The sequence below is a fragment of the Bradyrhizobium sp. AZCC 1693 genome (genome assembly GCF_036924745.1).
Lineage (GTDB): Bacteria > Pseudomonadota > Alphaproteobacteria > Rhizobiales > Xanthobacteraceae > Bradyrhizobium.
Window position 1 is genome coordinate 2260057 of sequence record NZ_JAZHSD010000001.1, and the last position, 114695, is coordinate 2374751.

Consider the following 114695-nt stretch of genomic DNA (forward strand, 5'->3'; position numbering starts at 1 on the left):
ATGGTGGTGATGGACAACGGCATCTACCAGATCACCGGCGCGCAACCGACGCCAGGTGCCGCCGTCGCCGATATCGTCGCCATCGCGGTCGCGAGCGGGCTCACCCACTCCAGCTGGGCGGCGGACGAGGACGATTTCGAGCGCCTGATCGAGCAGTCCATGTCGGCCACAGGCCCGACGCTGATCGGGGTGCGCATCGATGACAAGCCGGGCACAGGCACCACCCGCCGCGATCCCGTGCAAATCCGGGAGCGCTTCATGCACGGTATGGGCGTACGGGAACCGCTCTGAAGCCAATTAACCACAGGCGTGGCGACTTCACGTGCATGGGGGGTATCCGGCACGTAAATTGTGCTATGCGACCTCATGACGATCATCCTTCGACTACTCGCCTGGGGCCTCGCCGCCGCCATCGCCTTTGCGACGATCGGGCCGGCGGCACTGCGGCCGCATTTGAATCTCGGACAGAACGGAGAGCATGCGCTTGCCTTTTTGGTGCTGGGGCTCGCTTTCGGACTGGCCCACACACGCAACCGCTTGCACACGGCGGCCTTCGTTATCGCCTTCACCGGGCTGATCGAAGTGCTGCAGTTCCTGGCGCCCGGCCGGCACGCACGCCTGGAAGATTTTGTGGTCGACGCGCTGGCGGCTTCGCTCGGCCTTATGGCTGCTGCGGCTCTCGACTGGACGATCAGGCGAACCCAGCGATCGCTGCCCTAGCCTCCGTCACAAAAAATCCTCGCGCGGCAATGACCCGCGAGGATTTATCTTGGAAACGCGGCCTTCGTTAGTCGAGGATCCTGACGACCCTGCGCGTGCGCGGCTCCACGATCACACGGCGATCATTGACGACCGCATAGCGGTATTCGGTATGCCGCGGCACCGTGCGCAGTTCGACGGTCGGCGGCAGCGGCTCGCCAACCACGATTTCCTCACGAACCACAACAGAGCGGTCACGCGGGATCGACGTGATCACGGCGTTCGGAATTTCCACGGCTGCGCCGACCGCGGCGCCCACGGTGCCGCCGATGATGGCGCCGACCGGACCTGCGGCTTCACCGCCTCGCGCGGCACCCTCCGCCGCACCTTGGGCGGTGGTCGACTGAGCAAAAGCCGCGCCCGGGACCAGCAGCGAGGCAGCAATCAATGAAACAGCCAAACGATTATTCATCACATCCTCCAGCGAATTGACGATGAATCTCAACCATTGGCGGCGTGAGATGGTTCCGGTTCCAATGCGGCAGCAAAAAAGAGCCGCGCCGAAATTTCGACGCGGTTCCAGTCACAGGGGAGTTTCAGAGCGTTTTCCAGCGAAGCATGCCCTCGGACTTGATCCGTGGGCGGAGACCGGTTCGCGTGAAGAAAACGCGTCAATCAGAATCCAGGGCCCGTTCCGATTTAATCGGAACGGACCCTAGCGATCAGCCTTTCGCGACCTGGTGGCTCGCCATCATCTCCAGCGCGCGCACCATGCCCGAATGGTCCCACGCCTTGCCGCCATGGGCGGTGCAGGAATTGAACAATTGCTGGGCCACCGCCGTGCTCGGCAAGGAAATGCCGAGCGCCCGCGCGCCCTCCAGCGCCAGATTGAGATCCTTCTGGTGCAACTCAATTCTGAAGCCCGGTTCGAAGTTGCGCTCCACCATGCGCTCGCCATGCACTTCGAGAATGCGCGACGATGCAAAGCCGCCCATCAGCGCCTGCCGCACCAGCGCCGGATCCGCACCGGCTTTCGACGCGAACAGCAGTGCCTCGCCGACCGCCTCGATCGTCAGCGCCACGATGATCTGATTGGCGACCTTGGTGGTCTGCCCGTCGCCGTTAGCGCCCACCAACGTGACGTTCTTGCCCATCTTGTCGAATACGGGCTTCATGGCGTTGAACGCGCGCTCCGGCCCGCCGACCATGATGGTGAGGCTCGCCGCCTTGGCGCCGACCTCGCCGCCGGAGACGGGCGCATCGAGATAATCGGCGCCGAGCGCTTCCACCTTCTTCGCAAATTCCTTGGTGGCAAGCGGCGAGATCGAACTCATGTCGACGACGATCTGCCCTTTCGAGAGCCCGGCCGCGACGCCATCCGGCGCAAACAAGACCGCTTCCACATGCGGTGTATCCGGCACCATGATGATGACGACGTCGGCCTGCTCGGCGATTTCCTTGCCCGACTTGCAGACCACACCGCCCGCCGCAACCAGCTCAGGTGCAATAGGCACGACATCGTGCAGGAACAGGCGATGGCCGGCGGCCTGAAGATGGCCTGCCATCGGGCGGCCCATAGTGCCGAGGCCGATAAAGCCGATATCGATCATTTCAAACTCCCCTTATGTCTTTTTTGCTTCTTGTTCAGGTATCGGCCGTCAGCGCGGCGTGCCAACCGAGGCCCTCGACCGTCGTCGTCCTCGGCTTGTATTCGCACCCGACCCAGCCGCGATAACCAATAGCGTCGAGATGGCGGAACAGGAAGGGATAGTTGATCTCGCCCGTCCCCGGCTCGTTGCGGCCGGGATTATCGGCAAGCTGCACATGCGCGATGCGCGGCAGATGCTTTTGCAAGGTGCGCGCGATGTCACCTTCCATCACCTGCATGTGGTAGATGTCGTACTGCACGAACAGATTGCTCGAGCGCACGTCGGCAATGATCTGGAGCGCCTGTGCAGTCTTGTTCAGGAAGAAGCCCGGAATATCGATCGTGTTGATCGGTTCGATCAGAAGCTTGATCCCTTCCCTGCCGAGCGCATCCGCCGCGAAGCGCAGGTTTCCCACCAGCACCTCGTTGAGATCGATCGCGTTCGCACCGTCGGGCGCAATGCCGACCAGGCAGTTGAGCTGACGGCAATCGAGCGCCTTGGCGTAGTCTATGGCGCGCGCGACGCCGTCGCGAAACTCCTCGACCCTGTCGGGCAAGATGGCGATGCCACGCTCGCCGGCTGCCCAGTTACCTGCAGGAAGATTGTGCAGCACCTGCGTCAGCCCGTGCTGGTGCAATTGTTCGCGCAACTCGGCTTTGTCGAAATCGTAAGGAAACAGATATTCCACCCCGCTGAATCCGGCAGCCTTGGCGGCGGCGAAGCGGTCGAGGAACGGCTGCTCGCCGAACAGCATGGTGAGATTGGCGGCAAATTTTGGCACGATTGGCTCTCCTCGATTTATGCCGGCAGCAGCTTGCCGGATTGCGGCGCGCTCGGCCTCGCCGGCGTGTCGTCCAGTGGCAGGTCGAGCACTTCCTCGAACTCAATGATGTTGTCGATCTCGGTCCCCATCGAGATGTTGGTGACGCGTTCGAGAATGAACTCGACGACGACAGGCACCCGGAATTCGGCCATCCATTCGCGCGCGGTCGCGAACGCCGCCTGCGCATGGTTCGGATCGGTGACGCGGATCGCCTTGCAGCCCAGTCCCTCGGCCACCGCGACGTGGTCGACGCCATAGACCCCAAGCTCGGGCGCGTTGATGTTCTCGAAGGAAAGCTGGACATGGTAGTCCATGTCGAAGCCGCGCTGCGCCTGGCGGATCAGTCCGAGATAGGAGTTGTTCACGACGACGTGGATGTAGGGCAGCTTGAACTGGGCGCCTACCGCGAGCTCCTCGATCAGGAACTGGAAATCATAGTCGCCCGACAGCGCGACGATCTGGCGCGAAGGATCGGCCGCGCGCACGCCGAGCGCCGCCGGCAGCGTCCAGCCGAGCGGACCGGCCTGCCCGGCGTTGATCCAGTTGCGCGGGCCGTAGACACCCAAAAACTGTGCACCGGCGATCTGCGACAGGCCGATCACGCTGACATAGCAGGTATCGCGCCCGAACGCCTTGCTCATCTCCTCGTAGACACGCTGCGGCTTGATCGGCATGTCGTCGAAATGGCTCTTGCGCAGCATCGTGCGCTTGCGGTCCTGGCACGCCGCCGGCCACGCCTGCCGCTCTCTCAATTTGCCGGCCTTGCGCCATTCCTTCGCGACCGTGACGAACAGCTCCAGCGCCGCCTTGGCATCGGACACGATGCCGAAATCGGGATTGAATACGCGCCCGATTTGCGTGGGTTCGATATCGACGTGCACGAACGTCCGCCCCTTGGTGTAAGTCTCGATCGAACCGGTGTGCCGGTTGGCCCAGCGATTTCCGATGCCGAGCACGAAGTCGGATTGCAGCATGGTCGCGTTGCCGTAGCGGTGGCTGGTCTGCAGGCCGACCATGCCCGCCATCAGCACGTGATCGTCGGGGATGGCGCCCCAGCCCATCAGCGTCGGCACGACAGGAACGTTGACGGCCTCGGCGAACGCGACCAACAGCTCGGAAGCATCGGCATTGATGACACCGCCGCCTGCCACGATCAGCGGGCGCTCCGCTGCATTGAGCATTTCGAGCGCCTTTTCGATCTGCCTTCGCGTCGCCGCCGGTTTGTAGACCGGCAGCGGCTCGTAGGTCTCGTCGTCGAATTCGATTTCCGCAAGCTGCACGTCGAGCGGCAGGTCGATCAGGACCGGACCCGGGCGGCCCGAACGCATGATGTGAAAGGCTTGGCTGAACACGCGCGGCACCAGCGCCGGCTCGCGCACGGTGACCGCCCATTTCGTCACGGGTTTCGCAATGGATTCGATATCGATGGCCTGAAAGTCTTCCTTGTAGAGCCGCGCGCGCGGCGCCTGCCCGGTGATGCAGAGGATCGGGATCGAGTCCGCGATCGCCGAATAAAGCCCCGTGATCATGTCGGTGCCAGCCGGCCCCGAGGTGCCGATGCAGACACCGATATTGCCGGCCTTGGCGCGTGTGTAACCCTCGGCCATGTGGGAAGCGCCCTCGACATGGCGCGCCAGGATGTGGCCGATCGAGCCGCGCTTCTTCAGCGCGGAATACAACGGATTGATCGCCGCCCCGGGAACACCGAAGGCGATGGTCACGCCTTCCTTTTCCAGGATCCGTACGGCCGCATCGATCGCTCGCATCTTCGCCATGTCGCGCCTCGCTGTGTTTTCTCGACGTGATGATCACGGGAACGACCGACGATCTCAACGAAGCTGAATTTGTTTCCCGCGATGTGGAACGATCGGCAAAAAAGCATGCCGGATCAGTCGGTTGGATCGGCCACACGGTGAAACGATGCGATGGCCGGCCGTGTGAAGTGCGAGCCGAGTTTGTTTGAGCGCCGTCTCCGCGCCGGTCGATTGCTCCGCTAGGATGCCGATCCGAAGCATTAAGGACGGACATCATGGGTAAGCGGATCAGTCGCTGCGTCGAACTGCTGGAGCAGGATCAGGCGATCTATTATGACGGACCACACAGCGGCCATGTGCTGACCCATGCGCAGGGCCGCATCGATGCCGGGACCTGGGCCGACTACATGAATGTCGGCATGGAGCACGGCTGCTTCGACATGGCCGGTCTTGTCGACTATATGCGCGGCATGGTCGATGCCGGACCGACACGGTCGGGGCACCGCACGCCGACGGTGATCGTCGAGGCGCCGGTCAATGGAATCGACGCCGCGCATGTGCGTTACAACGCCTGGCAGTTTCCGCCAAATCCTCGGCCGCGGCGTGCACGGCATCCTGCTCTGCCAGGCGGAAACCGCTGACGCGGTGCGCGCCTTCGTGGAATCCTGCCGCTATCCGCACAACACGATCGGCGTCGATCCCGCGATCCCCTCGCCGATGGCACGGATGGCGGGAGCGATACGGGCAAAGGACGGCGGAACCGACGCCGCCGGGCGCAGGCTGTTGGGCATCGGCACGCGGGGGCGCGGATCGGAAACCACGGCGGCGCCGATCTGGGGCCTGTCGACCGAGGAATATCTGGAGCGCTGCGATCCCTGGCCGCTCAATCCGAAAGGTGAACTGCTGCTGGGGGTGAAGCTGGAAAGCCCCGAAGGCGTCGCCAATTGCGAAGCGATCCTCGCGGTGCCGGGGCTGGGATTTGCCGAGATCGGCCCGGGCGATTTGAGTCTTTCGCTGGGCTATCGCACGATTCCGCCCGAGCCCTGGCCGCCGGAAATGCAGGCGGCGCGCGACCGTATCCTGGCGGCCTGCCGCAACAACGGCATCGCCTTCCTGCAAGGCTGCACGCCTGATAACGTGACCGCCCGGATCGACGAGGGCGTCCGGGTGATCGCAGGGCATAGCGAGGCATCCGCCACCAAGGGCCGCGCGCACCAGAAGCGGAAGTTGCCGGTATAGCCCGGGAGGCGCGGATTAGAGAAAGGCCAGCGAAAGATCATGAGTTTCTTCGAGCGACTGAAGACCGCAGCATCCGCCGAGTGGCGGGCCTATACCGAGCATCCCTTCACGGAGGGGCTGGCAGACGGTTCGCTTCCAGAGGCGGCGTTTCGTCACTACCTCGTGCAGGATTACCTGTTCCTCATCGAGTTTGCCCGCGCCTACGCGCTCTCTGTCTACAAGTCGCCCAGCCTCGCCGACATGCGCGAAGCGGCGTCCGGCCTCTCGGCCATTCTCGACGTCGAGATGAACCTGCACGTAAAACTCTGCGCCGGCTGGGGCCTGTCGGCCGCAGACCTCGAACACGCCCCTCCAGCGGTCGAGATGCTGGCCTATACCCGCTACGTGCTCGACGCGGGAATGCGCGGCGATCTGCTCGCGCTCAAGGTGGCGCTCGCGCCTTGCGTGATCGGCTACGCCGAGATCGCGACGCGGCTCGCCGCGCGGCCCAATGCCCTCGCTGCAACCAACCCATACAGCGTCTGGATCGCCGAGTATGCCGGGGCCCCCTATCAGGAAGTCGCGGCGAAAGCCCGGGCGCATCTGGAAGGTCTCGCCGATCTCTATGCCACGCCGGCCCGCGAGGCAGAGCTGATCGCGATCTTCAAGGAAGCCACAAGGCTCGAAGCCGACTTCTGGGAAATGGGATGGCGCGTGGGCAAGCGCTGAGCCGTCACTGACCGGTGCCGGGCCGGAAAGCTTGCCGGAATATCGGTGCCTCGCAACGACGCGAAGCCGCTCAGTTCAACCGCAGCTCCGTGATGTGCCGCGGATCCGGGCTCAGCTCGCCGCGCTCCACCCGCTTGACGATATCGGTCAGCGCGGCATTTGCGGCGCAGGGAATGCCGATCTTCTCGCCCTCGCGCACCACAAAGCCGTTGAGGAATTCGATCTCCGTGCGCCGGCCCTTCTGCATATCCTGCCCCATCGAGGGGCGCTGCTGCGAAGAGGTGCGCTTGCCGTCCTTGAAGCGCTGCTCGTCGCAGACGCGCATCGCCGCCTCGTCACCCTCCCCGGCGCGCGCGATCATGTCGGGCGGCAGATGCAATATCTCTTCCAGTTGATAGCCCTGCGCTTGCCCGACGCGGATCGCTTCGCTGCCGAGCCGCGTGGAGAAACGGCGCAGCGGCTCGCTTTGCAGAATTTCCGCGCCCGGCAGGCCGGTGCAGGCGGAGAGCCCGTTGCCCATGACGTTGGCGACCAGTTTCGACCAGCGCTCGCCCCAGAGATTGTCCGTCACCTTGGCGCTGTCGGAATAGCCGACCAGGCGGCAGACCTCTTCCGCCCGCAGCGTGATGCGGCCGTGCACTTCGCCGGCGCGAAACACCGTGTGCGCCGCCCCGCCCTTGCCGGCGCCGCGGTGGATATGGCCGGGCTCCGGCAGGTTCACCGTGATGCTGCTGGCAATGCAGCCCAGCGTCTTGCCCCAGCCGACAATGCCGGCAATCGTTTCCTCGTTCATGCAGTTCTGCAGCGACACGACATAGCCGTCCGGCGCCAGATCTTGCCGGATCAGCATGGTGGCCCAGGCCGTGTCATAGGACTTCATGCAGACGAAGGCGATGTCGACCGGCTGCTGCTTTGAGAGCTGTTGAGCATCCGTGACGTGGAGCGCGCGCACGGGAACTGAGAATTCCGGAACATCCATCGCGTGCGTGACGCGCAGCCCGTGCTTGCGCACGTGCTCGACATGCTCGGGCCAGGGATCGATGAACGTGACATCCTCGCCCGCCTGCACCATATGGGCGCCGGCATACCCGCCGACGGCACCAGCTCCAACGATCGCGATCTTCCGGCCCATGGCTCTCCCCTGCATTTTCTTGCGACAGCGGACGCAACCGCGCCCGCTCATCCGTTGCAGGCCACCTTAGCGGATCGGGAAGTCCTGCCAACCAGCCCATCTGCATATCGGCTTTCAAGCGCCAGCGCACGTAGGCAGCACACTTCGTGACGAAAGCGGTGAACCTTCCGTGCTCTATCGCTACCTTTGGTCGCAGCCGAATTTGAGTACGTTGCCTCAATAGCGTTCGGATCGCAGATACTTTGCGCTGAGCCCGGGAGTATTGATGCACGGCATCTGTGTACCTGGGGGCGGCCCGACACCCTGCTGGTCTCAGGCCTTACATGCTTTAATAGCGGATCCCTGGAGCACTCATGGCAAAACACCGGATCTATACAACGAGCTTCGCAAGCGTTTACCCGCTTTATGTTGCGAAAGCAGAGAAAAACGGACGCACAAAAGCAGAAGTCGATCAGATCATCTCTTGGCTAACGGGCTATCCTCAGAAGGAGCTAGAAACTCAGCTGGGAAAACAGACTGACTTTGAAACGTTCTTTGCAAAGGCCCCTAAAATCAATCCTTCGCGAGCCTTGATTAAAGGCGTGGTTTGCGGTGTCCGAGTGGAGGATATCAAAGAACCAATTATGCGAGAAATTCGCTACCTAGATAAACTAATCGATGAGCTGGCGCAGGGAAAAACAATGGATAAAATTCTGCGAAAAAAGTGATCCTGAACGACCTGCCTCCGTCCAGCTTGGCGACGTTGCGAGAGTTGGACGGCGCACCGCCGGTTCTTTTTAGCGCTGAATTGGAAGCCTCAGCGCTCGGAGCTTAAGCTCGCACCGATATTCACGTGCGGCTCGACGATGCTTGGCTCGCGGCCGCCCCAACAATTTTCAACCTGTGCACCGCGCATTTCATGCGCCTGCATCGCTCGCAGCCCCAACAGCATATGATCTATATGGCTTGGCTGTCGGGCTCAGACAGCCTTCGGTTACTCACCCCGCAGGTTTTCGAGCGGTTTTCGTCTTCGGAGGTGATCCGGCAGTGGACTTGATCCGAATTCGCATGGATCCGCCCTTGGGCTGATCGATCTCGAAAGAGTTTGTTTTTCGCACGAGGTCGCTCAGCTTCCGGGAGCCGAAGGTCCTCGAATCGAAATCGGGGGCCAGGTTGGTAATCCGTTTTCCGACTTCCCCAAGATCGACCCATCCGTCTTCGCTTTCCATCTCGGCGATGATTTTCTTGATGATAGGAGTGGCTGCATCAGGCGGCTGGAGCGGATTCGACTTCGAGGCGGCATCCTGAGTGTTCGCCGTGCCGCCAAGCAGGTTCTCGGTATAGAAGAATCGTCGGCAGGCCTGCCTGAAGCTTTCCGGCGTCTTCTGCGCGCCGAACCCGAACACATCGACGCCGTGCTCCCGGATGCGGGCGGCAAGTCGCGTAAAATCGCTGTCTGACGACACCAGGCAGAATCCGTCGAACCGACCGCTGTGAAGCAGGTCCATTGCGTCGATGACCAGGGTTATGTCAGACGCATTCTTTCCGGTCGTATAAGCGAACTGCTGCTGGGGTATGATGGCGTGCTTCGACAGGATGTCGGCCCAGCCCTTGGACCTTGCATTGGAGAAGTCGCCGTAGATGCGGCGAACGCTGGCCTCCCCGATCTTGGCAATCTCCTCGAACAGGCCATCCGCAATCTTGGCCGAGGCATTGTCGGCGTCGATCAGAACCGCGAGACGGGGCGAGCGGGTTTCAGAAGGCATGACTTTCCCCAATCGTTGCATCGGAGGACACCGTCCCTCGAATCCGCGCCTTGGACAACGACGGATGGATATACCGATGTCGGGGCTCTCGCCGCCAGAGCTAATTTCCCCTCCGGCCTGCGATGACGGACCGCAAATCCGGCTCAGGCCGATTTCGCCGCCGGCATCACGCCGCCGAGCGCCACCGTCAACTCCGCTGCGACCTCCCGCACCGTCTGCCCGAGCATCGGCAGCCGCTCATCCGTCAGGCGGCTGGTCATGCCCGAGACGGAAATGGCCGCCAGCGGCTCGGCGCAGTCGTTGTAGACGACGGCGGCGATGCAGCGCAGGCCCATGCAGGCCTCCTCGTCGTCGATGGCAAAACCCTGGCGGCGGACTTTTTCGAGTTCCTTGAACAGGTCACCCGGCCGCACGATCGATTTTTCCGTCAGCCTGGGCATGCCGTGATGGTGGATGATGGCGCTGACGTCGGCATCCGAATAGGTCGCCAGCACCGCCTTGCCGACGCCGGAGGCGACCATGGCCACGCGGCCGCCGACCTTGGTCAGCGAGCGCATGATCTCGCGGCTTTCCATGCGGGTCAGCACGATGATGAATTCGTCGTCGACGACGGCGAGATTGGCGGTCTCCCGCGTCAGGTCGCGCAGCTTGCGCAGGTAAGGCACCGCCTGCGCCGAGAAATTGCGGCGGCGGGCGAAGGTCGCGCCGACGGTAAAACAACGCGCGCCGACATGCCATTTCGATTCGGTGCGGTCGAACTGCACGAAGCGGCGGTTTTCCAGCGTCCCGAGCAGGCGATGCACCGTCGAGGTCGATAGCCCGGTGCGGATGGCAAGATCGCTCAGGCGATAGCCTTCGTCGTCTTCCGCCAGCGTTTCGATGATCGAGAGCGCGCGATCGACCGACTGGACGCCGCTGTCGCGCGCGTCCGTCTCATGGTCCGCACTGGATTTCGGCTCGATGGCCTTGCGCCGGATCACGTCTCTCTTCATCGCGACCTGCATCCGTCAGTCAGACAAAAGCGCTAGCCGACAATTTTCCCTCTCCCCGTTCTTTACGGGGAGAGGGTTAGGGTGAGGGGCTGCTTCAGCGAACGCGGTGAGAGACGAACTCGCGGAGAGTCCCCCTCACCCGGATTGCTCCGCAATCCGACCTCTCCCCGCAAGCGGGGCGAGGTAAGCAAACCAGTCTCACAGCAGGCCCGCGCCGCGCGCCCATTTGTACTTGGCGCCGAGCACCTCGACCGGCAGTTCGGTCGAATAGGCATAGGCCGGGATGCCGTTCTGGTAGAGATATTCGGCGGCCTCCTCAACCTCGACGTCGCCGGCAAGCGAGGCGACGATCGGCTTCACAAAACCCTTGGCCTCCATCTCCTTCTTCACCTCGACCATGTTGCGGGCGAACACCATCGGTGGCGTCACGATCGTGTGCCAGTAGCCAAGGATCAGCGAATGAATCCGCTCATCCGACAGGCCGAGCTTCACGGTGTTGACGTAGGTGATCGGCGGCTCGCCACCGGTGATATCCACAGGATTTCCGGCCGCACCGAACGGCGGGATGAATTTGCGGAACGCGGCGTCGAGGTCCGGCGGCATCGTCATCAGCGACAGGCCGTTATCCACAACCGAGTCGGACAGCAGCACGCCGGAGCCGCCGGCGCCGGTGATGATCAGGATGTTCTCGCCCTTCGGCGTCGGCAGCACCGGCACACCGCGCGCGAATTCGAGCAATTGCCGCAAGGACCGGGCGCGGATCACGCCCGACTGGGCGAACACGTCCTCGTAGATCTTGTCGTTGCCGGCAAGCGCGCCGGTATGCGACGAGGCAGCCTTCGCACCGGCCGACGTGCGGCCCGCCTTCAGCACCACCACCGGCTTCTTCTTGGAGACACGCTTGGCGGCCTCCGCAAAGGCGCGGCCGTCTTTTAAGTCTTCGCAATGCTGCGCGATGATCGCGGTGTTCGGATCCTGTTCGAAGAAGGCGAGCAGGTCGTCCTCATCGATGTCGGACTTGTTGCCGAGGCCGACGATCGCGGAGACGCCCATCTTGGCCGAGCGAGAGAAGCCGATGATCGCCATGCCGATGCCGCCCGACTGCGACGACAGCGCCGCCGAACCCTTGACGTCGTAGGCGGTGCAGAACGTGGCGCAGAGATTGGCCGGCGTATAATAGAAGCCGTAGATGTTCGGCCCCATCAGGCGGATGTTGTACTTCTTGCCGACCTCGACGATCTCGGCCTGCAGTTCAGGCGCGCCCGCTTCGGCAAAGCCCGACGGAATCAGAACGGCGCCGGGAATTTTCTTCTCGCCGCATTCCGCCAGGGCGCCCGCGACGAACTTTGCGGGAATGGCAAACACCGCGGTATCGATCACGCCGGGCACGTCCTTGACGCTCTTGTAGGCCTTGTAGCCCAGGATGTCGGCTGCCTTCGGGTGGATCGGATAGATCTCGCCCTTGTAGCCGCCATTGATGAGATTCTTCATCACGGAGTTGCCGATCTTGCCGTCCTCGGCGGAGGCGCCGATCACGGCAACGCCCTTCGGCTGCATGATGCGGTTCATGGCCGCTACGATTTCTTCGGTCGGGCGCGGCGCCGAGCGCGGCTTGTAATCGAAGTCGACGACGATGCGCACGTCGGCGGCGATCGCGTCCTTCTTGGTGGCGAATACCGGGTTAAGGTCGAGTTCAACGATTTCGGGGAAGTCGCTGACGAGCTGCGACACCTTGACGATGATATCAGCCAGCGCCTCGCGAGAGACCGGATCGCCGCCGCGCACGCCCTTCAGCATGTCATGGGCCTGGATGCCGTCGAGCATCGACAGGGCATCGTCCTTGGTGGCGGGCGCGAGGCGGAAGGTGATGTCCTTCAGCACCTCGACCAGCACGCCGCCGAGGCCGAACGCGACCAGCTTGCCGAACGAGCCGTCGGTGATGGAGCCGACAATGACCTCGGTGCCGCCAGCCAGCATCTGCTGGACCTGGATGCCCTCGATCTTGGCGTCAGCCTTGTACTTCTTCGCATTGGCGAGAATGGTCTCGTAGGCCTTTTCCGCTTCAGTCGCGGTCTTGAGGCCGACCAGGACGCCGCCGGCTTCGGTCTTGTGGAGGATGTCCGGCGAGACGATTTTCATCACCACCGGGAAACCCATGCCGGTTGCAAGCTTGGCGGCCTCGGCGGCGGACTTCGCCACGCCTTCCTTCGGAACCGGGATGCCGTAGGCATCGCACACCAGCTTGCCTTCCGGCGCGGTGAGGCTGGTGCGCTTTTCGGCTTTCACCGTATCGAGCACCCGGCGGACAGCCTCGTGGGCGCTTGGCTCGGCGATCTTGCGGGCCGCATCTGCAGTATTTGACATTGGCTTCCTCCTGGGGGCTAGTTTTATGGCATTTGGTATGCCAGAGATTAGATTGTCAAGACAAACTATCGCGCAGAAACATCGAAAACATGGGCATCTTGACATCTTGGTATTTGGTATGCCAAAAATATTAGGCTGTTTCTTCTGCTAAGAAGACGTCTCCAACACAGGGAGGAGACGAGTCGTGCCCGCACGTAAACAAACCAAGGCGCCGCCTGTCATGGCTGAGGCAGATATCGCAATCGTCCGGATTGCGCCCGAGACGAGCTTCAAGAACAAGGCCTATGAGGCCTTGAAGGAAGCTATTCTCAAGATGGACATCTACGCGACGCCCGAGCAGGTGATGCTCGACGAGCGCGCGCTGTCCGAACGCCTCGGCGTCAGCCGCACCCCTATTCGCGAAGCCATCGCGATGCTGGAACAGGATGGCTTCGTCAAAACCGTGCCGCGCCGCGGCATCGTGGTGGTCCGCCGCACCAAGACCGAGATCGTCGACATGATACGCGCCTGGGCCGCGCTCGAAAGCATGGCCGCGCGCCTGATCACGACCACGGCGCGCAAGAAGGACATCACGGCGCTGCGCGATTTCTTCAAGGATTTTGGCCCGGATCGCCTGCCGCAGGATCATATCGAGGAATACTCCAAGGCCAATATCGCCTTCCACCAGGCGCTGATCTCGCTTTCCGAGTCGCCGGTGCTGGTGGATATGACCAACGACATCCTGCTGCATGTGCGCGGCTACCGGCAACTGACCATCGGGCGGAAGGATCGCACCGCGACCTCCCTGCCCGAGCACCTTGGCATCATCGAGGCGCTGGAAGCGCGCGACACCGAGCTCGCCGAGAAGCGCGCACGCGATCACACGCTGGGCCTTGCCGCCTACGTCGAAGCGCATGGGCAGGAACTTTTTACGTAAACGCAACTTCGCACCAGAAGACGACGAAAAATCGTCCGAACCAAACGATCAGGGAGATGAAGCCCATGCTGAATACCGCGACCAAGTCCGTAGCACCGGGCACCGAGCAAGAGCTGACGGATGGCTTTCATCTCGTTATCGATGCGCTCAAGCTCAACGGCATCAACACCATTTATGGTGTGCCGGGCATCCCGATCACGGATCTCGGCCGCATGATGCAGGCCGAGGGCATTCGCGTGCTGTCGTTCCGCCACGAGCAGAACGCCGGCTACGCGGCCTCGATCGCCGGCTACCTGACCAAGAAACCCGGCGTCTGCCTCACGGTCTCGGCGCCCGGCTTCCTCAACGGCCTGACCGCGCTGGCCCACGCCACCACCAACTGCTTCCCGATGATCCTGATCTCGGGCTCCTCCGAGCGCGAGATCGTCGACCTGCAGCAGGGCGACTATGAAGAGATGGATCAACTTGCGGTCGCCAAGCCGCTCTGCAAGGCGGCCTTCCGCGTCCTGCACGCCGCCGATATCGGCATCGGCCTGGCGCGCGCGATCCGTGCCGCCGTCTCGGGCCGCCCGGGCGGCGTTTATCTCGACCTGCCCGCAAAACTTTTCGGCCAGGTGATGGATGCGGCTGCCGGCGCGAAGTCCCTGGTGAAGGTGATCGACGCGGCGCCCGCCCAGATCCCTGCTCCGTCGGCCGTCACGCGCGCGCTCGACGTGCTCAAGGGTGCCAAGCGCCCCCTCATCATTCTCGGCAAGGGCGCGGCTTACGCGCAGGCCGACGACGAGATCCGCGCCTTCGTCGAAAAGACCGGCGCACCGTTCCTGCAGATGAGCATGGCCAAGGGCCTCCTGCCCGATACGCATGCGCAGTCGGCTGGCGCCGCGCGCTCGACCGTGCTGAAGGACGCCGACGTCGTCATGCTGATCGGCGCCCGCCTCAACTGGCTGCTGTCGCACGGCAAGGGCAAGACCTGGGGCGATGCGCCCAAGAAATTCATCCAGATCGACATCGAGCCCAAGGAAATGGATTCCAACGTCGAGATCGTGGCCCCCGTGGTCGGCGATGTCGGCTCCTGCGTGTCCGCCCTGCTCGAGGGCATGGGCGGCAACTGGCCGGCCGCGCCGGCCGACTGGGTCTCGACCGTCAACAAGAAGCGTGACGACAACGTTGCCAAGATGGCGCCGAAGCTGATGAGCAACGCTTCGCCGATGGATTATCACGGCGCGCTCGGCGCACTGCGCACCATCATCAAGGAGCGGCCCGACGCCATCCTCGTCAACGAAGGCGCCAACACGCTGGACCTCGCCCGCGGCGTCATCGACATGTACAAGCCGCGCAAGCGGCTCGACGTCGGCACCTGGGGCGTGATGGGCATCGGCATGGGCTATTCGATCGCAGCCGCCGTCGAAACCGGCAAGCCGGTGCTCGCGATCGAGGGTGACTCGGCCTTCGGTTTCTCCGGCATGGAGATCGAGACCATCTGCCGCTACCAGCTTCCGGTCTGCATCGTCATCTTCAACAATGACGGCATCTATCGCGGCACCGACGTCAACGCCGGCGGCTCCGATCCGGCGACGACGGTATTCGTCAAGGGCTCGCGCTACGACAAGATGATGGAAGCCTTCGGCGGCGTCGGCATCAACGCCACCTCGCCCGATGAGCTGAAGCGCGCCGTCAACGCCGCGATGGATTCCGGCAAGCCGACGCTGATCAACGCGGTGATCGATCCGGCCGCCGGTTCCGAAAGCGGCCGCATCGGCAACCTCAATCCGCAAAGCGTCCTGAAAAAGAAGTGAACAGATCAAACCCATCGGCGTCATTCCCCGCGCAGGCGGGGAATCCAGTAACCGCCGAACTATCGTGTGACGAAGGCTGTGCCCGACTGAACCGACGGTGATTACTGGATGCCCGCCTTCGCGGGCATGACGGCAACAGATAGTAAAGGAGAGAACATATGTCTAAGGCGCTCAAGGGCGTTCGTATTCTCGATTTCACCCACGTCCAGTCGGGACCGACCTGCACGCAATTGCTGGCCTGGTTCGGCGCCGACGTGATCAAGGTCGAGCGCCCCGGCGTCGGCGACATCACGCGCGGCCAGTTGCAGGACATTCCCAACGTGGACAGCCTGTATTTCACCATGCTCAACCACAACAAGCGTTCGATCACGCTCGACACCAAGAACCCCAAGGGCAAGGAAGTCCTGACCGCGCTGATCAAGAGCTGCGACGTGCTGGTGGAAAATTTCGGCCCCGGCGTGCTCGACCGCATGGGCTTCCCCTGGGAGAAGATCCACGCCATAAACCCGAAGATGATCGTGGCCTCGATCAAGGGCTTTGGCCCCGGACCCTTCGAAGACTGCAAGGTGTATGAGAACGTCGCCCAGTGCACCGGCGGCGCGGCCTCGACCACCGGCTTCCGCGACGGGCTGCCGCTCGTCACCGGCGCACAGATCGGCGACAGCGGCACCGGGTTGCATCTCGCGCTCGGCATCGTCACCGCGCTCTACCAGCGCACCATGACCGGCCAGGGCCAGAAGGTCACCGCCGCGATGCAGGACGGCGTGTTGAATCTGGCGCGCGTAAAACTGCGCGACCAGCAGCGCCTCGCCCATGGCCCGCTGAAGGAATACAGCCAGTATGGCGAAGGCATTCCGTTCGGCGACGCGGTGCCGCGCGCCGGCAACGATTCTGGCGGCGGTCAGCCCGGACGCATCGTCAAGTGCAAGGGCTGGGAGACCGATCCCAACGCCTACCTCTATTTCATCACCCAGGCGCCGGTCTGGGAGAAGATCTGCGACGTGATCGGCGAACCCGGCTGGAAGACCCATCCCGACTACGCCAAGCCGCCGGCCCGGCTGTCGCGCCTGAACGAGATCTTCGCCCGCATCGAACAGTGGACGATGACCAAGACCAAGTTCGAGGCGATGGAAATCCTCAACAAGGACGACATCCCCTGCGGCCCGATCCTTTCGATGAAGGAGATCATCGAGGACCGGTCGCTGCACGCCACCGGCACCCTGGTCGAAGTCGATCACCCCACCCGCGGCAAGTACATTTCGGTCGGCAACCCGATCAAGCTGTCGGACTCACCGAGCGAGGTGACCCGCTCCCCGCTGCTCGGCGAGCACACCGACGAGATCCTGCGCCAGGTGCTCGGCTTCTCCGACCACCAGGTCGCCGAAATCCACGATTCCGGCGCGCTCGACCCGCCGCGGAAGCAGGCAGCCGAATAAGCCTGTTTGTACTCCGAATACAAAGGCCGCCGGGTTCCGGCGGCCTTTTGCTATCTGGAATGCCACCTTCGTTAATTTTGCTGCAATGCAAACGGCCAATTGCTGCTATGCAAACAAGTCTGTTGTAGCTGGCATCTGGTATACATAAATTGTTCCCAGATCACGAAGCGGAATGGTTCCGCGACCGAAGAAAAGGGGACAAACATGTCCAAGACTGCATCCATCAGCCTCCTGCCCTCCAGCACCCTGTTCGGCCGCGTGATGGCTTCGATTGACCGTCTGCTGACCGCCAGCAGCCGCATCGCCATCCGCAATGGCGACCTCCCCCGCTTCGGTCTCTGAGCCTTCAAATACAGGGCTTCTGCGCGCAGGCGCGATCCGACGAATGACAAGCCTTCGATGCTTTCGACCAATGGCCCCGGTTTCCGGGGCCATCTTCGTTTGCGGCGGGGCCGCCGGCTTTTTACCAACATCTGCGACAAATCAGCCCGAGCAGCAATCTGCGGTAATAAGGGTTTGCGTCCTGGCATATCGCATACAAAAATGGGCCCATAGCGCCCTCGAATAAATAAGGGCGCATTTTGGGGGAACGGTCTTGCTTCACGGGGACAGGCAGCCCGATCGGCCAGGGAACATGGATGCGTTCCATGACTTCCCTCTGCTGCGGATCGCAAATCCACTATTGGCCGAAAGGAGCGGATGCCGCACCGACGGGCCCCTTTTACAATTCCAACTGGTGATCGTTCGGAGAATACAGCCGCGGCGGCATTGAATACAACAAAGGGAAGCTGGCAAAGACCAGCGCAACCATAGATCGACGGGAGTGAATCAAATGAAGCACATAGCACAAACGGCGTTGGGCGCAATTGCAGCCTTATGCGCGGTCGGGATTTCTGTTCCTGCGACCGCCGCATGGGAACCGGTGCGACCGGTCGAGTTCATCGTTCCTGCCGGCACCGGCGGTGGCGCCGATCAGATGGCGCGGACGATCCAGGGCATCGTCACCAAGCACGGTCTGATGAAGCAGCCGATGGTCGTCATCAACAAGTCGGGCGGCGCCGGCGGCGAAGGCTTCCTCGACCTCAAGACATCGGGTGGCAATCCGCACAAGATCATCATTACTCTCTCCAATCTGTTCACGACCCCGCTTGCGACCGGCATCCCCTTCAACTGGAAGGATCTCACGCCGGTAGCGATGCTGGCGCTCGATGAGTTCGTGCTCTGGGTGAACGCCGACAAGCCGTACAAGACCACGAAAGAATATATCGATGCAGTGAAGGCCGCGCCTGCGGGCTCCATTAAGATGGGCGGCACCGGCTCGAAGCAGGAAGACCAGATCATCACGGTCGCGGTCGAGAAGGCCACCGGTGGCAAGTTCACCTACATTCCCTACAAGGGCGGCGGTGAAGTCGCCGTTCAGCTGGTCGGCAACCATGTCGATTCCACCGTCAACAATCCGATCGAGGCGGTCGCGCAGTGGCGCGGCGGCAAGGTGCGTCCGCTCTGCGTCTTCGACGCGCAGCCGATGGCCTATGACGAGCAGATCGCCGACGGCAAGAGCTGGAAAGATATTCCGACCTGCAAGTCGGAGGGTCTCGACATCGAATATCTGATGCTGCGCGGAATCTTCATGTCGCCACGGGCGACCAAGGACCAGGTCGAATATTATGTCGAGTTGTTCAAGAAGGTGCGCGCCACTCCGGATTGGCAGGACTTCATGAAGAACGGCGCGTTCAACACGACCTTCCTGACCGGGGCTGATTACGCCAAGTGGGTCGAGGCCGAGGAAAAGCGTCACGAGGCTCTGATGAAGGACGCCGGCTTCCTCGCCTCTCCGGGAAACTGACCGGCTGGTAGCGCAATCGGGATCGCAGCATAGACGCCGGGCCGCGGGGACCGCAGGCCCGGCACGCATGGAGTTTTGATGACAACAGGCAGCTCGGGCAAGGCCGGCCCCGCCCACAGACTGGTGGAGGCAGGGATCGCATTGCTGATCACCCTGTTTGGCGTGATCGTGATCATCGGCAGCGTGAAGGCCGGCATCAACTGGGGTGCGGAAGGTCCGCGCGCAGGCTTCTTTCCATTCTACATCGGAATCTTCATCGTCGTCTCCAGCGCGATAAACCTGTGGAACGGACTGCGCGAAGACAATGACGGGCTGTTCGCGGAGTGGAGCCAGCTTCGCCAGGTCATGAGTGTCGTCATTCCGACCGCGATCTATGTCGGCGCCATGCCGTTCACCGGGCTGTATCTCGCCTCGATCATCTTCATCGGATGGTTCATGCGATGGCTCGGCAAGTACCCTTGGCTGACCGTGCTGGCCGTCGCGCTCGGCATGCCCATCGTCACCTATTTCATTTTCGAGCGCTGGTTTCTGGTCCCGCTTCCCAAGGGGCCGGTCGAAGAGTGGCTCGGTCTGTAACTCGTCGCACGGTCAGGATCACGGGAATGGAAGAACTCGTTAATCTGTTTCACGGCTTTGCGGTCGCGCTGCAGCCCTTCAACATCATGGTGATGGTCGTCGGCATCGTGCTCGGCGTCGTGATCGGCGTGCTGCCGGGATTGGGCGGCGCCAATGGCGTGGCCATCCTGCTGCCGCTGACATTCTCGATGCCGCCGACATCGGCCATCATCATGCTGTCCTGCATCTACTGGGGCGCCTTGTTCGGCGGAGCGATCACCTCGATCCTGTTCAACATACCCGGCGAACCATGGTCGGTCGCGACCACGTTCGACGGCTACCCGATGGCGCAGAAGGGCAAGGCCGGCGAGGCATTGACGGCGGCGTTCACCTCCTCGTTCGTCGGCGCGCTGTTCGCGGTCGCCATGATCACGCTGGTCGCCCCGCTGGTCGCAAGCTTTGCGCTGCAGTTCGGGCCGGCCGAGAAATTCGCGGTCTATTTTCTGGCGTTCTGCAGTTTCGTCGGATTGAGCAAGGAGCCGCCGTTCAAGACCATCGCGGCCATGATGATCGGGTTTGCGCTTGCCGCCGTCGGCCTCGACTCCATCACCGGACAACTGCGGCTGACGTTCGGCTTTACGGAATTGCTGAACGGATTCGACTTCCTGATCGCCGTTATCGGCCTGTTCGGCATCGGCGAGATCCTGCTGACGATGGAGGAAGGGCTCAGCTTCCGCGGCGGCAATGCCAAGATCAATTTGCGGGTGGTGCTGCAGACCTGGAAGGAGTTGCCGGCCTATTGGGTGACGTCGTTGCGCTCCTGCGTGATCGGTTGCTGGATGGGCATCACGCCGGCCGGCGCAACGCCGGCCTCCTTCATGAGTTACGGCATCGCCAAGCGGGTGGCGAAGAACGGCAGCAATTTCGGCAAGGGCGAAATCGAAGGCGTGGTGGCGCCGGAGACCGCGGCGCACGCCGCCGGCACCGCAGCCTTGCTGCCGATGCTCTCGCTAGGCGTGCCCGGTTCGCCGACGGCCGCCGTGTTGCTCGGCGGCCTCCTGATCTGGGGCCTGCAGCCCGGACCGATGCTGTTCGTCGAACAGAAGGAATTCGTCTGGGGTCTGATTGCCTCGATGTATCTCGGCAATATCGTCGGCCTGCTCGTCGTGTTGACCTGCGTGCCGGTTTTCGCGGCCATCCTGCGCGTCCCCTTCAGCATCATCGCGCCGCTCATCCTGGTGCTGTGCGCGATCGGCGCCTATTCGGTCCATAGCAGCACGTTCGACGTGATGCTGATGCTGGTGTTCGGCGTCTTCGGCTATCTACTCAAGAAGTGCAATTATCCCCTCGCCCCTCTGGTGCTGGCCATCGTGCTCGGCGACAAGGCGGAAGAGGCATTCCGGCAATCATTGCTGGGATCCCAGGGCTCGCTCGGCATATTCTTTTCCAATACGCTGGTGAGCACGATCATGATCCTGGGATTGATTGCGCTGTTCTGGTCGGTGATCCAGCAGGGCTATAGCCGTTTGCGAGCCACCATCGCCTGACGCAAAGCGGGCGTTATCGCCATAATATCAAACATGTTTTTGTCCTGGACGAAGGCCGTGCTATCACACGCACGGCCTTCGTTTCGCGTATGCAGCATTCTTCCGCGCCCAAACGAATTGCGGTGGCGGCCCAAGATTCTTCTTGTCTACTGGCATAACATATACCAAACTGCCTTCTTGAGCTGTCGGGTATTGATAGAACAGCCTATGGAGGGAAGATGACGGACACAGTGCACGGAGCGGCAGCCCCTGTGGCGGCCCGCGTCAGCGACACCTACCGCTGGACGCAATTGGCCATCGGCGTCCTCGCGATGGTGATGATCGCCAACTACCAATATGGTTGGACTTTCTTCGTCCCCGACATCCAGAAGAAGTTCGGATGGGATCGCGCGTCGATCCAGTGGGCCTTTACCCTTTTCGTTTTGTTCGAGACCTGGCTGGTGCCGGTCGAAGGCTGGTTCGTCGATAAATACGGTCCGCGCATCGTCGTCCTCATCGGCGGCATCCTCTGCGCCATCGGATGGGCGATCAACGCCCAGGCGACTTCGCTCAACGGCTACTACCTCGGCATGATCATCGCAGGCATCGGCGCCGGTGGCGTATACGGCACCTGCGTCGGCAACGCGCTGAAATGGTTCCCCGACAAGCGCGGCCTTGCGGCCGGCATCACCGCCGCCGGATTCGGCGCAGGCTCGGCGCTGACGGTCGCGCCGATCCAGGCGATGATCAAGGACTCCGGCTTCCAGACCACCTTCCTCTATTTCGGTCTCGGCCAGGGCATCATCATCGTGCTCCTCGCCTTCTTCCTGTTCTCGCCGAAAGCGGGACAAGTGCCTGCGGTGACGCAGAACGCCAACGTCATCCAGAGCCGGCGCAATTATCAGCCGACCGAGGTGATCCGTCAGCCGATCTTCTGGCTGATGTATTTCATGTTCGTGATCGTCGGCGCCGGCGGGTTGATGGTCACCGCCAACCTCAAGCCGATTGCCGTCGACTGGAAGGTCGACAGCGTGCCGGTCACGCTGATGGCAGTGACGATGACGGCGGTGACGTTCGCGGCCACAATCGATCGCGTCCTCAACGGTCTGACCCGTCCCTTCTTCGGCTGGATCTCCGACATGATCGGCCGCGAGAACACCATGTTCATCGCGTTCGGCATGGAAGGCATCGGCATCTGGGGCCTCTACATGCTGGGCCACGATCCCGTGTGGTTCGTGCTGCTGTCGGGCTTCGTGTTCTTCGCCTGGGGTGAGATCTACTCCCTGTTCCCGTCGACCTGCACCGACACCTTCGGCGCGAAGTTCGCGACCACCAATGCCGGCCTGCTCTACACGGCAAAGGGCACCGCGGCGCTGCTGGTGCCTGTCGCGAACTACATGCAGCAGTCTTCGGGCACCTGGGACAACGTGTTCATCGTCGCGGCCGGTGCGAATATCCTGGCCTCGCTGCTTGCGATCGCGGTGCTAAAGCCCTGGCGCAAGGTGGTGGTCGCCAAATCGCAGGTTGCGGCCTGATCCGAACCGGATCGGTTGTTCAAACGAAGCGCGCTCATCCTCCGGGATGGGCGCGTTTTCTTTTGCCTGGACGGTTTCTGGTATACCAGATCGCTTTTCGGACCGCTCCAGGTACGCCCCCTCCCTCCTCGGATCGGAATGCAGCGCTTCAATAAGCGTCAGTAATGCTGCCTATTTATCTTCATCCCGGCGAAAGATTTCCACACTCAAGCGTGTTGACAATTGGCATTATGTATACCAGACTTGATCCAATAGTTCATCCAAGGAGGTTGCCATGCAAGTCGGAGATATCCTGCGCAAGAAAGCCGCCCGTGTCGCAACGGTTCGCATGAACGAGACCGTCGCCATTGCCGCGCAACTGATGCGTTCCAGCAATATCTCAGCGCTGGTCGTCAAGGATGTCGTCCGCACCGAAGGCAACACGGCGGTCGGCATGTTCACCGAGCGCGACGTGGTGCGCGCGATTGCCGAACACGGCGCAGCCGGCATCAACATGCGCGTTTCGCAGTTCATTTCAGTGCAGCAGCTCGTCTCCTGCACGTCGACGGATACGCTCGAGCATGTCCGTCACCTCATGAGCAAGCATCACATTCGCCACGTACCGGTGATCGACAATTACAGCCTGATCGGCGTCATCAGCATTCGCGACATCTCAAACGCGTTTGACGACGAAGCGACGCCCTTCCAGTTGGCCGCGTCGGCTTGACCGGTCGCTTCGAACTGCGCCGGCATTTTTGGGGTTGCACTCCCGGGGAAGACGGCATCGCACCGCAATATTCGGCTTAACTCCTGTCGCAAGCAGGCGCTCGCAAATCTGCGCCCGAGTAGTGGCGCCGGAAAACATCATCTGTGGGAGGGCGCATGGCGCGTAACATTCTGATCCTTGGGGCATCGTATGGCTCGTTGCTGGCGACAAAGCTTTTGATGGCGGGTCACAACGTGACCCTGGTTTGCCGGAAGCAGACGGCAGAACTCATCAATCGCGACGGCACCGAAGTTCGCATCAAACTGCGCGACGAGGCGGCCCACCGGCCGATCTTCTCGCGCGACCTGCCTGGGATCCTGGACGCGGTCGAGCCCGCCGGCGTCGATCCTTCCCGCTATGATCTGGTTGGTCTTGCGATGCAGGAACCGCAATACGCCGACCACGCGATCCAGGCTCTGATGATCAAGATCGCCGAGGCGAAGCTGCCTTGCCTTTCGATCATGAACATGCCGCCCTTGCCCTATCTCAGACGGATCCCGGCCCTTACGAACATGGAGTTGGAGGAGGCCTATACCAACGCCGCGGTATGGGAACGGTTCGAGCCGGGCCTGGTGTCGCTCTGCTCCCCTGATCCGCAGGCCTTCCGTCCACCGGAAGAGGCGGCGAATGTTCTTCATGTAGGCCTGCCGACAAACTTCAAGGCCGCGTCATTTGCGGACGAGAAACATAACTTGCTGCTGCGGGAGTTGGAAGCCGACATCGATGCGGTGAGGCTGGACGGCCAGGACGTTCCGGTGAAGCTCAAAGTGTTCGATTCGATGTTCGTCCCTCTGGCCAAATGGTCGATGCTGTTGACCGGCAATTACCGCTGCATCACGCCGCAAGAGCCGCAATCGATTCGCGACGCGGTGCACGGCGATATCAATCTCTCGCAGTCGATCTATGACCATGTCGACGCCATCGCCCAGCGTCTGGGCGCTGATCCCACGGATCAGGTACCTTTCGAGAAATACGCCAAAGCGGCGGAAAGCCTTCTCAGGCCCTCTTCGGCGGCCCGGGCGGTCGCTGGTGGCGCGCCTTCCATCGAACGCGTCGACCTGCTGGTGAAGCTGATTTCGCATCAGCTTGGCGTACCCAATGCCGAAATCGACCATACGGTCCAGATCGTCAATCAGAAACTGAATGAGAGCATCACGGCGGCCGGGTCCGGCGCGCCGCGAGGTGCTCCAATCGCAGTGACATAGGGCCTTATCGGTTCTGATTGATACAAGGGGCTCTAGCGGCGCTGCTTTTTCGGCTTTAGCGACACCGCCGGCGCGCGTGCGTTGGCATCGAGCGATGTTGATGCCACTGGCGTCTCACCCTTGGCCCCTTCGCGTCCAATTTCGCGTCGCGGCCAGGCAAAATCGTCGGCGCGACCGGCTGGCGCCGACAAGGGCTCACCGGTGATCAAGACCCGGGCTGCTTGCGCATCCATCGTCACCGGCCGCGACCCCGGACCGCCGAGCAATTGATCCGCGCTGAAAGAGGAGGCCATCAAGGGTACGATCGGCCCGGCCAGCGGACGCGGCGCCGGCTGATCCGGCCGCGCGCTGGCGTCGGGCGTTGCCGGTTCGGTCGGCAGCACGATCGGCCCGGAACGCGCAGCCAGCAGCCGGTTGATTTCGCGTTCGGCATAATGCGCGAGCTTGAGCGCACCGGCCTTGGTGAAGTACACGCCGTCTGAGGAGCGCAGCCGGCGGATCTGCCCTTCGAAATCGGGACCTTGCTGTAAAAAGCTCCCGGCTTCATCGACAAATCCGTCCCAGACATCGACATAGGTGATGCCGGCCTTGCCGGCCGCATCGCGATAGAGCGTATCCAGAAACGCCGTGTCGGCGGTCGCCTTGGGGCCTCGTACCACCGGCAGACCGACCCAAAGCACCGGCACGCCCTTGGACTTGAGTACGCCGATCATCTCCTCGATCTTTTCTCTGTAGAGTTCCACCCAGCGTTTCTCGCGAAACTCATGGAGACCGCTCGGCGAGCCCGCGCTCCTCTCCTGTCCTGTGGCCGGCCGCGCATTACTGCTGTCGGCGGCATCGTCTGGCGGCGATTCGGGATCCGCCACCGTGGTTGCGCCATCCGGCTTCGCCGCGGGTTTTTCGCCCGAAGACTTGCCATCTGGTTTGGCCTTGGCGTCTTTCTTGTCCCCCGGCTTGCTGTCGGATTTATCGGCTGCCGGCTCGCGGATTGCGACGCGGTCATCAAGCCCGAGCATAACGACAATGGCGTCCGCTTTTTCGGTGGCGAGAATGCCCTTGGCGGCGGCGGCCCAATCGGCTGGATTGCCCTTCGGTTGATACTTGATCAGGCCAGAGACTGTCTTGTGTTTGCGGATCACACCCGTGTCAGGCTGATCGGCATAGACGTTCTCAAGCCCATAGGCGAGCCAGTCCGCCATGGCGTCACCGAGCACAAGAATGTGGCGCTCCGGCACAGTGTTGCGTTTCTCGGGCGGCGGCGCCTTTGAAAAATCCTCGCGCACCGCCGGTGGCGTTTGCCGCCCATTCCAGCGAGGCTGCGGCGCGTGCTCCTGGTACGGCGCAAACGTGTCGTTACCAAACCAGCCGCCGCCGCGTTGTTCGTTGCCGAACCAGCCTCCACCGCGTTGTGGTTGCGGCCGCTGCTGATATCCGCCGAAATTAAAAAACTGTGCAGAGGTTGGTCCGGCCATGCCAAGCACCAACCCCACCGCGACGGCCAGCGCAATCAGCCGACCACGCTCGGTGAAGAAGATGCATCGCCCTCTTGGTCCGTTTGGCATGCTGGACCGCACACACGCAGAACCCACCCTAGCCAGATTAGCACAAGGCCCGGTGGTAGGGTCTCAGTTTACCGTGAAGTGCGTTGCCATCAGTGCAAGCAAGCGCCCATCTGTCCCGCTTCATGTCCCGCTTCGGGTCAGTCGATTTTGGCATGTTAGCAAGCACGTCGGGCGCCCTTCGTGGAAACGAAGGCGACACGCTCGCACGATTGCCCCTTGGCTGCGAATACGTAGCTGTTGCCATCCTTGGCCAACGTGCCGACGTTCGGCATCAACCAGTGAGTCCGTCCGAGATCGAGCGCTTCGACTCCCGGGCGTGTCCACCCGGGCGCGGCGGCCATTCGAAGATGCCAAAGGAACTTCGGAAGCAGTGTGGAACCCGGAAGCGCCGCGATCGGGCGCTGGGCCTCAACATTGAAATAAAAATTGATGGAACAATCCAAAAAAAGCGGGGACATCTCCCAAAAGGCGGCTTGATTTCTTGCTTCTTTTTCCCGGTCGGACGGCGTTTCTTTGGAGGGCATTTCCTTGGAGGGCATTTCTTTGGAGGGGAAGAAGAGATGACTGATCAACAATTGGCTCTTCAGGCGATTAACGAAGCGCAACTCATACTGGAAGAATACCTTCGGCCGCGGCCGCAGAACAATGAGCATATCCTCGACAAGCTCGTCGAAGTTCTCGAACGCCCCGATTTGGTGGTTGCTGTGAGCCGCTTGCAGCAACAGAGCAACCTCTCAGTGCGCAAGTGAGGAAACTGCCAGCAATCGCCTTGGCCGCCTGGATTGCTACGCTATTACCAGTTGGGACGCCAAACGCGCAGGCCAAACAACAATGCAGTGCCGCAGCGCCATCAAATCCGCACGGTCGTTGGTGGTCCTATCGTCTGATCGATGGGCGAAAGTGCTGGTATGAAGGCAAGCCCATGCTTTCGAAATCGTTGTTGGAATGGCCCAAGGAGGCATCCGCGCAACCCGTTTCCAACAGAGAAGTTACAAGCGTTGTCATAGAGAAGCCTGGCGATCCATTAGACGCGCAAGCCCGAGCACTGGAAGGTCCTGACAGTTTCGAAGCGCGATGGCGCGAAAGGGTGAAAATGCAATAGGCGTTGCCCCAAAGGACAGTCTCGAAGCGCCGGAATCGCGCCTGCGCGGCACAGATGATCAGTTTTGGGAGACCGCGAAGAACTCTTGTTTTCCAACCAGGCGCAATGCGGAAACCAGCAATGCGAACGGCCGCAGATTTCAATCTCTATTACGCAACTCCTGACCCCTGGCATATTTCCCACGCGCAATTCAGGGATAAAGTCTTGCGCCGACGCCTGAAGCCGTTCATCCGGGACAAATCCGTTCTTGAGCTGGGTTGTGGTGAAGGCCACTTGACCCAAACAACTTTTAACAAAGCACGATCCGTGGTTGGCATCGACATAAGCGATGTAGCGATTGCTCGCGCTAAATCGCTGAACCTGCCAAATGCCCGATTTGAATGCGCTGATTTTTTACAAGCGTCATTTGAAGGTTACGACGTGATCGCGGCCCTCGAATGCGTCTACTATCTGTCCTTTCAAGAGCAGGGAGCGTTCCTGGAGAAAGTTGCCAAAGAGCACCCTGGCAAGATACTTCTGCTCTCGGGTCCAATTGTGGACTACAGAAGACACTTCAGTCATAAGCGATTGATGCACGAGTTTACGACTTTGGGGTTCATTCCCCTTAAATTTTATAACCTGTCGGTTTATTGGTATCCGCCTTCATCCAGAATTATCGCTGGCCTGATCAAGCTGCCCCTTGGATACACCTTGCTTGATTGGATACCGGAGTCGATGATCTACCAAAGACTATACGCACTTCGAGCACCCAAACGCGGCTCGGATATTCGATAACCGACGACAGAGACCGGAGCCTCGGCCGGCATCGATTCTGGCGTGTCCGGAGCACATCCGGTCAGCGCGCGATCCCGGAAATGCCGGACTCCATGCGGAATTGTTCGCACTGCGGAACAAGTCCTCGCTTTTGCATGATGGCGTTGCCCTGACCAACACCCGCCCCCCGTAGACTTTTACGGGGGGTGACGGCATCCTGTTCTCCGAAATCTCACAAAATGACGTGCGCGGCCTCCCGCGGCGCCATATAGGGAAGCGCATTTTCCAAATGGAAAATGCGCATGGAAACATAGAGGGCAGACATGAAGACGCGATTCACCGAGCTGGTTGGCGTTGAGCACCCGATCGTCCAGGGCGGCATGCAGTGGGTCGGACGCGCCGAGCTGGTCGCGGCGGTCGCCAATGCCGGCGCACTCGGGCTGATCACGGCGCTGACGCAGCCGACGCCGGAGGATCTGACACGCGAAATCGCGCGCTGCCGCGACATGACCGACAAGCCGTTCGGCGTCAACCTCACCATCCTGCCCGCGATCAAGCCGCCTCCTTACGCCGAATACCGTCAGGCCATCATCGAGGCCGGCATCAAGATCGTGGAGACCGCCGGCAACAAGCCGCAGGAACACGTCACCGAATTCAAGAAGCACGGCATCAAGATCATCCACAAATGCACCAGCGTCCGTCATGGGCTATCGGCGGAGCGGATGGGCGTCGATGCGCTCTCGATCGACGGCTTTGAATGCGCCGGCCATCCCGGCGAGGATGACACGCCCGGCCTGATCCTGATCCCGGCGGCCGCCGACAAGATCAAGATTCCGATGATCGCCTCAGGCGGGTTCGGCGACGGCCGCGGCCTTGTCGCAGCGCTCGCGCTCGGCGCCGAGGGCATCAACATGGGCACGCGCTTCATGTGCACCAAGGAAAGCCCGATCCATCAGCTCGTGAAGGAGCGCATCGTTGCGAACGACGAGCGCGAGACCGAGCTGATCTTCCGCACCATGCGCAACACCTCGCGCGTCGCCAGGAACACGATCTCGACCAAGGTCGTCGCGATGGAGAAGGAAGGCGCAAAATTCGAGGACGTGCGCGAGCTCGTCGCCGGCGCCCGCGGCAAGATGGTCTACGCGACCGGCGATGCCGATGAAGGCATCTGGTCGGCCGGCCAGGTCCAGGGCCTGATCCACGATATTCCGACCTGCGCCGAACTGGTGTCGCGCATCATGCGCGAGGCGGAAGCGATCATCCGCAGCCGGCTCGAAGGCATGATGTCGGGCGCGCAGCGGCAGGCCGCCGAATAGGCGGCGGCCGCAGCCGACCTTCCTCAGGCCCGATAGTTTCTGATGGGAGTGAGCATGCGACTTTTCAGATTCGCCCTTGCGGTCGCCCTCTGCTTGACGGCCACGCTCACCCATGCAGCGGGCCTCCGGCTCATCAAGGTGCGATCCGACGGAGCCCCGACGCTGCAGATAGCAGTATGGTCTCCTTGCAGTGCAGCCGCGGGCGAAGTGAAACTCGGCAGTACCGTTCTGCCCGGGACGATGGACTGCCCTGTCTCCGGAGAGAAGCTGCCGATCATCGTCACGTCGCACGGTTTCGGAGGAGGCTTTACCGGAAACCACGATACGACCGAGATCCTCGCGGATGCAGGCTTCGTCGTGGTCGGCATCAATCATCCGGTCGATACCGGTGCAGGCGATATGGCCCGTGCAGATACTCTTGCTGCCCTGATCGAGCGCCCCGCCGACATCAAGAGAGTGATCGACTACATGCTCGGCGAGTGGTCGGACCGCGCCAGGCTCGATCCCGACAGGATTGGTTTCTTCGGCTTTTCGCGGGGCGGCTACACCGGCCTCGTCATCGCCGGAGCCAATCCAGACATCCGCAAGGCCACGGCATTCTGCCCGGAGGGAAATCGCAAGCCAAGTTGCGAGGAACTGCAAAGGAATGAGATTCCGACACAGATGCCCGTCCATGACCCTCGCGTAAGGGCCATGGTCATCGCCGATCCGGCTTTCGGTCCGTTGTTCGATCGGAACGGATTGAAAGATGTGAGGATACCGATTCAGCTCTGGGCCTCGGAGCTCAGTGGCGAAGACAAGATAACTGAGATCCGGCCCGACTACTTCACGGCGATTGATCAAGAACTGCCGATCAAGGCGGACTACCATATTGTCCGAAATGCCGGACATTTTGCTTTCCTGTCGCCTTGTCCTCAGGATACCGCGAAGCGCCTACCGAAGATTTGCACAGACCGGTCGGGCTTCGACCGCGTCGCTTTCCATAAAGAGTGGAACGCGAGTATTCTGGCGTTCTTTCGCAAGCATCTAATCGATGCGCGTCAACCGTGACACATCGTCGAAGCCATTCAACAACGCGAAATGCCTGAGCCATGCAACGGGCATTAGAACCAGAGAAGAGCCCATGAAAGCCTATGTCTACGGCGCCAACGGCGCCGAAATCGCCGAGGTCGCAAAACCTTCGCCGAAGGGCACGCAGGTGCTGGTCAAGGTCCATGCCTGCGGCCTCAACCGCGCCGATCTCGGCATGACCAAGGGCCATGCGCATGGCGCGGCCGGCGGCGTCGGCACCGTGCTCGGCATGGAATGGGCGGGCGAAGTCGCCGAGCTCGGCCCCGACGCCAAAGGCGTCAAGGTCGGCGACAAGATCATGGGCTCGGGCGGCGCGGCGTTTGCCGAATATACGCTGGCCGACCATGGCCGGTTGTTCCGCGCGCCCTCGAACATGAACTTTGAGGAAGCCGCTACCCTCCCCGTCGCGCTCGCCACCATGCACAACGCGGTGGTGACCAACGGCGCGCTGCGAAAAGGCCAGACCGTCCTGATCCAGGGCGCCAGCTCCGGTGTCGGCTTGATGGCGATGCAGATCGCAAAATTCAAGGGCGCAAAACTCGTCATCGGCTCCTCGACGGATGCGATGCGCCGCGGGCGGCTGAAGGAGTTCGGCGCCGATCTCGCGATCGATTCCAGCGATCCCGGCTGGGTCGACCAGGTCCTGAAGGCAACCAACGGCGAAGGCGTCGACCTGATCGTCGACCAGGTTTCCGGCAAGGTCGCCAACCAGAACCTCGCCGCGACCAAGGTCAAGGGCCGCATCGTCAATGTCGGCCGGCTCGGCGGCACCCACGCCGATTTCAATTTCGACCTGCACGCCGCCCGTCGCATCACCTATATCGGCGTCACCTTCCGCACCCGCACCATCGAAGAGATCCGCGAGATTTTTGACGAGGTCCGCAAGGACATCTGGGGCGCAGTGGAATCGCGAAAACTGCAACTGCCGATCGACAAGGTTTATCCGTTCGCCGAGATCGGCAAAGCGTTCGAGCACATGGAAGCCAACAAGCATCTCGGCAAGATCGTGGTGACGCTGTAGCCGATGACGCTGCGATGCGTACTTGATGGCGGACGCTATTTCGAGGGGCCGCGCTGGCATGCCGGCCGGCTCTGGTTCGTCGACTGCATGGAACGGACACTGCTCAGCCTTTCTCCCTCCGGCGAGCGCGAGCAGCATGCGAAATTCGACGACGACACGCCCTGCGGCGTCGGCATCCTGCCGGACGGACGGCTTGTCGTCCTGACCATGTATCGCAAACGCCTGATGACCTATGCGGACGGCCGGCTTTCGCTCTGTGCCGACCTGTCGGGGACCGCCACCGGCACGATCGACGACATGATCGTCGACGGGCTGGGGCGCGCCTATGTCGGCGATCTCGGCTTCGATATGCCGCCGCCGCCAGATCGCGGCGCGCCCGGCCGCATCATTCTCGTGATGCCGGACGGCGCGGCACGCGTGGTCGCCGAAGGATTGCGGTTTCCCAACGGCATTGCGGTCTCGGCCGACAACAGCCGGCTCATCGTGGCCGAAATGGATGGCGCCTGCCTAGCCGATTATGACATCGAGCCGAACGGTGACTTGAAGTTTCGTGGCCGCTTCGGAAGCATGAAGTCTCCGGATGGCATCTGCCTCGACCAGCAAGGCGCCGTGTGGGTCGCGTCCTTCGAAGAAGACGCCTTCATTCGCCTGAACCCCGATGGGCGCGAGTTGCAGCGAATAGAAGTCCCCGGCCGCCGCGCCCTCGCCTGCGTCCTTGGCGGGCCCGAACGGAAGACGCTGTTCTGCTTGAGTGCGGCAACGTCCTACGAAGAACTCCGGCAACGCAAATCGTCCTCGCGAATCGACGTGGTCGATGTGGAAATTGCGGGAGCGGGCTATCCCTGACGTCGTGTAGGATGGGTGGAGCGAAGCGATACCCATCAATATCGTTGGGGGTTTCGCTGCGCTCTACCCATCTACGTACTGTGTTCGCGGATATCGTCGGGGATCTCGGCGATATCCCGAGCCGCACGCGGCGTGAAGCGGAGCTTCATTGCTCGAAGCGACGGAACGCGGCTTCGACCTCGGCATCGGTTGCGAACTGGCGGCGCTTGGCTTGCGTAAGCCCTTCCAGCACGGCACGAAGATGAGCGGGATCGATCTCCTCTGGCACCCTCGTATTGCTCTTACGTGCGCCCGCCAGCTCCAGCTTGCGCCTTCGGCTAATCCGCCTGATCATCGTGCCTCGCCAGCGAACGCCTGCCGCAGTACTGACAACCGATCGAGCGCGGCTTGCGGCAGCGGGCCTTTTTCGGCAGCAGTGAGTGCGTCCTCGAACTGTTGCGGCGTCGCCATGCCGACCAGGATGGTGCCCATCGCCGGATGAGACAGCGCAAACCGCGTGGCGGCTTCGGTCAGGCTGGTGGCGAACCCCTCCTCTATCAGCGGCATCAGGCGGCGCGCGCGATCGATATCGGCATCGTACCTCATCGCCGAACCGATCGGCTCGGGCGCCGGACCCGCGATCGGATGACGCTCGGCTGAACCCGACAGCGCGCCGCCGGCCAGCACGCGGATGCCCACGACGCCGACACCGGCGGCCTCGGTGTGGTCGAACAACCGTCCATAATCCTGCGCCGGATAGCGCGCCGGCAATTCGCAGGCCGCAGATGGGTTGAGCATGTTGTAGACGACCTGCGCACTGTCGAAGACGCGCGCATCGATCACCCGATGCAGTGCGGCCGTATCGCCGAGCGCCGTCAGCCCGAGGAAACGAATCTTGCCCTGCTGACGCAGGCGCTCGAACGCCGGGACCAATTCGTCAAGCACCTGCGGGACGCTGAGCGAGGGTCCGCCGCCGCTCTCCGTAATCGGATTGTGCAGATGAAGGATGTCGACCCGGTCAAGGCGCAGCCGCGCCAGACTGCCTTCGAGCGATATCCTGACCGCCTCATCGATGCGGCCGGTCTCGCTGGCCGGCAACCGGACCTTGGTGCCGACGGCGACATTGGCCGGCTTTAGCGCTTGCAAGACGCGGCCAAGGTTCTTTTCCGATTGGCCATCGCCGTACTGCACCGCTGTGTCGAAATAGTTGACGCCGGCGGCGATCGCCCGCCCGATGGTCCGCTCCTGGTCGGCAGCATCGCCGCGCACCATCAATCCGCCGACTGCGCCGCAGCCAAAGCCCAGCACCGAGAGCCGCATCCCCGTGCGCCCAAAGACCCGCAATTGCATCGCTGTTCCCTCCGATTGATGGTGGAGATTATGCAGGGTCGAGCGGCTGTTACTCAACCTGTCCGCGATGGCGGGCGCCCTTGCGGTTCCGGAATTAACCCGTAGCGCGGACATAAACCTTAAACAATAAGCTTACCAAAGGGCTCCTGTTGCGTGGTTCCCCGGAGCGACTAACCGTTAGTCGCATTTTGCCTGCCCGCTGATATTTTTAGTCAAGGAGCATTTGTCATGGCACAGTCGACCAAGCCGCCGATCTTTGATGCGATCGATCTTGAACGCGAGATCGAGGAAGAATTTCGAAAGCAGGATCGCGAATCCCAGCCGAGCGATTTCGCACCGCCTTCCGTACGCGCGCCTGACATCGCTATGCCCGACTATGTCGAGCATCGCGATGGGGCGACGGAGATCGGCAGGCTGTCGGCAGAAGCCGTTGTCCGCGAATATGAAGCCGCGGCGAAAGACATCGAGGCGCTGGGCGTTGAGCTGGTCGAGAACGTCAAGCAATGCGAGGCCATGAGCCGCGAGGCGCTGGTCGTGATTGAGGAGCTCAAGGAAACCGCGGAGCGATACCGCAAGGAGGCCAGGCGCGTCTTCCTGCAAATTGAGAACTATTCGCTGGTGATGGCGGAGGTACGCAAAACCTGTGCTGAAATGAGGGACAAGATCGCAGCGCCGGCCCCACTTGAAACGAAGCCAAAAAGACCTGAGCTCCAGGCCGCCCAGGAAGGCTGAGGTTTCGAAAATTGCCGGCTGCAGGGCTGAACCGGGCACGTCGATAGGATTGATCCGGGCTTCGCTACTGCAACAAGGCAGCGCTGGCCGATGCTCAAATCCGTAGGGCGAATTGGCGCGGCGCGTGGGCGGATTTAGCGTAACGTAACCCGCCCCACGCGCTGAAGAGGATTGCAGCCTGTTGATTGTTGTGGCGGCTCCGACGCGATCGGAGGTATCGTTGCCGTCGTGCCGGATCGTCCGCACTCGACGTCTGAGCCGGACGGTATCGCATGAACATCGACGAACTCGCCCACCGGATCGCCGCGGCGAAGCCGATCACCTCCCTGCATGTCGGGGATGACCACTGGCCGGAGGTTGATTGCGACGGCGCGATCTTTGACGACTGCCTCTTTGAGGCGGTGCAGTTCTCCTATCCGTCCTTCGCCGACGCGCGCTTCACCAATTGCCGGTTCGACTCATGCCGCGTCTCGCATGCGGCGCTGAAAGGCGCGGTGTTCGAGACCTGCCAGTTCACCGGCGGCGGCGGCAAGGGATGCACTTTCGCCTTCAGCGATCTGCAAAGGGCCCGGTTTTCCCGGTGCGACCTTGCGCTGGCGACGTTCGAAAGGTCAGAGCTGTTCGCCGTCGAGATGGACGAGTGCAACCTCACCGGGGTGCGCTTCAACCAGGTCGATTTCAGCCGCGCCCTCAGCCGCAAGCAAATCGAGACACGCGCGAGCTTCCATAACTGCAAGATGGATCTGGCCGACCTGGCCGAGACGAAATTACCGACCTGCAGCCTGGCCGGCAGCCGGCTTCGTGAAGCCGACCTGTCCAGTGCCGACCTGACCGACGCCGATCTCACCAACTGCGATCTTTTTCAGACGAACCTCCATGGCGCGACCCTGGCCGGCGCTGATCTTACCGGCGCCGAGGTCAGCGGGTTGAATCTGCTGACGCTTGCCGATTTCAAGGGCGTGCGCGTCACCGACGAGCAGGTGTTCCGGCTGCTCGACGCCATGGGTGTCGACGTGCGGACGCGGCAACGCTGACGCCGCTGCGCGGCGGATGGAGCTCAGATTTCCCGGAACGACACCAGGCGGCGCTGCGCCTCGTCCCATAACACCAGCCGTACACACTGAAAGCTCTGCAGCAGCGTGATGCGACCGACGTCGCGCAGTTCAGGGTGGTCGTGCAGCACGCGCGGCAGCCGGTAATAGGGAATGCGGCTGGAGAGGTGATGCACGTGATGAATGCCGATGTTGGCCGTGAACCAGCGCAGCAGCGCCGGCAGTTCATAGTGCGAGCTGCCGTGCAGCGCGGCTTGATGCAGGTTCCAGCTCTCGTTGCGGTCCCACATCGTGTGCTCGAACTGGTGCTGCACGTAGAACAGCCATACGCCGGCCGTCCCGGCCAGCAGCGTAATCGGAAGGTGCACGAGCAGGAACGCCTTGATGCCGATAAACCACGTGAGCGTAGCGACGATGACGGCGATTGCGAGATTGGTTGCCATCGTACTGGCCCAGGGCTGCCAGCCATTGCGCATCAGGCCGACCGGGAGCCGCTGTTGCAACAGAAACAGATAGGCTGGCCCGACCCCGAACATGATCAGCGGGTGGCGGTAAAGCCGGTATTTCAGGCGACCCCACCAGGAAAGGGCCCGGTATTCTCGCACGGTCAGCGTATCGAGATCGCCGATGCCGCGGCGATCGAGGTTGCCGGTGGTGGCATGATGAATCGCATGCGAGCGGCGCCAGCAGTCGTAGGGCGTGAGCGTGAGCACGCCAATGACGCGGCCGACCCAGTCATTCGCCAGACGGCCGGCGAAAAAGGTGCCGTGACCGCAGTCGTGCTGGATCATGAACAGGCGCACCAGAAAGCCGGCAGCCGGAACCGCGATAAGTAATGACGCCCAGGCATGGCCAAGGGAGAACGTGAACCAGGCCGCTGCCCACAACATCACCAGCGGCAAAGCCGTGATCGCCAGTTCGGCAACGCTGCGCAGCCGGCTTGGGGTGCTGTAGTTGCTCAAAATGCGCTGCCAGCGCCGGGCGTTGAGGACGTCCTCGCCGCCACTGGGCGGTTGAATGAAGCCAACGCCCTCTTGCCTGTTAGAGCGCTGCACGGCTGTGTTAGGCAAAGACATATCCCCTTCTGACAGTGCACGTAAGATCGAGGCCCCGAGGGATCGGCGCCGGCGTCGGTTGATCGATGTTTGGAGAAGGGTCTGAAACGTGCGTGCCTGTCAGTGGCAAGGCAAAGCGCCCAGCGATTCGGCCAAGTGTCAACTGCCGGACATATGGACAGGAATTGGGGGAACGTCAAGGACTGCGGCGGGGCGTTACCGGTTCCGGCAGCCGTTCATTTCAACCCAAGTCCGGTCTTCGAGCTGAAGCAGACCACGCTCGGATTGCAGCAGCAACGACCGCGAGCGTTGCCGTGGTTCCGTTTGCCTCACCCTTCTCGAAGTCTCCTTCAGTCTGAGCCATCGCATTTGTCACATGCGCAAAACAGATGATTGACCGGTGAGCCGCATTCGCGAATGCGTAGAGCGCCGCAGCCTCCATCTCGACGGCAAGCGCACCCAAGTCTCGCGCTGACGCAATCGCGGCTTCGGTCTCGCGGTATGGCGCATCGGTAGTCCAGGTCGGGCCACGGTGAACCGAGATGCCCGTGAGTCCGCGGAGCTCCTGTTCAGCGTCAGTGAGCAACACTGAATCCGGTGCCTCGGCGAATGTTGCTGGCGGCAGATAGTGGTGGCTCGTTCCCTCGTCGCGCACGGCGCGATCGATCAGGACGAAGTATGGCGTCGGACCGATCGGAGTGATTTGTCCGGCGGAGGTGACGCTGACGATCAGCCGGCAGCCCGACGCAAAGAGCTGTTCTGCCACAAGGACTGCGAACGGGGCACCGACCGCGCAGCCCACGATACCGACTTCCCCGACGTCGTCGAGATCGAAGGCAACGAGTTCCGTGTGGTAGCAGGCCCATCCTTCGTGAGTGCGCCCGCTTCCTTTCCTCTTGATGTGGCGCACGACGTCGCCGTCCGGATCGAGCACGCAGATTTCGGGTACGGCGACGAGAGGCAATCCCTTCTGACGGCGCGCTTCCCGCAGCAAAGCGTCCGGCCGGAACACGGAGGGGGCTGTGTGGTCCTTGCTGACGACTAACGGCCAAGCGGGGTCCGCACGATCGGTTTTCTCGTCCATCGCCAATATCCGCTTATCTCAAGCGACGGCTTCGACCGGCAGGCCGGCGGCTTTCCATTCGGGGTATCCGTCCTCCAGCCGGCGGACGCGATAGCCCCGCGCCCTGAGCGCTGCGACGGCTTCGAACGAAAGCACGCAATAGGGCCCGCGGCAGTAGGCAATCACCTCACGGCTTTTCGGAAGTTCGCCCAGGCGTCGCTCCAGTTCGGCGAGCGGAATGTTCAGCGCCCCCGGAAGGTGACCAAGCGCGAACTCGTCTTCGGGACGGACATCGAGCACCGTCACCAGATCGTCGCGCAATCTCGCGACCAGATCGTCTCGCGACACTGGTTCGAGCGCGTCGCGGGCCTGAAAGTAGTCGGCCACGACGCGGCCGATCTCAGCGATGTTCCGTTCACCGACACGCCCCAGGGCTTTGATCAGCGCGACCACTTCGGTGTCGCCGGCCAGGCGGTAGAGAACGTGCTTGCCGCGACGCTCCGTCTCGACGAGGCGCGCCCGCCTGAGGATCTGCAGGTGGCGGGAAGTGTTGGCAAACGTCAGATGCGCCCGGGCGGATAGCTCCTCGACGCTGCGCATCCCCTGGGCGAGATGCTCCAACAGCTCAAGCCGGTGCGGATGTCCCAAGGCCTGAGCCACCTCGGCCAGGTTCTCGTAGATCGCCTGCTTCGGTCCGGTGCTTGACACGGCAATTCCTCGATATACCATTCAGCAGATTGATTGAATGTTACTTACCTGCTCTCAAACAGGAGTGCAAGTCCATGATTCTACGCCAATTCCTGCACAGCGATCCCGTCGGTATCTCGTATCTCTTCGGCTGCGGGGGCAAGGCCGCGGGAGCGGTGGTTGATCCGGTTGGTGATATTCAGCCCTATCTACAGGCCGCCGACAATGCCGGCATGCGAATTCACTTCGTCATCGACACGCATGTCCATGCCGACCACATCTCGGCAGGCCGGGCTCTCGCCGACGCGGCCGGCGCGGCCTACGTGCTCTCGACGGACGCAGGCGTATCATTTCCATTCAGAGGCGTGCGGGATGGAGAAGTCCTTCCGCTTGGAAACGTCTTGGCCACCGTGCTGCACACGCCGGGACACACGCCCGAGCACATCAGCATTCTTGTGACGGATCGGACCCGCGCGGATGAGCCCTGGTTCGTCTTGACCGGCCATACCCTCATGGTCGGCGATCTCGGCCGCACGGAACTTGCCGTGAGCGCGGAAGAAGGCGCAAAGCAACTGTTCCGCAGCGTGAGCACCTTGAAGAAGCTTCCTGATTACGTCGAGGTGCTGCCCGGGGCGTATGCCGGCTCTGTCTGCGGTCGCAGGCTGAGCGGTAAGCCATGGTCGACAATCGGCTTCGAGAAGCAGCACAACCAGGCGTTCATGATCGAGAACGAAGCCGAGTTTGTGCGCTTCATGGTCGCCGAGATTCCGCCGGCACCGCCGGAAGCTGCGAAGATCAGGGCCGCCAATTCGGGCCTGCCGGCGGTGGCGGCCTGATTCCGTGAGCGAGGCCGCATCCGCTCCGCAAGCTACCTCGTCGGTCAGGCTCGGGCTCAAGGAAAACTGGCGGCAGTTCGCGCTGCTGATCGTGATTAACGCCTTTGTCGGCGGCATGGTCGGGATCGAGCGAACGGTCGTGCCGCTGATCGGGTCGGAAGAGTTCGGCATTGCTTCGACGACGATTGTCTTGTCCTTCATCGTCAGCTTTGGCGTCATCAAAGCCCTTTCAAATCTCGTCTCCGGCCAACTCGCCGATGCGTGGGGCCGCAAGCACGTTCTCGTCCTCGGCTGGCTTGTCGGCTTGCCCGTCCCTTTCATGATCGTATGGGCCCCGAGTTGGGGCTGGATCGTTGCCGCCAATGCGTTGCTCGGCATCAATCAGGGGCTTGCCTGGTCGATGACGGTGATCATGAAGGTTGATCTGGTCGGGCCCAAGTCGCGCGGCCTTGCCGTCGGCCTCAACGAGTTTGCAGGCTACCTCGCCGTAGGCATCACGGCGTTCCTCACTGGTTATCTCGCCTCTCGATACGGTCTTCGACCAGTGCCGATCTATCTGGGTGCCGGCTATGCGATCCTGGGGGCCATTCTGTCCATTGTGCTGGTCCGCGACACACGCGACCACGTTCGGCTGGAGGCATCTGCACATTCCCAGCAATCGGCGCCGATAAGCTTCGGCGAGGTTTTTACGCTCACCTCCTTTCGCGATCGAAACATGTTCGCCGCCTCCCAAGCTGGTCTCGTCAACAATCTCAACGACGGCATGAGCTGGGGCATCTTCCCGCTGTTTTTCGCCTCCTTCGGACTCGGCCTCGAACGCATCGGCATTCTGAAGGCGGTCTATCCAGCGACATGGGGAGTCCTGCAGATCGCCACCGGCGGGCTCAGCGATCGCTGGGGCCGCAAGGGCCTGATCGTCGCCGGCATGTGGATCCAGTCAGCCGGCCTGTTCCTCACCGCCGCGACGCGCCAGTTCGAATGGTGGCTCGTCGGCAGTCTTCTCCTCGGACTCGGAACAGCGATGGTGTACCCGAGCCTGATCGCGGCCGTGTCCGACGCCTCACATCCGACATGGCGCGCCCGGTCGCTCAGCGTCTATCGTTTCTGGCGTGATCTCGGCTACGCCATCGGCGCACTATCGGCGGGTATCATTGCCGACTTATTCGGGATGGCCTGGGCGATCGCCATCATCGGTGCGGTCACCTTTTTATCGGGGGCCATCGTTGCGGCGGTGATGACAGGCAGGAGCGGGAGAGAGCCATGAGCGACATCTACTCTGGACGTTGCCTTTGCGGAGCTGTGCGCTTCGAGGCAACCGGCAAGCGGGCGCAATGCGCTGCGAGAACGCGGGGTCGTATTCGGTCGTCATCGTCCGCCAACGGGTCGCGCGAATGCGCGCCCGATGACAGGCTCCGGCGGACGATCCAGTATTCCAGAGGCAGCGGTGATTGAACCGATAAGACGCGGCGTACTGGATACCCGCCTCCGCAGGTATGACGATCCGTTGTGTGGCGAATGGATCTTCGCCTCGCTCGCAATGACGGTCCCTTAGCCCAGAATAACGGTCCTTCAACTCAGAACAACTCGCAACAAATCGCTCCTGCAAGTGAGTGGCGATTGCGCCTCCGACCATCGGCTTTAATGTTGGACAATGCCCTGCTAAACCGCCGCCCATGAGTCATACCCCCACCATCAAGACCAACGTCGCGGCGATCTCGATCTTGGCCAGCGCCGGCATGGCTGCGGCGAAATTCGCCGTCGGCATCGCGATCGGCTCGCTCGCGCTGATCTCCGAGGCCCTGCACTCCTCCGTCGACGTAATCGCGACCGTCATCACCTGGCTGGTGGTGCGGGTCTCCGACCAGCCGGCCGACAAGGAACATCATTACGGCCACGGCAAGTTCGAGAGCCTGTCGGCGCTGTTTGTCATCGCCCTGCTCTACGTGCTGGCCGGCGGCATCCTGGTCGAATCCTGGAGCCGCCTGCGCGAGGGTGCCGCCCCGCCGACGCTCTCGGCCATTCCCTTCGTGGTGCTGGTGATCGATATCGCGGTGAATTTCTGGCGCGCGCGGGCGCTGCATCGCACGGCGCGGCAGACCCGAAGCCAGGCGCTGGCGGCGGACGCGCTGCATTTCGCTTCCGACGTGCTCGGCTCCATCGCGGTCATCGTTGGCCTCGTGCTGACCGGGCTCGGCTATCTCTGGGGCGACTCCGTCGCCGCCATCGCCGTTGCCGTGATGATATCGATCCTCGGCCTGCGGCTCGGGCGTTCCACCGTCGAAACCCTGCTCGATCGTGCGCCGGAGGGCGCTTCGGAAAAGGCCGTCGCCGCGATCCGCGCGGTGCCCGGCGTGGTCGGCGTCGAGCGCCTGCGGGTTCGCATGGTCGGGCCGACGCATTTCATCGACGCCATCGCCAAGGTGCCGCGCACCTACCCGATCGATCGGGTCGAGGCGATCAAGAAGACCGCGCAGGCAGCGGTCACTGAAGCGCTCGGCGACGCCGACCTCACCTTCACCGCGGTGCCGGTCGCCCGCAACAATGAGAGCGTGCGCGAGCGCATCATGGTGATCGCCCGCAATTCCGGCCTCGCCATCCACCATGTCACCGTGCACGATCTCGGCGAGAAGCTGATCGTCGGCATCGACCTCGAGGTCGACGCCGACATGGAGCTGGCGGCGGCCCACGAGGTTACCCGCGTGCTGGAGCGCAACATCCGCGAGGATTTTGGCGAGGACGTCGAGGTCGACACCCACATCGAACCGCTCGAGCCGGAACTGCCGCACGGCACCGACGCCGCCCCCGAGCGCGTCGAGACCATCAAGGCCGCGCTGACGCGCTTTGCCGGCCATGGCGCGATCCATGACATCCATAATGTGCGGGTGCGCGACACTGACGCGGGCGAAGTCGTTAATTTCCACTGCCGCGCCGCGCCGTCGATGAGCGTCATCAAGGTGCACGAGAACGTCGACGAGATCGAGCGCGCGCTGCGCCGTGCGTTTCCGACCATCAAGCGCGTGATCAGTCATGCCGAACCGCCGCGCGCGTAGCGCGTTGCCGCGCGAGCTGTCCCGTGATCCCAAAGCGGATCAGGGGCTTGCCTCATCCGTACTAATGCGCGGACGGCCGCCGCGGCCGGCCGGTATGGTTAAGGATTGGTTAGCTCGAATCGAGCCATATCCGGGTTCCAGCAATGGAACCGCATCGGACGCATGGCGAATTTCTCCGGTTGGCAATTTCAGCACGGCCTCACGGCAACATCCGTCGCGCTCGGAATGGTGCTGGCATCGACGACGCTATCGCGCGCCGTCGAATTTTGGAACGGCTCCGCCTCGACCGACTGGTTCAGCGTCGGCAACTGGTCGGCCATCGTTCCAGACAACACGACCAGCACGAGGATCGACACGGTCACGCCTAACGCGACGGTGGTCGGGGCTGCCGGCGCGCAGTCGACCGGTCTCAGAGTCGGCGTTTCCGCCACCGGCGCGTTGACCATCCAGACCGGCGGCACCGTGAACAATACCCTGGGCATCATTGGCGATAATGCCGGCTCGACGGGGACCGCGATCGTCGACGGCGCCGGGTCGAGCTGGACCAATAGCAGCGACTTCTATGTCGGTCACAACGGCAACGGCACGCTGACCGTCAGCAACGGCGGCGCGGTGGGCAACGTCGTCGGCTTTGTCGGCCGCTATTCCACCTCGACCAGCACCGCGACCGTCGACGGCGGCGGCTCGACCTGGACCAACAGCTCGGATTTGATTGTCGGCTACGCCGGCAACGGCACTCTGAACATCCGGAACGGCGGCAAGGTGAGCAGTGACTGGGGCTTTGTCGCCCTTGATCCCGGCTCGACCGGCGCCGCGACGGTGGATGGCGCCGGCTCAGCCTGGACGACTGCCGGCGATTTCTTTCTCGGTTACGACGGCAACGGCACGCTGACCGTCCGCAACAGCGGCACGTTGAGCAACGTCACCGGCTATATCGGCCTCTCTTTCACCTCGACCAGCACCGCGACAGTCGATGGCGTCGGCTCGACCTGGACCAATGGCGGCAATCTCTACGTCGGCTATTTCGGTGCCGGCACGCTCACCATTCGCAACGGCGGCGCCGTGTCGGCTTCGGCCCTGTCCATCGCCAATAAAACCGGCTCGACTGGCACGCTGAATATCGGCGCCGCCGCCGGTCAGGCAGCCGCCGCGCCCGGCACGCTCTACACGGTCTCGGTCGATTTCGGCAATGGCACCGGCCAGATCGTGTTCAACCATACCGCCGCGAACTACATCTTCGCCCCGGCCATCACCAGCAGCGGCACCGGCACGGGAACGGTGCGCGTCGAAGCCGGCACCACCATCCTGACCGCGACCAACACCTATACGGGGGCAACCGTGATCGATGGCGGCACGCTGTCGGTGAACGGCTCCATCGCCCAGTCGGCCGTAACGGTGAATGCCGGCGGCACGCTCGGCGGCAACGGCACCGTCGGCGACACCACCCTCAACGGCGGCAAGCTGGCGCCCGGCAATTCGATCGGCCTGTTGACCGTGAATGGCAGCTTGGCGTTCACCGCTGCATCGTCTTACATGGTCGAGATCTCCTCGACCAACGCCGACCGCGTCAATGTCACGGGAACGGCAGCGCTGTCAGGCGCGACGGTCAACCTGTCCTTTGTCTCTACGGGAAGCGCCGCCGTCGCCAAGCAGTACACCATTGTCAACGCCACCGGCGGCATCAGCGGCACCTTCGGCGCGCTGGTGAGCAGCAACCTGCCGACCGCGTTCAAGCCGACCCTCAGCTACGATGGCAATAACGCCTATCTCAATCTCGCCCTGTCCTTCAGCCCGGCCAACACCGACCTCAATGGCAACCAAACAAACGTCGCCAATTCGCTGGCCAACTACTTCAACCGCAACGGCAGCATTCCGTCGGTCTATGGCGCGCTGACGCCGGCCGGCCTGACACAGGCGTCCGGCCCGATCGCCACCGCGGTGCATCCGACCATGATGATGGCGGCGGCGCAATTCATGACCGCGATGACAGATGTTTCTGCCGCCGACCGCCTCGGCCCATCGAGCGCGATGGCATTCGCCGAAGAGGGCGATGTCATGAACGCCTATGCCGAAATCCGCCTGCGCGGTACGGGCGGTGCATTCGAACCGCGCTGGAGGACATGGGCATCTGCCTTTGGCGGCGGCCAGATCACCGACGGTAACGCGGTCACCGGATCCAGCACCACCACCAGCCGAATTTTTGGCGTGGCGGCCGGCGCCGACTACCGGCTGTCACCGGCGACGGTCGCAGGCTTTGCGCTGGCCGGCGGCGGCACCGGCTTCAACGTCGCCTCCGGCGGCAGCGGGCGAACCGACCTGTTCCAGGCCGGCGCATTCATCAAGCACACGGCTGGCTCCGCCTATGTCAGCGCAGCCGCGGCCTATGGCTGGCATGACGTCACGACGGATCGCACCGTAACGATCCAGGGCATCGGCCAGTTGCGCGCGCGCTTTGTCGCCGACACCTTCGCCGGCCGTGTCGAAGGCGGCAATCGTTATGTCGCACCATGGGTCGGCGGCCTCGGCCTGACGCCTTACGCCGCGGCGCAGGTAACCTTGACCCGCCTTCCCGCCTATGCCGAAACGGTAGTCTCCGGCACCAATGCCTTTGCATTGTCCTATCAGGCGAAGGATGCGACCGCGCCGCGCACCGAACTCGGATTGCGCAGCGACAAATCGTTTGCCGTGAACGATGCGCTGCTGACCTTGCGCGGCCGCGTCGCCTGGGCACATGATTTCAACCCGCTCACTGCAGCCTCGGCGACGTTCCAGGCCTTGCCCGGCGCAAGTTTTGTGGTCAACGGCGCAGCCGGGGCGCATGACGCGGTGCTGACGACGGCTGCGGCGGAATTGAAATGGTTGAACGGCTTCGCACTCGCTGCGACATTCGAAGGCGGGTTCTCCGCCGTCACTCGCTCCTATGCCGGAAAGAGTGTCGCGAGTTATCGGTGGTGAGCGGAACTCTCAGTGCGTCGTGCCCGACTACAGCGCATCGAACATGCGCTGCTGCAGTTCAGATCGAGGCAGCGCGTTCTCCTTTCGGACTCGCTTCGCCGCCATTATTTCGCGTTGGACAACATTTATTTCGAATTAACGAATTGTTGACTCTCGACAGCCCCGAAAAACTGGATTCAAATCGCTATGATTCGGAATGACGTGGGGTGCCTTCCGGACAGTGTGCAAAAGAGCCTTCGGCGGGGGTCTAAAGCATGGCGCGTGCGCATGCGGCGAACGCATGTGTCCAATCCGATTCGATCAAGGGATTGGCGCAATCGATCGCAAAACCTGCCTATCACCGGCTGCTCACCGCAGAGCCGGCGCTTCGTCGCGCCGTGCCGACGCTCATCATTGCCTTCCTCATCACCATCTGCCTCGGCGCCTTCGTGCAGGTGATCGACCAGAGCCGGCAAAAACGCGCCGCCATGAAGCGCGACCTCTCCGCGCTGACGGACCTGCTGGCCGAACGCCTCGACCGGCTTGGCGCCGTCCGGCAGGACCGCGCCGCCAACATCGAGCGGCTGCAGAGCCTGCTGCCCGACCTGATTCCGGCCTGGGGTGTGGCCAGCGGCCGCCATATCATCATCACCGGCTCCGATCACCGGATTCTGGCCCGCGTCCCGGTCGAAGGCAGCCTTGGCGACAGCGATCGCATCCTCGACATCATCAGCACGGCGCAACTGCTCACCAGCCCCGGTCAGCAGGGCGTCCTCAGCGATATGACGCTGCCGAACGGCAACGGCGCGATGGCGATCTCGCGGCTGATCAAATCGCTGCCGGGCCAGGTCATCGTCATCCAGGAAAAGAACGAGCCGCTGTGGGGCTCGGATGCCGCCTTGTCGGTGACGCTGTCGGCCACCACGGGCTTCGTCGTGCTGATCCTCGGCTTCGCCTTCCACTGGCAGTCGACGCGCGCCCGCGAGGGTGATCTGATCAACGACGCGGTGCGCGGCCGGATCGACACCGCGCTCAACCGCGGCCGCTGCGGATTGTGGGACTGGGACCTCTCCCGCGGCAGGATCTTCTGGTCGGCGTCGATGTTCACGATGCTCGGCCTCGACTCCCGCAACGACCTCCTCACCTTCGGCGAAGTCAACGCGCTGGTGAAATCCGACGACATCGACCTGTTTGCGATCGCCGACCAGATGATCGCAGGCCAACTCGACCATATCGACCAGACCTTCCGCATGCAGCACACCGGCGGCCACTGGATCTGGCTGCGCGTGCGCTGCGAGCTCAGCCACACCTCGGCCGATGGCGGCCTGCATTTGATCGGCATTGCGGTCGACATCACCGAACAGAAGAGCCTCGCCGAGAAGACCGTGGAGGCCGATCTCAGGCTGCGCGACGCGATCGAGACCATTCCGGAAGCCTTCGTGCTGTGGGACGCGGAAGACCGCCTCGTGCTCTGCAACTCGCACTTCCAACGCCTGCACAAACTGCCGGATACGGCGGTGACCCCCGGCACCTCCTACGAGACCGTGATCGAGGTCGGCAGCATGCCGGAAGTGCGCACCAGGCTGCAGGAGACCGGCGCGCCAGCGCCGGGAGCCCGCACCTTCGAAGCGCAGCTCGACGACGGAAGCTGGCTGCACATCTCCGAACGCCGCACCAAGGACGGCGGCTACGTCTCGGTCGGCACCGACATCACCCGCATCAAGGAGCACGAGCAGAAGCTGATCGAAAATGACGCCCGCCTGCGCGCCAACGTGATCGATCTGAAGCGCTCGCAGGCCGAGCTTGCCGACCTCGCCGAAAAATACTCGCAGGAAAAGAATCGCGCCGAGGAAGCCAACCAGGCGAAGTCCAAATTCCTGGCCAATATGAGCCACGAACTGCGTACGCCGCTGAACGCCATCATCGGCTTCTCCGAGATCATGGGCAGCGGCATGTTCGGCGTGCTCGGTTCCGACAAGTATCAGGAGTACTGCCACGACATCCTGACATCGGGAAAATACCTGCTCGAAGTCATCAACGACATCCTCGACATGTCGAAGATCGAGGCGGGCCGCATGAAGCTCGACATGGAGCAGCTCGACCTGTCGAGGATACTGGCGGAATCGCTGCGCGTGGTGTCGGGGCGCGCCGAGGACAAGCATTTGACGCTGGACGCCGATATCGAAAGCACCATTTCCGTGACGGCCGACCGCCGCGCGGTCAAGCAGATCTTCGTCAATCTGTTGTCCAATGCCGTAAAGTTCACCCCCGACGACGGCAACATAACCGTGCGCAGCCACGTGCTGCCCAACTCGATCGTGCTGATGATCGCCGATACCGGCATCGGCATCGCGCCCGCCTCGCTGCGGCGGCTGGGCAAGCCGTTCGAACAGGTCGAGAGCCAGCTCACCAAGACCTACCAGGGCTCGGGCCTTGGCCTTGCCATCGCGCGGTCGCTGACCAGCCTGCATGGTGGAACGATGCGGCTGCGCTCCAAGCTCGGCACCGGCACCGTCGTCCGGATCACGCTGCCGCGTGACGCGCGTTCAATCGAGGCAAAGAGCCAGGTCGCCGCCTGATTTGGCGCTCACGCGCCCTTCTTCGACCGGCTGGTCGCCACCAGCACCAGCATGAACGAGACCGCGGTCATCAGCGTGCTGATGGCCGCAATCGTCGGGTCGATCTCGTCGCGGAGCGCGGTGAACATCCGCTTGGTCAGCGGCTGATACTGGCCGCCGGAAATGAACAGTGCGACGATGGTCTCGTCCATCGCCGAGATGAATGCGAAGATGCCGCCTGCGATCACGCTGGCCTTGATCTGCGGCAGCGTCACCACGAAGAAGCTGCGCAGCCTGTTCATGCCCAGGCTGCGCGCCACCATCTCCTGCGTGGCATCAAAACTCTGCAGCCCCGCCGCGACCGAGATGACGACATAGGGCAGACCGAGCATGACATTGGCGAGCACGAGGCCGGTCATGGTCGCAGCCAGGCCGACCTTGGCGTAGACGAAGAAGATCCCGACCGCGGTGATGATGATCGGCACCACCAGCGGCAGCAGCAGGGTCATGTGGATCAGCCGCATGATGCGCCACTTCGACTGGCTGATCGCGTAGGCCGCGGCAACGCCGAGCGGGGTCGCAATCACCACGGTGAGCACCGCAACCGTCAGCGTCACGCGGGTTGCCTGCATCCAGGCCGAATTGCCGACATATTCCTGATACCAGCGCAGCGACAACGACGGCGGCGGAAAGCTCAGGTAGCGCGCGGCCGAGAACGACATCGGCGCGATGATCAGGATCGGCAGGATGAGATAGAGCAGCACCAGCGCGCAGGTCACGGCCAGGGCAATGCGGAATGGACGGGACATCGTCATTTTTGCCCCAACACGCGATCGAGCGGAATGAAGCGGCTGACGGCGAAGAAGATCGCGCCGACCGCGACCAGCAGCACCACGCCGACGGCGCTGGCGGCGCCCCACTGGTCGTAGAGTTCGACATTGCGGCTGACCAGCATCGATATCATGATGGTGCGGCCGCCTCCGAGCAGTTCCGGCGTGATGTAGAAGCCGAGGCTGAGCACGAAGACCAGCGTACTTCCCGCGAGCACCCCGGGCAGCGACAGCGGCAGAAATATCCGCCAGAAGGTGAGCATCGGACCGGCGCCGAGACTGGCGCCGGCCTGCATCAGATCGCGCGGGATCTGCTGCATGGTGGCGTAGAGCGGCAGCACCATGAACGGCAGCAGGATGTGCAGGGTCGCAACGACGGTGCCGAAACTGTTGTGGACCAGCGCGAGCGGCTCGTCGATCACGCCGAACTGGCGCAGCAGCTGGTTGATGACGCCGGTCCGTTGCAACAGTGCGAGCCAGGCATAGGCGCGGACCAGCACGCTGGTCCAGAACGGCAGCACCACCAGCGCCAGGATGACGATGCCCCACCTTTTTGGCGCGACGCTCGCCGCATAGGCGATGGGATAGCCGAGCAGCAGCGCCAGCAGCGTCACCAGCAGGCTGATTTCAAATGTCAGGGCGAAACTGCGCCAGTAGATGTCCTCGCTCCAGATCCGGCGATAATTCTCCAGCGTAAAACCGTTGTGATAGACCGACTGCCAGGCAAGCCAGCCGACCGGCAGCACCACCAGCAGCAGGATCACCAGCAGCGCCGGCAGCGCCAGCGCCAGCATCAGGCGCTGCTCGCGACGTTGGTGGAGTACCGAGAGGTCCTGCACGGGGCTGCTCACTGTCAGCTATTTCTGCATGAAGCCGACCCAGCGTTTTTCCGCAGCCTCGCCGGCCGGCGACGACCACCAGGCGTAGGACATCAGCGCCTGCTTCGCTGCGTTTTCGGGCGCGCTCGGCAGTTGCGCGGCACGCTCCGGCTTGATGACGCCGGTGTCGAACGCCTTCGGATTGGCCGGGCCGTAGTCGATATGCAGCGGCAGGTTGGCCTGGTGGATCGGATCGACCGCCTCGTTGAGAAAGCGGACCGCGGTCGCGAGATTGGGCGCGTCCTTGAGGATGCAGAGCGAGGTGCTCTGCAGGATGCCCTGATTGTAAGTGAAATCGACCTTGGCGCCTTCCTTGGTCAGCGCGCTGACGCGGCCATTCCAGGCCATCACCATGTCGACTTCCCCGTCATTGAGGAGCTGCGCCGATTGCGCCCCTGAGGTCCACCACACCGTGATGTTCGGCTTGATCTCCTCAAGCTTTTTGAAAGCCCTATCGACGTCAAGCGGATAGAGCTTGTCGGGCGCGACACCGTCGGCCATCAGCGCCGCCTCGAGCGTGGCGATCGGGTGATTGCGCAGCGCGCGGCGGCCCGGGAATTTCTTCACGTCCCAAAAATCGGCCCAGCTATTGGGCGCCGCGCCCGCCGCGAATTTCTTCTGACTGTAGGCGAGCACGCTCGAATAGAACTCGTAGGCCACCGAATAAGGGGAACGATAGGCCTCGGGCATCGCGGCGCCGTTTGGCAATTTCGAGAAATCGAGTTTCTCGAGCAGTCCCTGCTCGCCGCCGCGCAGGCAATAGCCGGTCGGCACGTCGACCACGTCCCAGGTCGGCTTGCCGCTGGCGACCTGGGATTTGATCGCGGGCCAGGCGTCGGGGATGCTGTCCTGGTTGATGGTGATGCCGAGCTTCTTGGCTGATGGATCAAGGATCGCGATGGTTTGCGCTTTCTGGTAGGCGCCGCCCTGGGAAACGAAGGTGATCTGCTCCGCGTTGGCCGGAAGCGCCGACAGTGTCGCGAAGGCGCCCAAGGAAAAGCCAAGGGAAACGCCGAGCAGTGCACGCCGGCAGCAAGATACAATCATCATGTTCAACCCCTCTTGTTATGATCGGGCCCGGAACTCCTAACGCCCGATCGCATCCAGAAATTGATACCAGCCGGCCACCGCGCGGACGGCCGGTTCGCGGAACGCATAGAATGGAATAGTCTTGAGACGGCCAGCATCGAGCAGGCCGAGATCGACTTTCTCCCCGCGCACGAGGGCCGCGAGGTAGCGGCCCATCAGGCTCGACATCGCGACGCCGGCGCCGTTGTAGCCAACCGAATAAAGCGTGCGATCATCGATGCGGCCGACATGCGGCACGGAATCGAGCGTCATCGCGACAAGGCCCGACCATTTGAACGCGAGCGGAATATCCGCAAGCTCCGGGAAGATGCCGACCATTGCCTTGCGCAGCGCATCGAAGGCGCTTTCGGAGTCCTGCTTGCCGAAGGCGCCGCGTCCGCCGAAGATGACGCGGTCGTCAACCTTGCGGAACCAGCGCATCATGCGCTTGGTCTCGGTGTAGGTGCGCCCCGTCGGCATCAGGCTGCCGGCGAGGTTCGGCGACAATTTTTCGGTGGCGATGAGAGCGCTGCGGAACGGCACCAGCGTCCGCTGCACGCGCGCCGTGGCGGACGTCAAATCGGAATAGCTGTTGGTGGCGATGATCGCCTGGCGGGCCCGCACGACGCCGTCAGGCGTTTCCGCCACGACACCGTCGCCGTCGCGACGCAACGCGATCACCGGGCTTTCCTGAAAGACCGGAACGCCGCGTTGCGCCACGCCTTTGGCGAGGCCCCGCAGATAGTTCAGCGGATGGATGCCGCCGGAGCCGGGATTGAGAATCCCGCCGACAAAGACTTGCGAGCCCGTCTCGTCGCGCACCTGGTGCGGGTCGAGTATCCTGACCTCGGTGTCTCGCATCTCGCGCGTCATCCAGGCGGCTTCGTCGACCGCGGCCCGCAGCGTCGCATCGTTATGCGCGGCCTTGACCTGCCCGCTGCGCGTCAGCCGCGCGCTCGCGATGCCGAATTCGGACACCAGCTCGTCGACCATCTCGACGGACTCATGCGCGATCTCGTACATGCGCCGGGCCATGGCGCGGCCGTGGACGGCGTCGATGTCGCGGAACGAGAGGCGGAACTTGGCGGTGATGACACCACCATTGCGGCCGCTCGCGCCCCAGCCGGGATGATTGGCTTCGAGTACGACCGGCGAAAGGCCGCTCTTCACGATGTGGTGCGCGGCCGACAGCCCCGTATAGCCCGCGCCGATGATGACGACATCGGCCTTTGCCTCGCCGGCAAGCTTCGGAAAGGCGGGCAACGGCTCCGCCGTGTCCGCCCAGAGCGAGGCGGCCGGTGCCATTGGGGTCCAAAGCTCTGCCATGTCAGCCGCCCTGCCCGTCTCAGCTTCCAACCGCGGCGTCGGCGAACGCCTTCATCGTGGCGAAATGGAAATCGGGTTTTGTGAGCTGCGGCACCTCAGGCGTGCCGCCAAAGCCCTTCATGCCCTGGCGCCGCTCGATCCAGCAGACCTTGTAGCCAAGCTTGCGAGCGATACCGATGTCGTGATGCTGGCTCTGCGCCACGTGCAAAATTTCGGACTGCTTGTAGCCGAACGCCGACTGCCGGCCCTTGTTGTAGGCGAAGAATTCCGGATTGGGTTTGGCAACCCCGGTGTCGTCGGCGCAGATGGTGTCGTGGAAGGGATTGTCGAGCGCGTGGGCATAGCATGACAGCGCGACGCGATCCGCGTTGGTCATGGCGACCAACCGGAATTTGGTGCGTAAGCGCTTCAGCGCCTCGACCGAATCCGAAAACGGCTGCCAGCGCAGCACGGCGAGCTGGAAGGCGTCGCATGCGGCATCGTCGGCCGGCAGTCCCAGCTCCTTGGCGAGGTAGCGGTAGACATGGAACATCACTTCGCTCGACCGCTCCGGATGAGCGTCGCGGCCGCGCTTGTAGGACGCAAAGATCTGATCGTCGCTGAGCTCGGCCGGCTTTCGGCCGGAGATCTTGCGCACGGCATCGAGCACGCCGGCTTCGAAATCGATCAAGGTGCCGACGACGTCGAAGGTGAGAACCTTGAAGCTTTCATAGGACATTTTCATCTCTTGTTCTGGTTGGTCTGGTGTTGCACTCGGGTTTGACGGGGCATTCATTCCCGCGCCTTTTCGTTCGCCTTTTCCTGCGCTTTGGGCACGACGATGGTGTCTTCGGGATGGAGCGTCACGGTGAGATCGCCGCCAACAGGCGGTAACAGGCGCGAAGCCTGGTAATGGCTGGGCTGACGCAGGCTCAAGGACGTGCCGTCGGCCAGTTGCAGGAACACGCGAAGGCTTTCGCCCTGATAGACGATGTCGGTGACCTTGCCGGTCAGGCGGTTGAGCGCGGCATCCGCCATGCCGTCCGCAATCAGGAGCTTCTCGCTGTGCACCGCCAGCATCAGCGCCTCGCTATCCGGAATCGCGCGCGCGCTCTTCAGGACAGCTGGCCCGAGCGCCACGCTGCAGGCGTCGACGCGCCGGACCGGCAACAGGCTCGCCTCGCCGATGAAACTCGCCACGAAGGAGTCGGCGGGATAATCGTGCAGCCGTTCCGGGCGATCGATCTGGACCAATCGCCCATCTCTGAGGATCGCCACGCGGTCGCTCATCGTCAGCGCCTCGCGCTGGTCGTGGGTGACGTAGATGATGGTGGCGCCGATCCGCTTGTGCAGCTCGCGCAGTTCGATCTGCATCGCTTCCCGCAACTGCTTGTCGAGCGCCGACAGCGGCTCGTCCATCAGGATCAGGCGCGGTTCGAAGATCATGGCGCGCGCCAGCGCCACGCGCTGGCGCTGGCCACCGGAGAGCTGGGCGATGCCGCGGGTCTCGTAGCCCGACAGCCCGACCATCGCGAGCGCGGCGCGCACCCTCGCCGGCCAATCCGCCTTTGCAATCCGTCGCGCGCGTAGCGGAAAGGCGACGTTCTCGCCGACGCTCATGTGCGGGAACAGCGCGTAGTTCTGGAACACCACGCCGATGTCACGCTTGTGCGGCGGCAGGAACGTCACGTCGCGGTCGCCAAAATGGATCGAGCCCGACGATGGCTGAATGAAGCCGCCCAGGATGCCAAGCAGCGTGGTCTTGCCGGATCCGGACGGCCCAAGCAGGGAGACGAATTCGCGCGGCGCAACGTTCAGGGTGACGTTGTCCAGCGCCCGGACAGCGTCATAGTTCTTGCTCGCGGCCCTGATGTCGACGCTCTCTCCGCCCTGGTCCAATGATCGACCCCGTTGCGTTGCCGAGGGCGTGCACCGATGCGCGCCATCGACGTCACCTGCGATGGCGCAAGCGACGGTTGAAACCGGCATGATCTCGTCTTATAGACCGGGCACTTCAGGGCGGCTCCCAAGGCCGTCCCCGCCGCGCCGGATTTTCAATCCTGCCCGTGCTTGCGGGCTATCGTGCAAGCCAACCAGAGTTGGCCGGCAGGGGCAATTGCCAAATTCTCACCAGCATCATAACATCAGGTTATGCCCGATCTCCGGCGGAAACTGCCCTCGAGCCACGCGCTGTTCGTCTTTGATGCCGCCGCGCGTAACGGCAGCTTCACGGCGGCGGCGGCCGAACTGAACGTCACCCAGCCCGCGGTAAGCCGAATGCTCGGACAGTTCGAGGACTATCTCGGCGTTCGCCTGTTCGACCGGACCAATGGCCGCGCGGCCCTGACGGAAGAAGGCGAGATCCTCTATCGCCACGTATCGGATGGATTCCGCAGCATCGAAGGCGGCCTGATCGAGATCGACCGCCGGCGCAAGGGCACCGAGACGGTCACGCTCTCGGTCTCCTCGGCGTTTACCACCCATTGGCTGATGCCCCGCATCGACAAGCTGCAGCGCCAGTTTCCGACCGTCGATCTCCGCTTCCAGCTTATTTCCGGTCCGCTGCGCGGGCCAGTCGACAATGTCGATCTCGGCATGCGGTTTCGCGACCGATACGATCCGGCGCGGAATGGCGCGCTGGTGATGAAGGAGGTCATGCTGCCGATCTGCAGCCCGGCCTATCGTGACGCGGACAGCGCGGATGGACCGATCGAGGCCAACACCATCATCCGCCTCGCCGATACGCCGGGCGATTGGGCTGCGGAGTATCCATCCTTTCTCACCAAACGATTCCGGGCCCGCCAAGTCGTTGAGTTTTTCCGACTATGCGGTGGTGGTGCAGGCGGCGCTGCTCGGCCAGGGCATTGCGCTCGGCTGGCTCACGGTCGCAGCCCATTGGCTGCTGACCGGCGCTCTGGTCCCGGCCTCGGAAACGCTCAGCACGACACGGCGGCTTTGCGAACTGGTGCACCCGCATGACCGGTCGATCCGGCCTGTCGTCAGCGAGATCCGCGACTGGATCATCGAGCAGATGCGCAGCGACATGGCCGCAATCGACCGCCTCTACCCGCGTCTGCGGCTGATGCCCGCGAGCTATTAGGCCGCTGGCTGATCTACTCCAGGCTCGGCGCCACTTCACGCGCGACCTGCACCAGCGCCGCGATCAGGGGTGTCATCGGATCGCGCTGCGGGATCACCAGCCCGACGCTGTAGTCGACGACGGGATCGACGATTGGAATGCTGCGCACGGAGTCCGCCAAGCCCAGGGTCTCCGCGAGTTTGGCCGGCATCACGCTCGCCCAGCGCCCGGTCTTCACATGCGTATAGAGGACCACCAGCGAGTTCGAGGTCAGCGTCGGCGTGGCCTCGGCTCCGACTGACGCCAGCGCGCGATCGATGATGCGGCGGTTCTGCATGTCCGGCGTCAGCAAGCACAGCGGCACCTGGCCTACTTCCTTCCAGGTGACCTGCTTGCGATCGCCGAACATGGCATCGGGCGCCGTCAGCAGGCGGTAGCTCTCGTTGTAGAGCGGAATGGTGCGAACCTTGCCGATCGGTTCGTTCTCGATATAGGTCAGCCCGGCATCGACCTCGAGATTTTCCAACAGGCCGAGCACGTCGGCCGACGTGCAGGACTGGATACGAAAGCGCACGTCGGGATAGCGCGCGCGATACGGCGTCGTCAGCGACGCCACCATGCCGAGCACGGTCGGGATCGCGGCGATCCGGATTTCGCCGGAAAGCTTGTCCTTGAGGCTGTTGATCTCCTGCCGCATCGCGCGGGTGTCGCCGACGATCCGCCGCGCCCAGTCGAGCGTGCGTTCGCCCTCCGGCGTAAAACCCTGAAAGCGGGAGCCGCGCTGCACCAGCATGACGCCGAGTATTTCTTCCAGCTGCTTGAGGCTGGTCGACATGGTCGGCTGGGTGACGCCGCAGGCCTCTGCGGCCCGTCCGAAATGCCGTTCCTTGGCGAGCGCCAGCAGAAGTTCAAGCTTGTCGATCAACGAGATGGTTCCAGGAAGCGTGGTGGCCAAAGCGGTCGCCCGTTAGCCAGAAATAGCACGGACCGGCGGCCATCAATACGTCAAAAGCGGCGTCCGGAGGCTGGATTTCAGGGGTAATTCCGTACTCATATCGCCTCATTTTTTTACCCTTATCATCCTGAGGTCCGTCGTTGAGGATTTCTTGTAGCCCGGAGAGCGCAGCGATATCCGGGGCCACTCTAACAGCGTGCCAGATATCAACACCGTCCCGGATATCGCTGCGCTCATCCCGGCTAAGGGACTTTTTGCCGTCAGTCAGCCGGCATCTGTCGGAGAAAGCTCCGACGCTACTCTGCCAAATCCTGCTTCAACGGATCGAACGTCAGCAGGCTGCAGCGGACAGCCGGGATGCGGCAGCGGCCCGACGCTGCGAACAACCGAAAAAAACTCCAAACCAAGCAAAAACAGTCGCTTCCGGAGGAAAAACAAAGGTCTTCTCAAGAAATTCGTCAAGCTGGAACAGGCTGCTCAATCTACAGACGGGTCAATCATCGTACAATTGTAGGAGATGGCCATGACCGGCCTGTTGCTCAATCCCACCAAGGCGGATGTTTCGTCAGAAGGCTTGTTGCCGCACGAGGCCGCCATGCAGCCCAGCGCGAGGATCCGCCCAAGCCCCGTCGCCAGCCCTCTCGTCTCGCCCGCGCGCCTGAAGCGCCTCCTCAACGGCTGGATGGCTGCCGCCTTCGCTTACCGCGAACGGCAAACCGCGTGGCTCGCGTTGCACCAGGCTGGCGATCGCGACCTGAACAACAAGCGCATCTACCGCGGCCCGATCGATGACGCCCTCGAAAGAGCTGCGCGGCTTCGCGAGCGGAGACGCCTCAAGCAGTCCTGAACATCGCCTATCTCATCTTTTTCGGCACGTTTCTCTACGCGGTCGGCTTCGTCTCGGGATATGTCGTGCCCAAGACCGTCGACAGCGGTCCGGCGTCCTCGCTGACGATGGCGCTGCTGATCAACCTGGTGGTGATGTCGATCTTCGCGGTACAGCACAGCGGCATGGCGCGGCAGGGCTTCAAGAAGCTGTTCATGCGCTTCGCGTCGCCTGCGATCGAACGCTCGACCTATGTGCTGCTGGCGAGCCTGACGCGATACTGCTGTTCTGGCAATGGCAGCCGATGCCGTCGATGGTCTGGAACATCGAGGGCCCTGTTCTCGCAGGCGTCGTGACCGCGGGCGGCTTCCTGGGCTGGCTCATCGTGCTCTACAGCACCTTCCTGATCAGCCATTTCGAGCTGTTCGGATTGACTCAGGTGGTCACGCATTTTGCCGGGCGCATGGCCGAGCCCATGAATGGCGGCGCTATCGCGAAAAGGTGACGATGCTGGTGCCCGGCATTTTCTGAAATAACGATCAAGCATGCAAGACGCGCTCGTCAGAAGAGATCTGACGAGCGCGTTACGCTGCGGAATATAACAACAATCGGACGATCCAGCCGTCCGGAGATTGCAGCGGTCGGCTACATTCCCATAATCGCAATATCCTTGACCGTGCCGCTGACGCCGGCGATCTTTGCAGCCTCGGTCGCCTTTCCGGTAGCGAGGTCGATGCTGTAGAGCGTGCCGTTCGCCATCAGCCAGGCTTCGTTCTTGCCGGCGCCGTCGGACCAGATGTCGAACGCGACGCTGTCCGCCTTGATCCCGAGCTTGCCGATCGCGCCGAGCACGCCGTCATTCGGCGGGGCCTGCTTGATCAATCCGCCGATGGTCGCATCGATGTTGAACAGCGCGGTCTCCTTGGCGCCCTTCACCGAATTGGTATAGGCGCCGGCGACGATGTTCGGCTTCTCGCCCTTGTGCATGTCGCCCTCGGCGAACTTGTGGTCGCCGTCCTTGGTCACTTTGCCGTCATCGACATTGGCCCGCAGGTTCATGCCGTCCGCGCCCATCACGCGCAGACGATCCGCCACCGGGTTGAAATCGACCGTCGCGGCCACGCCCTTGGCAAGCATGGTGTCGAGCTTCGACTTCATCGTGGCCTTGCCGTCCGTCGCGATGGTCACGATGGTGCCATCATCGACCAGTCCATAGAGCATGCCGTCGGCCGGACGTACGTCGATGCCGACCAGCGCGCCGGAAATGCCGGTCACCTTGACGGACCCGGTCGCCTTCTTCTGCGCGGTATCGACCATCGCAATGGTGTCGCCGCCGATCAGGGCTGCGACCTGCGCGGCGTTGGCGGCTGCGGATGACAGCAATAGTGCGACCGAGGCGGCGAAAATTGAGCGAAAATTCATCGTAAAGCTCCCTGTGTTGCTATGATCCTCTCGGGACCAACACAGCGGGTACCGGCGGCGCGGCGAAACGGATGCAGCACATCGAAAATAATTTTCGGAACATGCATCCAAATGCCGCATCTCAAGGTAGAACAGCTGTGCAAAGGCATAGACATGACCGGAAATGGCACCATCACCGCCAGCCTGCAGGCTCCCGACCTGCTCGATCGGGAGCGCGAGGCGCAGCTTGCCGCGGCGCTCGCGCGTTGCGCGGCCGGCGACCGCACCGCATTGCGCGTGATCTACGACAGCGAGGCGCCGCGCATGGTCGGCATCGCGCGCCGCATCCTGTTTAGGCAGGACCTTGCGGAAGAGGCGGTGCACGACGCCTTTATCCGGATCTGGCGGGGCGCGGCCGGCTTCGATCCGCGCCGCGGCAGCGCGCGGGGCTGGCTCTATGCGGTGGTGCGCAACCGCGCGCTGAGCATTCATCGCGATGAGCACCGCTATGAAGCATCAGATGAAAGCGTCCAGGATGTCGACTGCGAGGCCACCCTGTCGCGGATGCCGGAGACCAGCGCGCTGCGCCGATGTCTCGAGCAGATCGACCGCCCCCGCCGCGACGTGGTGGTGCTCGCCTATGTTCACGGCATGAGCCACGGCGAACTGGCGGGACGGCTCAAGGTTCCGCTCGGCACGGTCAAAAGCTGGGTACGGCGCAGCCTCTTTGCTTTGCAGGAGTGCATGGGATGAACCCGCACGACGCCGATAACGCCTTGGCCGGCGATTACGTGATGGGCCTCCTCGACGGTGCGGAACACGCCGCCGCCGAACAGCGCATCGCAACCGACCAATCGTTCGCCCAGGCCGTCAGCGCGTGGCGGGCACGGCTTGCGGACCTCGATCTCACGGCCGAGGAAACCCCGCCGGGCCCGGCGCTCTGGCAGCGCATCGCGGATGCAACCAAGATCGCGCCAATCGATGCCCTGCCCTCCGCCCGCGCCGCGCTGCGTGGCACCACGCTGTGGGACAACATCCGGTTCTGGCGCGGCCTCGGTATCGGCGGCGCCTTCGCTGCAGCGCTTTTTGCAACGATCATGATTGGTGCGCTGGCGACGTCGCGCCAGCTTCGTCACGACATGCTCGCCCTCGCCCAGCGCAAGCCGGTTTACGTCGCCGTGCTGGTGAGCGACACGACCAAGGAGGCCGGCGCCATCGTCAACGCTTTTTCGAACGGCCGGGTCGAGCTGATACCGTTACGGCCGATCGAGGTTCCTGCCGGCCGTACGCTGCAGGTTTGGACCTTGTGGGATCGCGCGGTGGGCCCGAAATCGATCGGCCTCACCGGTCAGTCGCGCACGCTGCAGCTCGACCTGGAGACGCTGCCGGAAACCGTGCAGGATCAACTGTTCGAGATCACGCTGGAGCCGGAAGGCGGCTCACCCATCGGACGGCCGACCGGCCCAATCCTGTTCAAGGGCAATGCGGCCCGCGCGCTGTAATGGTCGAGCCGTGCTGCTCGTACGTGACAGCAGCCGGTTCAGTCTCAGCACCAACCCTTCTTCCAGTGACCGGGCGGGCAGCCACGGCCCCGCCAGCCGACCTTGCGGCCGCGGCTCCAACCAAACGGTCGATAGCCGTGTCCGGCGCCCCAACCGTGGCCGCGGCCGCCCTTTACTTCGATCAGATCGGCGTTGACCAGGGCACCGTGCATCGATGGATGAGAAGGCAGCGCCGTTGCTGGAGAAAGGACGGCGATTGGCATTGTGAGCGCCATTCCCAAAAGTAGTTTACGCATGGATCATCCATTCCGGTTGAGTTGCGCAGATGTCAAAACAGGAAAAAATGGCAATTGTTCCGTGCTTTTGAGACGGACTTTCAGAGCGCAACGAAATCTCTTTCGAAAAGCTGAAAGCGCAAACAACAAGGCCGTTCGATGCCACGTTGCAGTACACCGCCAGACGACCTTCAAGCAACTTTTGCAAAGGCGCGACGGTCGACTCTTTCACGCGGAATCAAGATATTCGGGAACGAAACCGGCTGCCTCGCGTTGAAGGCATGAGCGGGTAGTTCAGGAAAGGAGAAATCCACCGGAAATATCAGCTCAAAAGCCCCGTCAGTTATTGCGATAGCTGGCGGGGTTTTGATGTGGGGAGAGGTTCGTGGCTTACGCGCTCTTTAATGGCGACCGGCAGATCGGCCCTGGCCTGCCGAACGAGGCGGCTGTCTGGAAGCAAGCTCTCTACTCCGGCCTGATTCCCGATGTTCCTGTGGCAGGCGGACAGATTCTGCCCGCCCGTTATCACGTGATGGAAATCAGGGAAGAGCGCTGCGAGCCGGACCCGGCCTGGAAGCTTCCGGACGAAATTCCTGATGACGCCATCTGACCGGCGCCTCACATAATCCCCTATCGCGCGTGCTTGCCCTATCGTGCCTGCTTGACGAAGGCCAGGCCGCTCACGGTCAGCCGCTCCTCACTGGTTTCCCCTTCAGCCACGAGCTCTTCCAAGTGGGTTTCGAGTTCCGGCAGCTTGCGGTCGAAGTGGGCGCCAAGGCCCATGAGCTGGCACGTTTTCCTGATGCGCGATGGGCTTGTCGAAGATGTTGATCTCGGTATGCATCCCAGCCTCCTATTCCGCGACAATTCCGGGCGGCCACTGGAGTTCCAATGTTCTTGACCTTGAAGAACCAGGATCGCTTCAAGCAGAAGAACCGCCCCCTACCAACGCCGCAAACACCCGCCTCACCTCGCCTTGCGTCTCGCGCACCCTAGCCTCCAGCGTCGAGAAATCAGGCGTGTCGCCGGCGCGCGCCATCACGCGCAAGAGATTCTCGCCGGAGGTTTCCGGGTTGAATTTGCCGGTGACGCAAAGCCTCAGGATCTGCGTGAGGTCGTGATAGAGCCGCGCCGCCGAGCGCAAGATCTCGGCATCGGCGTGCGGCAGTACGCCGAGGCGCGCGGCGTTGTCGAGCACCTGCAGCGTGGAGACGCTGAGGATTCCTGGTTTTTCCGAAGCGTGAACGAGTTGCAGGTGCTGCGCGATGAAATCGATGTCGACAAGCCCGCCGGCGGCGAGCTTGAGGTCCCAAATGTCGTCCTCGCCCTTCTCCTGCGCGATCGCCCGGCGCATGTCGGCGACGTCGCCGGCGGTGGAGGCCGCGTCGCGCGGCCGCGTCAGCACGCTGCGGATGATGTCCTCGATCCCAGCGCGAAACGCCGGTGAAGCCGAAATCACCCGCGCCCGCGTCAGCGCCATGTGCTCCCAGGTCCAGGCTTCGCGTTCCTGGTAGTCGGCAAAGGAACCGATCCGCGACGCCAGCGGTCCGGCGCGGCCCGAGGGACGCAGCCGCATGTCGACCTCATAGAGCACGCCGTAATTGGTCCGCGTCGTGAACGCCGAGATCAACCGCTGGGTCAGCCGCGCAAAATATTGCGCGCCGTGCAGCGACCGTTCGCCGTCGGAATCGGGACAATCCGTGTCGAAATCATAGAGCAGGATCAGGTCGAGATCGGAAGACGCCGTCATCTCGCGGCTGCCGAGCCGGCCCATCGCGAGGATTGCGGTCTCCTGCCCCTTGATCCGGCCGTATTGCGCGGCGAACTGATCTCTGACGAGACCGTGCACGGTGTGCACGATGCCCTCGGCGACGTCGGCAAAGGCGACGCTGGCCTGCTGGGCCGAAACCGTACCAGAGAGAATGCGCGTGCCGATCAGGAACAGGCTTTCCTGGCCGAACAGCCGCAGGCGATCGAGAAAATCTTCGTAGGAGTCGGCGTCCTTCAGCGTCGTCGCCAGCCGTACCGACAATTCCTTCTGGTCCGGCATCGCACCGAAGAAACGGGGATCGATCAGCCCGTCCATGATCTGCGGCTGGCGCGCCAGCATGTCGCCGAGCCGCGGCGCTGCACCGAGGATCAAGGCCACCAGCGCGACCAGTTCGCGGTTCTCTCTCAACAGAGAAATCAGCCGGCCGCCGCGCTGCAAGGCGCCGAGAAAGCGATCGAACGCGGTAACGGCGTCGTCGGGATCTTCGGCATGCGCGAGGCCATCGATCAGGCCGGGCACGAATTCGATGAAGGCTGACTTGGTCGCTTCATTGCGGAGCGCGCGATAATTGCCCTGCATCCAGAGCTGCAGGGTGCCGGCCACCGCGACCGGCTTCTTGAAGCCGAGCGTCGCCAGATGATCGAGCAGGCGCGCATCCTCTGGCCCTGCGGCATAGTTGAGCTGCGGCAGCTTCACCGTGCCGGTCGGATCGCCCTCGAACAGCTTGCCGTAATGTCCCTGCACGATGTTGAGATGGCCGAGCAGATCCTTCGCGAAGGTTGCCCGGCTCTCATAGCCGAAGAAGTTCGCAAAGCGCTCCACGGCCGCGGCATCTTCGGGCAGCGTATGGGTCTGCTCGTCCGCGATCATCTGCAGCCGGTGCTCAACGCGGCGCAGAAACTCGTAGGCCGCCGTCAGTTCGTCAAAAGCCTGAAAGGTGATCCAGTTGCTGGTGGCCAGGACCTGCAGCGCGTGCAGCGTGGGGCGCACCCGCAATTCCGGGTGACGGCCGCCGGCAATGAGCTGCTGCGTCTGCGCGAAAAACTCGATCTCGCGAATGCCGCCGCGGCCGACCTTGACGTTATGGCCTTCGACCGAAATCTCGCTCTGGCCGCGATAGGTCTGCATCTGCCGCTTCATGTCGTGGACGTCGGCGAGCGCGGCAAAATCCAGATGCTTGCGCCAGACGAACGGCGCAAGTTCCGCGATCAGCGCCTCTCCTGCCCTGGCGTCACCGGCGCAGGCGCGCGCCTTGATCATCGCGGCGCGCTCCCAGGTCCGCCCCTCCCGCTCGTAATAATGCAGCGCCGCCTCGGTCGAAATCGCCACCTGCGTCGAGGCCGGATCGGGCCGCAGGCGCAGATCGACGCGGAACACGTAGCCATCGCCGGAGCGTTGCTGCAGCAGGCGGGCCAGCGCCTGCGTCACGCGCACGAAGAACGGCGCCGGTTCGATGTCGGCTACGAGCGACGTCGCGGCGGGGTCGAAAAACACGATCAGGTCGATGTCGCTGGAATAGTTCAGTTCGCCCGCGCCCATCTTGCCCATCGCGAGCACGATCAGGCCACTTCCCTCCTCCGGCCGGTCGTGATTGAGGGCGGTCATGCGGCCACGCGCGACCTCCTGGCGCAACAGAAAGCGCAAGCCCGCCTGCACCGAGGTTACCGCAAGATCGGTCAACGCCGCCGTCACCCGCATCACCGGCCAGACGCCGCCGATGTCGCAAAAAGCGATCAGCAACGCGGCCTCCGACTTCAGGCGGCGAAGCAGATGCATGACATCGGCCTCGCTAGCGGCTGTAAGCACGTCGCGCGAGGTTTTCTCGATCAGCGAGGCGAGATGCGGTTCCGGGTCGCACGCCAGGAGGCGGAGCAGCCGCGCGGCATCTGCGCGGATCAGGTCGAACAGGTAGGGCGAGAACTCGGCGATGCCGAGCAGGATGGCCCGGGCCGGCGGACGATCCAGCCACGCGCCGATCTCAGCCGCCTGCTGCGGCTCCAGTTCGGCGAGCCAGTCTCCCAGGCGTTGTTCGGCGTTGCTGCTGGCAGTGATATGCGGCCCGCTGATGAACCGCGCGGCCAAGGCGGAGGAATTCATGCCACCTTCTGTGGCACATCCGGCGTTTGGGCCGCAAGCCTGCCACCCGCGGCAGATAGCGCCGGGATGACCAGCGTCGCGGTCAGGCCGGGATGCGAATCGCCGAGCCTGAGTTCACCGCCGTGCAGGGTCGCCACCGCGGATGCCAAACTCAAGCCAAGCCCGGAACCCGGCAGCGTCCGGCTCGCCTCCAGCCGCACGAACCGCTCGACCGCGTGCTTGCGGTCTCCTTCCGGAATGCCGGGCCCATGATCGGCGACGCTGAGCAGCACGTGGTCGCCCTCGCGCCGCGCCTCGATCAGGATCTCCCGGGTGCGCGCGGCGGCAACGGGATCGAGCGGCTGCACCACCGCGGACGGCTTGCCGTATTTGATGGCGTTCTCGACCAGATTGGCGAGCGCCTGGCTGATCAGCTCACGGTTGCCGTGCAGCCGCGCGGTCGCGGCCTTGACGCGTAGCGTCATGCCGTCGTCTTCGGCCAGCGGCTCATACAATTCGTGGATGCCCTTGGCGACGTCGGCCGCGTCGAAATCATCCATGTCACCGCGCGCCTGCCCGGACTCGGCGCGTGCGATCATCAACAGCGCGTTGAAGGTGCGGATCAGGCCGTCGGACTCCTCGATGGTCCGTTCCAGCGCGGCGCGATATTCGGCCTCGCTGCCCGAACTCGCCAGCGCCTCCTCGGCGCGGTTGCGCAGGCGCGTCAGCGGCGTCTTCAGATCGTGGGCGATGTTGTCGGAGACTTCCTTCAGGCCGGTCATCAGCGCCTCGATGCGCTCCAGCATCACATTGAGGTTTTCCGCGAGGCGATCGAGTTCGTCGCCAGAGCGCCCCACCGGCAGGCGCCCGGAAAGGTCGCCGGCCATGATGCGCCTGGTGGTGCCGGTCATGGCGTCGATCCGCTGCAGCACCCGCCGCGCCACGAAGATGCCGCCGCCGAGGCCGAGCACGATGACGACCAGCAGCGACCATTGCGCGGCATTCGCGACGATCCCGAACAGCCGCCTTCGTTCCTCGAGATCGCGACCGACCAGCAGGCGGAAACCGTTGTCGAGTTGGGTGACGCGCACCAGCGCGCGGTGGTTGGCGGTATCCCGCTCGTCGAGCCGGCGGTACGCCGTCTCGGACCAACCTGTCGAGGCCATCACGCCCGGGGACAGCGATTCGACATTGCCGCCGAACGCCCTGCCCTCCGGCGTGGTGACGAGATAGAGGTTGGCGCCGGGCCGCAGCGCCCGGTAGCCGAGCGTGGTGGCAAGGCCTTGCAGCCCGCGGCGTGCGTAGATGATCTGGATCTCGGCGATTTCCGCGTTGACGGTGGTGGTGATCTGCTCGTTGATCAGCCGGCGTGTATTCCAGGCGAAATAGCCGAGCAGAGAGGCGGCGAACAGCGCGAACAAAAACAGATAGACCAGCGTCAGCCGGAACGCCGTGGTGCGGATCAGTTTACCGAAGGCCGTCACGGATCATGTATCCGGCGCCGCGGATCGTGTGCAGCAAGGGCCGTTCAAAACCCTTGTCGATCTTGGAGCGCAGCCGCGAAATATGCACGTCGATAACATTGGTCTGCGGATCGAAATGATAATCCCAGACGTTTTCCAGAAGCATGGTGCGGGTCACCACTTGGCCGGCATGCTTCATCAGATATTCGAGCAGGCGGAATTCGCGCGGCTGCAGCGTCAGTTCGTCCTTGCCGCGGGCGACACGGTGCGAGAGGCGGTCGAGCTCGAGATCGCCGACGCGGTAGGTGGTCTCTTCGGCCGGGCCGACATTGCGGCGCGACAGCACTTCGACGCGGGCCTGCAGTTCGGCGAATGAATAGGGCTTTGGCAGATAGTCGTCGCCGCCGGCGCGCAAGCCCTTGATGCGGTCATCGACCTGGCCGAGCGCGGAGAGGATCAGGACCGGCGTGCGATTGCCCTTCTCGCGCAGCGCGCCGATCACGGACAAGCCGTCGCGCTTGGGCAGCATGCGGTCCACCACGACCACGTCGTAATCGCCGCCATCGGCCATCGACAGGCCCTCCTCGCCGTCGCTGGCGAGATCGGCGACATGGCCGACTTCACGGAACGCCTTGACCAGATAGTCGGCGGACTCGCGGTCGTCTTCGATGATCAGCAGGCGCATTTGCGGGGCAGTTGCGGTCACGGGAATGGGCTTTCTCTCACCATGGCGCGGTCGCCCTGCACATGCAAGGCGACCGGCCATACTCGCAATCACGTGAAAAAAGCGGGCGGTGAAGCTGGGGGACCTCACCGCCCTTCGGCCCTTCCGACGGAGGGGGGCGTATTCCGAAGGAAGGTTGCCAGAGGGAGCGAGCTTTGGACCCGCTCCCCGGAAGGAGACGTCGGCGGGGGCGACGAATGCCGGCGAAACCCTCCATCTCGTATCTAGTCCTCGTTTAGCCCTTCGCCAGCGGCACCGCGACGAAGCGCGACGAACCGCCGCTCTTCACGCGCATGAGAACGCTGTTCTTGTTGTCGGTGCGCGCCGCATCGATCGCCTCGCGCACTTCACCGGCTGTCGCAACGCTCTTGCCGGCGACTTCCAGAATGACGTCGCCTTCCTTGAAGCCGCGTTCGGCCGCCGCGCTCTTCGGGTCGACCTCGGTGACCACGACGCCATCCTTGCCGGCGCCGGCCACGCTGTTGGCGGGAGCAACCGTCAGGCCGAGTTTCGGCACGCCGGTTCCCTTGGTCAGGCCGCCCTTGTCTTCCTTGTCGGTGTCGGCCTTGTTGGCCTCGATCGTGTTCGGCAACTGGCCGAGCGTGAGGTTGATGACCTTGTCCTGGCCCTTTTGCAGCACGTTGAGCTTGACCGCGGCGCCGGGCGCGAGACCGCCGATGGTGCGGGCGAGTTCCCGGGCATCCTTGACCGGCTCGCCATTGACGGCGGTAATCACGTCACCGGACTGGATGCCGGCCTTGGCCGCCGGGCCGTTGGCTTGCGGTTCCGCCACCAGCGCGCCTTCCGCCTTCTTCATGCCAAGGCTGTCGGCAATGTCAGACGTCACCGGCTGGATCTGGACGCCGATCCAGCCACGGCTGACCGAGCCCTTGTCCTTGAGCTGGGCGATCACGTTCTTGACCGTCGAAGCGGGGATCGAGAACGCAATGCCGACGCTGCCGCCGGACGGCGAATAGATCGCGGTATTGACGCCCATCACTTCGCCATTGGTGTCAAACGCCGGACCGCCGGAATTGCCCTTGTTCACGGGCGCGTCGATCTGGATGAAATCGTCATACGGGCCGTTGCCGATGTCGCGGCCGGAGGCCGAGACGATGCCGGCGGTCACGGTTCCGCCGAGGCCGAACGGGTTGCCGACCGCGAGCACCCAGTCGCCGATCCGCGGCTTGGAATCGGACAGCTTGGCGAACGGGAAGTCAGTTCGGCCGGCGACCTTGATCAACGCCAGATCCGTGCGCTGATCGGTGCCGATCACCTTCGCGGTATAGGTCTTGCCGTCGTCCATGGTGACTTCGACCTTGTCGGCGCCGTCGACCACGTGGTTGTTGGTCACGGCAAAGCCGTCAGGCGAGATGAAGAAGCCGGAACCCTGACCCGTCACCGGGCCACGGCCGCCACGCGGTCCGCCGCGCAGGCCGGGCGGCAAGCCATCCGGACCGCCGAAGCGGCGGAAGAAGCGCTCCATCGGCGAACCCGGCGGGAACGGCGAGTCCTCGTCCTTGTTGGCGCTGTCGTCCTTGGAACTCTTGTCGGCGATGTTGATCTTGACCGAAATCACCGAAGGCTTCACGCGCTCGACAATGTCGGCGAAACCGATCGGCCGCTCGACCTTGCGGACCTCCTGATTGACCTGCGCGTGCGCCGCGCTGGTGAAGACATCAACCGGGCCCTGCTGCGGCGAGAAGCCATAGACGGCGGCGCCGAGGCCGGCGACGACGGAAGCCATCAGCGCGAATTTGCGCGCGGAGAACAGCGAACGGCGCGGCGCGCCGTTGGACGGAAGCTGCGAAAGATCGACGGGACGTTCGGTCATGTTGCTAAAATCTCCAGAGCCTGAATTTCGACGGTATGGGGTGCGGGGGCTGGGCACCTGACAGGGCCTGAAGATGGGGTTTGCCGCCTTACCGTGCGCTGGCTAGGGAATTAAACTTTTGTAATGCGCGGGCCTATGGATGCGGCAGAATAGCGCAGGCAATCAATGGCTTAGCGCTGGCCGAAAAACGGCTTTCAGAGGGCAGAACGGACGCCCTCCGTAGCCAGCAAGGAGCTGGCCGCCGAAGATCCCGTAAATCTTACGTTAAACAAGCCAGTGAGGCCAGAAAAGGCCAGGGGCGAACATCCGTCTCCGCAATCGACGACGACACCGACCTGGTTCTCGAAGTTGGTGTCGAGCGCGTCGGTGCGCGGGCGCACAACGATGCCTCCTCCTTCGTGATACCCGCTCAGCTCTTCTTCATCTTCATCCGTCCAATGAAATCCCGCTTGCCCAGCGGAACGCCATTGGTGCGCAGGATGTCGTAGGCCGTGGTGGCGTGGAAATAGAAATTGGGCAGCGAGAACGACATCAGGAAGCCCTCGGCCGTAAACGGCAGTTGGCGCTCGCCGAGATGAAAGACGACGTCGCGTCCGCCGAGTGCATTGACCGCGTCCGGCGTCCACGCCGACAACGCTTCCTGGGTTTGCGCAACCAGTCCCTGCAATCCGGCGTAATCGTACGGCGTGTTGGCCGCAGGCGGACGAAACTCTCCGCTTTGCACGCCCTCGATGGCGCCGCGGGAATGCTGGGCGACGGAAATGATCTGGAAGCGCAGCGGCAGCATGTCGGGCGCAAGGCGCGCCTCGACCATGGTATCTGGATCGATGTTCTTTTCGCAGAAATGAACGAGGCCGCGCTCGAGGAAGCCGCTGACGGCGCCGAGAGTCTGCAGATAGTTCGCCACGCTGGCGTCGTAGAGTGAAAAGGCCATGTCCGTTTCCCCTTGAGCGTTTTTTTAACAGAAGATGTCATAGCGGAAACCGGCGCCCTTGCAATCGGCGAACTGACATTAGCGTTTCCGGACGACATTGGTGCCGGTGTTCGGGTGCTGGAAAACGCGTCAATGCCAAAGATGGAGCTCGGTTCTGATGCAATCAGAACCGAGCAGATTCAAAGCTTCCACCTTCCGGCAGAACCGATATCGGCTAGCGCCTTCGCGGCGGTTCGCCGCCGGAGCCAAAGATGAACACCATTACGCCGCGCGCACCGTGTTCAGGAAGTTGCCGACCTCCAGTTTGAGGCGATTGCTTTCGAGGGAAAGCGATTGCGCCGACCCAAGCACCTGCGATGAAGCCGTCCCCGTTTCATTGGCACCACGCTGCACGTCGGAGATATTCGAGGCTACCTGAGTCGTGCCCTGCGCCGCCTGCTGGACGTTGCGGGAAATCTCCTGGGTGGCCGCTCCCTGCTCCTCGACCGCGGATGCAATGGCCGCCGAGATTTCCGAGATGCGGCCGATAGTGCCGCCGATCTCTCTGATTGCCGCCACGGAATCTTGCGTCGCCGTCTGGATGTCTGCAACCTGGTGACTGATCTCGCTGGTCGCTTTCGCGGTTTGCTCGGCGAGCGCCTTGACCTCGGACGCCACCACGGCAAAGCCGCGTCCCGCTTCTCCGGCCCGCGCCGCTTCGATGGTTGCGTTCAAGGCCAGCAGATTGGTCTGGCCCGCAATGGTATTGATCAACTCGACGACATCGCCAATGCGTGTCGCAGCCTGAGACAACGCATAAACGCGATCGTTCGTCTTTTGGGCCTGATCGACGGCGTCGCTGGCAATCCTGGCGGATTCCTGCACCTGTCGGCTGATCTCGCCAACCGAGGCGGCCATCTCTTCGCTGGCGGACGCCACTGACTGAACGTTTGCCGATGCTTCCTCCGAAGCTGCGGCAACCACGGTCGAAAGCTCCTGGGTATGCTCTGCAGTTCTGGTCAGCGTATTGGCCGCAGCTTCCAGCTCGGTCGACGACGACGACACCGTCTCGATGATCTCGCCGACAGCGCTCTCGAACTGGTCGGCGAGCCTGTACATGTCAGCCTTGCGTTGCTCGGCGGTTCGCTTTTCCATTTCCGCCTGTTCGGAACGCAGACGGTCGGCCTCGATCATATTGTCCTTGAAGACCTGCACGGCGCACACCATTTGGCCAATTTCGTCGGTGCGCTCAATTCCTGCGACCTTCACCATGGTGTCACCGGTTGCGAGCTTTCGCATTGTTGCAGTGATCACGCCAATCGGCGTGGCGATCGAGCGCGCGGTAAAGACTGCAATCATCCCGCCAGCGAACAGCCCCACCGCAAGCAGCACCCACAAGACTATCGTCAGGAACGATATGCTTGACTGTACCGCAAACGCCTCTTCGGCGAGCATCTTCTTCTGGTTGGTCTTGATGCCTCCGGAACGAGTGCCATCAGCACCCTTGGGTCCATCAAGCAGATCGAGAATCTTAAGCGCGCGCGGTGCCGCTTCTGTAATGAGAACTGCGACCGGTACATTCCAATGTGCGGAATCCCGGATACCGAACATCTTTTCGACAAGTGGGACAAACTCGCCTTGCGCCTTGTTGATCAGCTCGAACGACGCCGATTGAGTGGCGGTCAGCAACGCTTTCTGGCTGCTCAAGGCGGCAAAGCCCTTCTGGAAGTTTTCCCAAGGCTTGACGAACTTCTCCTTGTCGCTCTTGTCACCCGACAAAAGATATGTACGAAGCTGAGCCGAGGCTGCGGCAAAATTGCCACGCGTGTCAGCCATCGCCTTGAGCAATTTCTTCCGCTCAGACGTAGCCTCCAGGGAGGCCTCCTCGTTGATCATGTTGGTGATCTCCGAAAATACCGCCTCGGCGCGAGGACCAGCTTCGATCAGCAATATCTTGGTTGCCGGTAGCGCATCGGGAGTGAAAGCGATCGTCTCGGCCTTTTCCTGGGCAGCGCGAAACTCCGCGAGCAATGCCTTGGTCTCGGCCCACTTTTGTTTGTTCTCGGGATTGGTAAAACGCTCAGCATGCTTATCGAAGGCGGCTACGGTGGTTTCCAGTTCCTTCCACATCGCCGCGCGATCGAGTTTGCCCTGTGGGTTACCCGTCAACAAGTAGCCACGCAGCGTCGCCAGCGTAGAATAGAGGTTACCGACCATCTCGGTGCTTTCGAGTGCCACCGGCGTGCGCAAGTTGACCATACGCTCGACGACCGTGGAGACTCCGCCGACGGCAACCACCGTGTATCCGACAGCCATCGCGATGATGGCGCAGACCGCCGCAAAGCCAGCGATGAGCCGGCCGCGGATCCATAATCCTGAAATGAAGGGCATAATAAATTCTCCAAAATTCATGCTCAAACCGGTCACTGACGAAGCCGGAAATCACTCGTTCAATATCCGCAGGGAGCGGATTCCGTTATTCCCTGTTGTGTCCCCTGTTGCGCTCTCCGGGCGTGTCAGCGTGTAGGACGTATCGTTAACGAAAATAATTAGAACGACGTTACGCAAAATTCTGCTAATGCGGCAGGCACGCCGCAAAAAAAGCCGCTCAGGCGCCGCCGTAAATACAAAAATTGTAGCTAGGTTGAGCAAAACGCGGCTTGCAGCCACAAATTTTGCAACAGCGACGGGCGGGCTCTAGACTGCGGGCCGACGAAAGCACGCGAACGTGCTCGCGCAAACCTGCTGCAATTATCGAGGACGGACGCCGGGTTTGCCGATTCGCGGAAACAGCAGTTCGACCCCTGCATCTGAAAGTGCCTTGCGAAATAGTTCCATCGATTCGTCTGATACCGGCAGAGCGCCGTCATATTCCTCAAGCCGCCGCACCACGCCCGGCGACACGCCCGCCCGATTGGCAAGCTGCCTAACGGACCAGTTCAGAACTCCCCTCGCACCGCGCATTTGCGCGCCGGTGAGTCTCGGTGGCGCAGCAGAGAAATCCAGCAGCTTCTGGTCGTGTATGTCGGTGGACGTCCCCATCCACTCTTGAATACTTCCCTCCGGGGTCAAGATCGGAACGGCACTGCATCTGAACCACCGGTATGCACCATCGGGCTGCAGCAGACGATGCTCGACCTTGTACGGCCGTCCGGCTTCGACCGAGACCAACCAATTCCTGAGCGCCGTATCGCGCTCTTCTTCATGCAGCAGATCCACCCAACCATGCCCATAAACCAACAGCGGACCGCTCAGCCCATTCGTTTTCCAATTCTGCAGCGAGGTGATGCAGCCGTCGGAGTTCGCGCTCCACACGAGACCATCGATCGCCCGGATCAGCGCGTCGTAACGTTCGACACCAGTCCTGAGCGGCTGCAACGATTCGTAATTCTTGGTGATGTCGAGCGTAACGCCCAATATTTTGGCGGGCTCACCCACTTCGTTGAGCAATATCTCGGCCTGGTCGTGCACCCAACGCAGCCGGCCATTTGGCTTGACGACGCGAAATTCACGATCGAGCGGCAAGCCGTCGAGCAGCATGTCACCGACGTCGCGCCGCAAGGGGCGATCGTCTGGATGGACTCTCCGATTGAACTCCTCAATCGACGGAGCAACCGTGCCGGGATTCAGTCCCAGCAACTCGTGGAAGCCGCGGGACCAGTGCATCTGTCTCGTAAAAACATTATAATTCCAAATCCCCGCCGCAAGTTTCTCTTCGAGAAATCGAAACGTATCAGGTGCTCCGAGGTCACCCTCGAATGGAATCAATTTGAAATATCCTCTGCAACCATCCCAATCAGTATCAAGATAGCACAATCTACCGAGTCTCGAACCCGTATTTCTACTGGTGATTGAATATCTGTGAATCGCAAGTTTTTGATCTGGACCTTACTCGTTTCGAGTCCCTATTCGACCAGGAGAAGCTCTTGCCGCACCTTAAACCGGCTTATCTGGCGGGGCATCGGCCGCGAGCAGGCGATCCAGCCTCGCCTCTTCCTCTTCCGTCAAATGCATTAGCGAGGGATCGGCGGCGCTGCCGGCATTCGAGCGGCGGCGGCTGTAGAACCACAGCGCCAGTCCGCCTCCGATCAACGCGAGCGGCGGCAGCAGCCACAGCAGGAGCGTATGCGAGGTGAAGCGCGGCTTCAGCAGCACGAACTCGCCGTAGCGCGCCACCAGGAAATCGATCACCTGGCTGTCGCTGTCACCGGTTGCGATCCGCTCGCGCACCAGGAGCCGCAGGTCGCGCGCCAGCGGCGCGTCGGAATCGTCGATCGACTGGTTCTGGCAGACCATGCAGCGCAATTCGCGCGACAGGTCGCGCGCGCGCGCTTCCTTCGCAGGATCCGGCATGATCTCGTCGGGCTGCACCGCGTTGGCGACCGGGCCGCCCAGCATCACGGCGACGACGAACACGCATGCAAGGAGCCGCTTCAATGGATCACTCCGCCGGCTGCAGCGCGCGGGCGGCCTTGGCGGCAGGCTTCGGCGCGCCGACGCGCAGGCGGCGATCCGAAAGCGACAGCAGGCCACCGAACGCCATCAGCACCGGCCCCCACCAGATCAAGAGCACCAGCGGCTTGTGATAGATGCGGACCGCAATGGCGCCGGCGCTGGTTTCGCCGAGCGACACATAGAGCTGGCTGGCGCCGCGGCTCAGCAGCGCGGCCTCGGTGGTCGACGATCCCCGCGTGGTGAAGTCGCGCTTCGAGGGCGTCATCACGTGGAGCGTCTCGCCGTCGAGACTGACCGTGAACTGCGCGATCATCTCGCGGAAATTCGGCCCTTGCCGCTGGGTGACGCCGTCGAGCTTCAATTGATAGCCGGCGACCCTGGCGACATCACTGGGCATCATCGAGCCGATATATTCGCTGTTCCAGGTGGTCTCGCAGACGATCCCGATCAGGGCTATGCCGACGCCGGCATGGGCGAACGCCGTGCCCCAGGTCGCGCGCGGCAATCCACGCGCGCGCCGCAGCGCGACGCCCAAGGAAACGCGGAACAGTCCAGTGCGTTCGGCAAGGTCGCACAACGCGCCTGCTACGACGAATATCGCAAGTCCGATCGCGAGCGGCGCGAATGTGCTGCCGCCATAGGTCCACGCCCATGCCACCGCAATCGCAACCAATGCGGCGATGCCGGCCGCGGTCAGCCGCTGCGCCGCGCCGAGCAGGTCACCCCGCTTCCACGCCAACAGCGGCCCGAACGGCACCGCGAGCATCAACGGTACGAACAAGGGACCGAACGTCAGATTAAAGAAGGGCGCGCCGACGGAAATCTTGTCGCCGGTCAAAACCTCCAGCGCCAGCGGATACAGCGTTCCGATGAAGACCGTCGCACACGCCGTGGTGAGAAAGAGATTGTTGAGCACCAGCGCGCCCTCGCGCGAGATCGGCGCGAACAGCCCGCCCTGCTTCAGCGCCGATGCGCGCCAGGCGTAGAGTGACAGGCTGCCGCCGATGAACAGGCAGAGAATCAACAGAATGAACACGCCGCGCGCCGGATCGGTCGCGAACGCATGCACCGAGGTCAGGACGCCCGAGCGCACCAGGAAGGTGCCGAGTAGCGACAATGAGAAGGTCAGGATCGACAGCAGGATGGTCCAGACTTTCAGCGCGTTGCGCTTTTCCATCACGACCGCGGAATGCAATAGCGCGGTGCCGGCGAGCCAGGGCATCAGGGAAGCGTTCTCGACCGGGTCCCAGAACCACCAGCCGCCCCAGCCGAGCTCGTAATAGGCCCAGTACGATCCCATGGCGATGCCGAGCGTGAGGAATATCCACGCCACCAGCGTCCATGGCCGCACCCAGCGCGCCCAGGCGGCATCGATGCGGCCTTCGATCAGGGCGGCGACCGCGAAGGAGAACGAGATCGAGAACCCGACATAGCCGAGATAGAGCATCGGCGGATGCACGGCGAGGCCGATATCCTGCAGCACCGGGTTGAGGTCGCGCCCCTCGATCGGCGGGCTGGCGATGCGCAAAAATGGATTCGAGGTGACCAGGATGAACAGATAGAACGCAGCCGCGATCCAGCCCTGCACCGCCAGCACATGGGCGCGCAGCGACAGCGGCAAATTGTTGCCGAAGGCGGCGACCAGACCACCGAACAGCGCCAGGATAAACACCCAGAGCAGCATCGACCCTTCGTGATTGCCCCACACGCCGGTGATCTTGTAGAGCAGCGGCTTCATCGAGTGCGAGTTCTCGAACACGTTGACGACGGAGAAATCCGACACGACGTGCAGCATCACCAGCGCCGTGAACGAGGCCGCCACGAATAGCAATTGCGCGAGCGCCGTGGAGCGCGCGACATTCATCAAGGCATGATCGCCCCAGCGCGCGCCGAGCAGCGGCACGGTGGACTGGATCAGCGCCAGTCCGAGCGCCAGCACCAGCGCATAATGCCCGGCTTCGGCGATCACTTCGAAGCCCCCCGGACCGGCGCAGCTGCGGCCGCGGCGCCGGGCTTGATGCCGTAATCGTCCTTCCAGTGCCCCTGCTTCTTCAGGGCGTCGGCGACATCCTTGGGCATATAGGTCTCGTCATGCTTGGCGAGCACGGTATCGGCCCTGAAGACGCCGGAGGCGTCCAGCGCGCCTTCGGTGACGACGCCCTGCCCTTCACGGAACAGGTCCGGCAAAATTCCCTTGTAGGCGACCGGCACCGTGGCGCCGCCATCGGCGACGCTGAAATTGACGGCGAGATTGTCGCCGCGCACCAGCGATCCCGGCTGCACCAGGCCGCCGAGGCGGAACCGCTTGCCGGCCGGGATCTGCTTCTCGGCCGCCATCGTCGGCGTGGAAAAGAACACGATGGAATCGCGCATGGCGTTCAGCACCAGCGCCGCGGCAATGGCGAGCACCGCAAGCGAGCCGCCGATCATGGTCAAACGCCGCTGCTTGCGCGTCATTTCTATCCTCTATCCTCGCCTTTGGGTTCCGGCATCATGCCTCACCCACCAAGCCCGAGATTCTTCACGCCCTCATTGAGCTGGCGCAAGCGCTCGGTATCGTTGGCGACCGCCTGACGCGCCTCCGCCAGCGCGCTCGCCGCCTTGTCGCGTTCGCCCATCACCATATAGGCCCTCATCAGCCGCAGCCATCCCTCGACATCGTCGCCGTTCTGCTTCAGCCGCGTCGCGAGCCGGTCGACCATGCCACGGATCATCGTGCCACGGTCGGCCTCGCTCATGTCCTTGGCGGCGGCCATCGCATCGTTGGAAAGTGCTGGCGCGGCGGGGCTCCCGACCCTCGCCAGCGCGGCCTCGACCAGCGGCCGCCACGGCGCATCCTTGGGCGCTTTGGCGAGCATCGCGTGCCAGATCGCGGCGGCATCCGCCTGGCGACCATCCTGTTCGGCGGCGAGCCCAAGGTAATAGTGCGCCCTGGGCTCGCCGGCGTTCTGCGCGACGGCGCGTTCGAACTCGGCCTTGGCCTCCACCGTGACGACGCCGCCCGCCGCAATTGCAAGGGCTTCACCGAGATCAGCGCGGCGCTCCGCGCTGTCGCCGGCATAGGTGATGGAATTGCGGTAGGCCCGGACCGCATCATCGCTACGGCCAAGACGCGCCAGCACCGGCGCCAGCACGGTCCAGCCGCGGCCGTCCGTCGGATTTTTTTCGAGATGCGCCTCGACCTGCGCCACCATGTTGTCGAGAGGCTGGTTGACATCCGCCGTGCGCATGCGTGAGGCCAGTGGAAAATCACCGAGACGCGGCGATCCGAGCGCGAGATACAACGTCACCGCCGCGATCGGCAATCCCAGCAGCGCCACGATCGCGGAAGCGCGGCGCAGACCAAGATTCGACCGCGCCGGCAAATCGAGCTGGCCGTCCGCGGCGGCGAGCAGGCGGCGGCCGATTTCGACACGCGCGGCCTTGGCCTCGGACACGCCGATCAGTCCGGCCGAGACATCGCGATCGATCTCGGCAAGCTGATCCCTGTAGACCACAGCCTCACTGCCGCCGGCCGGCGCAGAAGCGCCGCGGCCCAACGGCCAAAGCACGGCGAAGATCGCCGCGACCGTCATCAGCGCGAACACAAACCACAGCGTCATCAAGCAGTTCCCGGGTGGAACGGCACTTTTAAAATGGGAATAAGCGCCGCCGATGCGCCGCTTTACACCACTGGCGGCAAGCCCGGCAATTGACAATTACGGCAGAAAAACCGGCGGAAACAGAGATCCTCGGTCTGGCCCGCTTCGCCGCAGGTCCCATCGCTTAAATTGCATCGGAACCAGCATACACGGAAGGGCAGCGCGCCCTGTTAGTATTTACACCAAGACGTAGGTGATGCTACAAAATGAGGCCAAGACGTTAATTCCCCTCAGAGGTAAATCTGATGCGAGCCTGGAAAGCATTTCGACGCGAAATTCGTCGCGGCGCTCCGCTTCTTTCATTTCCGTTATTGCTGCAGTGCTTTCCAGCCTCGGCCCAGGACGCAACGGACCGGACCGCGGTCGCAGCCGCGATGCTCCCCCGGGATCTCAGTCCCTGGGGCATGTTCATGCAGGCCGATATCGTCGTCAAAGCGGTGATGATCGGTCTGGTGTTTGCGACCGCCGTGACATGGACGGTATGGCTGGCGAAGACGATCGAGCTGATCAAGGCGCGGCGGAGTGCCCGAAGCGCTTTGCGCGAACTCGCCAGCGCCCGTAGCGTCGACGACGCCGTGCGGCAGGTCCCCGACGGCACGGTTGCCCAATTGATCGAGGGCGCCATGACCGAACTCAGATTGAGCACCGACCGCATGGACAAGGAAGGAATCAAGGTGAGGATCGCCTCCCGGCTGCAGCAGATCGAGGCGGCGGCAAGCAGGCGGATCGCCTTCGGCACCGGCGTGCTTGCCACCATCGGGTCGACCGGTCCCTTTGTCGGACTGTTCGGTACGGTCTGGGGGATCATGAACAGCTTTATCGGCATCTCGAAGTCGCAAACCACCAACCTCGCCGTGGTTGCGCCCGGCATAGCCGAGGCGTTGCTGGCGACGGCGCTGGGACTGGTGGCTGCGATCCCCGCGGTCGTGGTCTACAACCTGTTCGCGCGCCAGATCGCTTCTTACCGGGCGCTGCTCGGAGACGGCTCCGCGGAAATCGGGCGGCTGGTCGGGCGCGACCTCGACAGCGGCACCATGCTTGTGCGACGGCACCTCGCAGCGGCGGAGTAGCAGCCATGGCCGCCAGTCTGAACCAGGGCAATGGCGATCTCTCCGAGGTCCATGAGATCAACGTGACGCCGTTCATCGACGTCATTCTCGTTCTGCTCATCATCTTCATGGTCGCAGCCCCGCTTGCGACCGTCGATATCGCCGTCGATCTTCCGGCGTCGAACGCGCAGCCGCAGCCGCGACCCGACAAGCCGGTCTATCTGACGGTCAAGCCGGACCTGTCGCTCTCCGTCGGCAACGAAACCGTGGGCCGCGGCGCGCTGCCCGGCGTGCTCGACGCGAGCACCAACGGCCAGAAGGATACCCGCATTTTCCTGCGCGCGGACAAGCTCGTCCCGTATGGCGAGGTGATGCAGGTCATGAACTTGCTGCGCGCCGCCGGCTACCTGAAGGTCGCCTTGGTCGGAATGGAGCAAGCCTCACCGCTATGATCGAGCTTGCGGCCGAAGATCGTTCAGACCTGCGGCGATGGATGTTCAGCAGCCTCGCGGTGCTGAGCGTCTATGCCGGATTGACCGCCACGCTCGCCACCTGGCGCCACGCGGATGATACCGCGGCTGCCGAACCTTCGGGCGCGATCGTGGTCGATCTGGCGCCGTTGGCCGCAGCGCCCTCGTCCACACCAACCGATATTGCGCCCGGTCCGGAACAGGTGATGTCGGAGGCGCAACCGGTGGCAAAGCCCAACGAGACGCCGCCAGATGAAACACCTGATCTGCCGTCCGCTCCCGATCCCGACGCAGCGGTGGCGCTGCAGGCCAAGCCGCATCCGGACGTGATGCCACAGCAGCAGGCCGCGGCCGCCACGACCTCAGCACCACCTGCAATCACCGATCGGATCGCACCGGTAGCCGTGGCGCCGACCCAGGGTGTGCCGAATGACAAAAATTCGGAGGCCGTGGTGACATGGCGAACCCGGGTCCTCGCCCTGGTTGAAAAGAACAAGCGATATCCGGAGGCGGCGCGGTCGCGGCGCGAGCAAGGGACGGCGCAAGTATCCTTTACGCTCGATCGCAAGGGAATGGTTATCAACGCGCGCGTGATTCAAAGTTCGGGCTCCAACGCCCTTGACGAGGAAGCCATCGCGCTCCTCAAGCGCGCGCAGCCCTTCCCTGCGCCACCTGCAACCTTTCCCGGCGAATTGGTCGTCGTGCGGCAACCGATCCGTTTCACCGTAAAATAGATGGGACGCCCTGCGGGCCGGGGCTGACCGCAGCCTTGTCGCGACCCCGCCTTGGCGGGGTTCGAGGGTTAATCCACGACGATTGTGCCGCCGCCGAACCTGTAGTTCACGCCGACCTTGACCCCGTCGCTGGTCACCCGCGTGTTGGCATCGAACGCCACCGCCGTATTGGCAGCCGTAGGCGGCGTCGAACGCACCGAACCGAAATCCATGTGAAGATATTCGAGCTTTGCGGTCCAGTTACCAGTCAGCCGCGTCTCGACACCGGCGCCCACGGCCCAGCCGACGCGATACAAGTGCCGATCCAGCGACGCCGTGGTCGCGACACCCGCATTATCGAAACCTGCGACGGAAGTTGCCGTCGTTACCTTACCAAACGGAACGCCCGCGGTGACGTAGGCAAGCAGGTCCGGCGTCACCAGCATTCCGACGCGACCGCGGACCGAGGCCACCCACCCCAAATGATAGTCGAGGTTTGCCCTTACAGTTGCATCCAGCGGAGCCAGCGCCGCGTTGCAGATATTGCCGGGGCAAACGGTGGCGCTGCGTCCGCGCTGATCGCGGTATTCAAAATCTCCCTCGACGCCTGCCAAGAGGCGGCCCGATGTCCAGTTATAGCCGGACTGAACGCCAAAGCTCGCGGTGTCGTGCGTGGACGACAGGCGGGCTCCGGAAAGCGACGCAGCAGTTACCGCGTGATTGAACGCCGCGTTGGTGACCCCCTCACCCCTCAAATATCCGACGTTGCCGCCGGCATAGGCGCCCGCCCAGTTCCAGGCCACGGCATCCAGCGGCGGGCTCTTGTAGTAGTCGTTGGCAGCCGGCCGTTTCGCCGCACCGATCCAGGTGCCAGGCGGTCCGCTCGGCCGGTCGACGCCGTATTTGACGTTGAGGAACAGCTTGAAGCCTCGCCCGGGCTGCAGGATCTCGTCCTTGTGGAATTGAACGGAGTTACGAATGTTGGCGTTGAGCAAATTGTCGCCGATCAGCCCGGTCGCGACCTCGACCGCACCCCACGGCGAGTCCTTCCAGAACTTCCGGTGTTCGACCTGCACCTTGACCAGATCGTATCCGGGGGTCATCGTGTCGAACTGCGGAATGTCATTCTGCGCAAATGCATGTAGCCAGCCGGCGCGCACAAACCAGTTGTCATTGCGCCAGTAGACGCCGCCGCCGAGACGCATCGGAGGAATGCGTGGCACGTTGCTGCCGTCGGTAAACGTCGCCCGCACCACATCATATTGGCCATCAATGCCGAACGTGCCGTTGGCGAGTTGCGCGGCGTCCCATTGCCAGGCCAGTTCGCCGCCGCGGAAGGTTGCGTCGCGCTGATCGTAATTGACCTGGATGTAATCGGTGCCGGTTCCGCAGGAAGCAAACGTTTCCTGACAGATGACGCCCGTGGCGCGCGAGAAAATGAACTTGTTGTACGCCGTGTAGTAGGCATTCGCGGCGAACCGGAAAACGCCATCGGTGCGTTTCAGGCCGATTTCCGCCGTCTGTGCGGTTTCAATTCCGAGGTTCGCGTTGCCGATCTTGAACGTCTTCTCCGAACCATCGGGACCTTGGGCGAAGAGTTCGAGGGCGCGCGGCGCCCGCTCGATACGTTGCAGCGTCAGGCTTCCGACCAGCGAGGATGGAAGATCCTTGATGATGCCGAAACTGATGCTCTTGGGTAGGAAGTCGAGCTTGGCGGCGGCCCTGCCCGGCTCATCCGGCGGCGGGAGAAAATTCGGCGGGAAGGTGAACGCCGTTCCCGCGACATCGACCCCCTCGATGCGTCCCGCCAATTGGGTGCGCAGCGTATCCGTGTGCCTGACTTCATTGAGGAAGTACGCCGCCGCCGTCCTTGTCTGGGCCGGAAGCAAGATCGCCTGACCCGCCGTATCCAGTTGCTGGTAGGCGCCCTGCGCGCCGACAATGCTGGTCAGCGGACCTAACGGCGTAGCGAACGGTGCGAACTCGAACTCGAGCTTACCCTCGGTCTGCCTGTTCTTGAAAGTGGCAGTAATCTCCTGGAATCCGGTCGTGGCGAGCACCGTCTCGTCGTGCCGGTACTCCGAATATCCGGTCCAGTACCTGACGGCCGCCAGCGCGCTCGCATCCGGACGATACTCGCCTTTGGAACTGATCTTGGTTTGCTCGAGGTCGTTATGCTGGCGGGCGGCCGCGGTCGCAATACCGGGGACGTAGTAGTCGCTGGTGAAGCGCGAGACGGCGATGCCGGCATAGCCGCCGTCGAAAAGCCAGGAGCCGCCGACCGCCGCGCCCGCACTCTGCGAGGCCGAATTCGGCTGCTTGCCGTTGAAGGCAGGCGCGGGGATTGGCGGTACGAGATATGGATAACTCGGGACGCTGTAATCGCCGGAGGATCGCCCGTAGATGTCGGCGTGAACGGCGGCGTTGCGGCCGCCCGCATCCAGCAGGAGCCCGCTCTCCCATCCCCTGTTGACGCTGGTTACACCCGACCTCAGTTCTGCGGCCAGTCCTCCTATCGGAACGGCGGTCGGAATCCGGTTGTTGTTGACGTCGACGACGCCTCCGACGGCTTGCGAACCGAAGCGGAGCGCGCCCGGTCCGCGAACAACGTCAGCCTTCTGGATGGCGAGAGGGTCGATCGGCACCGCGTGGTCTTGCGCGATATCCGACACGTCGACCGCGCCGACGCCGTTCTCCTGGATGCGGACCTTTGCATCCGTCAAACCGCGCAGAACGGGGCGTGACGATTCCGTGGCAAGGCCTGCGGAAGTAGCACCCGGCATGTTGGTGAACAGGCTGCCAAATCCGCCGTTGCTGCTGCCGGACTGAATCTGGTTGCTCCCGATCGTCGACAGCGGCGCGAATGGCGGATTGAAAGGCGATGTCGGCGCGACTGCGGGCGTTGGCCCTGGCAGCGGCGCTGCGACCGTCGTCGAAGGCCGGCTCGGCTCGCCGCGCGCGGCCCGGCGTGCGGGTTTGGGCTGGCGGCCCTCCACGGTCACTTGCGGCATGTCGATTTCCGCCGTGGCCGGCGCAGGCGCTGCCTGCGATGGACCAGGCTCTGCCGCCGGGGCTTGTCCGGCTGCCGGGGGTGGTGCGGGAGCCGGTGGTTCGGCAGGAGGCGCGGCCTGAGGCGCCGACGGCGCAGGCGGTACCGTTTGCGCGAGCGCTGCGGCGTGGCTCAAACAAACCACTGCCAGTGCCGATGTGCCCACAAAGGCCATTCGCGTCGCGCGCATATTCATCCCCAGCCAATCGCGCTTCAGCAACGGCACCGGATAAGCCGCGACACCAAAACGTAGGTAAGGCTACATGTTAATGCTGGACCGTTAACTGTCAAGATGCTGCGAACGAGTCGCAAATGCCCGGCGCAGGAATGTTGCGGATCGGCGACAAGCCGCCAACTTGCAATGTAGTCGGCACCACGCCATGGTCGCGCCTCGTCTGGATGGATTCGCCTGGAAGGTTCAGTGGTGCGCAAGCCCTCGACAGATCGGGCCAAACCGATGCAGCCGCTGCCCGCGGAACAGACGCAGGCGCGCCGCTTTGGCAAGGCGCGATCGGCGCGGTCGACCGCGGTTCTGGAAGACTATGTCGAACTGATTTCGGATCTACTCGGAACGACCGGCGAGGCGCGCCCGACCGACATCGCACGCAGGCTGGGCGTATCGCATCCGACGGCAATCGACACCATCGCGCGGTTGAAGCGTGAAGACCTGGTGACGGCCCGCCCCTATCGCGGGGTGTTCCTGACCGAAAAGGGCGAGACCCTCGCCAAGCGAGTCCGCGCCCGTCACCGCCTGGTGGTGAACGTCCTGCTGGCGCTGGGCGTTCCGCAAGAAGCCGCGGAAGCTGACGCCGAGGGCATCGAGCATCACGTTTCCGATGTAACCATCAAGGCCTTCGCCGAATTCCTTCGCGATGCCAAGGATCGGCGCAAGGCATGACGCGCAGGATCGAAACGGGTCGCTAGCTCGCCTTGGTCGCTTTGCGCTCGCCGGTCATGGCATTGTCGGCCGCCCGGCTCATCAGCGACGCATAGTCATGGCCGAACAGGATTTCGCAGAAGCGGATCGCCGCCTGGGCCTGCATCTGGCGGTAGGCGCGCGCCTTGGGGTCGCCGCCGCGCAGCGCCTGCACCAGGGCCTCGGTGGATCGCTCGACGTAATGCTGCAGGTCGGAATAGGTCCGCAGCGTGACCTCGTTGATGGCGAGTTCGCTGGCATAGGTGCGGCACACCGCCACGAAGTCGATCAGGGCGGCGATCTCTTCGACCTCCGAGGCGTCGATTTTCGGCGAGGCAGCGATATCCTTGTCGGCGCGCTGACGCAGGATGCGGCGGACCCGGCCGGGCACGCTCTCGATCTCCGACTGCAGTGAATTGGAAATATCGGCGCGGATCGCGGTGAGCTGGCGGCCCCACGCGGAATCGTTGCGCAGGTCGAGCTCGGTGCGCAGCCCACGCACGCCATCGTGCAGGATTTTCAGTTGCTCGCCGACATTGTCGAAATGGCTGCGCCTGATGTCCGTGCGCAGGCAGGCCGTGAGGAACGAGAGATCGTGCAGCGCGATCGTGACGGCGATGCCGTAGGGCGTGGCGGCCACGCGGATCTCGTCATCGGATGCCGCCATTTTGATCGCGAGACGTATGATCTGCCACGGCTGCGCCAGCCGCTGCATGATCAGCGATAGCGCGAACGGCAGCAATTGCGGCGTCTGCAACGAGGGAACGTTGAGCGCCGAACCCACCGAGGCGATCTGGGATTCCGAAAAGACCCGCATCTGGCCAGGCATCCGGCTGCCGAGCGTCTCGAGCGTCTCGCGCGCCCGCAGCACGCCTCCGATCGACAACAGGTCCTCGACGACATTGGGCGGACCGATACGGGCGAGCGACCGCTGCCTGTCGTCGCCCGGGACCGGCGTGGTGATCTTGATGATCGCGTCGGCTGCGGCGAGCTGGAACTTGCGGGTCGCGCCCTCGAGGCCGGCGTTGCTGCCACTCTGCCTGATCTCGGCGAGCGCGGTTTCGAATGCGCGCGCGGCCTCAGGCGCCCCGTCCCGGCCCAGCCATTGCCAGATCGGCAGCAGCGATGCACGCCGGATCTGCCCGGCCCTGATGGGAAAATTGCTCTCGACGAGAAAAGGCTCGAGTGGACCAAACAGTAGTCGCGCCGGATCGTCGGTCCGCGGACGCGCCTCGTCGTCTTCCTCGGTTCCGCGCACGACCTTGCGAAGTTGCTCGAGCACGAAATTGGCGACGGCGATGTCCTCCCCGCGCTCAATGGCGCGCTCGAACTCCCGCATCAGCAGCGCCTGCGATTGGGGCGGGAGCTGGGCGAGATAGTCCCTCAGCCGCTCGGTCGATGTCTGGCTCATTCGCCTGGTGTGGATATGCGTGTGTCATGCGGACGGCAAAGCGCGTCCACCGCCAATCTTAGAAGTGAGCGCGTTAAGAAGTCGTTTAGGAATAACGAAATCAACCCCGGGCATTGCCAGGTACCGCCCGCTCAACCCGAAGTAATCGCCAGGTAATCGGCGGACGGGCGTTCAGACCCCCGGCAACACCAGTTCCGCCCGCAACCCGCCGATCGGGGCGTCGCCCAGGACAAGGCTGCCGCCATAGAGGCCGGCGAGATCTACCACGATCGAAAGCCCGAGCCCGGACCCCGGCTTGGACTCGTCCAGGCGCTGGCCGCGCCGGGACACCTGTGCGCGCTCGGCGGCGGACAATCCGCGGCCATCGTCATCGACAATGATCCGGAGCCGCGGCCCGGCACGGGGCTCCGACGGCGGCTCCACCCTCACCTCGATGAGGACCTGCGAGGCCGCCCATTTGCAGGCGTTGTCGACCAGATTGCCGGCCATCTCCTCGAGGTCCTGGCGCTCGCCGCGGAACCTGGCTTGAGGGTCGGCCTTCGCCGCGATGGTGACGCTGCGATCCCGATGGATCTTTTCCATGGTCCGCCGCAGCGCCTCGATGGCGGGCGCGACCTCGGTGACGGTGCCGACGATGGTGACGCGCGCGGCGATGCGCGCCCGTTCCAGATGATGCGCCACTTGATCCCGCATCACATCGGCCTGCTCCAAGACCTTACTGGCAAAGGGATTTACCGCGTGGGCGGAAGCCTCGTTGACGATGACGGAGAGCGGCGTCTTGATGGCGTGGGCGAGATTGCCGACATGGGTACGCGCGCGCTCGACGATCTCGCGGTTGGCGTCGATCAGCGCGTTGGTCTCGCGCGCCAGCGGCGCGATCTCGACGGGAAACTCGCCTTCCAGCCGTTCGGCGCGGCCGGAGCGGATGTCGGCGATCGATTCAGAAATGCGCTTGAGCGGCGCGAGCCCGAAACGGACCTGGAAGATCGTGGTCAGGAGCAGCACGATACCGAGCGCTGCGAAGGTGCCACCAAGGTAATAGTCGAAGGCGCGGATCTCGTCGAAAATCTCGGATGCGTCGCCGGCGACGCTGACCAGGAATTTGCCGTCGGCGCCGAGGTCGACCGGCCGCTCGACGACCCGCAGGCTCTGGCCCTCGGGTCCGTCGACGTAACCGAGACGGATGCCGGCGGGGGTCAGTTCCGCGCCGATCTCCTCGAGCTTCGGCAGCTTCTTGTCCCACAGCGAACGCGACGCCCGCGTCTCGGCCTTCTCGTCGGTACGGACGATCTGCCAGTACCAGCCGGACAGCGGCAGCTCGAACAGCGGCTCGCCGAGCGACTGGAACTGATGGTCGGGCGGCTCGTCCGGGGTCGCGACCTCGGCTATCAGGGTGCGGAGATAGAGGTTGAGACGGCGGTCGAAGGCGCGCTCGGTCGCGTTGCGATAGACCGACGACAGGATCACGCCTGTTATGACCAGAATCACGACCACCCACGCGGTCGCCGACAGGAACAAGCGCGTGGCGAGCGAGCTTCCGCGCATCAGGGCACGATCCAGAAAAGCATGTCTTTAAGGCCTCGACCCGAAGGATGGAGACCAGCCTTCGGGTGGGGTCATGCTCGAATTAAACAACGAGCAAATCAAGTCCCGGGCGACGGCGGCGTCAGCAGATAGCCGAGCCCGCGCACGGTCTGGATAATGTCGACGTCGAGCTTCTTGCGGATGCGGCCGACGAATACTTCGATGGTGTTGGAGTCGCGATCGAAGTCCTGGTCGTAGAGATGCTCGACCAGTTCGGTGCGCGACACCACGCGCCCGGTGTGATGCATCAGATAGGCCAGCAGGCGATATTCGTGCGAGGTCATCTTGATCGGATTGCCGGAGACGCTGACGCGGCCCGTGCGCGTATCCAGCGACACCGGGCCGCAGGTCAGTTCCGACTGCGCATGACCGGTGGAACGGCGCAGCAGCGCGCGAATTCGCGCCAGCACTTCTTCGAGGTGAAACGGCTTGGCGACGTAGTCGTCGGCGCCGGCGTCAAACCCCTGCACCTTGTCGCTCCAGCGGTCGCGCGCGGTGAGGATCAGGACCGGCATCGCGCGGCCGCCACGGCGCCACGCCTCCAGGACCGAGATGCCGTCCATCTTGGGCAGCCCGATGTCGAGCACGACGGCGTCATAAGGTTCGCTGTCACCGAGGAAATGCCCCTCCTCACCATCGAACGCGCGATCGACCACATAGCCGGCATCCGTCAAAGCCGCCGTAAGCTGACGGTTGAGATCCGGATCGTCCTCAACAACAAGCAGGCGCAAGCTGGCCTCCAAAAATGAGCCCTACGATATCAGATCTCAAGATGAGGCCCACCGGCGTGAACGGGCCATGAACGAGGGGCACGGTGCAATGTTACTTTTTCGTTATAAGGTTTTTCGGCGGCCGGGCATGGCCACAAGCCGAACGCCTAGCATGGCCAATTGCCTGCCCCAAGGGTCTGCTAGGGTCTGGCAGGGTGGAGCCGGAAGGTCGCTTGCGCCGACAGCTTTCGGATAGGCGGCACGCTGCCCGCCCGCAAGGGGCCCGCAAGCCCGATCGGTCGCCCGGTCAGCCGTTCACGTCCGGAAGAATACGAACCAGACGATGCCGAGGATCAGAACCGCAAGCCCGGTTGAAACCGTCAGGAGCGCGAGCACCGACGGGCCGGGTTCGGCTTGACGCGCCTCGGTCGGGGTTTCGACGATCTGGCCATGTCGTTGCGTTGCCATGGGGACCTCGTCAAGTAAGTGCCTGTAATGCCAGCGAATGCTCCGACACCGCCTGGCAAGGCAACGCATGGTCGCAAGTGATGTTCCTACCCTTTGGGCCGGGCCGCGCGATCGCTGCGTCCAAAACGCCGCAGTGCGACGTCAGCCCGGACAGTTAACGCCGTTCGGAAATTCCCTGCCCCGGCATGTTTGAGACGGGGTCATCCGATGGTATTCTTGCCGGTCGTCTGTTGCGTTTTTTTCGGAGTAGCCCATGGCCCCCCGCGCCAATTGGAAGGGTTTTCTGCGCCTCTCGCTCGTGACCTGTCCGGTCGCCCTGTATCCGGCGACGTCGGACACCGAGAAGGTCTCCTTCAACCAGATCAACCGCAAGACCGGCCACCGGATCAAATACGCCAAGGTCGACGCTGACACCGGCGAAGAAGTCGCCAACGACGACATCATGAAGGGCTACAAGGTCGACACCGACACCTACATTGAGGTGACGAAGGACGAGCTCGACGAGCTCGCGCTGGAATCGACCCGCACCATCGAGATCGACGAGTTCGTGCCGAGGGCCGATATCGACAGCCGTTACGTGATCCGGCCCTACTACCTCGTGCCGGACGGCAAGGTCGGCCACGATGCATTCGCGGTGATCCGCGAAACCATCCGCACCATGGACAAGGTCGCGATCGGACGCGTGGTGCTGACCAACCGCGAGCACATCATCGCGCTGGAGCCGCTCGACAAGGGCCTGATGGGAACGCTGCTGCGCTACCCCTACGAGGTGCGCAGCGAGACGGAATATTTCGAGGATATCCAGGACGTGAAGATCACCAAGGATATGCTTGATCTGGCAAGGCATATCGTCGAGCAGAAATCCGGCTCATTCGAGCCCGAGCAGTTCGAGGACCGCTATGAGCAGGCGCTGATCGACCTGATCAATCAGAAGCGCAACGGGCTGAGCACCACGGCAAAGGCTGCGCCGAAAACGACCGGCAACGTCATCAACCTGATGGATGCGCTCAAGCGCAGCCTCGCCAGCGAAAAGCAGGCCGCCCCTGCCGCCAAGGTCACCGAAAAGGCCAAGGGCAAGAAGCCGAAGAAGGCCGCCGCGGGCCAGCGCGAGATGCTGTTGCCGATCAGCGGCGGCGGCAAACGCGCCGCCAAGGAGACGGCCAAGGAAACGGTGAAGGAAGCGCCGAAGAAGGCGGAGAAGCCGGTGCGATCAGCCGCCCGCACCAAGAAGGCCGGATGATTGGGCAAGGAGCGCGATAGCATCATCTAGCGCGCGATGCCCTGGTCAACCCCGTTCGATGACCCGATACCGCTTCAAGGCGGAGGCAGGCTCGCGACGCTGCAGCAAGCCGCCGACTATGTCATGGGATTATCGGAAGAAGCGCAGCACCAGGCGCACTGGCAGGTCGCGGTCGAGAATCTGATCAATGCGGCGGAGACCGGCGGCGGCTGGCTGATGTTCGCGCGGATCGCTGTCATGCGGGCGCTCAATGCGGACGGGAACGAAGGCTAGCCCGCTTCAATCGCCGCCCCGCCCCTGTCGGCGGTGGCCGGAGCAGCGGCTCCCTGCATGGTGCGGGTCGCTGAACCCCGGCTACTTGAGCGAGGAGCTGACGTCGTCGAACTTCGTGCTGAGCGTGCTGCCGATGCCGCTGACGGCGGTGACGATCAGGATGCTGAGGCCGCCCGCAATGATGGCATATTCGATGGCGGTAGCACCGCATTCATCGTCGACAAATCGTGCCAGTAATCGACGCATAGATAAACTCCTGTCGACGCTCCCCGGATTTCTCCCGCGCCATATTCGTTAAACTCTAGACGGGAACGGTTGAAGAGGCCTTGACGGACACAATGAACGATCGATTAAGGCGGTCGAAGAAATCCGCGCCTCCGGAATCATACGGTACGGAAAATTTACCATCGATTGCGCACCGCCCGTCCATCGTCGCCCGATCGGCGTCTTGCGGAGTGAGGCACATGACAGCGCAGAAGCGTGAAACGGGAGGGAATTACATCGGGCTCCTGCACGAGGAGGCCGAGGAGCAGCATATCGCCGACATATCGGCGGCCGCGAAGCACCGTCTCATGGATCACATGCTCGGCCTGATGGCCGCGATGTTCAGCCGCCGCAGCGAAGCGAACCTCTGAGGTAGTTACCCCCGCCCCGCCGCGGCGTTGAACAGGGGACCGGGCCCAACGGCCCGGTCCGGAAGTCGTGCTCAGAAGTTACGCTGAGCGCGGACCTGAAGCAGGACGGTGTCCTGATCCTTGAACTCGTAGAGCGCGGACGGCTTCGGAGCGGTCGCCGCGAACACCGAGCTACCCGACATCTTCTGATCGAGATGGAACCACTGGACTTCGCCCGAGAACGTCAGGTTCTTGACCGGGGTCCAGCGGGTAACGACGCCGAGCTGCGAGACGTTGAAGTCGGGGTTACAGGTGTAGTTGCCCGCAGCGTTGCCGGCCAGTGCCTGACCCGGGTGGCTGAGGGCGAAGGCGGCGCAGTAAGCGCCCTTGGCCGACGTGGTTCCGGCACCGAGCAGATTGTCGTTGGCACCGCCGTCATACCGGACCGCGGAATAGCTGCCGAACAGGCTGGTCGACCAGTACGGATTCCAGTTGTGATTGAACGCACCGCGGACGCCCCAGGCCGTCGTCAGGACGATGCCGCCGGTACCGCCTGCGCCGGGCATATAGACGCCATCGGTGGTCGCACCGAAGCCGACGCTCTGGTAGCCGAAGCCGCTGTCGCCGAACATTGCAAAGCTCGGCGAAGTGCCGCTGGTGGCGATCACGTTCTTGGTCGTGCCCTTGGCATAGGACACGTCGACCTTGATGTCGTCGCCGGGGCCGGTCGGAATATTCTTGATGTTCAACGCCGCCATCACCGAGCCGCCCCACTTGGTTTCGGGATGACCGCTGATTTCGGAAAGCGCCGTCGGGACGCCGCCCGCGCCCAGCGTGTTGTACGAAGCGTTGACCTCATGCGCGGCCGCCGAAAGCTGGAACAAGCCCCAGGCCTGATCGACCCGGATGTTGCCGACGATGTCGGGCGTATGCACGCCGGCATAGGCGTTCGACCCGGTTCCGTTGACGCTGATCGCCGACGGGATGCCCAGATTGTAGACGGCGGTGCGGTTCCACACGGTCGGATCGTCGAGACCGATCGAGGCCGATACGCCGTTACCGAACTGGGCGGTGTACTGGATGTTGTTGACGCCGGTGTCGGTGTTGTTGCCGCCGAGCAGGCTCGAGTTGATGTTGCCCGGGAAACCGTTCCACGGCGTCGAATAAGCCGAAGAAGACTTGCCGAAGGTGAAGCCGGCGAACTGGATGAAAAGGTATTCGACCGCAACATAGCCATTGCCGGCGGTGTCAAGCAGCTGCGGGTTGTTGCCGAGGTTCGTGGCCTGGAGATTTGGGTTGCGGCTGCTGCCGCCGAGATTGGTGAACTGGAAGTCACCCTGGCCGAAGGTGCGAACCACACCGTACTCGGTCGCGGTGCGGGTATCGACCGTCAGCGCCATACGCGAACGGGAAACGAAGTAGTCACGGTAGCGGTTTTGCTGGCCCAGGTCGCTGTTCCAGGCCGGCGCGCCGTGGGCGCCGCCGTTGAAGGTGGTGTCGACGCGCAGATAGCCGCCGATCTTGATGCAGGTGTCGGTGCCCGGGATGTAGAAGAAGCCGGCGCCGTAAAGCGAACAGACCCTCACATATTCGACTGCCTTGGCCTTGACCGGAAGGTCGGCCGCCTGTGCCCCGCCCAAGGCCATCAAGCCTGCTGCCGAGCTGAGAACGAGTGTTCGCGCCGTAATCATTTGAGCCTCCTGTCCCGCGATTCATGCAGTTGCATGTGGAACAAGTAATCCAAAAATCCTTACCGGGAATGACAACAACGTGATGCCGCTTCGGTTGGACCGCCGCTGTGATGTTTTCGCAACGCAGCAGCACCGAACACGGCTCGCGCGGATATTTTTCACTCAGGCAAGCGGCACTTGCCGCAACAATATTCTCCCCTTGATGACCCTCGATCCCGGCCAAGAATTACAAAACGCATATCTGCACTTCCGCGCGCACGCACCGCCCTCGCTTTACCGGGCTGGAAAATCCTGTTCCTACTGTTGCAAAGCAGCCGGACCAAACCGGCCTGCAATCCGGGGGAGAGACCGTCATGAAGCTCGGCGCCGCCATTGCGGAAATCATGAAGCAGGAGGGAATCGAAATCCTCTGCGGCTATCCGGTCAATCATCTCATCGAATTTGCCGCCAATGCCGACATCCGCCCGGTGATGGTGCGCCAGGAGCGCGTCGGCGTTCACATGGCGGACGCGATCTCCCGCGTCACCTCAGGGCAATCGATCGGTGCGTTCTGCATGCAGCATGGGCCCGGTGCCGAGAACGCGATGGGCGGCGTGGCGCAATGTTACGGCGAATCGGTGCCCGTGCTGGTGCTTCCGATGGGTTATGCGCGCCGGCTCGCCAATATCGACCCGAACTTCAACTCCAGCCAGGCGATGAAGGCGTTCTCGAAATCGTCCGAGCCGATCAACATCGCTACCGAGGTCTGCAACATCTTCCGGCGCGCCTTCACCAAGTTGAAGAACGGCCGCGGCGGGCCGGTGATCGTCGAAATCCCGGCCGACATGTGGAACGAGGAAGTGCCGGAACCGCTGAACTACACGCCGGTGCTGCGCACCCGCTACGGCGCGGATCCCATGCATGTGAAGGAAGCGGCGGCCCTCCTCGTCGCGGCGAAGCGCCCGGTGATCTATGCGGGCCAGGGCGTGCATTACGCCAAAGCCTGGCCGCAGCTCAGGCGGCTGGCCGAGCGCCTCGCCATCCCCGTCACGACCAGCCTTGGCGGCAAGTCGTCGTTTCCGGAGACGCATCCGCTGTCGCTGGGCTCGGGCGGCCTCGCCGTGCCGCGCGCGGTGCCGAAATTTCTGGGCGACGCCGACGTGATCTTCGGCATCGGCTGCTCATTTACCGAGACGTCATTCGGCATCGCCATGCCGAAGGGCAAGACCATCATCCACTCGACGCTCGATCCCAACCATCTCAACAAGGATGTCGAGGCCAAAATCGGCCTGGTCGGCGACGCCGGGCTGGTGCTCGACGCGCTACTGGAAGAGATCGGCAAGACCGTCACGACGGATCGCGACGCGGCGGCGGTCGCCGCCGAGATCGCGGCCTCGCACAAGGAATGGCTGGCGAAATGGATGCCGAAGCTGACACATAACGAGGCGCCGCTGAACCCCTATCGCGTATTGTGGGATCTTCAGCGCACCGTCGACATCCACAACACCATCATCACCCACGATGCCGGCAGTCCGCGCGATCAACTCTCCCCGTTCTGGAAATCCGTCGAGCCGCTCTCCTATATCGGCTGGGGCAAGACCACCCAGCTCGGCTACGGCCTTGGGCTGGCGATGGGGGCCAAGCTGGCGAAGCCCGACAAGCTCTGCATCAACGTCTGGGGCGATGCCGCGATCGGCTTCACCGGCATGGATTTCGAGACCGCGGTGCGCGAGCGCATCCCGATCATGTCGATCCTTCTGAACAATTTTTCCATGGCGATCGAATTGAAGGTGATGCCGATCTCGACCGAGAAATACCGCTCCACCGACATTTCCGGCGACTATGCCGCGATGGCGCGCGCGTTCGGCGGCTATGGCGAGCGGGTGACAAAGCCGGAAGACATCGTCTCCGCCATCCGGCGCGGCATCCAGAAAACCAAGGAAGGCGTTCCGGTGCTCTTGGAATTCATCACCAGCAAGGAGACCGAGGTTTCGAGGCCGGGGACCTGAGGAGCGGCGCAACCGATTATCGGATAGTCACTGATGCCGCGCATTACGATCCTGGAGACCGGACTGGTCAGCCCGAAAAACCGAGATATCCACGGATCGTATCCGCAGATGTTCGAGCATCTGATCGGCGCCGCCGACGCCAGCGTCACCTTCGATACTGTCAGCATTCCCGCCGGCGAGCCGCTGCCGGATGTCGAAGGACTGGAGGCGATCCTTATCACCGGCTCCGCGGCCGGCGTCTACGACGCCTTCGACTGGATCGCGCCGCTCGAGGCATTCGTGCGCACAGCTCACGACAAGAAGGTGCCGATGGTCGGCGTCTGCTTCGGCCATCAATTGATCGCGCAGGCGCTGGGCGGCACTGTGCGCAAGTCGGAGAAAGGCTGGGGCATCGGGCGGCACGTCTACGACGTCGCACCGGGCAATGGCCTGATCGAGGGCACGCGCATCGCGCTCGCCTGCTCGCACCAGGATCAGGTCATCACGCCGCCACCGGGCGCTAGGACGATCCTGTCCTCCGATTTCACGCCGCATGCCGGGCTGCTGTACGCCGGCGACACCACGCTCTCGGTGCAGCCACACCCGGAATTCTCCGTCGGCTTCGCGCTGGCCTGCTGCGAGGTGGTGCGCAGCAAGGGCGATGCGCCCGATAGCGTCGTGATACCGGCGGAAGCCTCGCTTGCCGAGCCGCTGGAGAGCGCCCGGCTCGGCGGTGCGATCACGCGCTTTCTCACCCGCTCAGCCTAGACACGCAGACACGCTTCGGCGCTATGCCGGGACGCCCCGAAACAAAAACTCGCAAAACAACCCCATGCAAAGTAGAAGCGGCCCGAGGATGACGGTATCCGGTTACTCCGCCATCTCCACCGGAGTCGAGGGGCCGGCCAGCGGTCGTTCCTCCATGAGGATGATGCAGAGCGCGGCACAGGCCAGCAGCGCGGTGGCGGCGCCGAACACATAGTGGAACGCGATGATCATGTCGGCTGCGGGAATCGCGTTCGCGGGGCCGCGGTGTTCGCCGAGCGAGATGCCCGCGCCCAGTGCCATCAGGAGGATCGCGCTGAAGGCGGCGACCATGAATGACGACATCAGCGAGCGGAAGAAATTCATCGCACCCGTCACAGTGCCGATCTGCGCGCGCGCCACCGAGTTCTGCAGCGAGACCACGCTGACCGGAAATGTCGTGCCGAGCCCGAGCGCGAACAGCGACAGCACGATCAGCAAGCCCCACAACGGCAGCGTCGTCACCGTCAGCACCGCGCCGAAAATCGTCGCCGCGGACGTGCCGGCGATGGCGACGCGCTTGTAGTGTTTGGCGCGCGCCATGGTCCGTCCGGCGATCGCCGCACCGCAGGTGGAAACCGCGGCGAGCGGGATCAGCGCAAGCCCCGCTTCGCTCGCGGTCAAATGATAGACCACCTCGTAGTACAGCGGCAGGTGCACGGTAAGTGCGGTGATGGCGCCCAGCGCGCAGCCACCGGCCGCCATCGCGTAAGGCACCACCGTTCCGCCCAGCAGCGGCAGCGGCAGGAACGGCTCGTCGGCATTGCGCGCGTGCCAGACGAAGGCGAACGCCAGCGCGACAGACGCGCCGATCATCGCCATGATCGCCGGCGACAGCCAGGCATGCCGGTTGCCGCCCCAGCTCAGCACCAGCATGACGACTACCGCAGACGCCATCAACAGCACGCCGCCGAGCCAGTCGACCTTGCGGCGGCGATGGAACACGGGGATCTTGCCCATCTTGGGCAGCAACAGAAACAGCGCCCCGACGGCAAGCGGCACATTGATCCAGAAAATCATTGACCAGTGCAGATGCTCGGCGAACACGCCGCCGAGCACGGGACCCATCAAGCCTGCGGCCATCCAGACGCCGCTGAAATAGGCCTGATACCTGCCGCGCTCGCGCGGTGAGACCACGTCGGAGATCACGGTCTGCACGACCGGCATGATGCCGCCGCCGCCGAGCCCCTGCAGGCCGCGCGCGACGATCAATACCGGCATGTTCGGCGCCACCGCGCAGAGGATCGAGCCGACCGTGAACAAGACCAGCGAAACCGTAATCATGACGCGGCGGCCGTAAATGTCGCTCAGCGTGCCGAACACCGGCGCGACCGCGGTCGAGGCCAAAAGATAGGCCGTGATGACCCAGGACAGGTTGCTGACGTCATTGAACTGGCGACCGATGGTCGGCAGCGCCGTCGCCACGATGGTCTGGTCGAGCGCGGCCAGGAACATCGTCAGCAACAGACTCATCAGGATAGTGCGAACCTCGTCGGGGCTCAGCGGCGCAGGCGGCGCGATCGGCGGCGCATCGCTGACATCGATGACCTCGGTCGTGATGCGCGAGAGCTCTTTGCCGATGTCGTCAGGCAATGCCGTCTGGTCGGCAGGTTCACGGCCCTGCCGCTGGTGCTTGTTCATGTCGGACGTAATATTGTTCTGCGCGGCCAAAGCTGCCGAGATGGAATCGCCATATCCACGGCACTTTAGAGGACCAGCCCCCTTCGCGGCAGCACTGCGGGCGCATGGGTGCATCCCGCGAGGACGTCTTCGCGTTTCCGTGATTGGTCAGCCCAACAGCTGCAGGGGTTACCTTCCGGCTTTCGGCCGCTTCTTCAGCCGCGCCCGGTTCGGCAATAGTGCCGGCCATTGCACGATGTGGTCCTCGAGCTCTTCGTCAGGGATTTCGTCCTCGGTGCCCTGCACCCTGCCGCGCACGGAAACTCCGGCTTCATGCACGGTGTTGGGGTCACCCGAAATCAGCGGGTGCCACCAGTAGAGATCGCGCCCCTCCGCGACCAGCTTGTAGCCGCAACTCGGCGGCAGCCAGTTCAGGGTGCGGACGTTCTCGGGCGTCAGGCGGACGCAATCCGGAACCTTGTCGGAACGGTTTTGGTAATCCTTGCAGGCGCATAGGCCGGAATCCAGCAGCTTGCAGGAAACATGGGTGAAATAGATCTTGCCGGTGTCTTCGTCCTCGAGCTTTTCCAGGCAGCAGCGTGCGCAGCCGTCGCACAGGCTTTCCCATTCGGCGCTGGACATCTCCTCCAACGTCTTGGTTTTCCAGAAGAATCCCTCCTGGCTGGAAGCTCGCTTGGGCGGTGCGGTCATGAGGTCGAATGGTTTCCGGGTCGAATTCGGCTGCAGCCCTTCTAGGAGGTCCGGCAACCCGGGCGCAAGCGGGCTGACTACGGGCGGGAAAAAGGGTGGCAACGCGTTAGGGCTGACCACCAAAATGGTGAGCGAGAGCATTGGTTTATAGCCCCCGCTCGGATAGAACATTTGTGAGTCCCCAAGCGTCCTAAAAGCGCCTTGGGTTTGCCGCAACATCAAAGCATGACGTCTCGACAGCGCCCGGCCGGGTGCGTGAGCGTTTCGAACGACCAAGGGTCCCGGTGCGCCAGATCGTACCTCCACACTGGAAGCAGAAGATCCGGAACTACTTTCTGGATCTGGATGCGCGCATCGATTCGACGCTGTTCTCGTCGGGCAAGGGCCTGCGCGAACTGTACGAGCGCTACTCCACCTTCATGGACCGCTTCTACGTCGGCCGCTGGAAGCGCTGGGTGTTCATCGAGCCGTTTTCGGAAGCCGCCACCATCGGCCTCGGCGGGCTGATCATGATGCTGGCGCTGGCGATCCCCGCTTTCCGCGAAACCGCCGATGACGACTGGCTGAAGAAATCCGACCTCGCGGTGCAGTTTCTCGACCGCTACGGCAATCCGATTGGCAGCCGCGGTATCAAGCACAACGACTCGATCCCGCTGGAAGATTTCCCGGACAACCTGATCAAGGCGACGCTCGCGACCGAAGACCGCCGCTTCTACGACCATTTCGGCATCGACTTCCCCGGCACGGCGCGCGCGCTCGTGACCAACGCGCAGGCCGGCGGCGTACGCCAGGGCGGTTCGTCGATCACCCAGCAATTGGCGAAGAACCTGTTCCTGAGCAACGAGCGCACCATCGAGCGCAAGGTGAAGGAAGCGTTCCTGGCGGTCTGGCTGGAGACGCGGCTGACCAAGAACGAGATCTTAAAGCTCTATCTCGACCGCGCCTATATGGGCGGCGGCACCTTCGGCGTCGATGGGGCGGCGCATTTCTACTTCAACAAGTCGGCCCGCGACGTCACTCTCGCGGAATCGGCCATGCTGGCCGGGCTGTTCAAGGCGCCGACCAAATACGCCCCCCACATCAACCTGCCCGCCGCCCGCGCCCGCGCCAACGTCGTGCTCGACAACCTCGTCGATGCCGGCTTCATGACCGAGGGCCAGGTGTTCGGCGCCCGGCGCAACCCGGCGGTCGCCGTCGACCGCCGCGACGAGAACTCGCCGAACTACTACCTCGACTACGCCTTCGACGAGATGCGCAAGCTGGTCGACACGTTCCCGAAATCATATACCGAGCGCGTCTTTGTGGTCCGCACCGCGATCGACATGAACGTGCAGCGCGCCGCCGAGGAAGCCGTCGAAAACCAGCTCCGCCAGTTCGGCCGCGACTATCATGCCACGCAGGCCGCGACCGTGGTCGCCGATCTCGACGGCGGCGTCCGCGCCATGGTGGGCGGCCGCGACTACGGCGCAAGCCAGTTCAACCGTTCGACCGACGCCTACCGGCAGCCGGGCTCCTCGTTCAAACCCTATGTCTACACCACGGCGCTGCTGAACGGTTACAAGCCGTCATCGATCGTGGTCGACGGCCCGGTCTGCATCGGCAACTGGTGCCCGCAGAACTATGGCCACTCCTACTCGGGCTCGGTGACGCTGACGCAGGCGATCACCCGCTCGATCAACGTTGTGCCCGTAAAACTTTCGATTGCGCTCGGCGGCAAGTCGCCTAACCCCGCCAAGGCCGGCCGCGTCAAGATCACCGAGGTGGCGCGGAAGTTCGGCCTCACGGCTCCCCTGCCGGATACGCCGTCGATGCCGATCGGCTCCGACGAAGTCACCGTGCTCGAACACGCGGTCGCCTACGCGACCTTCCCGAACAAGGGCAAGTCGGTGAAACCTCACTCGGTGCTGGAAGTGCGCACCGGCGCCGGCGACTTGGTCTGGCGCTTCGACCGCGACGGCAAGAAGCCGGTGCAAGCCATCCCCGCCTCCGTCGCCGCCGACATGGCGTGGATGATGAGCCACGTCGTCAGCGAGGGCACCGCCCGCCGCGCTGCCCTCGACGGTATTCCGACCGCGGGCAAGACCGGCACCACCAACGCCTATCGCGACGCCTGGTTTGTCGGCTACACCGGCAACTTCACCTGCGCGGTCTGGTACGGCAATGACGATTACTCGCCGACCAACCGCATGACCGGCGGTTCGCTGCCCGCGCAAACCTGGCACGACATCATGCTCGTCGCGCACCAGGGCGTCGAGGTGAAGGAAATCCCCGGCATCGGCATGGGCACGAAACTGCCGCAGCCCGCCCAGCCGGCCAACGTAGCGGCCAACGGCGCGGCACGGGTGCTGGAGACCAAGCCAGGGCCGCCGCCGGTATTGACCAAGCGCGGGGCGGATATTCTGGTGCGCGTCGAAAAGCTGCTCGACGAAGCCGGCAAGGCCGCGGGCAAGACCTCGTCCAACGATCCGAAGCAGCCCGCCAAGCCGGTTACGTCTGGCGCGCTGGCCTTCCCCGAGAACTATATCGCAGCCGCTGGCGACCAGCCTGCACCGGCGCAGCGGAAGAATTAAAAAGTATGATCCGGCAGAATGTTAACCGGCTTTCCTCGGAGCAGATGCGAGGCGTCTGCGCCGTCATGCTCACACAAAAAGAAGCGCTTCAGGTTTCGGATGAAGCCGGTTCAAGCGGAATCTGATGCCGTGAGATTTCGGAGCACTGGCCTGTGCGGCTGATCTTCATCACCTTGCTGGCGTTGGCGCTTGCCACGGCCGTCGGTCTCGGCTCGACCTACATGACGGCGACGCGTGGCACCGACCTCGGCACGCTTACGATCGGCGCCTGGACCGCGCGGCCCAAGAGCGGCACTGCCGAGGTCGATCCCTATTCGCGCGCCTTGATCGCCCGCAGCGGCGAATTGCCGATCGGGACCGGTGACGGCATCGCCTTCTCGGCCACCACTGACGACAAGCGGAAGCCGCTCGACGGGCGCTGCGACGTGGTCGTCAGCGGGGTGACGCCGGCGGCCCGGTTCTGGACGCTGACGCTGTTCGACCGCAAAGGGCATCTGGTCGCCAATTCGCTGCAGCGCTACGGCTTCACCAGCCAGGAAATCGTCCGCGGCTCCGACGGCGCGTTCGAGATCCGCGTGGCGGCGCGCTCGCGGGCCGGAAACTGGCTGCCGACCGGCGGCATCGAGCGCTACGCGCTGATGCTGCGGCTTTACGATACGCCGGTTGGCGTCGCGACCCGGACCCAGCGCGACGCGCCGATGCCCTCGATATCCACGGTGAACTGCCCATGATCCGGCTGGCGTTCACCATCATCGCAGGCGTGCTGTTGGGCGGCGTGGTGCATCTCGTCAGCGTGCTGGCGCTGCCGCGCATCGCCACCCAGGATGCCTATTCACGGCTGACGCCGATGACCAGGGAGAATGCCGTCACGGCCCTTCCGCTCGCCGAGCCCAACAACGCGCCGATGCCGTTCATGGACCCGGCCTTTGCGGTCGCGATCTGCCGCTACGACCTCGCCGGCGGCCCCCTCAAGCTGACGGTGCCGGTCAGCCAGGCCTACACCTCGGTGTCATTCTACACGCGCAACGAGGTCGCCTATTACGCCATCAACGATCGCTCGGCCGGCCGCAAGGTGATCGAACTCGACCTGATGACGGAAGAGCAGCATTCCGCGTTGCCGGAGGATGAGGAAGTCACCGCCGCCGACCGGCTGATCATCGACTCCCCTACCGCGACCGGCCTGATCGTGCTCAAGGCCCTGGCGCCGGAGCCGGGCTTGATGCCGCAGGCGCAGGCCTCGCTCGCGGCATCGCGTTGCACCGTTCAGACCGAGCCTCCACCGGCCAAGCAACCCGAACCCGTAGCGCCTGCACCGGCCCCCGCGCCGGCACCACGGTCCAAGCGCTGAGCAGGGCCTAGAGCGGGATGGGTTGGAGTCGAATCGATTCGCCATTAGCGCGAAGCCAACGATCTCGTGTCCCGGACGCAGTGCAGATACTCTTCAGCGGTACACCGCAGGGCCCAGACACAAAATCGCGAAAACAACCCCATGCAAAGTAGAATGGGCCCCGGCTCGCAGCACTCACGCCGCTTGTGTCCGGGGCACGAGATGGTCCGTCCTCACGGCCCAACCTGATCTCATCCTGCTCCAGCGTGAGCCGGCACTTCCTGGTGGTGGCCGCAGCGGCAATTCTCGTAGTCCACGGGATCATGACTGTTGAAGATGGTCACGGCATCGCCGTGATTGGCCTTGAGCGTCCGCAGCCGCTCCTGATTTTGGATGCGCACGGCGCGATCCATATCGGCGCGGCGCTGAAACATGCCGAGCACCAGCGGCACCCGCGGCGACGCTTGCATCTGACCGTGGAAGAAATAGGCATCGCCGGCGTGCAGCAACCATTTGTCCCCGCTCCGCACGGCGATGCCGCAATGACCTGAGGTATGGCCGGGCAGCGGGATCATCAGGATATCAGGCTCGCGATCGCCGAGCGCGCGGACGCCCTCAAAACCGAACCAGTCTTCGCCGCCCTCCCCATAGAACGTCCATTGCGGATCGTGCTTCCACTGATCGGTGATGTAGCGGCCCTTCGGTGCCGGCGTCCGGCGCGTCACCGCCATGTCGTGCTCGCGGCGATGGACGTGCACCTTGGCGTTCGGAAAATCCGGAATGCCGCCGGCATGATCGCGATCGAGATGCGTCAGCAACAGATGCCGCACATCGCTTTTGGAATAGCCGAGCGCCTCGACCTGCCGCACGGCCGCCTCGGCCGGATCGAGCCGCGGCGTCGTCTGCCGGACCCATTTGGGTCCAAGCCGCGGCGGGTTGGCAATGTCGTCCAATCCGATGCCGGTATCGACCAGCGCCAGCCCGTCATGGGTCTCGATCAGCAGGCAATGACACACCATGCGCGCGCGCTGGAAAATGCTGCCGGTGCCGTTCACCAGCCGCCGGCCGATCGGGCACATGGTGCCGGTGTTGAGATGATGGACGCGCATGACAGATGTCTCCTTCGAGGTCAGGCGCCATGCTTGCCATTCGGCAAGCCATAGGTAAAATATCAATATCCGATAGTATCAATAGGAACGTCCTATGGATATCCGCGAGCTCCGCTATTTCGCGGCCGTGTTCAGGGAGCGCAACCTGACGGCGGCGGCCAAACGCTGCTTCATCTCGCAGCCCTCGATCTCGGCGGCGATCACCAATCTGGAGGCCGAACTCGGCACGGCGCTGTTCATCCGGCACAAGAAGGGCGTGGCGCCGACGGAAGCGGCCGAACAATTCCATGCCGTGGCCCGCCGCATCATCGATGAGGCGGACGCGGCGAAAAACCTGTTCCGAAAACCTGCGACGCGGAGCGCGCTGACACTCGGCCTGATGCGCACGCTCGACCGGCCGCGAACCATCGCCCTCCTGAAGCCGCTGACCGGGACTTCCGACATCGCGCTCCGCCTCGTTGGCGTCGATGAGCCTTCGGATGCGCGGATCGTTTCCAAAAATCTGCTGCGCGCCGACGAGCATTTCGTTCCGCTCTGGATCGAGCGCTACGTCGCAGCATTGCCGCCATCGCATCCGCTGACGCTGAAGGAGCGGCTGCGCACCGCTGACCTCGCCGGCGTCGCCATGGTCGACCGCTGCCATTGCGAGCAGAGCGAATTCTTCGGCCGCGCCGCATCGGCATCACGCCAGCCCGCGGCGATCGCCGAATCGGAAGACTGGGCGATGGCGCTGGTGGCCGCCGGTGTCGGGATTGCCATCGTTCCCGAAGGCGTGGCGCGCGCCAATTCCGATGTCGCCGTGCGCGAGATCGACGTCGACGTGAAGCGCGAGGTGGGGCTCGCTTACAGCGCGGCGCGGCCGCCGTCGGAAGCCTTGCAGAACTTTATCGCAAAACTGCAGCGGCAACGGCCCAAAGCGGGCCGCGCCAAATCGAAGGCTCGGCGTAGCTGACCAGGATGCGTACTCATAAATCGAGATTGATTGGCGCGGCTGATCGACGTCCTCTATGCCGCCGAAGCGGAAGTAAATTCAGAGCGGCGTCGCAACTGATGCATCTCGTGAAGGTCGCGCGGGCCTAGCGTCTCGACTTCCGCCGCCCCGCCGGGTGAGCGGCCGGGGATGGCCTGTCGTTGTTCCATCTGCTAGCTTCCAAACATCCTGAAAATGCTGGGGGGGGGAGGAGAAGAGTTATGTTTTTACCCGAACAATACGCATGGTTTGAGCCCGTACTCATTGCAACCATCGTGGTGTTCATCATTGATTTAGTCGGCAACTGGATCGGTTTCGGCAACCGCTTCCTCGGCGCCCTAATGAGCGCAATCGTGTTCGCCCTCGTGTTCGGAACCCTTGTCTATTTCGGTTACGGCAGCGTGTCGATGTCAGTGACGACAACGCCGAGTCCAACTGCCCCTGCTCAAACGCAAAAGTAGGTCGGCCAAACAGAGACGCGAGCGACCGATGCAGCGGCGTCGCAACTGATGCACCTCGTACAGGTGGCGCAAGCTTAGCGCCTCGACGTCCGCCACGGCTCGGCAGATTCCGCTATGCCCCGATAGCGACTAAATTCCGCAGCGCAGCGAGATGACGCGATGTGCCAGCAGCAATCTCATATGCTCGACGCCCGGTCATGGCGCAACGCCAAGTGCGATCCGGTCTGAGTTGAGTGCACTGCGCTACACGGCCGTGCTTCGGAGCGCGGCTATTGTCTGCGACGGCGGCCGCCGGATGTGGTACGTTGATCTTTCCGTCATGCAGGTGCTGATGAATTGCCCGAACTGTTCGCAATTGCCCGATGATGAATCGCGGCAAACTCATCAGGGTCATTCGTGACTTGCCTTTTGCGGTTTCAAGTCAGAAGTGCCACGGCGCCGTCTAGGCTCCGATTTATTCTGATCTGGATTAGCTGGAAAATGGCGGTCAGAACGGGTCTACGGGAGGAAACATCATGATCTCACGTCGTCTTGTGATCGGACTGTTAGGGGCAGGAGTGACAGCGTTTGCGCTCTATGCCACCCCAATTGCGCTGGCTTTTTCGCCCGAGGCGCGCAACGCAAAGCTCGATGAAACCCTTCGGGGATTGGTCGAAGGTCGCAGCACTCCAGGTATTGCGGTGCTGATCCTCCAGAACGGACGCCCGGTCTACAGCCGCAGCGTCGGCGTTCGCGAGGTCGGGGGCGCCGCGCTGATCGGCGAGAACGACATGTTCCGCCTCGCCTCAATGACGAAGGCCGTCACCTCGGTGGCAGCGATGATCCTTGTCGAGCAGGGCAAGATCGACCTGGACGATCCGGTCAGCCGTTTCCTTCCCGAGTTCGCCAAGCTAAGGGTGCGCGGGCCCGACGGCACCGAGGGTCCTGCGAGCAGGCCGCCGACGATCCGCGAACTGCTGAGCCATACCGCCGGGCTCTCCTACAACTTCATCAACAATCCCCGGCTCGTTGATGCATACCGCGAAGCCCGCGTGACCGACGGGCTGGACCAGCCCGAGGTAACCACGGCTGAAGCGATGCAGCGTCTCGCCGCCGTTCCACTTGGCTATCAGCCTGGAACGGGCTGGGAATACTCGCTCGCCACTGACGTGCTCGGGGCCGTCATCGAGAAGGTGACGGGAGCCAGTCTGGGAGCTTTTGTAACCGAGCGCATTGCAAAGCCCCTGCGCATCCAGAGCTTTGTGTTCAACGCACCTGAGACCATCCGCTCACGCTTCGTGCAGGTGACGCGGCCCGCACAGGTCACGGGCGCACTCGGCACGGGCTACGTTCCGGTGATGGGATCTGAGGCAGTGCCGTTCCCACCCACCAAGGGCACTGCCAATCTCGACCCGAACCGCGCCTTCTCTCCGACTGCCTATAACTCTGGCGGCGCCGGCATGAGTGGCACCATCGGTGACTACGCGCGGTTCCTGCAAATGCTGCTGAACGAGGGCGAACTTGACGGCATGCGGGTGCTCCGCGCGGAGACGGTCCGACAAATGACGCAGAACGTGACTGGCAACTTGCCGACGCTTCGCGGGCCGGGTTGGGGCTTCACGCTGGGCTTTGGGATCCTGACCGATCCGGCTGCAGCCAAGAGCCGTCTTCCGGCCGGTAGCTATGGGTGGGGCGGCATCTATGGCACGCAGTTTTGGATCGATCCGACAAACCGCGTTGTCGGCCTGGTCATGACCCAGACGGCAATTATTGGCTCCGGCCCGATCTCGAATCCCGTCCGGGAAGCATTCTATACGGCCGATTGAGGTTCGATACCCAACACTGGCTGCGCCACAGCACCAGGTGCCCGCCCACACTTGGGGGTAGTTCTTGTTGTCGCGCTCAGCGCAAACGCGCTCGCGTTATCGAAGCGGCGCATTCACACTCGCCGGTGCGCGATCAAGCCATGATGATCGTCGCGGCGTCAGCCGAAAATAAGAAATGCAGCATGCATCAATAGTCGCCCGTTACGATGGCGCAGCTTGCCTACCAAGAGGCGACATTCGGCCACGCCCTTCTGTACATTTAAGAGCTGATCTCCAGGAGGGCCGTGCTCTACCTGTTTCGCGTGCGATGTTCATCCAACCGGTCCGGCGACCCAATAGTCGCCGGAAAGCGGCCTGACTTTTACGTCATGAATTACCCCGAGCTGCAGGCTTGGATCGAAATAGCGCATCGCCCGCTCATTGAGGTCAATGATGCGCCCAGGCGTTAATGGCCCAACGTCATTTATCTTGACGATGACCTTCTTACCTACAGCCTCAACGAGGGCATACTTCGGCCTCTCGCCATATTGGACCCCACCAAATTTCTGACGCAAACTCGTCTTGATGGCAGCCGCCCAGACGAAGGGATCATAGCGCTCCCCGGAAGCTGTGTTCGGGCCGCCCTCCCGCCAACCGGGCCGGAACGGATTGTACGTCGATGCTGCGCCAACAATCGCATCCCCAGAAGCTTCGTTGACGACGGTGCTTGAATGAACTGCAGCGACTTCACTTCGAGCAACGGTAACAGAAACGGCAAGCGCAACTACGGCGCCGCAAATTGCGGCGCTAGAACGAAACAATATCATAACTCCTCGACCGATTTTTTCGTTCGGTTCCTGGCGCCGCAAAAAAGTCAGCCGAACGCGGATGCGTTGACGAACTCGTGCCAATTTTTTGCGGATTCGTGCCAATCCTGGCGGCGGAACCGTCGTGAGAACCAGGGTGGTCCTCGCACAGTGTTCTTGGTTCTCGCCGTCTAAGACAGAGATTGCGTCAGCAACATGACTAGGAGCAAACGTCTGGTTGGCTTTCGGGAACTTTCGTAAGCGGACACGTACTCCTGCAGTGCGTCCAAACAAAGCCATGAACCTGAACAAGACCTGTGACGGCTTCGCGCATCACGCAAAGCGATCCGACCAGTTTGCTCGAACCCAAGGGTGGGGACATGAAGTATGGGAGGGGATTTCTTCCAGCAATTTTGCTGATCCTAAGCATGTCGAATGCAGTCTCAGCAGTACGCATCACGAATGATCGAGGCGGGCAGATCGGAAGCTACGTCATGAAGTATCAGCGCCTAGCCTCCGCCGGCGAGTCGGTGATCATTGATGGTCTCTGTGCCTCGGCATGCACTATTGTCCTCAGCGAGCTCCCTCGCGACAAGATCTGCGTGACTTCGCGCGCTACACTCGGCTTCCATGCGGCTTGGAATTACGGCCCGAACGGCCGCACCTTCACCGATCCCGAAGCGACCTTGATGTTGTACTCCGGCTACCCGACGCCGGTACGTCGCTGGATCGCTAGGCGGGGTGGTCTGAGACCTCACACTATTTTTCTAAGCGGGAAGTCCTTGCAGGCGATGTATCGCCCCTGCTGATCAACTTCGCGCAGCGGAAAAGCACAATCAAATGACTCTGATTCTGGGAATGTCTGCTTCGGGTCAATAGCCGACTTGACGTAGCGGCAATGCACGGCCCGTAAAATTGACCCCAAATCAGGACAACCCTGCATTATTGGGTAATCAATTGGCAAACTTCGGCCATTAAAAACGCTTGCCCTTCGTAGCGCGACCTCGAAGTGTCGGTACTACGCGGCGCAACGAGCGCGCCAGTTCATGGGATCGGTCTTATCTTGAGGGAACGAACGAAAATCCATCGCGTGACAATCATCGTCATTGCCTCGGCTTTGACTTTAGCTATTGGCTTCATTGGGTACCGAAATGTTGTTGGCTTTTGCAACTCGCAGGGAAGGTATCTCGACGATGCGGAAATGATCCGCCAAGCAATCCTTTACAGTCTACAAAAGCCTCCTCACGAACGCGTACCATCCCCAGATGTCATCCAATACCGCTCGGTCGCAGAGTTCATGGACCGAAACCGTGACTGTTGCATCATTCATCGCCATGACCGGGGTGAGTTTGAAAACGTCTTGGCAGATCGATGGGTACGCATATTCGGGTGGTACGTTCTCGTTGTAGATCTTTGGTATCAATACAAGGAAGCCGCACCGGATAACTTTTACGAAGCGTCCATCGCGATGAACTCGTGTGGACAGTTCGTGGAGCGGCATGTTTCGCTGAACTCGCGTCCTAGGGTGCCAATAGAGAAGTAGATGACGATAGGTCCGCCTTCGGGTCATTCGCGTCGTTCTGACAGTCGGCTGACTAATTCCGATCTTCCCCCGGAAACGGACATCGCTCAATGCGGTCGGCATGTCTCAAAGGTGCCAGTGCACTAAATCGCTGCGCGATAGCCCGCTGCGCGGGGAGCCCGACCGCGAGCACGGTAGCCGGGGTCAAGATCGTCGATAGCGCGCGGGTCGCCCTGTCTTGAAGATCGAGGTGTCGTCAACCTCATTCAAGACAGGAGTTTCCTATGAGTACGGATGCTGTCAGCCCGCTGCGCCAGCGCATGATCGAGGACATGAATGCGCGCAAGCTCTGTGCGGGCACGCAGAGAGGCCATATCAGCAGTTGCAAGCGGTTCGCGGCGTTTGTGAAGCAGTCCCCCGACACGGCCACACTTGAGGACATCCGCCGCTTCCAGCTGCACCTGGCCGAGACGGGCGCGAGCATCTGCAACCGCAACCGCATCATGACCGGGTTGCGGTTCTTGTTCCGCGTGACGCTGCGCCGATTGGACCTTGCGGCCGAGATCTATCATCTCCGCGAGCCTCAGAAGATCCCGCTGGTGATGAGCCAGGATGAGACGCGGCGCCTGCTGGCCGTCGCCGGCAGCCTCAAGGCCCGCCTCCTGCTCAGCCTCGGCTATGGCTGCGGGTTGCGCGCCGGCGAGGTGGTGCGGCTCAAGGTCAAGCATATCGACAGCGCGCAGAAGATCATTCGCATCGAGCAGTCCAAGGGGCGCAAGGACCGTAATGTCATGCTGTCGTCAAAGACGCTCGATCTGTTGCGGCAATGGTGGAAGGCGCGCCCATCGCGTCACGATGCGCAAACGCCCGTGCCGGAACGCTGGCTGTTTCCCGGCACCAGGGCCGGCAAGCCCATGACCACCCGCCAGCTCAACCGCCTGTTTCATGAGGCGGCCGATGCGGCCGGGATCAGGAAGGGCGTGACGCTGCACGCGCTGCGCCACAGCTTCGCGACCCACCTGCTGGAGGACGGCACCGATATCAGATTCATCCAGGCGCTGCTGGGTCACGACAAACTGGACACGACGGCGCGCTATACCCGTGTCGCCACCGGCATGATCGCGGCGATCGAAAGCCCGCTCGACCGGCTGTCGCAGCCTCGCAAGAGACCCAGGAAGAGCAGGAAGAACCCGCCGCCGGCGTAACGGCCGGGAGCTGTGTCGCGTCCAGCGCTGGAGGTCGCGGATATCTTGCGCGACCACGGGGCGGCGTGGCGGCGCGCCAATGCGGGCCACGTCAGTCTCGGCCAGCTGAAAGTCATGAGTGCGATCGAGCGCTGCCGCACGGCGGCGCTCGGCGGCCATGTGGCGCGCTGCGAGAACGAGACCTGCGCCCACACCGTCATCGCCTACAACAGCTGCCGCAACCGGCACTGCCCCAAGTGCCAGGGCGCTGCGGCCCGCGAGTGGCTGGCCGAGCGCGAGGCCGATCTCCTGCCGGTGCCGTACTTTCATGTGGTGTACACGCTGCCGGCGCAGATCGCCGACATCGCCTATCAGAACAAGGCGGTGATCTACGACCTGCTGTTCAAAGCCTCGGCGGAGACCACGCTCACGATCGCGGCCGATCCCAAGCATCTCGGCGCTCGCATCGGCTTCATGTCGGTGCTGCACACATGGGGTTCCGCGCTGACGCATCACCCGCATGTCCACATGGTCGTGCCGGGTGGTGGCCTGTCGCCGGACGGATCGAAGTGGATCGCGTGCCGACCACGCTATTTTTTGACCGTGCAGGTTCTCTCGGCGTTGTTCCGCAGGCTGTTTCTGGAGATGCTGGTCGCGGCTCACCACGCCGGCCGCCTGCAGTTCTTCGGCGAGCATGCGCGGCTCGCCGATAAGGCTGCATTCGCTGCCTATCTGACGCCACTGCGCGAGATCAATTGGGTGGTCTACGCCAAAGAGCCGTTCGCCGGGCCCAGGCAGGTGTTGCGCTATCTGTCGCGCTACACCCACCGCATCGCGATCTCCAATCGCCGGCTGCTGTCCGCCGACGAGAACGGTGTCACCTTCAAGTACAAGGACTATCGGATCGAGGGGCCCGCCCGCTACAAGGCGATGACGCTGGCGACCGACGAGTTCATCCGGCGCTTCCTGATCCACGTGCTGCCGAAGGGCTTCCATCGCATCCGACACTATGGCCTGCTCGCCAACGGCGCCCGAGCCGCAAACATTGCGCACGCGCGCCAGCTGCTCGCTCAGCCGGCGCGCCCTAAAGAACCCGAGACGCCCGAAGCCGCGATCAACGAACCCCGCGTGCTGCCGCGTCCATGCCCGTGCTGCGGCGCCCGCATGATCGTCATCGAGACTTTTGAGCGCGGCTGCGAGCCGAAGCACCGCCCCACACCGGCGCCGGCGCCGATCAGGATCGACACATCATGAGACCATCGCCGCCGATCAACGACCGCAGTGACAAGCGCTATTCTGGCCGGCTCTCAGCCGGCAGCGCCCACGCTCGCATCGCTGTGCTGGATTCACCAGCAGTCGCGCGACCAATCTTGTCGCGCGACGCGCAGATCGCTCGTTCATACCGACGCACACCCCTACGCGTGGCAGAAACCCGATCATCGCAACCGCTCCGGTCCAGTCTTCTCAGGCCCGAGCCCGCCGCAAAATCCCCATAGCGCCCGCTGCACCGTCAGCGCCCCACCTCCCGCGATTTCGTGCCTTGGCGCTTTTCGGACGCCGGCTGTCCGAGCGTGGAGATGGTCTCGGCATGCCGGCATCCGAAAACCTGCACAACAGGCGACATCGTGATCTTGTTTCCAGTCGTCACGACCATAGTCGGCACTATAGCGACTTGGGTACGAGGGAGTTGCAGTGTTCTGACTGCACGAGGCGCTCGTCGGACTTTCGACCAATTGGCAACCGTCAATCGGTCGAAGGTCCGATACGGGTCACTTCAGCGCAAAGATGTTGTAGCGTACGTGACTGCCCTCACCGAATTTGAGGGAAACCATCTTGCCAACGGCTTGGACCGCATTGAGCCAGGCGTATTTGTCGGACTTCGTCTGAAACGTCGGCGTTGTGATAAAGTAGCAATCGTCCGCTTTTAGCTGCTCTCCGGCGTTCAGGCGGTCCGCCTGCTCCTTACTGCATTGGATAGCGCCGCTGTAGCTTACGTAGACGAGTTCGCCATCATCGTGGCGCGCACATCGAGGCGGAAGACACCGGACGGCATCACTCGCAACCAGTCGGCGCCCGGTCCCACGAATTTTCCTTTGATACGTGGCCCGTCGACCCATCCGCCCGGTTGCACATTGTAAATGAGAAGACTTTGATCAATTGCCTGAGGCGCATCGAGGGGCGCGTGCAACGTCATCAGGTACTCGGTCTGCATCGAAGTCTCGGGACTGCCGGCGGATGCTGGCACGGACATGGCAAGCGCCATAACAAATGCGCCAAGGGGAGACGATAGACCCTTCATTTTGTACCTCCCATTCTGGTTGTTTAGCCGTGCACGAGACACCTCTTGCACTGGTGCATTCCAATTCGACCGCAATTCGTATCTAGCTCATAGCTGGTGTGTTGCGCTCTCTCGGCGCCGCGCCGACAGCGCCTGTAGCCGCCGAACTTCGCCCGACTGCTGTCAGATCGTCACGCGGCTGCCGTCGAAGCGCGTCAAGGAGAAGCCGTCGAAGGGTTCGCGGAGGGTGGTGCGCTCGTCGCGCAGCATGCCGATAGCCACTTCCTCGCCGATCGCCATTGAGGCCGAAGCGTCGGAACGCCAGTGGATGCCCGCCCAATTTCGTCCGAAACCGAAATTCACCGCGAGCTTGTTCAACTCTCCGCCGACCGTGAGCGGCGGGCCGCTATAGGGCACGAGCCTCGTCGGGTCAGCCGGATCGGGCTGTATCGGGTTGGCGATGACGCGGCTCTCGTCGAAAAACGCCTTCAATATGGTAGCCGTGACGGCACCAACGCTCGTGGCACCGCCGGGATAGGTGGAGTGAAGGGGCGAGGCCTCCGGATAGGTTTGTGACAAAAGATAGGTGCCGTATTTGGCTTTACTGCGATCAAGCGCTTCCGATTTCAGGAAGTTATCATGCAACGGGTAGTCGCTCACGCCATTGGCGAGGCGATGGTGCGCCAGAGCGCCGTAGGCTTCCGGTCGTACAGCCCGGTGCACCATATACTTCTGCCAGTAGGCCGCGCGGACGGAGTTACTGATCCCCGTGGCGAGTAGTGCCTGCACATAGGGCAACCCGAAGGTGGCACCCGCAGGGCTTTGGGTTTTCGATTTCCGATACGGGTTAGATGGGTAGGACACGGGCTCTGCCGGTGGATACATCCCGGAGTACCGTTGATCCGCTCCACCGCCGGGGGTTGCAAGGATCAGTGCTGCCGCCCACCCAAGTGCAGGACCAGCGTGGATATACTCCGCGAGATCTCTTCCCGTCGTGATGTAGCGCGGTGTCGCGTCGAACTGCAACCGGCGTTTCGGTACGGCGCCGTTCTGGATCGCCAGCCACTCCTCGTATTCGGTCAGGAATTCGTTGGCGGGCAACGTGGTGCGAATTTGAGCACTGATCCACTGTGCGGCATAGGGCACGTCCCGGAGCAGGAATTGCGAGATCAGCGGGCCGTCCAAAACGCCTGGAGGCGTGACGGAGCGGCCCTTCGGGTCAGTTGGGTCGAAATAAAGCGCATTGGCACGGAACAGCGTACCGGGTGTGACCCGCCCACCAGACTTCGGCCCTCGGAAATCGGCGAGCTTGTTGAGTTCCTCGGTAGCTGCAAGCACGTCGCGATTGGAGGTGTCGTCGCGCAACTCGGTAAGCGGAACATCACGAAGCAGCGATTGCCAATATACCTCGACCGCCTCGCCGCCGCGCTCCGCACTTGCAAGGGCCGGTGCCGACGGTATCGCAATCTGAGTAGGGTTCATGCCGCTGAGACTGACGGCTTGTGTGCCTACGGGATTGACCAGTTTGCGAATGCCGCCGAGCGGGACTTTCTCGAAATCAGCGGGATCGCCCGACTGGCAAGCGGTATAGAGCGCCTGCCATGCAGCTTGTTCCACTTCGCCGCGTTTGTCGTGCGGCAGGCCCCGTGAATCCGAACCGATCTTGTTGGTGTAGCGCGCCTCATCGCCATTCGTCGGGTGGGGTGCGATGGGAATTTTCTCGTTATTGCTCGCGCAAGCTTGCCGGACTTCGAAGGCGCGGCGCTTGAACGCCGCGTCGAGCGGTCGCGGGTCCGCGCTCACAGGCTGTGCTGCTGCCGGGGCGATTCCGGACATGCTCGGCGGAGACGCAAGCACGGCGGCGCCAACTGCGATGCCGGCCCCGCCGAGGAGCGAGCGGCGAGTGACCGCGGTGGTCGGCAGGGTCGACGATGCCAGGTCAGATTCAGTCGAAATGGTGGGGTGGTCAGCCATGGAGATCTCCTCCCTCGCAGGCACCGCTCTGGGGCCCGCGCTTTCAGGATTCAAATGGCATCCGGGCGCGCTTACGCGCACCCGCGTTGGAATGCGAATGCTGAAGGACCGGCGAAAAAGGAAGTCGGTGATTCGAGTGCAATGCTTGCCGATGGCACGACTGCTGTCCGTTCAGTCCCGCGAGGAATTCGGCATTTCCCGCCTGCGACGACAGCTATTCAAAGAGTACACGATCTCGTGCGTCCTGAAAAGATATCTGATCTTTAGACGACTTCCGCTTTGGGTCACTCGCGACCGCGTCGAGCCAGCAGCAAGTCCGGCCATGTCCGATATGCCCGGAAAGCCGAAGTAAATTCAGAACAGTCCGGCACCACCGCTGGCCAGTTCGCTGCTGCGTGCTAATGAGTCCCGCTCTCTAGCCCTTCACCGTCACGGCGCGCCCGATCACGGGCTGCGCGGCGACCGGCGGGTTGGCGGTTTGTGCCGCGAGTTCGCCGATCAGGCGGTCGGCATCGGCCGCAAGATTGTCGGGTGCCTGGATCACCAGCCGCTCCAGCGCCCAGCGATATGAAGAAATGCGCCGCTCGAGGCATTGCTGGACCCATTGCACGATCAGCGTGTTCTCCTCCATGCGGGCGACCGCATCGGCCTGTTCACGCGGCGAAAGTTCCGACACCATCTTCAGGCTGGCGCTGCGTTTGCGGTCGAGTTCGATGACGCGCGCGGCGGAGGCAAAGAACGGCTCGAACCTCGTGATGTCGTTGCGAACGTCCTCAATCAACTGCTGATAACGCGAGGTGTGTGAGCGGTGCGGCTCGTCGATCAAAGCGCGTCCGTAGGTGGTGCGGTCGAACACCACCTTCTGCCGCCATGGCGAGGGCAACGGCTGGTAATCGCCGAACACGCTCTTCCAGGCCGGCCGCGAATGCGGCGGCTCGATCAGGGGATAGGCGAGATCGCGAAGCTGGCGCTCGTTTTCGGTGAGCTGGAAGTGCGACGGCTTGAGGCCGACGCTGGCCGTGGCCTCGGCGCCCAGCCAGCGGTGCATGTCGTCGTTGCGCATATCCGCGCGGGTGCGGCCGAAATCGCCGCCACTGCAGCCGCCGAGCGCAACGCTTGCCACAAGCAGCATGAGAGCCGGGAGTGACCGAAGCCCGGTGGTCCGGATCGGGAGGCACAGCTCCGGCATTGCAAAGGTCCGTCGTTCAGGGGCGCCGACGGCGACGGCGACCGGGCGCCGTCCCCTCTTCCGGCCCGCGCCCGTCGCCGGTTTCGCCGGCTTCACGTTCGATGCGGACAACGGGAAGGATCAGCACGGTTCCCAGGCCATCGCGTGGAGCGCCATCCATGGTTGAGTCCGGCCGTCGCGAAGCCGCATCCGCCGGAAATTCAATGATGGTGCCCATGTTCCGTTCTTTCTGGTTGCCGCACGGACACGATCCGGCCGGCGACATGCCATTATTCAGAACAGAACGTGGTTAACGGCATCTTAATTTCTGAAGGCGGTACAGTTACGGTTTCCGGGGCCACCTCCCACCGAAAGCTTGCATTTTATCGGATTTCTTCACGGGCTATTTTCCTTAACCAACTCTTAAAGTGCCGTGCGTAGGCTGACGCGAGGGATTACCGAAGTCGCGTACACCTGACATGACCGCAGCTCCATTGTTTCCAGGATTCGACGGGCTGATGACGCTCTCGCGCCGCGAGGGCGTCGACATCAGACCAACCTTGCTGCGCGTGCTGACCGACCTCTATGTCCAGACCAGCGCCCATTCCGCCGACGAGGAACGGCAGTTCGTCGAACTGACGTCCCGCCTGATCGACCAGGTCGACGACGCCACCCGCGCCGCGGTGCGGGCGCGGCTCGCGATCTATCCGGCGACCCCGGCCGAGATCATGGACAAGCTCGGGCTGCGGCGTTCGCACCCCGGCGAGATCCTGCCGGTCGCGGCTGCGATTGCCGCTGCTCCGGCCAGCGCGCCCGTGGTGAAGGCGCCGACCGAAGCGCAGTTGCGGATGGCGTCAACCCTTTCGATGCGGCCCAACGATGCCGCCGAAATCAGCGACATGTTCTTTGCGGCGGGCGCCAGCGAGCGCGCGCTGATCCTGCACAATATCGCCGACACGCCGCTGAAAGCCTCGCCGCGCATTCCCGCAGCCCGCGCCGCGCGCGCGCTCCATATCCTGGAGATGGCCGCATTCGCCGAGGACACCGAGAATTTCGCGCTCGAACTCGGCGAAGCCTTGATTCTGCCGCAGCGGATTGCCGAACAGGTGGTGCACGATCCCGGTGGCGAGCCGCTGGCCTGCGCCGCGCGCGCGCTGGACATGCCGAGCCCGGCGTTCCAGCGCGTGCTGCTGTTCCTCAATCCCGAGTTCGGCTCATCCGTGCATAATGTTTATCGTTTGTCGCGGCTTTACGACCGCCTGAGCGAACGATCCGCGCTGGTGATGCTGGCGGCGTGGCGCGGCTCGACCATGGCGGTCACCCGCGCCAAATATCGCGCCGCGCTCTACGACGACGAGCGCCATCGCACCCGCGCGGCGACCACGCAGACACGCCCCGCCGTGCAGCCCGGAACTGCGCCGGCCGTGCGCACCGGCACCGACGGTTCGAAGCGTTAGGCCGTCGCCAGATCGAGAAAGTGCCGTCCTGCCCGGTCCTCGGTCTCGACGATCCAGGCGTCGGGATCGAAGCGGAGTTCCTTGACGAGGCGTTCCTCCACCGATTGCTCCGGCACCGGCTGCGGTGAAGCCGGCGCGAACAAGCGCTCGGCCGGGCGGCTCTCGTC

Annotated in this window: 106 protein-coding genes and 2 pseudogenes (2 of these 108 only partly in view); 56 read left to right on the forward strand and 52 right to left on the reverse strand. The window is 63.0% G+C overall.

Going from position 1 to position 114695, the window contains the following annotated elements:
- Both V1293_RS11060 and V1293_RS11065 read left to right on the forward strand, forming a co-directional pair.
- Nucleotides 1-291, forward strand: partial view of a thiamine pyrophosphate-dependent enzyme gene (locus V1293_RS11060; protein ID WP_334509337.1) — the 3' end only. 315 nt of this gene lie to the left of the window's left edge; the window shows 291 of its 606 coding nt (coding positions 316-606); its start codon lies beyond the left edge, outside the window; it ends in the stop codon at nt 289-291.
- Between the two features lie 75 nt (nt 292-366).
- Nucleotides 367-720 carry a VanZ family protein gene (locus tag V1293_RS11065; RefSeq protein WP_334509338.1) on the forward strand — a complete coding sequence of 118 codons (354 nt, stop codon included), beginning with the start codon at nt 367-369 and terminating at the stop codon, nt 718-720.
- A 67-nt stretch (nt 721-787) separates the two neighbouring features.
- Here the strand turns inward: V1293_RS11065 and V1293_RS11070 are convergent, their stop codons facing one another.
- From V1293_RS11070 to gcl, 4 genes are all read right to left on the reverse strand, one after another.
- Nucleotides 788-1171 carry a DUF1236 domain-containing protein gene (locus V1293_RS11070; protein WP_334509340.1) on the reverse strand — a complete coding sequence of 128 codons (384 nt, stop codon included), beginning with the start codon at nt 1169-1171 and terminating at the stop codon, nt 788-790.
- Between the two features lie 250 nt (nt 1172-1421).
- A complete protein-coding gene (locus V1293_RS11075; protein WP_334509342.1) occupies nt 1422-2309 on the reverse strand; it encodes a 2-hydroxy-3-oxopropionate reductase in 888 nt (295 codons plus the stop codon).
- Nucleotides 2310-2343: 34 nt separating this feature from the next.
- Entirely contained in the window at nt 2344-3129 is a 786-nt protein-coding gene (hyi, locus tag V1293_RS11080; RefSeq protein WP_334509344.1) for a hydroxypyruvate isomerase, read from the reverse strand.
- Nucleotides 3130-3146: 17 nt separating this feature from the next.
- A complete protein-coding gene (gcl, locus tag V1293_RS11085) occupies nt 3147-4946 on the reverse strand; it encodes a glyoxylate carboligase (protein ID WP_334509345.1) in 1800 nt (599 codons plus the stop codon).
- 254 nt (nt 4947-5200) lie between these two features.
- Here gcl and V1293_RS11090 point away from each other — a divergent pair, with 254 nt between their 5' ends.
- Genes V1293_RS11090 through tenA form a run of 3 tightly spaced genes read left to right on the forward strand, consistent with a single transcriptional unit; the run spans nt 5201 to nt 6872 of the window.
- On the forward strand, nt 5201-5566 hold the full coding sequence (locus tag V1293_RS11090; RefSeq protein ID WP_334509347.1) for a hypothetical protein: 366 nt from the start codon (nt 5201-5203) through the stop codon (nt 5564-5566).
- Entirely contained in the window at nt 5481-6164 is a 684-nt protein-coding gene (locus V1293_RS11095; RefSeq protein ID WP_334509349.1) for an aldolase/citrate lyase family protein, read from the forward strand. Before V1293_RS11090 ends, V1293_RS11095 begins: the two co-directional genes overlap by 86 nt.
- Nucleotides 6165-6203: 39 nt before the next feature.
- Nucleotides 6204-6872, forward strand: a complete 669-nt coding sequence (gene tenA / locus V1293_RS11100; RefSeq protein ID WP_334509351.1) for a thiaminase II — start codon at nt 6204-6206, stop codon at nt 6870-6872.
- Nucleotides 6873-6942: 70 nt separating this feature from the next.
- Here the strand turns inward: tenA and V1293_RS11105 are convergent, their stop codons facing one another.
- Nucleotides 6943-8004: a ketopantoate reductase family protein gene (locus tag V1293_RS11105; RefSeq protein WP_334509352.1), complete on the reverse strand. Its 1062-nt coding sequence runs from the start codon at nt 8002-8004 to the stop codon at nt 6943-6945.
- A 353-nt stretch (nt 8005-8357) separates the two neighbouring features.
- Here V1293_RS11105 and V1293_RS11110 point away from each other — a divergent pair, with 353 nt between their 5' ends.
- Nucleotides 8358-8711, forward strand: a complete 354-nt coding sequence (locus V1293_RS11110; protein ID WP_334509354.1) for a DUF2200 domain-containing protein — start codon at nt 8358-8360, stop codon at nt 8709-8711.
- A gap of 270 nt (nt 8712-8981) precedes the next feature.
- Here the strand turns inward: V1293_RS11110 and V1293_RS11115 are convergent, their stop codons facing one another.
- The 3 genes from V1293_RS11115 to V1293_RS11125 form a co-directional block, all read right to left on the reverse strand.
- Nucleotides 8982-9749, reverse strand: coding sequence for an NYN domain-containing protein (locus V1293_RS11115; protein WP_334509356.1), 768 nt, complete (start codon nt 9747-9749; stop codon nt 8982-8984).
- Between the two features lie 143 nt (nt 9750-9892).
- Nucleotides 9893-10741 (reverse strand): IclR family transcriptional regulator, encoded by an 849-nt coding sequence (locus V1293_RS11120; protein ID WP_334509359.1) that lies wholly within the window; start codon nt 10739-10741, stop codon nt 9893-9895.
- Between the two features lie 198 nt (nt 10742-10939).
- Complete coding sequence (locus V1293_RS11125; protein WP_334509361.1) at nt 10940-13105, reverse strand: acetate--CoA ligase family protein; 2166 nt, start codon at nt 13103-13105, stop codon at nt 10940-10942.
- Between the two features lie 220 nt (nt 13106-13325).
- On the opposite strand from V1293_RS11125, the gene V1293_RS11130 reads away from it, so the two are divergent.
- From V1293_RS11130 to V1293_RS11175, 10 genes are all read left to right on the forward strand, one after another.
- On the forward strand, nt 13326-14021 hold the full coding sequence (locus tag V1293_RS11130) for a GntR family transcriptional regulator (protein ID WP_442894343.1): 696 nt from the start codon (nt 13326-13328) through the stop codon (nt 14019-14021).
- Between the two features lie 65 nt (nt 14022-14086).
- The gene (oxc, locus tag V1293_RS11135) at nt 14087-15817 is read left to right on the forward strand and encodes an oxalyl-CoA decarboxylase (protein WP_334509365.1); all 1731 of its coding nucleotides are present in this window, start codon (nt 14087-14089) and stop codon (nt 15815-15817) included.
- Nucleotides 15818-15975: 158 nt separating this feature from the next.
- Nucleotides 15976-17253 (forward strand): formyl-CoA transferase, encoded by a 1278-nt coding sequence (frc, locus tag V1293_RS11140; protein ID WP_247778935.1) that lies wholly within the window; start codon nt 15976-15978, stop codon nt 17251-17253.
- A gap of 204 nt (nt 17254-17457) precedes the next feature.
- Complete coding sequence (locus tag V1293_RS11145) at nt 17458-17595, forward strand: hypothetical protein (RefSeq protein ID WP_334509368.1); 138 nt, start codon at nt 17458-17460, stop codon at nt 17593-17595.
- Between the two features lie 490 nt (nt 17596-18085).
- Nucleotides 18086-19099 carry a Bug family tripartite tricarboxylate transporter substrate binding protein gene (locus V1293_RS11150; RefSeq protein WP_334509369.1) on the forward strand — a complete coding sequence of 338 codons (1014 nt, stop codon included), beginning with the start codon at nt 18086-18088 and terminating at the stop codon, nt 19097-19099.
- A gap of 78 nt (nt 19100-19177) precedes the next feature.
- The gene (locus V1293_RS11155) at nt 19178-19675 is read left to right on the forward strand and encodes a tripartite tricarboxylate transporter TctB family protein (RefSeq protein ID WP_334509370.1); all 498 of its coding nucleotides are present in this window, start codon (nt 19178-19180) and stop codon (nt 19673-19675) included.
- A 26-nt stretch (nt 19676-19701) separates the two neighbouring features.
- On the forward strand, nt 19702-21201 hold the full coding sequence (locus tag V1293_RS11160; protein WP_334509371.1) for a tripartite tricarboxylate transporter permease: 1500 nt from the start codon (nt 19702-19704) through the stop codon (nt 21199-21201).
- Between the two features lie 218 nt (nt 21202-21419).
- Entirely contained in the window at nt 21420-22715 is a 1296-nt protein-coding gene (gene oxlT, locus V1293_RS11165; RefSeq protein WP_334509373.1) for an oxalate/formate MFS antiporter, read from the forward strand.
- Nucleotides 22716-22989: 274 nt separating this feature from the next.
- Nucleotides 22990-23421 (forward strand): CBS domain-containing protein, encoded by a 432-nt coding sequence (locus V1293_RS11170; RefSeq protein ID WP_334509375.1) that lies wholly within the window; start codon nt 22990-22992, stop codon nt 23419-23421.
- 155 nt (nt 23422-23576) lie between these two features.
- Nucleotides 23577-24665 carry a ketopantoate reductase family protein gene (locus V1293_RS11175; protein ID WP_334509378.1) on the forward strand — a complete coding sequence of 363 codons (1089 nt, stop codon included), beginning with the start codon at nt 23577-23579 and terminating at the stop codon, nt 24663-24665.
- A gap of 32 nt (nt 24666-24697) precedes the next feature.
- Here V1293_RS11175 and V1293_RS11180 read toward each other — a convergent pair whose 3' ends face one another.
- Nucleotides 24698-26137, reverse strand: coding sequence for an SGNH/GDSL hydrolase family protein (locus tag V1293_RS11180; RefSeq protein ID WP_334509380.1), 1440 nt, complete (start codon nt 26135-26137; stop codon nt 24698-24700).
- A 245-nt stretch (nt 26138-26382) separates the two neighbouring features.
- Nucleotides 26383-26949: a hypothetical protein gene (locus V1293_RS11185; RefSeq protein ID WP_334509382.1), complete on the reverse strand. Its 567-nt coding sequence runs from the start codon at nt 26947-26949 to the stop codon at nt 26383-26385.
- Nucleotides 26950-27449: 500 nt separating this feature from the next.
- Between V1293_RS11185 and V1293_RS11190 the strand changes: the two genes are divergently transcribed.
- From V1293_RS11190 to V1293_RS11210, 5 genes are all read left to right on the forward strand, one after another.
- Complete coding sequence (locus V1293_RS11190) at nt 27450-28103, forward strand: class I SAM-dependent methyltransferase (protein ID WP_334509385.1); 654 nt, start codon at nt 27450-27452, stop codon at nt 28101-28103.
- A 302-nt stretch (nt 28104-28405) separates the two neighbouring features.
- Nucleotides 28406-29398, forward strand: a complete 993-nt coding sequence (locus V1293_RS11195; protein ID WP_334509387.1) for an NAD(P)H-dependent flavin oxidoreductase — start codon at nt 28406-28408, stop codon at nt 29396-29398.
- A 54-nt stretch (nt 29399-29452) separates the two neighbouring features.
- Nucleotides 29453-30448, forward strand: coding sequence for an alpha/beta hydrolase family protein (locus V1293_RS11200; protein WP_334509389.1), 996 nt, complete (start codon nt 29453-29455; stop codon nt 30446-30448).
- Nucleotides 30449-30521: 73 nt separating this feature from the next.
- On the forward strand, nt 30522-31490 hold the full coding sequence (locus V1293_RS11205; RefSeq protein ID WP_334509390.1) for a zinc-binding dehydrogenase: 969 nt from the start codon (nt 30522-30524) through the stop codon (nt 31488-31490).
- Nucleotides 31491-31493: 3 nt separating this feature from the next.
- Entirely contained in the window at nt 31494-32336 is an 843-nt protein-coding gene (locus V1293_RS11210) for an SMP-30/gluconolactonase/LRE family protein (protein ID WP_334509391.1), read from the forward strand.
- Nucleotides 32337-32481: 145 nt separating this feature from the next.
- Here V1293_RS11210 and V1293_RS11215 read toward each other — a convergent pair whose 3' ends face one another.
- The gene (locus V1293_RS11215; RefSeq protein WP_334509392.1) at nt 32482-32670 is read right to left on the reverse strand and encodes a hypothetical protein; all 189 of its coding nucleotides are present in this window, start codon (nt 32668-32670) and stop codon (nt 32482-32484) included.
- Nucleotides 32667-33665: an aldo/keto reductase gene (locus V1293_RS11220; RefSeq protein WP_334509393.1), complete on the reverse strand. Its 999-nt coding sequence runs from the start codon at nt 33663-33665 to the stop codon at nt 32667-32669. The genes V1293_RS11215 and V1293_RS11220 overlap by 4 nt, the downstream gene beginning before the upstream one ends.
- A gap of 366 nt (nt 33666-34031) precedes the next feature.
- On the opposite strand from V1293_RS11220, the gene V1293_RS11225 reads away from it, so the two are divergent.
- Entirely contained in the window at nt 34032-34397 is a 366-nt protein-coding gene (locus tag V1293_RS11225; protein ID WP_334509395.1) for a hypothetical protein, read from the forward strand.
- Between the two features lie 272 nt (nt 34398-34669).
- Nucleotides 34670-35431: a pentapeptide repeat-containing protein gene (locus tag V1293_RS11230; RefSeq protein WP_334509396.1), complete on the forward strand. Its 762-nt coding sequence runs from the start codon at nt 34670-34672 to the stop codon at nt 35429-35431.
- 23 nt (nt 35432-35454) lie between these two features.
- Here the strand turns inward: V1293_RS11230 and V1293_RS11235 are convergent, their stop codons facing one another.
- From V1293_RS11235 to V1293_RS11245, 3 genes are all read right to left on the reverse strand, one after another.
- Nucleotides 35455-36468, reverse strand: a complete 1014-nt coding sequence (locus tag V1293_RS11235) for a fatty acid desaturase (protein ID WP_334516697.1) — start codon at nt 36466-36468, stop codon at nt 35455-35457.
- A gap of 277 nt (nt 36469-36745) precedes the next feature.
- Nucleotides 36746-37588, reverse strand: a complete 843-nt coding sequence (locus V1293_RS11240) for a nucleoside phosphorylase (protein WP_334509397.1) — start codon at nt 37586-37588, stop codon at nt 36746-36748.
- 18 nt (nt 37589-37606) lie between these two features.
- Nucleotides 37607-38275, reverse strand: a complete 669-nt coding sequence (locus tag V1293_RS11245; RefSeq protein ID WP_334509398.1) for an ArsR/SmtB family transcription factor — start codon at nt 38273-38275, stop codon at nt 37607-37609.
- A gap of 29 nt (nt 38276-38304) precedes the next feature.
- Here V1293_RS11245 and V1293_RS11250 point away from each other — a divergent pair, with 29 nt between their 5' ends.
- From V1293_RS11250 to V1293_RS11270, 5 genes are all read left to right on the forward strand, one after another.
- Nucleotides 38305-39090, forward strand: a complete 786-nt coding sequence (locus tag V1293_RS11250; RefSeq protein ID WP_334509400.1) for an MBL fold metallo-hydrolase — start codon at nt 38305-38307, stop codon at nt 39088-39090.
- A 4-nt stretch (nt 39091-39094) separates the two neighbouring features.
- Nucleotides 39095-40354, forward strand: coding sequence for an MFS transporter (locus V1293_RS11255; RefSeq protein ID WP_334509402.1), 1260 nt, complete (start codon nt 39095-39097; stop codon nt 40352-40354).
- 409 nt (nt 40355-40763) lie between these two features.
- On the forward strand, nt 40764-42140 hold the full coding sequence (locus V1293_RS11260; RefSeq protein ID WP_334509403.1) for a cation-efflux pump: 1377 nt from the start codon (nt 40764-40766) through the stop codon (nt 42138-42140).
- A gap of 162 nt (nt 42141-42302) precedes the next feature.
- Nucleotides 42303-45095 (forward strand): autotransporter outer membrane beta-barrel domain-containing protein, encoded by a 2793-nt coding sequence (locus V1293_RS11265; protein ID WP_334509405.1) that lies wholly within the window; start codon nt 42303-42305, stop codon nt 45093-45095.
- A 254-nt stretch (nt 45096-45349) separates the two neighbouring features.
- Nucleotides 45350-47653 (forward strand): PAS domain-containing sensor histidine kinase, encoded by a 2304-nt coding sequence (locus V1293_RS11270; protein WP_334509407.1) that lies wholly within the window; start codon nt 45350-45352, stop codon nt 47651-47653.
- A gap of 8 nt (nt 47654-47661) precedes the next feature.
- Here V1293_RS11270 and V1293_RS11275 read toward each other — a convergent pair whose 3' ends face one another.
- From V1293_RS11275 to V1293_RS11300, 6 genes are all read right to left on the reverse strand, one after another.
- Nucleotides 47662-48447, reverse strand: a complete 786-nt coding sequence (locus V1293_RS11275) for an ABC transporter permease (protein ID WP_334509409.1) — start codon at nt 48445-48447, stop codon at nt 47662-47664.
- Nucleotides 48444-49256 (reverse strand): ABC transporter permease, encoded by an 813-nt coding sequence (locus tag V1293_RS11280; protein ID WP_334516698.1) that lies wholly within the window; start codon nt 49254-49256, stop codon nt 48444-48446. Before V1293_RS11280 ends, V1293_RS11275 begins: the two co-directional genes overlap by 4 nt.
- 63 nt (nt 49257-49319) lie before the next feature.
- Entirely contained in the window at nt 49320-50390 is a 1071-nt protein-coding gene (locus tag V1293_RS11285; RefSeq protein WP_334509411.1) for an ABC transporter substrate-binding protein, read from the reverse strand.
- Between the two features lie 36 nt (nt 50391-50426).
- Nucleotides 50427-51734, reverse strand: coding sequence for an NAD(P)/FAD-dependent oxidoreductase (locus V1293_RS11290; protein WP_334509412.1), 1308 nt, complete (start codon nt 51732-51734; stop codon nt 50427-50429).
- A gap of 19 nt (nt 51735-51753) precedes the next feature.
- Nucleotides 51754-52452, reverse strand: a complete 699-nt coding sequence (locus V1293_RS11295; RefSeq protein ID WP_334509413.1) for an HAD family hydrolase — start codon at nt 52450-52452, stop codon at nt 51754-51756.
- A gap of 53 nt (nt 52453-52505) precedes the next feature.
- Nucleotides 52506-53612, reverse strand: coding sequence for an ABC transporter ATP-binding protein (locus V1293_RS11300; RefSeq protein WP_334509415.1), 1107 nt, complete (start codon nt 53610-53612; stop codon nt 52506-52508).
- A gap of 252 nt (nt 53613-53864) precedes the next feature.
- Between V1293_RS11300 and V1293_RS11305 the strand changes: the two are divergent.
- Nucleotides 53865-54356, forward strand: a pseudogene (locus tag V1293_RS11305) (LysR family transcriptional regulator); the annotation flags it as partial.
- Between the two features lie 166 nt (nt 54357-54522).
- On the forward strand, nt 54523-54813 hold the full coding sequence (locus V1293_RS11310) for a LysR substrate-binding domain-containing protein (RefSeq protein WP_334509418.1): 291 nt from the start codon (nt 54523-54525) through the stop codon (nt 54811-54813).
- A 13-nt stretch (nt 54814-54826) separates the two neighbouring features.
- On the opposite strand, the gene V1293_RS11315 is transcribed toward V1293_RS11310, so the two are convergent.
- A complete protein-coding gene (locus V1293_RS11315; RefSeq protein ID WP_334509420.1) occupies nt 54827-55717 on the reverse strand; it encodes a LysR family transcriptional regulator in 891 nt (296 codons plus the stop codon).
- Nucleotides 55718-56270: 553 nt separating this feature from the next.
- Between V1293_RS11315 and V1293_RS11320 the strand changes: the two genes are divergently transcribed.
- From V1293_RS11320 to V1293_RS11330, 3 genes are all read left to right on the forward strand, one after another.
- Nucleotides 56271-56594 (forward strand): hypothetical protein, encoded by a 324-nt coding sequence (locus V1293_RS11320; protein WP_334509423.1) that lies wholly within the window; start codon nt 56271-56273, stop codon nt 56592-56594.
- 65 nt (nt 56595-56659) lie between these two features.
- Nucleotides 56660-56929: a hypothetical protein gene (locus tag V1293_RS11325; protein WP_334509425.1), complete on the forward strand. Its 270-nt coding sequence runs from the start codon at nt 56660-56662 to the stop codon at nt 56927-56929.
- The gene (locus V1293_RS11330) at nt 56926-57078 is read left to right on the forward strand and encodes a hypothetical protein (protein ID WP_334509426.1); all 153 of its coding nucleotides are present in this window, start codon (nt 56926-56928) and stop codon (nt 57076-57078) included. Before V1293_RS11325 ends, V1293_RS11330 begins: the two co-directional genes overlap by 4 nt.
- 140 nt (nt 57079-57218) lie before the next feature.
- Here the strand turns inward: V1293_RS11330 and V1293_RS11335 are convergent, their stop codons facing one another.
- Nucleotides 57219-57995 carry a DUF4394 domain-containing protein gene (locus V1293_RS11335; protein WP_334509428.1) on the reverse strand — a complete coding sequence of 259 codons (777 nt, stop codon included), beginning with the start codon at nt 57993-57995 and terminating at the stop codon, nt 57219-57221.
- 111 nt (nt 57996-58106) lie between these two features.
- On the opposite strand from V1293_RS11335, the gene V1293_RS11340 reads away from it, so the two are divergent.
- Nucleotides 58107-58727, forward strand: a complete 621-nt coding sequence (locus tag V1293_RS11340) for a sigma-70 family RNA polymerase sigma factor (RefSeq protein WP_442894230.1) — start codon at nt 58107-58109, stop codon at nt 58725-58727.
- Entirely contained in the window at nt 58724-59476 is a 753-nt protein-coding gene (locus V1293_RS11345; protein WP_334509430.1) for an anti-sigma factor, read from the forward strand. The genes V1293_RS11340 and V1293_RS11345 overlap by 4 nt, the downstream gene beginning before the upstream one ends.
- A 44-nt stretch (nt 59477-59520) precedes the next feature.
- Here the strand turns inward: V1293_RS11345 and V1293_RS11350 are convergent, their stop codons facing one another.
- Entirely contained in the window at nt 59521-59772 is a 252-nt protein-coding gene (locus tag V1293_RS11350) for a hypothetical protein (protein WP_334509432.1), read from the reverse strand.
- Nucleotides 59773-60136: 364 nt separating this feature from the next.
- Here V1293_RS11350 and V1293_RS11355 point away from each other — a divergent pair, with 364 nt between their 5' ends.
- Complete coding sequence (locus V1293_RS11355) at nt 60137-60361, forward strand: hypothetical protein (protein ID WP_334509434.1); 225 nt, start codon at nt 60137-60139, stop codon at nt 60359-60361.
- A gap of 38 nt (nt 60362-60399) precedes the next feature.
- Here V1293_RS11355 and V1293_RS11360 read toward each other — a convergent pair whose 3' ends face one another.
- The 12 genes from V1293_RS11360 to ccmI all read right to left on the reverse strand — a co-directional run bounded on the left by V1293_RS11360 (nt 60400) and on the right by ccmI (nt 76589).
- On the reverse strand, nt 60400-60534 hold the full coding sequence (locus V1293_RS11360) for a hypothetical protein (RefSeq protein ID WP_334509436.1): 135 nt from the start codon (nt 60532-60534) through the stop codon (nt 60400-60402).
- Between the two features lie 139 nt (nt 60535-60673).
- Nucleotides 60674-63619, reverse strand: coding sequence for a bifunctional [glutamine synthetase] adenylyltransferase/[glutamine synthetase]-adenylyl-L-tyrosine phosphorylase (locus tag V1293_RS11365; RefSeq protein WP_334509438.1), 2946 nt, complete (start codon nt 63617-63619; stop codon nt 60674-60676).
- Nucleotides 63616-65082 carry a sensor histidine kinase gene (locus V1293_RS11370; RefSeq protein ID WP_334509439.1) on the reverse strand — a complete coding sequence of 489 codons (1467 nt, stop codon included), beginning with the start codon at nt 65080-65082 and terminating at the stop codon, nt 63616-63618. The genes V1293_RS11365 and V1293_RS11370 overlap by 4 nt, the downstream gene beginning before the upstream one ends.
- A complete protein-coding gene (locus V1293_RS11375) occupies nt 65066-65746 on the reverse strand; it encodes a response regulator transcription factor (RefSeq protein WP_334516699.1) in 681 nt (226 codons plus the stop codon). The genes V1293_RS11370 and V1293_RS11375 overlap by 17 nt, the downstream gene beginning before the upstream one ends.
- Before the next feature lie 274 nt (nt 65747-66020).
- The gene (locus V1293_RS11380; protein ID WP_334509441.1) at nt 66021-67619 is read right to left on the reverse strand and encodes a Do family serine endopeptidase; all 1599 of its coding nucleotides are present in this window, start codon (nt 67617-67619) and stop codon (nt 66021-66023) included.
- Between the two features lie 409 nt (nt 67620-68028).
- Nucleotides 68029-68553 carry a DUF1993 domain-containing protein gene (locus V1293_RS11385; RefSeq protein WP_334509444.1) on the reverse strand — a complete coding sequence of 175 codons (525 nt, stop codon included), beginning with the start codon at nt 68551-68553 and terminating at the stop codon, nt 68029-68031.
- A gap of 261 nt (nt 68554-68814) precedes the next feature.
- Complete coding sequence (locus V1293_RS11390; RefSeq protein WP_334509447.1) at nt 68815-70923, reverse strand: HAMP domain-containing methyl-accepting chemotaxis protein; 2109 nt, start codon at nt 70921-70923, stop codon at nt 68815-68817.
- Between the two features lie 360 nt (nt 70924-71283).
- Nucleotides 71284-72300 carry a PAS domain-containing protein gene (locus tag V1293_RS11395; protein ID WP_334509449.1) on the reverse strand — a complete coding sequence of 339 codons (1017 nt, stop codon included), beginning with the start codon at nt 72298-72300 and terminating at the stop codon, nt 71284-71286.
- Between the two features lie 168 nt (nt 72301-72468).
- Nucleotides 72469-72969, reverse strand: a complete 501-nt coding sequence (locus tag V1293_RS11400; protein ID WP_334509451.1) for a cytochrome c-type biogenesis protein — start codon at nt 72967-72969, stop codon at nt 72469-72471.
- A 4-nt stretch (nt 72970-72973) separates the two neighbouring features.
- The gene (locus V1293_RS11405; protein ID WP_334509452.1) at nt 72974-74956 is read right to left on the reverse strand and encodes a heme lyase CcmF/NrfE family subunit; all 1983 of its coding nucleotides are present in this window, start codon (nt 74954-74956) and stop codon (nt 72974-72976) included.
- Nucleotides 74953-75444, reverse strand: coding sequence for a cytochrome c maturation protein CcmE (gene ccmE, locus V1293_RS11410; protein ID WP_334509454.1), 492 nt, complete (start codon nt 75442-75444; stop codon nt 74953-74955). The genes V1293_RS11405 and ccmE overlap by 4 nt, the downstream gene beginning before the upstream one ends.
- A 41-nt stretch (nt 75445-75485) precedes the next feature.
- Complete coding sequence (gene ccmI, locus V1293_RS11415; RefSeq protein ID WP_334509456.1) at nt 75486-76589, reverse strand: c-type cytochrome biogenesis protein CcmI; 1104 nt, start codon at nt 76587-76589, stop codon at nt 75486-75488.
- Nucleotides 76590-77002: 413 nt separating this feature from the next.
- Between ccmI and exbB the strand changes: the two genes are divergently transcribed.
- Genes exbB through V1293_RS11430 form a run of 3 tightly spaced genes read left to right on the forward strand, consistent with a single transcriptional unit; the run spans nt 77003 to nt 78881 of the window.
- Nucleotides 77003-77698, forward strand: a complete 696-nt coding sequence (gene exbB, locus V1293_RS11420; protein WP_334509458.1) for a tonB-system energizer ExbB — start codon at nt 77003-77005, stop codon at nt 77696-77698.
- Nucleotides 77699-77703: 5 nt separating this feature from the next.
- On the forward strand, nt 77704-78129 hold the full coding sequence (exbD, locus tag V1293_RS11425) for a TonB system transport protein ExbD (protein WP_334509460.1): 426 nt from the start codon (nt 77704-77706) through the stop codon (nt 78127-78129).
- Nucleotides 78126-78881, forward strand: a complete 756-nt coding sequence (locus tag V1293_RS11430) for an energy transducer TonB (RefSeq protein WP_334509462.1) — start codon at nt 78126-78128, stop codon at nt 78879-78881. The genes exbD and V1293_RS11430 overlap by 4 nt, the downstream gene beginning before the upstream one ends.
- A gap of 68 nt (nt 78882-78949) precedes the next feature.
- Here V1293_RS11430 and V1293_RS11435 read toward each other — a convergent pair whose 3' ends face one another.
- Nucleotides 78950-81871: a TonB-dependent receptor domain-containing protein gene (locus V1293_RS11435; RefSeq protein ID WP_334509464.1), complete on the reverse strand. Its 2922-nt coding sequence runs from the start codon at nt 81869-81871 to the stop codon at nt 78950-78952.
- Nucleotides 81872-82333: 462 nt separating this feature from the next.
- Here V1293_RS11435 and mntR point away from each other — a divergent pair, with 462 nt between their 5' ends.
- On the forward strand, nt 82334-82807 hold the full coding sequence (mntR, locus tag V1293_RS11440) for a manganese-binding transcriptional regulator MntR (RefSeq protein ID WP_334516700.1): 474 nt from the start codon (nt 82334-82336) through the stop codon (nt 82805-82807).
- A gap of 22 nt (nt 82808-82829) precedes the next feature.
- Here mntR and V1293_RS11445 read toward each other — a convergent pair whose 3' ends face one another.
- From V1293_RS11445 to V1293_RS11460, 4 genes are all read right to left on the reverse strand, one after another.
- Entirely contained in the window at nt 82830-84236 is a 1407-nt protein-coding gene (locus V1293_RS11445) for a hypothetical protein (RefSeq protein ID WP_334509466.1), read from the reverse strand.
- A gap of 171 nt (nt 84237-84407) precedes the next feature.
- Nucleotides 84408-85781, reverse strand: coding sequence for a sensor histidine kinase (locus V1293_RS11450; protein ID WP_334509468.1), 1374 nt, complete (start codon nt 85779-85781; stop codon nt 84408-84410).
- 98 nt (nt 85782-85879) lie between these two features.
- Nucleotides 85880-86551, reverse strand: a complete 672-nt coding sequence (locus V1293_RS11455; RefSeq protein ID WP_334509470.1) for a response regulator transcription factor — start codon at nt 86549-86551, stop codon at nt 85880-85882.
- A 294-nt stretch (nt 86552-86845) separates the two neighbouring features.
- Nucleotides 86846-86998 carry a hypothetical protein gene (locus V1293_RS11460; protein ID WP_190241678.1) on the reverse strand — a complete coding sequence of 51 codons (153 nt, stop codon included), beginning with the start codon at nt 86996-86998 and terminating at the stop codon, nt 86846-86848.
- Nucleotides 86999-87251: 253 nt separating this feature from the next.
- Here V1293_RS11460 and ku point away from each other — a divergent pair, with 253 nt between their 5' ends.
- Together ku and V1293_RS11470 are read left to right on the forward strand one after the other, a co-directional pair.
- Nucleotides 87252-88238, forward strand: a complete 987-nt coding sequence (gene ku / locus V1293_RS11465) for a non-homologous end joining protein Ku (protein WP_334509472.1) — start codon at nt 87252-87254, stop codon at nt 88236-88238.
- A gap of 36 nt (nt 88239-88274) precedes the next feature.
- A complete protein-coding gene (locus V1293_RS11470) occupies nt 88275-88511 on the forward strand; it encodes a hypothetical protein (protein WP_334509474.1) in 237 nt (78 codons plus the stop codon).
- 81 nt (nt 88512-88592) lie between these two features.
- Here V1293_RS11470 and V1293_RS11475 read toward each other — a convergent pair whose 3' ends face one another.
- On the reverse strand, nt 88593-88757 hold the full coding sequence (locus V1293_RS11475) for a Flp family type IVb pilin (protein WP_334509476.1): 165 nt from the start codon (nt 88755-88757) through the stop codon (nt 88593-88595).
- Nucleotides 88758-88975: 218 nt separating this feature from the next.
- Between V1293_RS11475 and V1293_RS11480 the strand changes: the two genes are divergently transcribed.
- A complete protein-coding gene (locus V1293_RS11480; protein WP_334509478.1) occupies nt 88976-89146 on the forward strand; it encodes a hypothetical protein in 171 nt (56 codons plus the stop codon).
- A 71-nt stretch (nt 89147-89217) separates the two neighbouring features.
- Here V1293_RS11480 and V1293_RS11485 read toward each other — a convergent pair whose 3' ends face one another.
- Entirely contained in the window at nt 89218-90816 is a 1599-nt protein-coding gene (locus V1293_RS11485; protein WP_334509481.1) for a porin, read from the reverse strand.
- 353 nt (nt 90817-91169) lie between these two features.
- On the opposite strand from V1293_RS11485, the gene V1293_RS11490 reads away from it, so the two are divergent.
- Together V1293_RS11490 and V1293_RS11495 are read left to right on the forward strand one after the other, a co-directional pair.
- Nucleotides 91170-92804 (forward strand): thiamine pyrophosphate-requiring protein, encoded by a 1635-nt coding sequence (locus tag V1293_RS11490; protein WP_334509483.1) that lies wholly within the window; start codon nt 91170-91172, stop codon nt 92802-92804.
- A gap of 33 nt (nt 92805-92837) precedes the next feature.
- Nucleotides 92838-93551: a type 1 glutamine amidotransferase gene (locus V1293_RS11495; protein ID WP_334509485.1), complete on the forward strand. Its 714-nt coding sequence runs from the start codon at nt 92838-92840 to the stop codon at nt 93549-93551.
- Between the two features lie 102 nt (nt 93552-93653).
- Here V1293_RS11495 and V1293_RS11500 read toward each other — a convergent pair whose 3' ends face one another.
- Both V1293_RS11500 and V1293_RS11505 read right to left on the reverse strand, forming a co-directional pair.
- Nucleotides 93654-95228 (reverse strand): MDR family MFS transporter, encoded by a 1575-nt coding sequence (locus V1293_RS11500; RefSeq protein WP_334509487.1) that lies wholly within the window; start codon nt 95226-95228, stop codon nt 93654-93656.
- A 168-nt stretch (nt 95229-95396) separates the two neighbouring features.
- Nucleotides 95397-95918: a YcgN family cysteine cluster protein gene (locus tag V1293_RS11505; RefSeq protein WP_334509489.1), complete on the reverse strand. Its 522-nt coding sequence runs from the start codon at nt 95916-95918 to the stop codon at nt 95397-95399.
- A gap of 284 nt (nt 95919-96202) precedes the next feature.
- On the opposite strand from V1293_RS11505, the gene V1293_RS11510 reads away from it, so the two are divergent.
- The 3 genes from V1293_RS11510 to V1293_RS11520 all read left to right on the forward strand — a co-directional run bounded on the left by V1293_RS11510 (nt 96203) and on the right by V1293_RS11520 (nt 99836).
- Nucleotides 96203-98488, forward strand: a complete 2286-nt coding sequence (locus V1293_RS11510; RefSeq protein ID WP_334509491.1) for a transglycosylase domain-containing protein — start codon at nt 96203-96205, stop codon at nt 98486-98488.
- 152 nt (nt 98489-98640) lie between these two features.
- Nucleotides 98641-99219: a DUF1214 domain-containing protein gene (locus V1293_RS11515; RefSeq protein WP_334509493.1), complete on the forward strand. Its 579-nt coding sequence runs from the start codon at nt 98641-98643 to the stop codon at nt 99217-99219.
- Nucleotides 99216-99836, forward strand: a complete 621-nt coding sequence (locus tag V1293_RS11520; RefSeq protein ID WP_334509495.1) for a DUF1254 domain-containing protein — start codon at nt 99216-99218, stop codon at nt 99834-99836. The genes V1293_RS11515 and V1293_RS11520 overlap by 4 nt, the downstream gene beginning before the upstream one ends.
- A gap of 230 nt (nt 99837-100066) precedes the next feature.
- Here V1293_RS11520 and V1293_RS11525 read toward each other — a convergent pair whose 3' ends face one another.
- A complete protein-coding gene (locus tag V1293_RS11525; protein WP_334509497.1) occupies nt 100067-100924 on the reverse strand; it encodes an MBL fold metallo-hydrolase in 858 nt (285 codons plus the stop codon).
- A 94-nt stretch (nt 100925-101018) separates the two neighbouring features.
- Between V1293_RS11525 and V1293_RS11530 the strand changes: the two genes are divergently transcribed.
- From V1293_RS11530 to V1293_RS11540, 3 genes are all read left to right on the forward strand, one after another.
- Entirely contained in the window at nt 101019-101876 is an 858-nt protein-coding gene (locus V1293_RS11530) for a LysR family transcriptional regulator (protein ID WP_334509499.1), read from the forward strand.
- 239 nt (nt 101877-102115) lie between these two features.
- Nucleotides 102116-102355 (forward strand): hypothetical protein, encoded by a 240-nt coding sequence (locus tag V1293_RS11535; RefSeq protein WP_334509501.1) that lies wholly within the window; start codon nt 102116-102118, stop codon nt 102353-102355.
- A gap of 515 nt (nt 102356-102870) precedes the next feature.
- Nucleotides 102871-104160, forward strand: a complete 1290-nt coding sequence (locus tag V1293_RS11540; RefSeq protein WP_334509503.1) for a serine hydrolase domain-containing protein — start codon at nt 102871-102873, stop codon at nt 104158-104160.
- Nucleotides 104161-104471: 311 nt separating this feature from the next.
- Here the strand turns inward: V1293_RS11540 and V1293_RS11545 are convergent, their stop codons facing one another.
- Nucleotides 104472-105245 carry a septal ring lytic transglycosylase RlpA family protein gene (locus V1293_RS11545; protein WP_334509505.1) on the reverse strand — a complete coding sequence of 258 codons (774 nt, stop codon included), beginning with the start codon at nt 105243-105245 and terminating at the stop codon, nt 104472-104474.
- Nucleotides 105246-105325: 80 nt separating this feature from the next.
- Here V1293_RS11545 and V1293_RS11550 point away from each other — a divergent pair, with 80 nt between their 5' ends.
- The 4 genes from V1293_RS11550 (at nt 105326) to V1293_RS11565 (ending at nt 108905) form a co-directional block, all read left to right on the forward strand.
- Nucleotides 105326-105754: a hypothetical protein gene (locus tag V1293_RS11550; protein ID WP_334516701.1), complete on the forward strand. Its 429-nt coding sequence runs from the start codon at nt 105326-105328 to the stop codon at nt 105752-105754.
- Nucleotides 105755-106035: 281 nt separating this feature from the next.
- Nucleotides 106036-106488 (forward strand): hypothetical protein, encoded by a 453-nt coding sequence (locus V1293_RS11555; RefSeq protein WP_334509507.1) that lies wholly within the window; start codon nt 106036-106038, stop codon nt 106486-106488.
- A 263-nt stretch (nt 106489-106751) separates the two neighbouring features.
- Nucleotides 106752-107672: a tyrosine-type recombinase/integrase gene (locus V1293_RS11560; RefSeq protein WP_334508877.1), complete on the forward strand. Its 921-nt coding sequence runs from the start codon at nt 106752-106754 to the stop codon at nt 107670-107672.
- Between the two features lie 12 nt (nt 107673-107684).
- Entirely contained in the window at nt 107685-108905 is a 1221-nt protein-coding gene (locus tag V1293_RS11565) for an IS91 family transposase (RefSeq protein WP_334508880.1), read from the forward strand.
- A 515-nt stretch (nt 108906-109420) separates the two neighbouring features.
- Here V1293_RS11565 and V1293_RS36150 read toward each other — a convergent pair.
- The 4 genes and pseudogenes from V1293_RS36150 to V1293_RS11585 form a co-directional block, all read right to left on the reverse strand.
- Nucleotides 109421-109950, reverse strand: a pseudogene (locus tag V1293_RS36150) (DUF3237 domain-containing protein).
- Between the two features lie 162 nt (nt 109951-110112).
- Complete coding sequence (locus V1293_RS11575) at nt 110113-111903, reverse strand: vanadium-dependent haloperoxidase (RefSeq protein ID WP_334509512.1); 1791 nt, start codon at nt 111901-111903, stop codon at nt 110113-110115.
- A 415-nt stretch (nt 111904-112318) separates the two neighbouring features.
- Nucleotides 112319-113092, reverse strand: a complete 774-nt coding sequence (locus tag V1293_RS11580; protein ID WP_334509514.1) for a hypothetical protein — start codon at nt 113090-113092, stop codon at nt 112319-112321.
- Nucleotides 113093-113108: 16 nt separating this feature from the next.
- A complete protein-coding gene (locus V1293_RS11585) occupies nt 113109-113309 on the reverse strand; it encodes a hypothetical protein (protein WP_334509517.1) in 201 nt (66 codons plus the stop codon).
- Between the two features lie 241 nt (nt 113310-113550).
- On the opposite strand from V1293_RS11585, the gene V1293_RS11590 reads away from it, so the two are divergent.
- Nucleotides 113551-114528 (forward strand): DUF2336 domain-containing protein, encoded by a 978-nt coding sequence (locus V1293_RS11590; RefSeq protein WP_334509519.1) that lies wholly within the window; start codon nt 113551-113553, stop codon nt 114526-114528.
- On the opposite strand, the gene V1293_RS11595 is transcribed toward V1293_RS11590, so the two are convergent.
- A protein-coding gene (locus tag V1293_RS11595; protein ID WP_334509521.1) for a DUF1491 family protein crosses the window boundary here: on the reverse strand, nt 114525-114695 show its 3' end. It continues 174 nt past the right edge of the window; only the last 171 of its 345 coding nucleotides appear in the window; its start codon lies off the right edge, out of view; the stop codon is at nt 114525-114527. The two genes, V1293_RS11590 and V1293_RS11595, sit on opposite strands and share 4 nt — an antisense overlap.

Bases quoted from the DNA above. Each gene is read 5' to 3' on its own strand.
- V1293_RS11265 (WP_334509405.1), top strand. From the start codon at position 42,303: ATGGCGAATTTCTCCGGTTGGCAATTTCAGCACGGCCTCACGGCAACA.
- V1293_RS11260 (WP_334509403.1), top strand. From the start codon at position 40,764: ATGAGTCATACCCCCACCATCAAGACCAACGTCGCGGCGATCTCGATC.
- V1293_RS11195 (WP_334509387.1), top strand. From the start codon at position 28,406: ATGAAGACGCGATTCACCGAGCTGGTTGGCGTTGAGCACCCGATCGTC.
- V1293_RS11345 (WP_334509430.1), top strand. From the start codon at position 58,724: ATGAACCCGCACGACGCCGATAACGCCTTGGCCGGCGATTACGTGATG.
- V1293_RS11115 (WP_334509356.1), bottom strand. From the start codon at position 9,749: ATGCCTTCTGAAACCCGCTCGCCCCGTCTCGCGGTTCTGATCGACGCC.
- V1293_RS11430 (WP_334509462.1), top strand. From the start codon at position 78,126: ATGATCGAGCTTGCGGCCGAAGATCGTTCAGACCTGCGGCGATGGATG.
- V1293_RS11435 (WP_334509464.1), bottom strand. From the start codon at position 81,871: ATGCCGCAAGTGACCGTGGAGGGCCGCCAGCCCAAACCCGCACGCCGG.
- V1293_RS11290 (WP_334509412.1), bottom strand. From the start codon at position 51,734: ATGGCAGAGCTTTGGACCCCAATGGCACCGGCCGCCTCGCTCTGGGCG.
- V1293_RS11580 (WP_334509514.1), bottom strand. From the start codon at position 113,092: ATGCCGGAGCTGTGCCTCCCGATCCGGACCACCGGGCTTCGGTCACTC.
- V1293_RS11590 (WP_334509519.1), top strand. From the start codon at position 113,551: ATGACCGCAGCTCCATTGTTTCCAGGATTCGACGGGCTGATGACGCTC.
- V1293_RS11520 (WP_334509495.1), top strand. From the start codon at position 99,216: ATGATCCGGCTGGCGTTCACCATCATCGCAGGCGTGCTGTTGGGCGGC.
- ccmE (WP_334509454.1), bottom strand. From the start codon at position 75,444: ATGACGCGCAAGCAGCGGCGTTTGACCATGATCGGCGGCTCGCTTGCG.
- V1293_RS11270 (WP_334509407.1), top strand. From the start codon at position 45,350: ATGGCGCGTGCGCATGCGGCGAACGCATGTGTCCAATCCGATTCGATC.
- V1293_RS11090 (WP_334509347.1), top strand. From the start codon at position 5,201: ATGGGTAAGCGGATCAGTCGCTGCGTCGAACTGCTGGAGCAGGATCAG.
- V1293_RS11350 (WP_334509432.1), bottom strand. From the start codon at position 59,772: ATGCGTAAACTACTTTTGGGAATGGCGCTCACAATGCCAATCGCCGTC.
- V1293_RS11485 (WP_334509481.1), bottom strand. From the start codon at position 90,816: ATGATTACGGCGCGAACACTCGTTCTCAGCTCGGCAGCAGGCTTGATG.
- V1293_RS11575 (WP_334509512.1), bottom strand. From the start codon at position 111,903: ATGGCTGACCACCCCACCATTTCGACTGAATCTGACCTGGCATCGTCG.
- V1293_RS11065 (WP_334509338.1), top strand. From the start codon at position 367: ATGACGATCATCCTTCGACTACTCGCCTGGGGCCTCGCCGCCGCCATC.
- V1293_RS11550 (WP_334516701.1), top strand. From the start codon at position 105,326: ATGAAGTATGGGAGGGGATTTCTTCCAGCAATTTTGCTGATCCTAAGC.
- oxlT (WP_334509373.1), top strand. From the start codon at position 21,420: ATGACGGACACAGTGCACGGAGCGGCAGCCCCTGTGGCGGCCCGCGTC.
- V1293_RS11240 (WP_334509397.1), bottom strand. From the start codon at position 37,588: ATGGACGAGAAAACCGATCGTGCGGACCCCGCTTGGCCGTTAGTCGTC.
- V1293_RS11180 (WP_334509380.1), bottom strand. From the start codon at position 26,137: ATGGCCGGACCAACCTCTGCACAGTTTTTTAATTTCGGCGGATATCAG.
- ccmI (WP_334509456.1), bottom strand. From the start codon at position 76,589: ATGACGCTGTGGTTTGTGTTCGCGCTGATGACGGTCGCGGCGATCTTC.
- V1293_RS11130 (WP_442894343.1), top strand. From the start codon at position 13,326: ATGGCTGAGGCAGATATCGCAATCGTCCGGATTGCGCCCGAGACGAGC.
- V1293_RS11535 (WP_334509501.1), top strand. From the start codon at position 102,116: ATGTTTTTACCCGAACAATACGCATGGTTTGAGCCCGTACTCATTGCA.
- V1293_RS11200 (WP_334509389.1), top strand. From the start codon at position 29,453: ATGCGACTTTTCAGATTCGCCCTTGCGGTCGCCCTCTGCTTGACGGCC.
- tenA (WP_334509351.1), top strand. From the start codon at position 6,204: ATGAGTTTCTTCGAGCGACTGAAGACCGCAGCATCCGCCGAGTGGCGG.
- V1293_RS11470 (WP_334509474.1), top strand. From the start codon at position 88,275: ATGCCCTGGTCAACCCCGTTCGATGACCCGATACCGCTTCAAGGCGGA.
- V1293_RS11340 (WP_442894230.1), top strand. From the start codon at position 58,107: ATGCCGCATCTCAAGGTAGAACAGCTGTGCAAAGGCATAGACATGACC.
- V1293_RS11530 (WP_334509499.1), top strand. From the start codon at position 101,019: ATGGATATCCGCGAGCTCCGCTATTTCGCGGCCGTGTTCAGGGAGCGC.
- V1293_RS11335 (WP_334509428.1), bottom strand. From the start codon at position 57,995: ATGAATTTTCGCTCAATTTTCGCCGCCTCGGTCGCACTATTGCTGTCA.
- V1293_RS11380 (WP_334509441.1), bottom strand. From the start codon at position 67,619: ATGACCGAACGTCCCGTCGATCTTTCGCAGCTTCCGTCCAACGGCGCG.
- V1293_RS11540 (WP_334509503.1), top strand. From the start codon at position 102,871: ATGATCTCACGTCGTCTTGTGATCGGACTGTTAGGGGCAGGAGTGACA.
- V1293_RS11365 (WP_334509438.1), bottom strand. From the start codon at position 63,619: ATGAATTCCTCCGCCTTGGCCGCGCGGTTCATCAGCGGGCCGCATATC.
- ku (WP_334509472.1), top strand. From the start codon at position 87,252: ATGGCCCCCCGCGCCAATTGGAAGGGTTTTCTGCGCCTCTCGCTCGTG.
- V1293_RS11175 (WP_334509378.1), top strand. From the start codon at position 23,577: ATGGCGCGTAACATTCTGATCCTTGGGGCATCGTATGGCTCGTTGCTG.
- V1293_RS11125 (WP_334509361.1), bottom strand. From the start codon at position 13,105: ATGTCAAATACTGCAGATGCGGCCCGCAAGATCGCCGAGCCAAGCGCC.
- frc (WP_247778935.1), top strand. From the start codon at position 15,976: ATGTCTAAGGCGCTCAAGGGCGTTCGTATTCTCGATTTCACCCACGTC.
- exbB (WP_334509458.1), top strand. From the start codon at position 77,003: ATGCTCCCCCGGGATCTCAGTCCCTGGGGCATGTTCATGCAGGCCGAT.
- V1293_RS11280 (WP_334516698.1), bottom strand. From the start codon at position 49,256: ATGCTGGCGCTGGCGCTGCCGGCGCTGCTGGTGATCCTGCTGCTGGTG.
- V1293_RS11475 (WP_334509476.1), bottom strand. From the start codon at position 88,757: ATGCGTCGATTACTGGCACGATTTGTCGACGATGAATGCGGTGCTACC.
- V1293_RS11490 (WP_334509483.1), top strand. From the start codon at position 91,170: ATGAAGCTCGGCGCCGCCATTGCGGAAATCATGAAGCAGGAGGGAATC.
- V1293_RS11480 (WP_334509478.1), top strand. From the start codon at position 88,976: ATGACAGCGCAGAAGCGTGAAACGGGAGGGAATTACATCGGGCTCCTG.
- V1293_RS11075 (WP_334509342.1), bottom strand. From the start codon at position 2,309: ATGATCGATATCGGCTTTATCGGCCTCGGCACTATGGGCCGCCCGATG.
- V1293_RS11275 (WP_334509409.1), bottom strand. From the start codon at position 48,447: ATGACGATGTCCCGTCCATTCCGCATTGCCCTGGCCGTGACCTGCGCG.
- V1293_RS11210 (WP_334509391.1), top strand. From the start codon at position 31,494: ATGACGCTGCGATGCGTACTTGATGGCGGACGCTATTTCGAGGGGCCG.
- V1293_RS11320 (WP_334509423.1), top strand. From the start codon at position 56,271: ATGACCGGCCTGTTGCTCAATCCCACCAAGGCGGATGTTTCGTCAGAA.
- V1293_RS11070 (WP_334509340.1), bottom strand. From the start codon at position 1,171: ATGAATAATCGTTTGGCTGTTTCATTGATTGCTGCCTCGCTGCTGGTC.
- exbD (WP_334509460.1), top strand. From the start codon at position 77,704: ATGGCCGCCAGTCTGAACCAGGGCAATGGCGATCTCTCCGAGGTCCAT.
- V1293_RS11445 (WP_334509466.1), bottom strand. From the start codon at position 84,236: ATGAGCCAGACATCGACCGAGCGGCTGAGGGACTATCTCGCCCAGCTC.
- V1293_RS11500 (WP_334509487.1), bottom strand. From the start codon at position 95,228: ATGAACAAGCACCAGCGGCAGGGCCGTGAACCTGCCGACCAGACGGCA.
- V1293_RS11505 (WP_334509489.1), bottom strand. From the start codon at position 95,918: ATGACCGCACCGCCCAAGCGAGCTTCCAGCCAGGAGGGATTCTTCTGG.
- V1293_RS11390 (WP_334509447.1), bottom strand. From the start codon at position 70,923: ATGCCCTTCATTTCAGGATTATGGATCCGCGGCCGGCTCATCGCTGGC.
- V1293_RS11460 (WP_190241678.1), bottom strand. From the start codon at position 86,998: ATGGCAACGCAACGACATGGCCAGATCGTCGAAACCCCGACCGAGGCG.
- V1293_RS11145 (WP_334509368.1), top strand. From the start codon at position 17,458: ATGTCCAAGACTGCATCCATCAGCCTCCTGCCCTCCAGCACCCTGTTC.
- V1293_RS11205 (WP_334509390.1), top strand. From the start codon at position 30,522: ATGAAAGCCTATGTCTACGGCGCCAACGGCGCCGAAATCGCCGAGGTC.
- V1293_RS11545 (WP_334509505.1), bottom strand. From the start codon at position 105,245: ATGGCTTTGTTTGGACGCACTGCAGGAGTACGTGTCCGCTTACGAAAG.
- oxc (WP_334509365.1), top strand. From the start codon at position 14,087: ATGCTGAATACCGCGACCAAGTCCGTAGCACCGGGCACCGAGCAAGAG.
- V1293_RS11170 (WP_334509375.1), top strand. From the start codon at position 22,990: ATGCAAGTCGGAGATATCCTGCGCAAGAAAGCCGCCCGTGTCGCAACG.
- V1293_RS11215 (WP_334509392.1), bottom strand. From the start codon at position 32,670: ATGATCAGGCGGATTAGCCGAAGGCGCAAGCTGGAGCTGGCGGGCGCA.
- V1293_RS11150 (WP_334509369.1), top strand. From the start codon at position 18,086: ATGAAGCACATAGCACAAACGGCGTTGGGCGCAATTGCAGCCTTATGC.
- V1293_RS11230 (WP_334509396.1), top strand. From the start codon at position 34,670: ATGAACATCGACGAACTCGCCCACCGGATCGCCGCGGCGAAGCCGATC.
- V1293_RS11110 (WP_334509354.1), top strand. From the start codon at position 8,358: ATGGCAAAACACCGGATCTATACAACGAGCTTCGCAAGCGTTTACCCG.
- gcl (WP_334509345.1), bottom strand. From the start codon at position 4,946: ATGGCGAAGATGCGAGCGATCGATGCGGCCGTACGGATCCTGGAAAAG.
- V1293_RS11360 (WP_334509436.1), bottom strand. From the start codon at position 60,534: ATGGGCCTTGGCGCCCACTTCGACCGCAAGCTGCCGGAACTCGAAACC.
- V1293_RS11285 (WP_334509411.1), bottom strand. From the start codon at position 50,390: ATGATGATTGTATCTTGCTGCCGGCGTGCACTGCTCGGCGTTTCCCTT.
- V1293_RS11095 (WP_334509349.1), top strand. From the start codon at position 5,481: ATGTGCGTTACAACGCCTGGCAGTTTCCGCCAAATCCTCGGCCGCGGC.
- V1293_RS11220 (WP_334509393.1), bottom strand. From the start codon at position 33,665: ATGCAATTGCGGGTCTTTGGGCGCACGGGGATGCGGCTCTCGGTGCTG.
- V1293_RS11190 (WP_334509385.1), top strand. From the start codon at position 27,450: ATGCGAACGGCCGCAGATTTCAATCTCTATTACGCAACTCCTGACCCC.
- V1293_RS11295 (WP_334509413.1), bottom strand. From the start codon at position 52,452: ATGTCCTATGAAAGCTTCAAGGTTCTCACCTTCGACGTCGTCGGCACC.
- V1293_RS11155 (WP_334509370.1), top strand. From the start codon at position 19,178: ATGACAACAGGCAGCTCGGGCAAGGCCGGCCCCGCCCACAGACTGGTG.
- V1293_RS11585 (WP_334509517.1), bottom strand. From the start codon at position 113,309: ATGGGCACCATCATTGAATTTCCGGCGGATGCGGCTTCGCGACGGCCG.
- V1293_RS11105 (WP_334509352.1), bottom strand. From the start codon at position 8,004: ATGGGCCGGAAGATCGCGATCGTTGGAGCTGGTGCCGTCGGCGGGTAT.
- V1293_RS11120 (WP_334509359.1), bottom strand. From the start codon at position 10,741: ATGAAGAGAGACGTGATCCGGCGCAAGGCCATCGAGCCGAAATCCAGT.
- V1293_RS11225 (WP_334509395.1), top strand. From the start codon at position 34,032: ATGCCCGACTATGTCGAGCATCGCGATGGGGCGACGGAGATCGGCAGG.
- V1293_RS11495 (WP_334509485.1), top strand. From the start codon at position 92,838: ATGCCGCGCATTACGATCCTGGAGACCGGACTGGTCAGCCCGAAAAAC.
- V1293_RS11525 (WP_334509497.1), bottom strand. From the start codon at position 100,924: ATGCGCGTCCATCATCTCAACACCGGCACCATGTGCCCGATCGGCCGG.
- V1293_RS11385 (WP_334509444.1), bottom strand. From the start codon at position 68,553: ATGGCCTTTTCACTCTACGACGCCAGCGTGGCGAACTATCTGCAGACT.
- V1293_RS11375 (WP_334516699.1), bottom strand. From the start codon at position 65,746: ATGCGCCTGCTGATCATCGAAGACGACCGCGAGTCCGCCGACTATCTG.
- V1293_RS11160 (WP_334509371.1), top strand. From the start codon at position 19,702: ATGGAAGAACTCGTTAATCTGTTTCACGGCTTTGCGGTCGCGCTGCAG.
- V1293_RS11450 (WP_334509468.1), bottom strand. From the start codon at position 85,781: ATGCGCGGAAGCTCGCTCGCCACGCGCTTGTTCCTGTCGGCGACCGCG.
- V1293_RS11560 (WP_334508877.1), top strand. From the start codon at position 106,752: ATGAGTACGGATGCTGTCAGCCCGCTGCGCCAGCGCATGATCGAGGAC.